107 protein-coding genes and 2 other RNA genes (2 of these 109 cut by a window edge) are annotated in these 113,272 nt (G+C 60.0%); 68 read left to right on the top strand and 41 right to left on the bottom strand.

From position 1 onward, the window contains the following. Positions 1-244, top strand: partial view of an MFS transporter gene (locus V6S97_RS05940; protein WP_004430678.1) — the 3' portion only. It extends 962 nt beyond the left edge of the window; 244 of the gene's 1,206 nt are visible here — the last part of the coding sequence; its start codon lies beyond the left edge, outside the window; its stop codon occupies positions 242-244. Between the two features lie 68 nt (positions 245-312). Here the strand turns inward: V6S97_RS05940 and V6S97_RS05935 are convergent, their stop codons facing one another. Further along, positions 313-1,704 (bottom strand): L,D-transpeptidase family protein, encoded by a 1,392-nt coding sequence (locus V6S97_RS05935; protein WP_004430680.1) that lies wholly within the window; start codon positions 1,702-1,704, stop codon positions 313-315. A 155-nt stretch (positions 1,705-1,859) separates the two neighbouring features. On the opposite strand from V6S97_RS05935, the gene V6S97_RS05930 reads away from it, so the two are divergent. From V6S97_RS05930 to V6S97_RS05920, 3 genes are all read left to right on the top strand, one after another. After that, a complete protein-coding gene (locus V6S97_RS05930; RefSeq protein ID WP_099086047.1) occupies positions 1,860-2,693 on the top strand; it encodes an aldose 1-epimerase family protein in 834 nt (277 codons plus the stop codon). 116 nt (positions 2,694-2,809) lie between these two features. After that, positions 2,810-3,148: a TIGR01244 family sulfur transferase gene (locus V6S97_RS05925; protein WP_003494827.1), complete on the top strand. Its 339-nt coding sequence runs from the start codon at positions 2,810-2,812 to the stop codon at positions 3,146-3,148. 46 nt (positions 3,149-3,194) lie between these two features. After that, positions 3,195-3,536: a RidA family protein gene (locus tag V6S97_RS05920; RefSeq protein WP_006310481.1), complete on the top strand. Its 342-nt coding sequence runs from the start codon at positions 3,195-3,197 to the stop codon at positions 3,534-3,536. 272 nt (positions 3,537-3,808) lie between these two features. Here the strand turns inward: V6S97_RS05920 and V6S97_RS05915 are convergent, their stop codons facing one another. From V6S97_RS05915 to V6S97_RS05900, 4 genes are all read right to left on the bottom strand, one after another. Further along, positions 3,809-4,561 (bottom strand): HugZ family pyridoxamine 5'-phosphate oxidase, encoded by a 753-nt coding sequence (locus V6S97_RS05915; protein WP_112293511.1) that lies wholly within the window; start codon positions 4,559-4,561, stop codon positions 3,809-3,811. 80 nt (positions 4,562-4,641) lie between these two features. Continuing rightward, positions 4,642-6,309, bottom strand: a complete 1,668-nt coding sequence (locus V6S97_RS05910) for a thiamine pyrophosphate-binding protein (RefSeq protein ID WP_265613811.1) — start codon at positions 6,307-6,309, stop codon at positions 4,642-4,644. After that, positions 6,306-7,508 carry a CaiB/BaiF CoA transferase family protein gene (locus tag V6S97_RS05905; protein WP_004430689.1) on the bottom strand — a complete coding sequence of 401 codons (1,203 nt, stop codon included), beginning with the start codon at positions 7,506-7,508 and terminating at the stop codon, positions 6,306-6,308. Before V6S97_RS05905 ends, V6S97_RS05910 begins: the two co-directional genes overlap by 4 nt. Positions 7,509-7,608: 100 nt before the next feature. Continuing rightward, positions 7,609-8,559, bottom strand: coding sequence for an alpha/beta fold hydrolase (locus tag V6S97_RS05900; RefSeq protein WP_004430691.1), 951 nt, complete (start codon positions 8,557-8,559; stop codon positions 7,609-7,611). Positions 8,560-8,706: 147 nt separating this feature from the next. On the opposite strand from V6S97_RS05900, the gene ettA reads away from it, so the two are divergent. The 3 genes from ettA to metF all read left to right on the top strand — a co-directional run bounded on the left by ettA (position 8,707) and on the right by metF (position 12,425). Continuing rightward, positions 8,707-10,356 (top strand): energy-dependent translational throttle protein EttA, encoded by a 1,650-nt coding sequence (gene ettA / locus V6S97_RS05895; protein ID WP_004430692.1) that lies wholly within the window; start codon positions 8,707-8,709, stop codon positions 10,354-10,356. A gap of 160 nt (positions 10,357-10,516) precedes the next feature. Further along, positions 10,517-11,530 (top strand): ArsR/SmtB family transcription factor, encoded by a 1,014-nt coding sequence (locus V6S97_RS05890; RefSeq protein ID WP_004430694.1) that lies wholly within the window; start codon positions 10,517-10,519, stop codon positions 11,528-11,530. 1 nt (position 11,531) lies between these two features. Further along, entirely contained in the window at positions 11,532-12,425 is an 894-nt protein-coding gene (gene metF / locus V6S97_RS05885; protein WP_004430696.1) for a methylenetetrahydrofolate reductase [NAD(P)H], read from the top strand. 465 nt (positions 12,426-12,890) lie between these two features. Here metF and V6S97_RS05880 read toward each other — a convergent pair whose 3' ends face one another. The 7 genes from V6S97_RS05880 to V6S97_RS05850 form a co-directional block, all read right to left on the bottom strand. Then, positions 12,891-14,117 carry a lytic murein transglycosylase gene (locus tag V6S97_RS05880; protein WP_004430698.1) on the bottom strand — a complete coding sequence of 409 codons (1,227 nt, stop codon included), beginning with the start codon at positions 14,115-14,117 and terminating at the stop codon, positions 12,891-12,893. Positions 14,118-14,239: 122 nt separating this feature from the next. Further along, positions 14,240-15,019, bottom strand: coding sequence for a glycoside hydrolase family 25 protein (locus V6S97_RS05875; protein ID WP_060725255.1), 780 nt, complete (start codon positions 15,017-15,019; stop codon positions 14,240-14,242). A 234-nt stretch (positions 15,020-15,253) separates the two neighbouring features. After that, positions 15,254-15,973, bottom strand: a complete 720-nt coding sequence (locus tag V6S97_RS05870; RefSeq protein ID WP_004430702.1) for a class I SAM-dependent methyltransferase — start codon at positions 15,971-15,973, stop codon at positions 15,254-15,256. After that, entirely contained in the window at positions 15,970-17,220 is a 1,251-nt protein-coding gene (locus V6S97_RS05865) for a DUF3419 family protein (protein ID WP_060727415.1), read from the bottom strand. Before V6S97_RS05865 ends, V6S97_RS05870 begins: the two co-directional genes overlap by 4 nt. A 249-nt stretch (positions 17,221-17,469) precedes the next feature. Beyond that, positions 17,470-18,543, bottom strand: coding sequence for a lytic transglycosylase domain-containing protein (locus V6S97_RS05860; protein ID WP_334426259.1), 1,074 nt, complete (start codon positions 18,541-18,543; stop codon positions 17,470-17,472). Between the two features lie 125 nt (positions 18,544-18,668). Continuing rightward, positions 18,669-19,304 (bottom strand): LysE family translocator, encoded by a 636-nt coding sequence (locus V6S97_RS05855; protein WP_111793450.1) that lies wholly within the window; start codon positions 19,302-19,304, stop codon positions 18,669-18,671. A gap of 52 nt (positions 19,305-19,356) precedes the next feature. Beyond that, entirely contained in the window at positions 19,357-20,568 is a 1,212-nt protein-coding gene (locus V6S97_RS05850; RefSeq protein WP_004430709.1) for a pyrophosphate--fructose-6-phosphate 1-phosphotransferase, read from the bottom strand. Positions 20,569-20,887: 319 nt separating this feature from the next. On the opposite strand from V6S97_RS05850, the gene V6S97_RS05845 reads away from it, so the two are divergent. The 6 genes from V6S97_RS05845 (at position 20,888) to rnpB (ending at position 26,180) form a co-directional block, all read left to right on the top strand. Further along, complete coding sequence (locus V6S97_RS05845; RefSeq protein WP_004430712.1) at positions 20,888-21,628, top strand: J domain-containing protein; 741 nt, start codon at positions 20,888-20,890, stop codon at positions 21,626-21,628. Further along, positions 21,625-22,404, top strand: coding sequence for an N-acetylmuramoyl-L-alanine amidase (locus tag V6S97_RS05840; protein ID WP_035263585.1), 780 nt, complete (start codon positions 21,625-21,627; stop codon positions 22,402-22,404). The genes V6S97_RS05845 and V6S97_RS05840 overlap by 4 nt, the downstream gene beginning before the upstream one ends. 248 nt (positions 22,405-22,652) lie before the next feature. Then, positions 22,653-23,192 (top strand): lytic transglycosylase domain-containing protein, encoded by a 540-nt coding sequence (locus V6S97_RS05835; protein ID WP_003522187.1) that lies wholly within the window; start codon positions 22,653-22,655, stop codon positions 23,190-23,192. Between the two features lie 92 nt (positions 23,193-23,284). Further along, positions 23,285-24,472 (top strand): FAD-dependent oxidoreductase, encoded by a 1,188-nt coding sequence (locus V6S97_RS05830; RefSeq protein ID WP_334426257.1) that lies wholly within the window; start codon positions 23,285-23,287, stop codon positions 24,470-24,472. 59 nt (positions 24,473-24,531) lie between these two features. Beyond that, positions 24,532-25,722: an FAD-dependent oxidoreductase gene (locus V6S97_RS05825; RefSeq protein ID WP_334426256.1), complete on the top strand. Its 1,191-nt coding sequence runs from the start codon at positions 24,532-24,534 to the stop codon at positions 25,720-25,722. A 56-nt stretch (positions 25,723-25,778) separates the two neighbouring features. Further along, an RNA gene (rnpB, locus tag V6S97_RS05820) (RNase P RNA component class A) lies at positions 25,779-26,180 on the top strand. Positions 26,181-26,207: 27 nt separating this feature from the next. Here rnpB and V6S97_RS05815 read toward each other — a convergent pair. From V6S97_RS05815 to V6S97_RS05805, 3 genes are read right to left on the bottom strand one after another with little or no spacing between them, the layout of a single operon-like run. Next, entirely contained in the window at positions 26,208-27,365 is a 1,158-nt protein-coding gene (locus V6S97_RS05815; protein WP_111792677.1) for a glutathionylspermidine synthase family protein, read from the bottom strand. Between the two features lies 1 nt (position 27,366). After that, the gene (locus V6S97_RS05810) at positions 27,367-27,960 is read right to left on the bottom strand and encodes a DUF1190 domain-containing protein (RefSeq protein WP_004430730.1); all 594 of its coding nucleotides are present in this window, start codon (positions 27,958-27,960) and stop codon (positions 27,367-27,369) included. Positions 27,961-27,969: 9 nt separating this feature from the next. Then, a complete protein-coding gene (locus tag V6S97_RS05805) occupies positions 27,970-28,371 on the bottom strand; it encodes a DUF350 domain-containing protein (RefSeq protein WP_004430732.1) in 402 nt (133 codons plus the stop codon). Between the two features lie 623 nt (positions 28,372-28,994). On the opposite strand from V6S97_RS05805, the gene mraZ reads away from it, so the two are divergent. The 13 genes from mraZ to V6S97_RS05740 all read left to right on the top strand — a co-directional run bounded on the left by mraZ (position 28,995) and on the right by V6S97_RS05740 (position 43,959). After that, positions 28,995-29,435 carry a division/cell wall cluster transcriptional repressor MraZ gene (gene mraZ / locus V6S97_RS05800; RefSeq protein ID WP_004430734.1) on the top strand — a complete coding sequence of 147 codons (441 nt, stop codon included), beginning with the start codon at positions 28,995-28,997 and terminating at the stop codon, positions 29,433-29,435. Positions 29,436-29,449: 14 nt separating this feature from the next. Beyond that, positions 29,450-30,475: a 16S rRNA (cytosine(1402)-N(4))-methyltransferase RsmH gene (gene rsmH / locus V6S97_RS05795; protein ID WP_004430736.1), complete on the top strand. Its 1,026-nt coding sequence runs from the start codon at positions 29,450-29,452 to the stop codon at positions 30,473-30,475. A 1-nt stretch (position 30,476) separates the two neighbouring features. Then, the gene (ftsL, locus tag V6S97_RS05790; RefSeq protein ID WP_004430738.1) at positions 30,477-31,037 is read left to right on the top strand and encodes a cell division protein FtsL; all 561 of its coding nucleotides are present in this window, start codon (positions 30,477-30,479) and stop codon (positions 31,035-31,037) included. After that, complete coding sequence (locus V6S97_RS05785) at positions 31,037-32,779, top strand: peptidoglycan D,D-transpeptidase FtsI family protein (protein ID WP_080866294.1); 1,743 nt, start codon at positions 31,037-31,039, stop codon at positions 32,777-32,779. The genes ftsL and V6S97_RS05785 overlap by 1 nt, the downstream gene beginning before the upstream one ends. Positions 32,780-32,836: 57 nt before the next feature. Beyond that, positions 32,837-34,306 carry a UDP-N-acetylmuramoyl-L-alanyl-D-glutamate--2,6-diaminopimelate ligase gene (locus tag V6S97_RS05780; RefSeq protein WP_080866293.1) on the top strand — a complete coding sequence of 490 codons (1,470 nt, stop codon included), beginning with the start codon at positions 32,837-32,839 and terminating at the stop codon, positions 34,304-34,306. Continuing rightward, complete coding sequence (locus tag V6S97_RS05775) at positions 34,303-35,736, top strand: UDP-N-acetylmuramoylalanyl-D-glutamyl-2,6-diaminopimelate--D-alanyl-D-alanine ligase (protein WP_004430744.1); 1,434 nt, start codon at positions 34,303-34,305, stop codon at positions 35,734-35,736. Before V6S97_RS05780 ends, V6S97_RS05775 begins: the two co-directional genes overlap by 4 nt. Before the next feature lie 23 nt (positions 35,737-35,759). Continuing rightward, positions 35,760-36,860: a phospho-N-acetylmuramoyl-pentapeptide-transferase gene (gene mraY / locus V6S97_RS05770; protein WP_004430746.1), complete on the top strand. Its 1,101-nt coding sequence runs from the start codon at positions 35,760-35,762 to the stop codon at positions 36,858-36,860. Positions 36,861-36,863: 3 nt separating this feature from the next. Continuing rightward, positions 36,864-38,273 carry a UDP-N-acetylmuramoyl-L-alanine--D-glutamate ligase gene (gene murD, locus V6S97_RS05765; protein WP_334426255.1) on the top strand — a complete coding sequence of 470 codons (1,410 nt, stop codon included), beginning with the start codon at positions 36,864-36,866 and terminating at the stop codon, positions 38,271-38,273. A gap of 5 nt (positions 38,274-38,278) precedes the next feature. Continuing rightward, a complete protein-coding gene (gene ftsW / locus V6S97_RS05760) occupies positions 38,279-39,433 on the top strand; it encodes a putative lipid II flippase FtsW (RefSeq protein WP_004430748.1) in 1,155 nt (384 codons plus the stop codon). Between the two features lie 6 nt (positions 39,434-39,439). Beyond that, a complete protein-coding gene (gene murG, locus V6S97_RS05755; RefSeq protein ID WP_004430750.1) occupies positions 39,440-40,576 on the top strand; it encodes an undecaprenyldiphospho-muramoylpentapeptide beta-N-acetylglucosaminyltransferase in 1,137 nt (378 codons plus the stop codon). Continuing rightward, a complete protein-coding gene (gene murC, locus V6S97_RS05750; protein WP_004430751.1) occupies positions 40,573-41,988 on the top strand; it encodes a UDP-N-acetylmuramate--L-alanine ligase in 1,416 nt (471 codons plus the stop codon). The genes murG and murC overlap by 4 nt, the downstream gene beginning before the upstream one ends. Then, complete coding sequence (murB, locus tag V6S97_RS05745) at positions 41,985-42,950, top strand: UDP-N-acetylmuramate dehydrogenase (protein WP_004430753.1); 966 nt, start codon at positions 41,985-41,987, stop codon at positions 42,948-42,950. The genes murC and murB overlap by 4 nt, the downstream gene beginning before the upstream one ends. Positions 42,951-43,155: 205 nt before the next feature. Beyond that, positions 43,156-43,959, top strand: a complete 804-nt coding sequence (locus tag V6S97_RS05740) for a GGDEF domain-containing protein (RefSeq protein ID WP_080866290.1) — start codon at positions 43,156-43,158, stop codon at positions 43,957-43,959. An 89-nt stretch (positions 43,960-44,048) separates the two neighbouring features. Here V6S97_RS05740 and V6S97_RS05735 read toward each other — a convergent pair whose 3' ends face one another. Next, positions 44,049-45,353, bottom strand: coding sequence for an MFS transporter (locus V6S97_RS05735; RefSeq protein WP_004430756.1), 1,305 nt, complete (start codon positions 45,351-45,353; stop codon positions 44,049-44,051). Positions 45,354-45,897: 544 nt separating this feature from the next. Between V6S97_RS05735 and V6S97_RS05730 the strand changes: the two genes are divergently transcribed. The 9 genes from V6S97_RS05730 (at position 45,898) to V6S97_RS05690 (ending at position 58,192) form a co-directional block, all read left to right on the top strand. After that, entirely contained in the window at positions 45,898-46,824 is a 927-nt protein-coding gene (locus tag V6S97_RS05730; protein ID WP_004430761.1) for a D-alanine--D-alanine ligase, read from the top strand. Beyond that, positions 46,812-47,744, top strand: a complete 933-nt coding sequence (locus tag V6S97_RS05725; protein WP_442886009.1) for a cell division protein FtsQ/DivIB — start codon at positions 46,812-46,814, stop codon at positions 47,742-47,744. The genes V6S97_RS05730 and V6S97_RS05725 overlap by 13 nt, the downstream gene beginning before the upstream one ends. Continuing rightward, positions 47,741-49,072, top strand: a complete 1,332-nt coding sequence (gene ftsA / locus V6S97_RS05720; protein ID WP_004442783.1) for a cell division protein FtsA — start codon at positions 47,741-47,743, stop codon at positions 49,070-49,072. The genes V6S97_RS05725 and ftsA overlap by 4 nt, the downstream gene beginning before the upstream one ends. A 91-nt stretch (positions 49,073-49,163) precedes the next feature. Further along, positions 49,164-50,921 (top strand): cell division protein FtsZ, encoded by a 1,758-nt coding sequence (gene ftsZ, locus V6S97_RS05715; protein WP_004430767.1) that lies wholly within the window; start codon positions 49,164-49,166, stop codon positions 50,919-50,921. A 272-nt stretch (positions 50,922-51,193) separates the two neighbouring features. Beyond that, positions 51,194-52,153, top strand: coding sequence for a UDP-3-O-acyl-N-acetylglucosamine deacetylase (lpxC, locus tag V6S97_RS05710; protein WP_004430769.1), 960 nt, complete (start codon positions 51,194-51,196; stop codon positions 52,151-52,153). A gap of 233 nt (positions 52,154-52,386) precedes the next feature. Then, positions 52,387-53,253 (top strand): outer membrane protein assembly factor BamD, encoded by an 867-nt coding sequence (locus tag V6S97_RS05705; protein ID WP_004430771.1) that lies wholly within the window; start codon positions 52,387-52,389, stop codon positions 53,251-53,253. Between the two features lie 16 nt (positions 53,254-53,269). Next, positions 53,270-54,943, top strand: a complete 1,674-nt coding sequence (gene recN / locus V6S97_RS05700; protein ID WP_004430773.1) for a DNA repair protein RecN — start codon at positions 53,270-53,272, stop codon at positions 54,941-54,943. 116 nt (positions 54,944-55,059) lie between these two features. Then, positions 55,060-57,234 carry an NAD-dependent DNA ligase LigA gene (gene ligA / locus V6S97_RS05695; protein ID WP_111784827.1) on the top strand — a complete coding sequence of 725 codons (2,175 nt, stop codon included), beginning with the start codon at positions 55,060-55,062 and terminating at the stop codon, positions 57,232-57,234. Between the two features lie 64 nt (positions 57,235-57,298). Continuing rightward, complete coding sequence (locus tag V6S97_RS05690) at positions 57,299-58,192, top strand: aminoglycoside phosphotransferase family protein (protein WP_004430776.1); 894 nt, start codon at positions 57,299-57,301, stop codon at positions 58,190-58,192. Between the two features lie 6 nt (positions 58,193-58,198). Here V6S97_RS05690 and V6S97_RS05685 read toward each other — a convergent pair whose 3' ends face one another. Beyond that, complete coding sequence (locus tag V6S97_RS05685) at positions 58,199-58,732, bottom strand: GNAT family N-acetyltransferase (protein ID WP_334426251.1); 534 nt, start codon at positions 58,730-58,732, stop codon at positions 58,199-58,201. 180 nt (positions 58,733-58,912) lie between these two features. Continuing rightward, entirely contained in the window at positions 58,913-59,842 is a 930-nt protein-coding gene (locus tag V6S97_RS05680) for a DMT family transporter (RefSeq protein WP_035212713.1), read from the bottom strand. Between the two features lie 197 nt (positions 59,843-60,039). Between V6S97_RS05680 and gcvA the strand changes: the two genes are divergently transcribed. Genes gcvA through V6S97_RS05665 form a run of 3 tightly spaced genes read left to right on the top strand, consistent with a single transcriptional unit; the run spans position 60,040 to position 62,132 of the window. Then, entirely contained in the window at positions 60,040-60,942 is a 903-nt protein-coding gene (gcvA, locus tag V6S97_RS05675; protein ID WP_004430784.1) for a transcriptional regulator GcvA, read from the top strand. A 43-nt stretch (positions 60,943-60,985) separates the two neighbouring features. Continuing rightward, positions 60,986-61,594, top strand: coding sequence for a 3'-5' exonuclease (locus V6S97_RS05670; protein WP_004430786.1), 609 nt, complete (start codon positions 60,986-60,988; stop codon positions 61,592-61,594). Between the two features lie 46 nt (positions 61,595-61,640). Further along, complete coding sequence (locus V6S97_RS05665; RefSeq protein WP_004430787.1) at positions 61,641-62,132, top strand: CreA family protein; 492 nt, start codon at positions 61,641-61,643, stop codon at positions 62,130-62,132. Positions 62,133-62,167: 35 nt separating this feature from the next. Here the strand turns inward: V6S97_RS05665 and V6S97_RS05660 are convergent, their stop codons facing one another. Next, positions 62,168-62,635: a chemotaxis protein CheW gene (locus tag V6S97_RS05660; protein ID WP_004430791.1), complete on the bottom strand. Its 468-nt coding sequence runs from the start codon at positions 62,633-62,635 to the stop codon at positions 62,168-62,170. A gap of 87 nt (positions 62,636-62,722) precedes the next feature. Between V6S97_RS05660 and V6S97_RS05655 the strand changes: the two genes are divergently transcribed. From V6S97_RS05655 to V6S97_RS05645, 3 genes are all read left to right on the top strand, one after another. Further along, on the top strand, positions 62,723-63,019 hold the full coding sequence (locus tag V6S97_RS05655) for a hypothetical protein (RefSeq protein WP_223564867.1): 297 nt from the start codon (positions 62,723-62,725) through the stop codon (positions 63,017-63,019). Positions 63,020-63,158: 139 nt separating this feature from the next. Beyond that, positions 63,159-63,767, top strand: a complete 609-nt coding sequence (gene sco / locus V6S97_RS05650; protein WP_004430794.1) for a cytochrome oxidase assembly protein Sco — start codon at positions 63,159-63,161, stop codon at positions 63,765-63,767. A gap of 80 nt (positions 63,768-63,847) precedes the next feature. Continuing rightward, entirely contained in the window at positions 63,848-64,726 is an 879-nt protein-coding gene (locus tag V6S97_RS05645) for a 50S ribosomal protein L11 methyltransferase (RefSeq protein WP_004430796.1), read from the top strand. A gap of 149 nt (positions 64,727-64,875) precedes the next feature. Here V6S97_RS05645 and V6S97_RS05640 read toward each other — a convergent pair whose 3' ends face one another. Further along, a complete protein-coding gene (locus tag V6S97_RS05640; RefSeq protein ID WP_003522343.1) occupies positions 64,876-65,049 on the bottom strand; it encodes a hypothetical protein in 174 nt (57 codons plus the stop codon). A 293-nt stretch (positions 65,050-65,342) separates the two neighbouring features. Between V6S97_RS05640 and V6S97_RS05635 the strand changes: the two genes are divergently transcribed. Beyond that, the gene (locus V6S97_RS05635; protein WP_004430801.1) at positions 65,343-67,184 is read left to right on the top strand and encodes an aminopeptidase P family protein; all 1,842 of its coding nucleotides are present in this window, start codon (positions 65,343-65,345) and stop codon (positions 67,182-67,184) included. On the opposite strand, the gene V6S97_RS05630 is transcribed toward V6S97_RS05635, so the two are convergent. Both V6S97_RS05630 and V6S97_RS05625 read right to left on the bottom strand, forming a co-directional pair. Next, positions 67,181-67,495: an AzlD family protein gene (locus V6S97_RS05630; RefSeq protein WP_004430802.1), complete on the bottom strand. Its 315-nt coding sequence runs from the start codon at positions 67,493-67,495 to the stop codon at positions 67,181-67,183. The genes V6S97_RS05635 and V6S97_RS05630 overlap by 4 nt on opposite strands. Continuing rightward, positions 67,492-68,211: an AzlC family ABC transporter permease gene (locus V6S97_RS05625; RefSeq protein ID WP_060725086.1), complete on the bottom strand. Its 720-nt coding sequence runs from the start codon at positions 68,209-68,211 to the stop codon at positions 67,492-67,494. Before V6S97_RS05625 ends, V6S97_RS05630 begins: the two co-directional genes overlap by 4 nt. 179 nt (positions 68,212-68,390) lie before the next feature. Here V6S97_RS05625 and V6S97_RS05620 point away from each other — a divergent pair, with 179 nt between their 5' ends. Next, positions 68,391-68,627 carry a DUF2164 domain-containing protein gene (locus V6S97_RS05620; RefSeq protein ID WP_004430806.1) on the top strand — a complete coding sequence of 79 codons (237 nt, stop codon included), beginning with the start codon at positions 68,391-68,393 and terminating at the stop codon, positions 68,625-68,627. A gap of 151 nt (positions 68,628-68,778) precedes the next feature. On the opposite strand, the gene pncA is transcribed toward V6S97_RS05620, so the two are convergent. Continuing rightward, positions 68,779-69,405 carry a bifunctional nicotinamidase/pyrazinamidase gene (pncA, locus tag V6S97_RS05615; protein WP_004430808.1) on the bottom strand — a complete coding sequence of 209 codons (627 nt, stop codon included), beginning with the start codon at positions 69,403-69,405 and terminating at the stop codon, positions 68,779-68,781. A 457-nt stretch (positions 69,406-69,862) separates the two neighbouring features. On the opposite strand from pncA, the gene V6S97_RS05610 reads away from it, so the two are divergent. Continuing rightward, a complete protein-coding gene (locus tag V6S97_RS05610) occupies positions 69,863-71,134 on the top strand; it encodes a DUF2778 domain-containing protein (RefSeq protein ID WP_060725084.1) in 1,272 nt (423 codons plus the stop codon). Positions 71,135-71,197: 63 nt separating this feature from the next. On the opposite strand, the gene V6S97_RS05605 is transcribed toward V6S97_RS05610, so the two are convergent. The 5 genes from V6S97_RS05605 to V6S97_RS05585 form a co-directional block, all read right to left on the bottom strand. Beyond that, on the bottom strand, positions 71,198-71,623 hold the full coding sequence (locus tag V6S97_RS05605; RefSeq protein WP_060727403.1) for a DMT family transporter: 426 nt from the start codon (positions 71,621-71,623) through the stop codon (positions 71,198-71,200). After that, positions 71,620-72,102: a DMT family transporter gene (locus V6S97_RS05600; protein ID WP_004430816.1), complete on the bottom strand. Its 483-nt coding sequence runs from the start codon at positions 72,100-72,102 to the stop codon at positions 71,620-71,622. The genes V6S97_RS05605 and V6S97_RS05600 overlap by 4 nt, the downstream gene beginning before the upstream one ends. Positions 72,103-72,373: 271 nt before the next feature. Then, positions 72,374-73,186: a glycosyltransferase family 25 protein gene (locus V6S97_RS05595; protein ID WP_060727401.1), complete on the bottom strand. Its 813-nt coding sequence runs from the start codon at positions 73,184-73,186 to the stop codon at positions 72,374-72,376. 104 nt (positions 73,187-73,290) lie between these two features. Then, positions 73,291-75,765: an ATP-dependent helicase gene (locus V6S97_RS05590; protein WP_077998920.1), complete on the bottom strand. Its 2,475-nt coding sequence runs from the start codon at positions 75,763-75,765 to the stop codon at positions 73,291-73,293. Positions 75,766-75,865: 100 nt separating this feature from the next. After that, positions 75,866-76,276, bottom strand: a complete 411-nt coding sequence (locus tag V6S97_RS05585; protein WP_334426242.1) for a carboxymuconolactone decarboxylase family protein — start codon at positions 76,274-76,276, stop codon at positions 75,866-75,868. Between the two features lie 224 nt (positions 76,277-76,500). Here V6S97_RS05585 and V6S97_RS05580 point away from each other — a divergent pair, with 224 nt between their 5' ends. The 4 genes from V6S97_RS05580 to V6S97_RS05565 all read left to right on the top strand — a co-directional run bounded on the left by V6S97_RS05580 (position 76,501) and on the right by V6S97_RS05565 (position 86,144). Continuing rightward, positions 76,501-77,649 carry an efflux RND transporter periplasmic adaptor subunit gene (locus V6S97_RS05580; protein WP_003507520.1) on the top strand — a complete coding sequence of 383 codons (1,149 nt, stop codon included), beginning with the start codon at positions 76,501-76,503 and terminating at the stop codon, positions 77,647-77,649. After that, complete coding sequence (locus V6S97_RS05575) at positions 77,646-80,792, top strand: efflux RND transporter permease subunit (RefSeq protein WP_003507521.1); 3,147 nt, start codon at positions 77,646-77,648, stop codon at positions 80,790-80,792. The genes V6S97_RS05580 and V6S97_RS05575 overlap by 4 nt, the downstream gene beginning before the upstream one ends. 134 nt (positions 80,793-80,926) lie before the next feature. Beyond that, positions 80,927-82,339, top strand: a complete 1,413-nt coding sequence (locus tag V6S97_RS05570; RefSeq protein ID WP_080864203.1) for an FAD-binding oxidoreductase — start codon at positions 80,927-80,929, stop codon at positions 82,337-82,339. Positions 82,340-82,430: 91 nt separating this feature from the next. After that, positions 82,431-86,144 carry an AsmA family protein gene (locus V6S97_RS05565; RefSeq protein WP_334426238.1) on the top strand — a complete coding sequence of 1,238 codons (3,714 nt, stop codon included), beginning with the start codon at positions 82,431-82,433 and terminating at the stop codon, positions 86,142-86,144. A gap of 357 nt (positions 86,145-86,501) precedes the next feature. On the opposite strand, the gene V6S97_RS05560 is transcribed toward V6S97_RS05565, so the two are convergent. The 4 genes from V6S97_RS05560 to ssrA form a co-directional block, all read right to left on the bottom strand. Next, positions 86,502-86,711, bottom strand: a complete 210-nt coding sequence (locus V6S97_RS05560; protein ID WP_003507527.1) for a ribbon-helix-helix domain-containing protein — start codon at positions 86,709-86,711, stop codon at positions 86,502-86,504. A 112-nt stretch (positions 86,712-86,823) separates the two neighbouring features. Further along, positions 86,824-87,027 (bottom strand): DUF4169 family protein, encoded by a 204-nt coding sequence (locus V6S97_RS05555; RefSeq protein ID WP_003507529.1) that lies wholly within the window; start codon positions 87,025-87,027, stop codon positions 86,824-86,826. A 42-nt stretch (positions 87,028-87,069) separates the two neighbouring features. Continuing rightward, the gene (locus V6S97_RS05550; RefSeq protein ID WP_060725078.1) at positions 87,070-87,582 is read right to left on the bottom strand and encodes an SspB family protein; all 513 of its coding nucleotides are present in this window, start codon (positions 87,580-87,582) and stop codon (positions 87,070-87,072) included. Between the two features lie 229 nt (positions 87,583-87,811). Continuing rightward, positions 87,812-88,184: a transfer-messenger RNA gene (gene ssrA / locus V6S97_RS05545) on the bottom strand. A gap of 142 nt (positions 88,185-88,326) precedes the next feature. On the opposite strand from ssrA, the gene V6S97_RS05540 reads away from it, so the two are divergent. The 7 genes from V6S97_RS05540 (at position 88,327) to V6S97_RS05510 (ending at position 94,809) form a co-directional block, all read left to right on the top strand. Beyond that, on the top strand, positions 88,327-88,635 hold the full coding sequence (locus tag V6S97_RS05540) for a DUF2853 family protein (RefSeq protein WP_003507532.1): 309 nt from the start codon (positions 88,327-88,329) through the stop codon (positions 88,633-88,635). 92 nt (positions 88,636-88,727) lie between these two features. Next, a complete protein-coding gene (locus V6S97_RS05535; RefSeq protein ID WP_003507534.1) occupies positions 88,728-89,522 on the top strand; it encodes a thymidylate synthase in 795 nt (264 codons plus the stop codon). Next, positions 89,519-90,046: a dihydrofolate reductase gene (locus tag V6S97_RS05530; RefSeq protein WP_129566291.1), complete on the top strand. Its 528-nt coding sequence runs from the start codon at positions 89,519-89,521 to the stop codon at positions 90,044-90,046. Before V6S97_RS05535 ends, V6S97_RS05530 begins: the two co-directional genes overlap by 4 nt. 143 nt (positions 90,047-90,189) lie before the next feature. Beyond that, entirely contained in the window at positions 90,190-91,308 is a 1,119-nt protein-coding gene (gene hflK / locus V6S97_RS05525; protein ID WP_003507538.1) for an FtsH protease activity modulator HflK, read from the top strand. Between the two features lies 1 nt (position 91,309). Beyond that, on the top strand, positions 91,310-92,233 hold the full coding sequence (gene hflC, locus V6S97_RS05520; RefSeq protein WP_060727395.1) for a protease modulator HflC: 924 nt from the start codon (positions 91,310-91,312) through the stop codon (positions 92,231-92,233). Between the two features lie 192 nt (positions 92,234-92,425). Then, complete coding sequence (locus V6S97_RS05515) at positions 92,426-93,970, top strand: Do family serine endopeptidase (protein ID WP_003507542.1); 1,545 nt, start codon at positions 92,426-92,428, stop codon at positions 93,968-93,970. A gap of 89 nt (positions 93,971-94,059) precedes the next feature. Continuing rightward, entirely contained in the window at positions 94,060-94,809 is a 750-nt protein-coding gene (locus tag V6S97_RS05510) for an SDR family oxidoreductase (protein ID WP_334426231.1), read from the top strand. A 24-nt stretch (positions 94,810-94,833) separates the two neighbouring features. Here V6S97_RS05510 and V6S97_RS05505 read toward each other — a convergent pair whose 3' ends face one another. Both V6S97_RS05505 and serB read right to left on the bottom strand, forming a co-directional pair. Continuing rightward, the gene (locus V6S97_RS05505; protein WP_003507545.1) at positions 94,834-95,397 is read right to left on the bottom strand and encodes a GNAT family N-acetyltransferase; all 564 of its coding nucleotides are present in this window, start codon (positions 95,395-95,397) and stop codon (positions 94,834-94,836) included. Further along, the gene (gene serB, locus V6S97_RS05500; protein ID WP_003507547.1) at positions 95,394-96,284 is read right to left on the bottom strand and encodes a phosphoserine phosphatase SerB; all 891 of its coding nucleotides are present in this window, start codon (positions 96,282-96,284) and stop codon (positions 95,394-95,396) included. Before serB ends, V6S97_RS05505 begins: the two co-directional genes overlap by 4 nt. On the opposite strand from serB, the gene miaA reads away from it, so the two are divergent. Further along, positions 96,283-97,179: a tRNA (adenosine(37)-N6)-dimethylallyltransferase MiaA gene (gene miaA, locus V6S97_RS05495; RefSeq protein ID WP_334426230.1), complete on the top strand. Its 897-nt coding sequence runs from the start codon at positions 96,283-96,285 to the stop codon at positions 97,177-97,179. The genes serB and miaA overlap by 2 nt on opposite strands. 7 nt (positions 97,180-97,186) lie before the next feature. Here miaA and V6S97_RS05490 read toward each other — a convergent pair whose 3' ends face one another. After that, the gene (locus V6S97_RS05490) at positions 97,187-99,196 is read right to left on the bottom strand and encodes an ATP-binding protein (protein ID WP_334426229.1); all 2,010 of its coding nucleotides are present in this window, start codon (positions 99,194-99,196) and stop codon (positions 97,187-97,189) included. On the opposite strand from V6S97_RS05490, the gene V6S97_RS05485 reads away from it, so the two are divergent. The 5 genes from V6S97_RS05485 (at position 99,176) to V6S97_RS05465 (ending at position 102,986) form a co-directional block, all read left to right on the top strand. Continuing rightward, on the top strand, positions 99,176-99,415 hold the full coding sequence (locus V6S97_RS05485; protein WP_162687082.1) for a hypothetical protein: 240 nt from the start codon (positions 99,176-99,178) through the stop codon (positions 99,413-99,415). The genes V6S97_RS05490 and V6S97_RS05485 overlap by 21 nt on opposite strands. 161 nt (positions 99,416-99,576) lie before the next feature. Beyond that, complete coding sequence (locus V6S97_RS05480) at positions 99,577-101,370, top strand: acetolactate synthase 3 large subunit (RefSeq protein ID WP_334426228.1); 1,794 nt, start codon at positions 99,577-99,579, stop codon at positions 101,368-101,370. A 19-nt stretch (positions 101,371-101,389) separates the two neighbouring features. Continuing rightward, the gene (gene ilvN, locus V6S97_RS05475) at positions 101,390-101,962 is read left to right on the top strand and encodes an acetolactate synthase small subunit (RefSeq protein ID WP_003507555.1); all 573 of its coding nucleotides are present in this window, start codon (positions 101,390-101,392) and stop codon (positions 101,960-101,962) included. Positions 101,963-102,094: 132 nt separating this feature from the next. Beyond that, positions 102,095-102,463, top strand: a complete 369-nt coding sequence (locus V6S97_RS05470; RefSeq protein ID WP_113076599.1) for an ArsR/SmtB family transcription factor — start codon at positions 102,095-102,097, stop codon at positions 102,461-102,463. Beyond that, a complete protein-coding gene (locus tag V6S97_RS05465) occupies positions 102,456-102,986 on the top strand; it encodes an SRPBCC family protein (protein WP_020009344.1) in 531 nt (176 codons plus the stop codon). The genes V6S97_RS05470 and V6S97_RS05465 overlap by 8 nt, the downstream gene beginning before the upstream one ends. 152 nt (positions 102,987-103,138) lie before the next feature. Here the strand turns inward: V6S97_RS05465 and V6S97_RS05460 are convergent, their stop codons facing one another. Next, on the bottom strand, positions 103,139-103,984 hold the full coding sequence (locus tag V6S97_RS05460; protein ID WP_334426227.1) for an aldo/keto reductase: 846 nt from the start codon (positions 103,982-103,984) through the stop codon (positions 103,139-103,141). 164 nt (positions 103,985-104,148) lie between these two features. Here V6S97_RS05460 and V6S97_RS05455 point away from each other — a divergent pair, with 164 nt between their 5' ends. Then, positions 104,149-104,742 (top strand): LysE family translocator, encoded by a 594-nt coding sequence (locus V6S97_RS05455; RefSeq protein ID WP_112591466.1) that lies wholly within the window; start codon positions 104,149-104,151, stop codon positions 104,740-104,742. A gap of 6 nt (positions 104,743-104,748) precedes the next feature. Here V6S97_RS05455 and V6S97_RS05450 read toward each other — a convergent pair whose 3' ends face one another. Genes V6S97_RS05450 through V6S97_RS05440 form a run of 3 tightly spaced genes read right to left on the bottom strand, consistent with a single transcriptional unit; the run spans position 104,749 to position 106,455 of the window. Beyond that, positions 104,749-105,537, bottom strand: coding sequence for an anti-sigma factor family protein (locus V6S97_RS05450; RefSeq protein ID WP_003507567.1), 789 nt, complete (start codon positions 105,535-105,537; stop codon positions 104,749-104,751). Further along, a complete protein-coding gene (locus V6S97_RS05445; RefSeq protein ID WP_334426226.1) occupies positions 105,534-106,091 on the bottom strand; it encodes an RNA polymerase sigma factor in 558 nt (185 codons plus the stop codon). Before V6S97_RS05445 ends, V6S97_RS05450 begins: the two co-directional genes overlap by 4 nt. Then, on the bottom strand, positions 106,075-106,455 hold the full coding sequence (locus V6S97_RS05440) for a COG4315 family predicted lipoprotein (RefSeq protein ID WP_077998921.1): 381 nt from the start codon (positions 106,453-106,455) through the stop codon (positions 106,075-106,077). The genes V6S97_RS05445 and V6S97_RS05440 overlap by 17 nt, the downstream gene beginning before the upstream one ends. A gap of 133 nt (positions 106,456-106,588) precedes the next feature. Between V6S97_RS05440 and V6S97_RS05435 the strand changes: the two genes are divergently transcribed. The 3 genes from V6S97_RS05435 to V6S97_RS05425 all read left to right on the top strand — a co-directional run bounded on the left by V6S97_RS05435 (position 106,589) and on the right by V6S97_RS05425 (position 108,634). Beyond that, a complete protein-coding gene (locus tag V6S97_RS05435; protein ID WP_003507570.1) occupies positions 106,589-106,948 on the top strand; it encodes an ArsR/SmtB family transcription factor in 360 nt (119 codons plus the stop codon). Beyond that, positions 106,945-107,427: an SRPBCC family protein gene (locus V6S97_RS05430; protein ID WP_003507571.1), complete on the top strand. Its 483-nt coding sequence runs from the start codon at positions 106,945-106,947 to the stop codon at positions 107,425-107,427. Before V6S97_RS05435 ends, V6S97_RS05430 begins: the two co-directional genes overlap by 4 nt. Positions 107,428-107,506: 79 nt before the next feature. Further along, on the top strand, positions 107,507-108,634 hold the full coding sequence (locus V6S97_RS05425) for an ATP-dependent DNA helicase (protein WP_003507572.1): 1,128 nt from the start codon (positions 107,507-107,509) through the stop codon (positions 108,632-108,634). Positions 108,635-108,640: 6 nt separating this feature from the next. Here V6S97_RS05425 and V6S97_RS05420 read toward each other — a convergent pair whose 3' ends face one another. Beyond that, a complete protein-coding gene (locus tag V6S97_RS05420; RefSeq protein WP_020811178.1) occupies positions 108,641-109,339 on the bottom strand; it encodes a MerR family transcriptional regulator in 699 nt (232 codons plus the stop codon). 235 nt (positions 109,340-109,574) lie between these two features. Here V6S97_RS05420 and V6S97_RS05415 point away from each other — a divergent pair, with 235 nt between their 5' ends. Further along, positions 109,575-110,330, top strand: a complete 756-nt coding sequence (locus V6S97_RS05415) for a pyridoxine 5'-phosphate synthase (RefSeq protein ID WP_003507574.1) — start codon at positions 109,575-109,577, stop codon at positions 110,328-110,330. A 71-nt stretch (positions 110,331-110,401) separates the two neighbouring features. Beyond that, positions 110,402-111,667, top strand: a complete 1,266-nt coding sequence (locus tag V6S97_RS05410; protein ID WP_334426224.1) for an NAD(P)/FAD-dependent oxidoreductase — start codon at positions 110,402-110,404, stop codon at positions 111,665-111,667. Positions 111,668-111,897: 230 nt separating this feature from the next. On the opposite strand, the gene V6S97_RS05405 is transcribed toward V6S97_RS05410, so the two are convergent. Further along, positions 111,898-112,944, bottom strand: coding sequence for an NAD(P)-dependent alcohol dehydrogenase (locus tag V6S97_RS05405; protein WP_020811176.1), 1,047 nt, complete (start codon positions 112,942-112,944; stop codon positions 111,898-111,900). Positions 112,945-113,137: 193 nt separating this feature from the next. On the opposite strand from V6S97_RS05405, the gene V6S97_RS05400 reads away from it, so the two are divergent. Continuing rightward, positions 113,138-113,272 carry the 5' portion of an AraC family transcriptional regulator gene (locus V6S97_RS05400; RefSeq protein ID WP_082182593.1) on the top strand. The gene runs 774 nt beyond the window's last position, so the window shows 135 of its 909 coding nt (coding positions 1-135); the start codon lies at positions 113,138-113,140; its stop codon lies off the right edge, out of view.

The raw sequence follows: 113,272 nt of genomic DNA, 5'->3' as shown, positions 1-113,272 counted from the left end.
CGTTCTGGATTTCGGCGTCACCACCAATCTGGTGCTCGGCCAGCGGGCGATCTTTACGCTCGGAGCGGAATTCCGCAGCCGCCTGAACGGCATCTACATGGCGACGTTCTTCATGGGTGGTGCGATCGGTTCCGCCGTGGGCGGCTGGGCCTATGCTGTCGGCGAATGGCAGGCCGCCTCGTGGATCGGCTTCGCCTTGCCGGTGGCGGCCCTTCTATATTTCCTGACGGAAAAGCGCGACTGAAACTCCATCAACGAAAAAAGCCCGGCGGACCAAACCGCCGGGCTTTTTCATTTTTTGTTCCAGTCAATCTATTCCGCGAATTCGACCACCACGCCGGGACGGACCATTTTCGCCAGTTCGGTCGCATCCCAGTTGGTCAGGCGGATACAGCCGTGGCTGTTGGTCTTGCCGATCTTGGACGGTTCCGGCGTGCCGTGAATGCCGTAGGTCGGCTTCGACAGGGCAATCCAGACCGTGCCGACCGGGCCGTTCGGACCCGGCGGGATCTGCAGGATCTTGTCGTTCTGGCCCTGCTTGAAGTTGATCTTCGGATTATAGGTGTAGCCCGGATTGAGCGCGATGCGCTCCACCGTATGCGTGCCGCTCGGCGACGGCGTATCCGTGGAGCCGATGGTGGCGGGGTAGGCGGCGATCAGATTGCCGTCCTGACCATAAGCGAAGACCTGTTTGATGCCCTTGTGCGCAACGATACGGGCGACCTGCCCCTTCTTCGTCTCGCCGGGATTAACCACCTTGATGATGGTGCCGGGCACGGAGAAATCGATGCCGGGGTTCAGTTCCTTCAGGTAGTTCTCATCCATGTGGAAGCGTTCGGCCAGCGCCTCGGACGTGGAGGTGAAGGAGAGGGCCGGCAATTGTGATTTTGCGGCATAGTCGTCCGGAATGGAGGCGACATAGGGACCGGCGGCGTCGGCGGCGGTAATCGTATAATCCACGATCGGCATGCCGCCGGAGGCGCGCAGCCGCTCCAGAATATCATCGGAATTGTTCGGATCGAGCTTTTCACCTGTCATGTCCTGCCAGGCGGCAATCGCCTTGTTGACGTTGTCGCCCATCTTGCCGTCGATAACGCCGGGCGAGATGCCCTCGCGATCGAGGAAGGTCTGCAGCGCGACGATTTCCTGACGCGAGCGGTTGACCGGTGTGGTCACCGGCGTATGCCGCTCAATCAGGTGATCCGGCTGCGGAACGGCGGCCGTGGTGCTCTCGCCGGGCATCGGTTGACCGAGTGGGCCGCTTTCAACCGCGCCGGGCGCGGGAACAGAACCGGTATAGAAATTGTCGTCGGAGCCGTCGCCGCGATATTCGCGGTAATCGCGCACGCTGCCATTGTCCTGATAGCCATAGTCGCGCTGCGGCTCGCGATACTGGCCGCCGGGGGCGGGCGGATAATAGGTGGTGTCGCGCTGGCGTGCCTGCTGACGCTGCTGATAACCGGAGGGCATTTCGGTGGCCAGGAGATTGCCGTACTGGTCGTAAAACACCGTGCGACCCATCGCATCACGGCTGATGACGATATCACCGCGCTCCGGCATGAAGTCGAGCACACGACCGTCCGGAGTGACCAGCATTGTCTGCTGTTGGTCGCCATAACGCTGCTGCGCACCAGCCTGCAGCGGGGCGAAAACCGCCACCAGCGCGACCGTCAGACCCAGAGCTGCGTTAAGAAACTGTTTCACGATTCTGCTATCCCTTGCTTGTTCACCGATAAACACACCGCAATCTTGACCCTATTGTGAAAAAGGTGAATTCGCGGTTAATGCAATCTTAATTTCCGTCACGGTTAGTAGCGTTTCCGTGAACCATGCGTTTTTAGTGCCACAGGGAGGTTATCTTGCGTTCGTTTCAGGCTGGCAGATCGCCACGCATTTTCCTCGATGAAACCTCCGTTTTCGATATCGGCGCCTGCGTCGTCGATGGCATTGACATCGCGCCCGGCCGCGCCATTCCCGATGATGGCGATGCGCGTATCGACCATTCGCTGGAAGGCTTTCTGTTCACCTGCGGTCCCGACCATATCCGCCATCCCGAACCGATCGACGGCGACGGTGAGGGGCGTCGATATCCGCTGCACGGCTCCTTCTCCTCGCATCCCGCGACGATCATCGCGTTCGATGTTCACGAGTCCAATGCGCTGGCGCGTGTCGAGGTTCCCGTGAAGCTTGCCGATGGCGGCACAGCGCTGCTGGAACGGACATGGAGCATCGATGGCGAAAGCGGCGAAGTCAGCCTTGATGACAGGATCGTCAATACGTCCGAGCGGCCGATCCCGGTGTTCCTGATGTATCACATGAATGTCGGCGCCCGCCTGTTTGACGATGCCGTGCGGCTGGAAGGCGCGATGCTGGAGGGCGGCGGCCATGGCTGGCGTTTTGGCGAGGAGCCGGGCAATGTTTTCTGTGTCTCTGCTGGAAAAGATGAATGGGCGGAATTGAAGCTTGGCCCGATTGCGGCCATCAGCGGGAAGACGCTGACCGCGCGTTTTCGCACGGAGACGCTGCCCTATCTGCAGATGTGGCGCAACCAGCAGGAGCCCGCCAATGTGCTCGGCATCGAGCCGGTTTCGCATCGCTGGGTAGGGCGTAGCCAGCTTGAGGCGGCGGGCGAGTTCAATATTCTTCAGCCGGACGAAAGCCGTTCCTTTGGCCTGCGCTTTTCCATCCTCTGAGCCGTACCGAATGAAGGCCACGCATCATTGACGCATGGGGTTTGACCGCTTACATCGGATGCGGATTTAAGGATGACAGCCAGCGGCGCGGACGCCGGTTTCAGCGGAGGTATGACATGGATATCAGGCGCATAGACGACGAATATTCGGTAACGGGACAGATCAGCGTTGCTGATCTGGACGAGATCAAGGCGCTCGGCTTCAAGTCGATCGTCTGCCACCGCCCTGACGGCGAAGAAGACGGCCAGCCGCTTTTTGCCGATATTGCCGAGCGTGCCGAGCAGCTTGGCCTCACCATCATGCATGTGCCTGTTGGCCGTTACGGCGTCGACGCCGATGCCGTTACGGGCATGGTGGATGCGCTGGACGAATTGCAGCGCCCGATGCTTGGTTATTGCCGCTCCGGCGCGCGCTCGACGGCGATCTACGAAAAGACCCATCACCTGCGCGGCTGATTTTCCGCGCATCCCGATTTTTAATGCCAATCAACAGGAGTTTTCCATGACCATCAAGCGTATCGAGCCGGGCAAGCGCATGAGCGGCGCCGTCGTTCACGGCAACACCGTTTACCTGGCTGGCCAGGTTGGCGAAGGCACTGGTGTGACCGAGCAGAGCAAGTCGGCTCTCGCTGAAGTCGATCGCCTGCTGGCCGCTGCCGGTTCCGACAAGTCGAAGATCCTGCAGACCATCATCTACCTCTCCGACATGTCCACCTTCGGCGAAATGAACGCCGTCTGGGAAGGCTGGATCGACCCGGCAAACCCGCCGGCCCGCGCCACCAGCGAAGCAGCGCTTGCGACGCCGGACTACAAGGTTGAATTCATCGTGACCGCTGCTCTCTGAGCAACGGTTTGATTTCTGAGAAAAGGCCGGGTTGCGGATTGCAGCCCGGCCTTTTTTGATGGGATGGGGTCAAAAAACTCTCCCCGTCATGCCGGGCTTGACCCGGCATCCAGCCACGCCGCGCCTGCGCCGTAAAAAGAGTCTTTTGCGATCAAAGACTTGATCGCGCTGGACCCGGATCCAGTCCGGGGCGACGGGGCGACATGGCCACAAAATGCCAAGTAGAAGCAATTTCATGGTTTTTGAATCGCTTGCGCCTGTCACCTCACCGGCTAAGCAAGCGCCTTCTCAAACTGCCTCAACGTCGTCACCCGCTCAGCAAACCACAGCCGCGCCAGATCGCTGGCCGAGGCGAGATCGATGCCATCCGGGTCGATGGAGGTGATCGTCCAGCGGCCTGATTTTGCGCCGGCCAGAACGGCAAGCCGGGCCGCTTCGCCCCTGATGGCGTTGAGGCGGATCGCTTCGCTCTCCGCCGCAGCCATCAACTCTTCCGCGCCTGATAGATCGGTGCGCAGATCGGCCGGGGTGATGTTGCTGGCATTGCGGGCCGGGCCGCCATTGATCTGCACGCCCTCTGTCCGCAGCCGGTAAAGCCGCGTATCGGGCAGGGAGAGATAGAGCTTGGCCTTGGGATAACGGGCAATGTAGCGCGCGATGGCGAGTGGAACTTCATCCGGGCCGATTTGTTCCGCCTTGCCCACCAGTGTCAGCCTTGGCAGCGTCAACGCATCGCCCTTGCCAAACGGCGCGAGTGTCAGCGAGATGCGCGGGTCGGCCTCCATGTTGCGGGCGTGCAGCGTCAGCCCGGCCGCGAAGAAGAACGGCGTGCCATCCGGCTCGATGCCGATATTGGTTGCGGTCGTATAGGGATAACCGCTGACGGGATCGAGAGTGGCGAGCGCTGCCGTGCGGGATGTGTGCAGCACGTCGCGGGCTACGCGCACCGCCTCGAAAGGCGCGCCGGCCGAGGGTTCGATCTTCGCGCCGCGTGGAGTGATGACGGGAGGGGCTGCGTCCGGCATGTCGTATCCTAAGCTGTGAGTCTCAGTCAGGATTTACACCATGCCGGAGCCGTGTCTATCACCAATATCGGAGGGCAATGTCAGGTTCGGGTCCTGATCTGCGTCAGGGTACGTGTCGGCGTAATCGCTTCCGCATCCAGCTTTATTTCGATGATGGCCGGCTTGCCGCTTGCACGGGCCCGTTCGAAGGCGGCGGCGAAGTCTTCGGTCTTTTCCACCGTTTCGCCGTGGCCGCCATAGGCCTTGGCAAAGGCGTTGAAATCCGGATTGACGAGATCGGTGCTGCTGACACGGCCGGGATATTCCCGCTCCTGATGCATGCGGATGGTGCCATAGGTGCCGTTATTGACCAGCACGGTGATGATCGGCAGCCCGTAACGCACGGCGGTGATGAATTCCTGTCCGTGCATCATGAAACAGCCGTCACCTGCAAAGCAGATCACCTCACGCTCCGGGAAAAGGTGCTTCGCGGCAACCGCCGCCGGCAGGCCGTAACCCATCGAGCCTGATGTTGGCGCCGATTGCGTGTTGTAGCGACGGAAACGATGGAAGCGATGCACCCAGGTCGCATAGTTGCCCGCGCCATTGGTGAAGATCGCATCCTCGGGCACATTGGCCTCGATCCAGTCCATGATCGGACCCATCTGCACCGCGCCGGGGCCGGTCTGCGGTGGCGTGGACCAATTCAGATAGGCCGCATGCATGGCGGCGGTGCGGTCCGCCCATGCGGCATTTGCAGAAAGCGTGAGTGAGGAGAGGGCGCTAACGAAATCATCCGGCGCGGCGCAGATTGCCAGATCCGGTCGATAGACGCGGCCAAGTTCTTCCGCTTCCGGATAGATATGGACGAGTTTCTGCGACGGGTAGGGGATGTCGAGCAGCGTATAGCCGGAAGACGGCATTTCGGAGAGGCGGCCGCCGAGCAGAACCACGAGGTCGGATTCCTTGATCTCCTTGGCCAGCGCCGGGTTGATGCCGATGCCGACATCGCCCGCATAGGAGGGGCTCAGATGATCGAACAGCATCTGGCGGCGGAAGGAACAGCCGACGGGAAGTTTGTGCTTTTCCGCAAAAGCCTTGAAGCCTGCGACGCTTTCCTCGGACCAGCGCGTACCGCCGATGATGAAGACCGGGCGCTTTGCCTCATCAAGCATTTTTGCGAAGGCGGCCATCTGCGACGGGCCAGGATGTGCCTCGACGGGTGTGTAGGGCTTCGCCTCAGGCGCTTCGACCTCTTCCACCAGCATGTCTTCGGGCAGCGTCAGCACCACCGGGCCGGGACGGCCGGAGGTTGCTACGGCAAAGGCGCGGGTGACGAATTCGGGAATGCGGCGGGCGTCGTCGATCTCGCCCACCCATTTGGCGAATTCGGTGAAGGCGCGGCGATATTCCACTTCCTGAAAGGCCTCGCGCTCACGCGCTTCGCGCTGCACCTGGCCGATGAAGAGGATCATCGGAATGGAATCCTGCCTTGCGATATGCAGGCCGGCCGAGGCGTTGGTTGCGCCCGGACCACGGGTCACCATGCAGATGCCTGGTTCGCCGGTCAGCCGGCCCCAGGTGTCGGCCATCATGGCGGCACCGCCTTCCTGGCGGCAGACCACGGTTTCGATGCCGCTTTCATAAAGCGCATCCAGCACGGCGAGATAGCTTTCCCCCGGAACGCAGGAAACGCGGGAGACGCCATTGGCCTTCAGCGCTTCGACGATCAATTGCCCGCCTGTTCTTTTCATTCCGGCTGCAGTCATGGCGTCGTGGTCCTTTCGATGTTTTCCAGTTCGGCCAGCACCTGCGCCTGATGTTCGCCGAGCTTCGGGCTCGGGCGTTCATAGCGCAGCGGCGTTTGCGACATGATAATCGGTGTGCGGACACCGGGGATGACGGTGCCGTCTTCGGCCTCCAGATCGATGCGAAGGCCACGTGCCTGAACCTGTGGATCGGCGAACATTTCCTCGATGGAGTTGATCGGCCCGGCCGGGACGGCGTTCTTTTCGCAGGCGGTCAGAAGATCGCGCTTCTGCCATTTCAAGGTTTCCGTGGACACGATCTGCCGCACCTCGACCTTATGGGCCACGCGGGCCTTGTTCGTCGCGTAACGCTCGTCATCGGCAATCGCACCGATGCCGAGAATATTGCAGAGGCGGCGGAACTGGCCGTCATTGCCGACCGCAAGGATGAGGAAGCCATCGGCCGTCGGCACCACCTCATAGGGGGAAATATTCGGGTGGGCGTTGCCGAGTCGGACGGGAGGCTTGCCGGAAATCAGGTAATTCATGTTCTGGTTGGCGAGCACGGCCGATTGCACATCGAGAAGCGCCATGTCGATATGCTGGCCTTCGCCTGATCGAATGGCGTGGATCAGGGCTGCCTGAATGGCTGACACGGAATAGATGCCGGTAAAGATATCGGCAACCGCAACACCCGCCTTCATCGGCTGTCCGTCGGCTTCGCCCGTGATCGACATGAAGCCGGACATGCCCTGCACGATATAGTCGTATCCGGCGAGATCGGCATAAGGCCCGGTCTGGCCGAAGCCGGTGATGGAGCAATAGATCAGCTTCGGATTGAGCGCCCGCAGGCTCTCGTAATCGAGGCCATATTTGGCAAGCCCGCCGCGCTTGAAATTCTCGATGACGACATCGGCGGTGCGCACCAGCCGGCGCACCAGCTCGCAACCCTCGGGCGTCTTCAGATCGGCAACGATGGAGCGTTTGCCGCGATTGGTGGCGTGATAGTAGGCGGCGGAGAGGTTTTCTCCATCGGCATCTTCGACGAAGGGCGGTCCCCATGCGCGGGTATCGTCGCCGCCCTCGGGGTTTTCCACCTTGATGACGTCGGCGCCCATATCGGCCAGCATCTGCCCCGCCCAGGGACCGGCCAGAACACGCGCCAGCTCGATGACGCGAATGCCTGATAGCGGCGGTTTCCTGTTCGGCATGTCGGTCATCTGTCCCCCGGTATTTGTGTCTGCCGGTTTATAGACCGCTGCTTGCCGCGTCGCATGTGATTTTATCTCATGGACTTATTCCGTTTCGGCAAAGGCCGCCTCAATCGCCGACGACGCGCCCGCACCAGGCGGCGAAATCCGCCGCCACGGCCTGCCAGCCGATCTCGTTCAAGGTCTCGTGCCGCATGCCCTTGTAGATCGTGTGCTCGACATGGCTGAAACCGGCCTCCCGGAAACGCTCCGCCAGCCAGACGATCTCTTGGCCGTCATTGGTGGCGGCGTCCCGATCGCCGCTGACAAGCAGAAGCGGCAAGGCTTTTGGCAGGCGCTCGATGAGTTTCGGTGCGCGATAGGACATTTGGAAAACATCCTGCCACAGGGAAACACTGGCCTCGAACTGGCAGAGCGGGTCTTCCACATAGGCGTCCACCGCCGCCCTGTCGTGGCTCAGCCAGTCGGCATGGGTGCGCCTTTCCGGCATTCGGGCATTCCATGCGCGGAAGGTTGCCTTCGGCAGAATGGCGCTCGGCACATCAGAGCCTTTCAGCATTTTTTCCAGCCGCAGCAGAACCTGTGCGACACGGCCCATGAGGCCGGGATTGAGATTGGAATTCCAGATCGACAGGCCGTCGAAGGCATCCGGATGGCTGACGGCGGTGTTAAGCGCCACGAGGCCACCCATGGAATGGCCGAACAGGATCACCGGCAGGCCGGGGTGCCTTTCGCCAACCATCCGGCGCATCGCCATGACATCGGCAACGACCTTTTCCGCGCCGTCCTTCCAGCCAAAACGGCCGAGAGGCGCATCTGCCGCTCTCGTGCGGCCATGGCCGCGATGGTCGTGGGCATAGACTTCGAAACCCTGCTTCGACATCACATCCGCGAACCGGCGATAGCGGCCTGCATGGTCAACCAGCCCGTGGCAGATCATCAGCACGCCGCGCGCCGGGGAAAGGGCGGAAGGCTGGTGGCGAAAGGCGATGGATGCGCCGGAGGGGGCTTCCAGTCTCTCAATACGGCTGAAGGCCAAGTCGTCGGTCGTTTCATTCATGATCGCGCCTGTCCTGCCATAACATCCCTTGTCATAATCATGGGGTCATAATCGTGCCAGAGGTTGCCCCAAGGTCCTAATTACCCTACATAGCGGCAAATTTCCCGATACGTACTCTTAAAAATCCGATGTGGAGCATTCGCTACAATGGCACGTCAATTCATCTATCACATGGCCGGGCTGAACAAGGCCTATGGCGCGAAGAAGGTTCTGGAGAACGTTCATCTCTCCTTCTACCCCGACGCCAAGATCGGTATCCTCGGCCCGAACGGCGCCGGTAAGTCGACTGTTTTGAAGATCATGGCCGGTCTCGACAAGGAATATACCGGCGAGGCATGGCTGGCCGAAGGCGCGACGCTTGGTTATCTCGAGCAGGAGCCGAAGCTCGACGAAAACAAGACCGTGATGGAAAACGTCATGGAAGGCGTGGCGAGCAAGACGGCAATCGTCGACCGCTACAACGAATTGATGATGAACTATTCCGACGAAACGGCGGATGAGGGCGCGAAGCTCCAGGACATCATCGACAGCCAGAACCTGTGGGACCTCGAAAACCAGGTCGAAATGGCGATGGACGCCCTGCGTTGCCCGCCCGGTGACTCAGCCGTAACAGGCCTTTCCGGTGGTGAACGCCGCCGCGTGGCGCTGTGCCGCCTGCTGCTGTCGCAGCCGGACCTGCTGCTGCTCGACGAACCGACCAACCACCTTGATGCGGAAACCATTGCGTGGCTTGAAAAGCACCTGCGCGACTATCCCGGCGCCGTGATGATGATCACCCACGACCGCTACTTCCTCGACAACGTCACGGGCTGGATTCTCGAGCTCGACCGTGGCCGCGGCATTCCCTATGAAGGCAACTACTCCGCTTACCTGCAGGCGAAAGCCAAGCGCATGCAGCAGGAAGCCCGCGAAGATGCATCGCGCCAGAAGGCCATCAGCCGCGAAAGCGAGTGGATCGCCTCCAGCCCCAAGGCACGCCAGACGAAATCCAAGGCCCGTATCAAGGCCTATGACGAACTGGTGGAAGCAGCTGAAAACCGCCGTCCCGGCGACGCGCAGATCGTTATTCCGGTTGCCGAGCGTCTTGGCCGCGTTGTCATCGAGGCCGAGAACCTCACCAAGTCCTATGGCGACCGCGTGCTGATCGAAAACCTTTCCTTCAAGCTGCCGCCCGGCGGCATCGTCGGCGTCATCGGTCCGAACGGTGCGGGTAAGTCCACGCTGTTCAAGATGATCACCGGTCAGGAACAGCCGGATAGCGGTTCGGTAACTGTCGGCGAGACGGTTCAGCTCGGTTATGTCGACCAGAGCCGCGATACGCTGGCGGGTGACAAGACCGTCTGGGAGGAAATCTCCGGCGGCAACGACATCATCAAGCTCGGCAAGTTCGAAGTGAACTCGCGCGCCTATTGCGGCGCCTTCAACTTCAAGGGCGGCGATCAGCAGCAGAAGGTCGGCAACCTCTCGGGTGGTCAGCGTAACCGCGTGCACCTCGCCAAGATGCTGAAGGCCGGCGGCAACGTGCTGCTGCTCGACGAACCGACCAACGACCTTGATACGGAAACGCTGGCAGCGCTTGAAGAAGCGCTGGAAGCCTTCGCCGGCTGCGCCGTTATCATCAGCCACGACCGCATGTTCCTCGACCGCCTGGCCACCCACATCCTCGCTTTCGAGGGTGACAGCCATGTGGAATGGTTCGAAGGCAACTTCGAAGACTACGAAAAGGACAAGGTCCGCCGCCTCGGCCCGGAAAGCATCAAGCCCGGCCGCGTGAGCTACAAGCGCCTGACACGCTGATCCTTTCATCATCTCTTCAAGAAAGGCCCGCCGTAAAGCGGGCCTTTTTCCGTGTAATAAGTGGACATGATCGTCTCGCACGACACTTTACGCTTGCATCGAACGCCACATCGACATAAAGATATCTTTATATCTTGATTAGCTTGCGAGGCACGGCAGAGTGACGTTCGGTCTGGACAAATTGGTGGATTTGTTGAAAGCGGCGGGTGAGACGACACGCTTTCGCTTGCTTGCGCTTCTGGCGGCAGGCGATCTGACGGTTACCGATCTTACCGAAATCCTCGGCCAGTCGCAGCCGCGTATCTCCCGTCACCTCAAGCTTTTGACGGAAGAGGGGCTTATCGAGCGTTATCAGGAAGGCGCATGGGCCTATTTCCGTTTGCGGCAGGATGGCGAACCTGCGGGTGTCGTTCGGCAGCTGCTTGGCGCCGCGTCGCCGTCGGATGCCGTTCTCCAGCGTGACAGTGAACGGCTTGCCACTGTCAAGCGGGTGCGGGCGGAGCGGGCGCAGGATTATTTCAGCCGCAATGCTTCCGCCTGGGACGAACTGCGTCGCCTGCATGTCAGTGACGAGGCCGTGGAAGGCGCGCTCCTGAAGCTGGTGGGCACCACGCCTGTCGATTCGCTTCTCGATCTGGGCACCGGTACCGGCCGTATCCTGCAGCTTCTGAGCGGCATCTATCGCCGCGCGATCGGCGTCGATGCCAGCCGTGACATGCTGTCGGTGGCGCGTGCCAATCTCGACAAGGCGGGCGTGGTCAATGCCTCGGTCCGTCATGGCGATATTCTCAATCTGCCGCTGGAAGGACAGGATTTCGATCTGATTGTTATCCATCAGGTCCTGCATTTCCTCGACCAGCCGGAAATCGCGCTTTCGGAAGCCGCGCGCATGCTGCGTCCCGGTGGGCGGCTGATCGTCATCGACCTTGCGCCGCATTCCTTCGAATATCTGCGCGATGAACATGCGCATGTGCGGCTCGGTTTCTCGCATCCGCTGATGGAAGAATGGCTGAAAAAGGCCGGACTTGCTCCGGACCGCGCCGTCGATCTTCATTCTGAAAAAGCGTCTGACGAAGCTCTGGACGTGACGATCTGGGTTGCCCGAGACCAGCGGCTGCTGATGGCAGACGATGTGGTGCAAGAGGCCGTTTTACTTGCTGCCGGGAGGGCATGATATGTTGAGGTCGGAAACCGCACGCCGTGATGGCGATATCCGGTTGTCTTTCGAATTTTTCCCGCCCAAGAATGCCGAGATGGAAACCCAGCTCTGGGAAACGGTTGCCGAGCTGAAGAAGTGGGATCCGGATTTCGTGTCCGTCACCTATGGCGCCGGTGGATCCACAAAAGCGCCGACACTGGATGCGGTGCGCCGCATGATCGGTGACAGCCATCTGTCGACCGCAGCACATCTGACCTGCGTGGATGCCAGCCGTGAGGACGTGCATCAGGTCATAGAAGAGTTCCGTAACGCCGGCGTTCGCCATTTCGTGGCGCTGCGTGGCGATCCCTCCACCGGCATCGGCACGGCTTACCAGCCGCATCCGGAAGGTTACGAGAACGCGGCGGCTCTGGTGAAGGGACTGCGCGAGATCGGCGATTTCGAGATTTCCGTTTCGGCCTATCCGGAAAAACATCCCGAGAGCGCGAGCGATGCCGTTGATATCGATATGCTGAAGCGCAAGGCGGATAATGGCGCGACGCGTGCGCTGACGCAGTTCTTCTTCGATAACGACGTGTTCGAGCGCTATATGGAGCGGGTGACGGCGGCGGGGATCACCATACCGGTGGTTCCGGGCATCATGCCGATCCAGAACCTCACCCAGCTCAAGCGTTTCGCCGGCCGTTGCGGCACCAGCGTTCCCGGTTTCCTGGATGAGCGTTTTGAAGGCTATGACGACGATCTGGAGGGTCGTGCCCGCGTGGCTGCGGAGGTTGCCGCCGAACAGATCGCCGATCTTCAGCGTCGCGGTGTCAATGAGTTCCACCTCTACACCATGAACCGCGCGCCGCTGGTCGACGCTGTGCTTGAAAATCTTGGGCTGGAGCGTCTGCGCCGCAGCGCCGCCTGACTTAAAGCAGCAGAGTACCGACATGAAAAAAGCGCAGGTCCCTCGGGGCCTGCGCTTTTTAAACTCGTGTCATCTACGGTTCTTATCTGCGTTTGGTCTTCACGTCGCGTCAGATGAAAAGCATCATCGCTACGAACAAAAACGCCAAACCGACTGCCAAGGCATTGAGAGATTTTGTAAGTCCCATGGGTGCCTCCTCTTGTTGACAGGTTCGATAATATGACCGTTTTGTGGCGGTTGAAAAGCGGTTTTTGTGATGCAGTGCAGCACGTCGCCAGGCGATATAAAAAAGGATTTTCTGTAATTAATTGAAAATAAAAGATTATTTTCTTATCACGCAGTGCTTCATATGTTTAAAAAAAGTAAATGACCGGGGTGTTATCCCCAGTCATCAGGTCGAGATTAACACTTTATGCCTTGATTCCGGCCGATAGATTAAAGGCCGGAAGGCGCCGTTAAGATTGCTTAAAGCGCCTGCAGAAGTGCGGTAGACGGCCAGCCATCGGCGGGCAGTCCGAGACGCTGCTGCTCCTTCTGGATGGCGACGCGGGTGCCGGAACCGAGAATGCCATCCACCTTGCCGACATTGTGTCCGCGCGCTTCGAGCTTGGTCTGAAGCTCCTTCATCGTCGCGTCATCGAAACCGGGCTCCGGATTGCCCTTGTTGTAAACGGGGGAGCCCATCAGGCGGGTGGCGAAATACGCGGCCGAGGTCGTGTAGATGAACGACTGGTTCCATTCCAGATAGATGTTGAAGTTCGGATAGGTGATGAAGGTCGGTCCCTTGCGCCCCTGCGGCATGATGAGGGCCGCGGGCAGGGTGGCGAAGTTCTTGTTGCCGTCGCGCGGGGTTACGCCCAGCGCGAACCAGTCACCGGCGGTCAGCGGGCCGCCAAGGCCGGACTTTTCCCAGGGCAGGTTTTCCGGCAGCGACACTTCCTGGATCCAGGGTTCGCCCTTCTTGAAACCGAGATGCTGGATGAATTTCGCAGCCGTCAGGATCGCATCCGGGGCGCTGCTCTTGACGTTGATGTGACCGTCGCCATCACCATCGACGCCGAAGGCGATGATGTCCTTGGGCAGCATCTGCACCTGGCCGATTTCACCGGCCCACGCACCGGTGTTGGCAGCGGGATCGAGATCGCCATGCTGGACCATTTCGATCAATGCCAGTAGCTGCGGGCGGAAGAGTTCCGGGCGGCGGCAATCATGCGAAAGGGTCACCAGCGCGTTACGGGTGTTGAAATCGCCCTGCACGGCGCCAAAATCCGTCTCCATGGCCCAGAAGGCGGCGATGACGCCGGCCGGTACACCATATTCACCTTCGGCGCGGGCGAAGGTGGAGGAGAGTTCCTGCAGCTTCTTGCGGCCGATATCCAGACGGGCCTGGCTGACGGTGCGCTGGGAGAATTCCAGGAAGGTCTGGCGGAAGACGCCCTGGGCGCGGTCACGCGAGAGCACTTTCGGATCGATCTGCGCGCCCGCAAGCGCCTTCTGAATAGCATCGGCCGGAATGCCCTTGGCGAGCGCATCGGCTTTCACGCCTTCAAGGAATGCGCCGAGATCGCCGCCGCAGGCAACCTGCTTGGGATCCTCAGGCGAGGCAACGGGCGGGGTGGCAAAGGCGGAGGCGGTGGAAAGAAGCGACAAAGCGGCGGCAAAAACGATGCTGCGCGACCGGAACGTGGGCATGGGAATTTCCTCGATAGGTTGTTAGCCCGCTTTACCCATATGTTTGCGACAAAAAAACGGACCGTGCGATCTGACGTTGCAGAACAACGCCGATTTTTCGAAAGTGTTGCTTCTTGGCCGTCTTATTTGGCCGAAGCAATCCATTTCCGCCAGTTTTTCTCCGTGCCGGCAAAGACATTGATGTCGGTTGGACCGTTTACGCCGGGCACGACGCCGGTTGCCGTATATTGCCAGAAGGCCCATTTGCGATCTTCGTAGATCTTGGCCGGATGGGCGGCAACGGAACGCACCCAGAAATGGTAATCCTTGAACTGACCGACGAGGTTGTCGCGGTGGAAATCAACAGAGGTATAGATGATCGGGCGCTTGCCATAATGGGCCTCGATACGATCAAGGAAACGCTGCATCTCGGTGCGAACGACGCCCGGCGCCGGGCGCGTCTTGCAGGTGGGCGAGGAGGGGTTCCACTCCACGTCGAGAACCGGCGGCAGGGTGACGGCATCCTTTGGCACGTTGCGAATGAACCAGTCCGCCTGGGCATCCGCTGTCGAGCAGAAATAATAGAAATGATAGGGCGCGTGCAGAATATCCGCGGCTGCCGCGCTACGCCAATGGTCGCCGAACTTCGGATCGATGCGGTCCGATCCCTCTGTCGCCTTGATGAAGACGAAGGAAACACCTGACTTGCGGACGGTCTGCCAGTCGACATCACCATTCCATTTGGACACGTCGATGCCGTGCACCTCATGACGGTGCGGGTTGTTCATGCCGAAATCCTGCGGATCGGTATCGGAAAATTTCGGTTTGGAAACGGATGCGGTTTCCAGCAGGTCATAGCTGGTGGAGGTGCAGCCGCCGATCAACAGCAAAGCCGACAATAGTGCCGATAAACGCAGCCGCATTGGAATCCTGATGAAAATGTTGCCCATCCCACGGCAGCAAAATGGCGCGCCGTATCTCCCGATTTATGCATAACATGGTAAACAAACTGATATGGCAAGGGGCAACGTGCTTTTTGCACCCCGCAAGTCGCTGGATTCGAAGCGGTTTGCGGTTTTAACGCCGAAATCTGGCCCGGCAGGAGCCTTGAGGTCGCCCCCCCTTTGGCCCCCAAAGATTCGCACCGCCCCCGGGAATCAGGCGTCGGCCAATATGCGGTGGATTTTCGGCTGCTGCGCTTCAACGACCGGAAGTGTGATGACAGCCCGCCACGCATAGCCCCGGGCGATTTCCTCGAATTCGAGGTTACCGTCAAAACGGCCGGCCATATTGGCCAGAACATAGCGGAGATTGGCGCGGGGCGTAACGTGAAAGCGGGTGAGCCAGGCTTGCAGAAGCGTGCGGAACCAATTCGGCAACTGTTCCTGCTGGCCGAAATCGACAATATGCAGCGAACCGCCTGGTTTTACCGCCGTGAGCGCCTGTTCGATCGCCTTTTCCCAGTCCGGTATCATCGACAGCGCATAGGGGATCATGACGCGGTCGAAGCCTTCGGACTGGCCGAATTCAGAAGCACGGAAGGCGGTGGCATCGGCCACGCGCAGAATGGGGCGTTCCGCCTTGCCGGCGAAATTCTCGGAGGCGGTCAGTAGCATTTCGGCGGAAATGTCGAGGCCAAACAGTTTCGCGTCCGGAAACTTGCGGCTGGCCAGCAGCAGGTTGCGACCGGTGCCGCAGCCCACTTCCAGCAACGTGCCGCCCTTCGGCACGTTGAGGCCGGAAATGGTCCTGTCGCGGCCGAGAAGGTAATATTTGCGGGTTATATCGTAGATATGCCGCTGGTGGCGATACATGCGGTCCATCAGGCTCGCATGCGCGCTGTCTGCAAGGCCCACATTCTCGCCGATGGTTTTCATGCCATAGCCCTCTCGTAAATATGGAAGCCGCCGTAGATGGCCGAGCGGTCCATGGCGTTGAGCTCGTTGGAGCGCTCTTCGAGATAGACCCACTGGTTGCGGATATCAGGGGAAAGCCGACCTTCGATGACGCTCTTTTCGGCGGCGGTGCGAAAGATGATGCGTGCGCCCGAGGCGGCGGTGCGGCTGATCTGCGACCACAATTCGTTGAGCTGCACGTCCGTCATCCAGTCCTGCGCGTCGAGGAGGATGTAGCGGTCGACGGCGCTTGCCGGCTTGCGCGAGAGAAGCTCGGTATAGGTGGCGTGGTGCACTGCGACGCGCGCCGTGTTGTTGCGGATCGTCTCGTAATATTCCGGCTTGAGATAGGCAGGCAGTGCGCCTTCATGCGGCTCCGGGTAACGGCGCGCGAAGGCCTGCCAGGCGAAATAATTGTCGCTGAGCGGGAAGTTGCAGGCGAGCTTTTCGAGCCGCTCCTTCAGCACGGAGGCAACCGTGCCGTCGTCGGAAAGGCTTGCCAGCTCGTCATATTGTCGGGGCGGAATGCCGAGGCCGAAAAGCGAGCTTTTGCGCTTCGTCAGCCAGCGCACTACCGGCTTGTCGAATAGCGGTGCGACCTTGTTGTCGAAAAACTGGCGCTGTTCGTCCAGCGTCCGGGTCTTGGCCATTTCGGTGAGTTTCACGCCATGCAGCCGGGCCATGAGATGGCCGGCGCCGATGAAGCGGCCGAGCAGGCCGGTACGGTAGATGTTCCTGTCGAACACCGAGATGCGGCGGCGGCCGGAAAGGGTGCGCTTCGACCAGTAAGCCTTGGTCGTGGCGTCGAGATGCTCGGCGATGAAGCGGTCATAACCGTGGCTGTTGCTGCGGGTGTTGGCGCGGCCGAAATGGCGCACCACATCCTGATGGGCCGGCAGATGGCGAAACGCGGCAAGCTTCAGCTTGTTCAGCGCAATGTGATGCGGGTTGAGATCAACCACATCGATGCTGGCAGGGTTGCGGGAGAGATAGGCCAGCATGTTGCAGCCGCCCGAGCCGATGGTGACGATGCGGTGGCCTTCGCCAAGCTCCATCGCTTCCATGTCGATCTCAGGGTCTTCCCAGATCTGTGGATAGACGAGGCCGGAAAAGAGGACGCCGAAGAAGCGCTCGGACAATCCGCTTTTTGAGAGCGCCTTGTGCTGGAGCAATGCGGACTTCAGTTTTGTGTTCTTGCTGAAGCCGGTCTTGGGTGCCGCACTCGTCATATGTTCACCTCTCAGTCGATTGAGAGGCGTCTACAGCCGTGACACTACAATTTGATGACAGGGGCTGTGGGCAAAGACGGGGAATAAAGGAGACGGCGGAAAACCAGCCCGTATCTCGGATTGCCGATAAGCTTCCATTGGATACGGCGTCATCCTCGGGCTGGTCCCGAGGATGACGAAAAAAACGTCGCGGCGTTTATTTGGAAAGGCTGCTTAGCTGCACGGCGCTCCCAGCGCCGCCAGAGGCCATCACTTGCGCAGAACGTGCAGCATGCCCTTGCGCTTGGCATCGTAATAATAACCGCGTGCGTAAAGCCGGACGGCATTGTCGCGGTCGTTACCAGCCACAACCCATGCGCCGCGCAGATATTTGACGGCGTATTTGAGATTGGTTTCGGCATCGAAGAGGCCGGAGGCGGGGCCATCGAAGCCCATGGAGCGGGCCGTGGCGTGCCGAATCTGCATCAGGCCGAAATTGCCGCTGCTATAGGCGCCGGGATTGTATCGGCTCTCGCGCTGCACCACGCGGTGAACCAGATCTTCCGGCACATCATACATGGTGGCGTATTTGGTAATAAGGCCGCTCAGCTTTTCGCGTCCAGCCGGCGCGGAATTGAGCGGCGCCGTCATTGATTCGTTCTGCCGGATGGCGGCAAGTGCGGCATTGGTGGGGCCGGCGGCATAGGCCAGAACCGTGCTGTCCGGCTTCGGTAGCGGAATGACTTTGCGTTCCGCCGTCAGTTCGGTGCCGATGGAGGGCGAGCCGGGCGGCGGCGGTGCGGGAGGGAAGCTGCCCTTGATGGCAACCACCTGCGGCAGATCGGCGGCGGCATTGTGGGCAGCCGGCTTGGCCGCCGTTTCGATGGCTGCTGCCGCGGGAGCGGCGCCTGTCGGCGCGAGTGCTGCAACGGCGGTGGGTGCGGATGTCGCCCCTGCGGCCTGAGCCACTTCCGTCTGGTGCGGCTGCATCTGGGCGGTGATGGCTGCGGCGGCTGCGATTTCGGACGCCGGCGGCAGGGCCACGCGTCCGCCCTTGACGGCGACGGCGGTGGGAAGTGCTGCTGGCTGGGAAGAGGTTGCGGTTTCGGCGGTCTGCACCGCTGATGCTGCCGAGGTTGCGCCCGCTGCGGCTTCGGCCGTTGCCGGCTGCGTCGATGTTTGCGCAGGAGTGGTCGCGGGATTGACCGTCGCGATATTCGGGCCGTTAGGCCCTTCCTTCGCAGTATATTCGACGCTTGTGCATGCGCTCAATGCCAGTGCCAGACCCACGGTGGAAGACAGAAGAAGTGCACTTCTTCCGCGGAATTTGCCCGAATTTCGCATGTTGCCGCCTTCGTTATGCCTGTCTTTCGATACCCCCGCGTCGAGCGAAGCAGGCAGTGTCCCGTCGAGCCTTCATTAACCTATTGTAAGGATAGCGGCAAGCCGGGACGTGGCGGCCCGGTTTTTCAGGCTGCGATGCGCCTGTATCCGGCGCTGACAGCGCGGCCGGAAATGAAGTGAGTGCGGTATTTCGGCCGGATTTTCTTGTCGCCCGACATGCGGCGCACCAGCGCGAGCGTCGGGCCGGCAAACAGCGCCTGCGCGGTCAGAATCACAAGCGCCAGAAGCAGGATGGCGGCCTGCGCCATGGCGAGCGTTTCAATTGTGTTGCCTGACGTGGAAACGAATTGTGGCAACAGCGCCAGAAAGAAAGTGAAGTAGCGCGGGCGCAAAGCGGCAATGGCGTAACAATCGCGGAAAATGCCGCTCCAGGATTTGCCCGGCAGATTGTCATTATCGGCATTGGCCGCCTGGGCGGCCGGCGTGGCGAAGGTCCACAACAGAAACAGCATCAGCCAGCCGATGCCGGCCCATTGCACGATTTCCACGAAGGATTGCGGCAGGTAGGCGAGACCGGCCACCGGAATGGCCGAAATCATCATGGCCGTGACGATGCCGAGCGCGCCGCCGACAGCGGAGGCGAAGACCGTCTTTTTGCCGCGGATGGCGGCATAGGAGGCAACAGAGAATACAAGGGGAGAGGGGAGTGCGAACACAACGGCACATGCTGCACAAAAAATCAGCCAGGCCTGTCCAGACATTCTCTTCCTCCTTGCCCTCCCTGTCGCCGTCTTATTTTAGACTATCGTAAAATCAGGCCGCTGTGAACGGCTGACCGACGTGTTCCATCACTTCGGTAAACCATTTTGCAGAGAGGTCGAAATGCTTTCCGCCCTTGATACGCGGAAACTCGATCGTCCGCAATTTGCCATTCTGGTCTTCGTCATGGCCGGTGACGCCAGAGACCTTGTTGAGCGCGCTTTCGACGGCGAGATCGACCATGCCCTGGATGAGGCGCAGATCGTCCCCATTGGCGGCGGCGGAGCGGGCGAAGTAACCCGATTTCTGTACCATGGAGCGTTCCGCGCCGATGAGGCTGGCGAACTGCTTCTGGAACCAGCCGCCAACATTGATCGTGTCGATCTTGACGTGGCCGAAGGCGTCGCGCTTGACGGCCTCTCCGGACGCTTCGCGTTCGGCAACGATCGAATCAAGGCCGGCGCCTTCCGACACGAACAGCGTGACATAGCCGTTTTTGTCCATGATTTCCTTCAGGCGCTCGGCTTCCGCCTCGATGTCGAAGGCCATTTCCGGCAGGTAGATGCCGTCGATGTTCTTCATCTGCGTGTTCATCATCAGGCCTTCGACATATTCATTGCCGCTGGTCTTCTGGATATAGGCGCGGGCGGTGGCGGCCGTCAGCCAGCCGCAATGGCGGCCCATGACTTCGTGGATGACGAAGGTCTTCGGTGCAGCGCTCTGCTCGTTGCTGACATTGTCAAAGAAGGAGGCGCCGACTTCGGCGGCCGTCCAGGCGCCGAGCGACTGCTTGATCGGCACCACGTCATTATCCACCGTCTTCGGCAGGCCGACGACGGTGAGGTTATAGCCGTTCGCGCCGAGATAGGCGGCAAGGTCCGCAGCCGTCGTGTTGGTGTCGTCACCGCCGATGGTGTGGAGAATGGTGATGCCGTCGGCCGCCAGCCGGTCAGCGGCGACGCGCAGCGGATTGTCGCCTTCCTTGACCAGACCGCGCTTGGCGCAATCGGCGGCATTGGTGAGCTTGACGCGGCTGTTGCCGATCGGCGAACCGCCGTAACGGTGCAGCAGATGCGCCTTTTCCCGCATGTCTTTGTTGATTTCGATACGGTCACCCAGAAGCACGCCCTGATAACCCGAGCGGTAAGCGATGATGTCGATCTCGGGCGCAATGTCGCTGTAACGCTCGATCAGGCCGCCCACGGCCGAAGAGAGACAGGGCGCAAGGCCACCCGCGGTCAGCATTGCGACTTTCTGTTTGGCCATCATGGCTCTCCTTTTCACATATACCCAAAGACATGTCTGGCAAATGGATGCGACAGCCGCGTGTAGGTGTAAAGTGAATTTATGAAGAAAAACGCGGATTTCTCGCGGTTTTTCAGCGGCTTGAGCAAAGTGGCGAAATATAATCGTTTCAATCGGCATAGCCGGTGGCCGGCTATCCGCCGTCTGTGGAAAACCGTGGTCCCATCGTCTGCCGCACTCTTGTTCCTGAAGCAAAACTGTCGCAAAGATGAATAAAAGTTAATGCCGCCGGACCGCTGGACATATTGCATTCGCGGCAATATCCCGTCATGCTTGTCGCATGATGTTCGATTTCGCGTGTCTGCAAATTTCATCCCTGTGGGAACGGCTGCTCGGCGCAATCGGCGACGCGGCAGGCGGTGCGCTCGGGCGCGTGGTGGAAGCCATCCGCACCCTTTTCGAAGGTGATCCGGAAACCCGCCGCAAGGTTTCCTTTTCCGTGGCCATCATTGCACTTTCCGCCAAGATGGCGAAGGCCGACGGGGTCGTCAACGATGCCGAGGTTCGCGCTTTCCGGCAGATTTTCGATTTCCCGGAAGAAGAAGCCAAGAACGTCGCTCGTCTTTATAACCTCGCGCGTCAGGACGTTGCCGGTTACGAAGCCTATGCGGAGCGGCTGGCGGGTCTTTGTGGTTCCGGGCACGCCAATTGCGAGATGCTGGAAAGTGTCATCGACGGCCTGTTCCACATCGCCAAGGCCGACGGGCTGATCCACGAGCGGGAGTTGGCCTTCCTCGGCCGGATCGCGGAAATCTTCCGTATCACCGAAGATCATTTCGAAACGATCATGGCGCGGCACGTCCACATGGACGGGCGCGACCCTTACCGCGTACTCGGTGTTTCACCTTCGGACGATTTTCTGGATATCCGCAAGCGGTACCGAACGCTGGTTGCCGAACACCATCCCGACAAGCTCATCGCCCGCGGCGTTCCCATGGAATTGCATGCGGCCGCGAATGAGCGTATGGCGGCTCTCAACGCCGCTTATGCGGCCATTGAGAAAGAACGCCGCGTCGCATGAGTGAATGTCTGCCGGATTTTACCCCGGATTTCGGGGGCGCAGCCGTTGCGCCTTCGCCTAATCATGGCGAAAGGCTGGGTGTAGCCGGTCCTGACATCATTCTTCTGCACTATACCGGCATGACGACGGCCGATGGTGCGCTGTCATGGCTCTGCAATCCCGAAAGCCAGGTCTCCAGCCATTATTTCGTCTTCGAGGACGGGCGCGTCATCCAGCTCGTGTCGGAAACCCGCCGTGCCTGGCATGCGGGCAAAAGTACCTGGGCGGGGGACGAAGACATCAATTCCCGCTCTATTGGTGTCGAAATTGCCAACCAGGGCCATCCAGGCGGCCTGCCGGAATTTCCGAAAAAGCAGATCGAAGCCGTCATCGAATTGTGTCGCGATTGCGGCCAGCGCTGGAATATCGCCCCTGAAAGGGTGTTGGCGCATTCGGATGTCGCCCCGATCCGCAAGGTCGATCCGGGTGAAAAATTCCCATGGGACATCCTGTCGCAGCAGGGTGTCGGCCATTGGGTGGAGCCTGCGCCGATCCGTGGCGGGCGCTTTTTTCAGCGCGGGGACCATGGCCAGCCGGTCGAAGCGCTGCAGTCGATGCTGTCCATTTATGGTTATGGCGTTGAAATAACAGGCGCTTATTGCGAAAAAACCGAAGGCGCCGTGGCTGCTTTCCAGCGGCATTTCCGCCCTGCTCTGGTGGATGGCATCGCGGATTTCTCCACCATTGACACGCTGCACCGGCTGATCGCCAGCCTGCCGAGATTTTCGGGCGCTTAACCGCCGATTCTGGAAAAGCATTCCCGCTTTTCCAGCGTGTTCAAGTCGCTTTTTTTCTTGTGCCACAGTTAATCCGCATTGAGGAAGTTTAAGAACGTCACTGCATGCGGTGTCGTTCTTCAGGGGAACTTACCGTCAATATCAATCAAGGAGACTGGACAGCGGAAGGTCGCGATCGACTTTCCGGGCGCAGACTATTTGTGTCGCTTCATTGTTTCGGTCATCCGATCTGGAGAATTTTTCTACATATGAACAGGGTTGTTGTTGCTGTCGTGGCGGGCGTTGTTATGCTCGCTTCGCAGGCGGGGATTGCTTTTGCCAAAGACGAGGACGTCAAGACCAAAACCGTGACGCTGGAGACCTTCTTCCGCAAGCCCGGTTATCCCATCCCCGAAAAGAGCCTGCCTTCCTCGCTCAGGAACGATTATTCCGATCTGATCGTCAAATATGCCAAGCGTTACGGCGTTCCCACCAATCTGGCGCATGCCGTGGTTTCGGTCGAAAGCAAATTCAATCCGAAGGCCCGCGGCAGCGCAGGTGAAGTCGGGCTGATGCAGATCAAGCCGGCAACGGCGCGGATGATGGGCTATCGCGGCACCACCAAGGCGCTCTACGATCCCGAGACCAATATTCGCTGGGGCATGCAATATCTGGCGACGGCGCATCAGCTGGGCGGCGGCCAGGTCTGCAGCACGATCCTGCGCTACAACGCCGGTCATGGCGCCACCCGCATGAACCCGGTCTCCAAGCGTTATTGCGGCAAGGTGCAGGCGCTGCTGGCCGGCTGAGGCCGGTTTGTATTGCTTGTTAAATTGCGAAAAGCGATTCCGGTTCGGCCCGGCATGCTGTAGTCAGAAACAAAGCTGATACGGAGCATGACATGCCGGATTTCAAATATATCGTGGTCGGGGCCGGGATGATGGGAGCGGCCGCGGCGCGGCATCTTTCGGCGCAAATGGATGGCGTGGCGCTGATCGGACCGGGCGAACCCGCTGACCGCAAGACCCATCAGGGTGTGTTTTCAAGTCATTACGATGAGGCGCGCATCACCCGCGGGTTTGACGGCGATCCGGTCTGGGCGGAACTGGCGCAACGCTCCATCCGCCGTTATGCGGAGATCGAGGCCAAAAGCGGCATCCGCTTTTTTACCGAAGCAGGTTGCCTGTTCACCGGCAACGGTAAGGGTCTTGCGGGAGATTATGTCTCGCGCGCCCTTTCCTCGGTCGACCGTCTCGGTCTTGGTGTAGAGACACTCGGCAGCGATGTGCTCGTTGACCGGTTTCCGATGTTCTCCCTGCCGGCCGATCACGACGGTTATTTCGAGGCGCAGAATGCCGGTCACGTCAATCCGCGCGCTCTGGTGAAGGCGCAGTGCGCCATTGCCGAGGTGCAGGGTGCGAAACTGCTGCGTGAGACGGCGGCGCATATTCGCGACACCTCCCATGGCGTGGAGGTTTCGACCCGCGACGGGGCCGTCCATACCGCCGAAAAGGTCATCGTTGCGACGGGCGGTTTTACCAACATGGCGGAACTTCTTCCATCGCCGGTCGATATGGCGGCAACGGGCCGCACCATCGTGTTTTTCGAGCTGGATGAGGCGAGGCAGGCCCTGTTCGGCGCTATGCCGTCCACCATCGTGCTCGCGGAGACCGAGGACGACATCGTCTATATCCTGCCGCCGGTGCGTTATCCCGATGGCAAAGTCTATCTGAAGATCGGCGGCGAAAGCGAGAAGGGCAGGCTTGAAACGCTCACCGAAGCGGTAGACTGGTTCCACTCGGACGGTACGCCGGGTGAGGTGGAATTTTTGAAAAAGCGGGCGCTATCCCTGATGCCGGCGCTTGCCGGCTGCCCCGTGACCTCCGGCTCCTGTGTCGCCTCCATTACCCGTAGCGGCTATCCCTATATCGGCTATACGCAATCCTCCAATATCGCGGTTCTGACCGGCGGCAATTTCGTCTCCGCCAAGTCTTCGGACGAGATTGGATGGCTGGGTGCTGTGCTGCTTCTGAACGGCCAGCTGACCGAGGATGAATTCGCCGCTGAAATGTCGCCGGTTTTCGTCTGACATTTACGGACGAAGCGGCTAAAAGGTTGCGACGGAAGTGAGCGGGTAAAGAGGGCGGCATGTCGGAGCATTTCAAATATATCGTCGTGGGTCGCGGCATGATGGGTGCGGCCGCCGCCCGCCATCTGGCGGAAACGGTGGATGGCGTCGCGCTGATCGGTCCCGGTGAACCTGCCGACATCGAATCGCATCAGGGTGTTTTCGCCAGCCACTATGACGAAGCGCGGATTACCCGCACCATCGATGGTGACGCAGACTGGGCGCTGCTCGCCAACCGCTCGATCGCGCGTTATGCCGATATTGCGGCCAGAAGCGGCGTTGAATTTTATGCTCCGGTCGGCTGCCTGATGGTGGGGCCTCAGCGGGGCGGTGACAATTCCTTTGTTGACGATGTCCGCAAGGCGGCGGCGCGGCTCGACGTTTCGACGGAACTGCTGGACGGTCAAAGCCTCGAAAACCGCTTTCCCTATTTCTCCTTCGAGCCGGGTTGCGAGGGAGTATTCGAGAGGAAGAATGCCGGATACGTCAATCCACGTGCGCTGGTGAAGGCGCAGGCTATTCTCGCTGAAAAGGCAGGTGTCTCGCTTATCGACGATATCGTCGTCTCGACGCGGGAAGAGGATGGCCGGGCATCGGTTCAGACGGCTTCAGGTGCGGTTTATACCGCAGACCGTGTGCTGGTGGCGGCCGGCGGCTTCTCGATCACCAAAGATCTGCTGCCGCAGCCGGTGGCTCTTGATGTCTATGCACGCACCGTCGCTTTCTTCGAGATAGGCGAGGGTGACCTTGGGCAATATGCGGACATGCCGTCGCTGATCTATGAGCCGCGAGAGCCGACAAAACATATCTATCTGCTGCCGCCGGTGCGCTATCCCGATGGCAAATTCTACCTGAAGATCGGCGGCGATCCCGATGACAAGAGGCTCGGCAGTGATCCGGAAATCCGGGAATGGTTTCGCTCCGGTGGACGCGAAAGCGTGCGGGATCATCTCTCTGACATCGTCGGAACGCTCGTGCCTTCCATTGATCTCTCGCGTGTCTCGATGGCCGCCTGCGTCGTCTCCAAAACGGGGAGCGGTTATCCGGCCATCGGTTTCACCGCCTCGTCGCGCATCGCGGTTCTGACCGGCGGCAACGGCACGGCGGCCAAGAGCTCCGATGAGATCGGCCGGCTTGGCGCTGTGCTGCTGCGGGACGGAGAAATCGCCGACGGGGCCTTCTCAACGGATTTCAAACCCACATTTCTTTAGTCCTTGCCTGCGCTTTTCGGTGGCTTTCGCCCCGGAACATGGTTATGGAGCCCATGCCAGTTGGCCGGGCAGCCGCGCTTTACCAATGTCGAAAGACGGTAAGGTGAGGAAAGTCCGGGCTCCACGGAAATACGGTGCCGGATAACGTCCGGCGGGGGTGACCCCAGGGAAAGTGCCACAGAGAGCAAACCGCCATGCATCGCATGGTAAGGGTGAAAGGGTGGGGTAAGAGCCCACCGCGCTTCTGGTAACAGCGGCGGCAAGGTAAACCCCACCGGGAGCAAGACCGAATAGGGATGACACGGGATGGGCGAAAGCCCGTTCACAGCCGGTTTCCAGGCCCGTCATCCGGGTGGGTTGCGCGAGGCGGCATGCAAATGCCGTCCCAGATGAATGGCTGCCACGTTCCGGGTCAAACCGGGGCCATACAGAACCCGGCTTACAGGCCAACTGGCGAATTTTCCTGCCGACTTTTTCGGCGGGGATCAGCCCTCGATGATATGGGGAACGTAGCGGGAGAGATTTGCCGTGATGGGCGACACGTCCTCGCGAATGCCTAGCCCGCAGGGTCGGTCGGCGACGATCCAGCTTCCGAGCACGGCGTATCCGAACTCGCTCTTGAACAATGGCGCGTAGGCCTGAAAAACATACCCCTCTTTGCCGTAACTGCCCGGGGCCGATAAAATCTCGCGCCGGTTTCGGTAAAGGCTGACATTTTCGCCCTCACGCGAGAGAAGCGGCTTCACCACGTAATCGCGTAATTCATATATTGCCGGATCGTCGGGAAAGAAACTCGGCAGCAGATTCGGGTGATTGGGATGCCGCTGCCAAAGCATGGGCAGTAGGCCCTTGTTCGATAGTACGGCTTTCCAGGCCGGCTCCACGAAAATGCTGTCCTGCGCAGGCAGATGGACGGCAAAGGATTCCCGTAACATGAATTCCCACGGATAAAGCTTGAAGCAGCGCTCGATGACGCGACTTTGGAGGTCAGCATAACGCCCGCTCGCATCGATGCCGATGTCTCTGATATCGAGAAATTGGGCGCGGTGGCCAGCCTGAATGGCACAGTCCATGAGGTAAATCGTCGTGCCGCAATCTTCGGCGCTGTCGCTGACCGCCGCGAAATGGAAAATCCTGTCTCGCGAGAATTGCCCAAAGGCTTCGATCAAGGCTTCCTGAACCGAGTTGAATTGGTCGGTTTGCGCCGGGAGCGTCCCAAGGGCGACCTGATCCGTCAGCCAGTTATATTGGAAATATCCCGTTTCGAAGACGGAAGTGGGCGTGTCGGCGTTATATTCGAGCAGCTTTGCGGGGCCATGTCCGTCATAGGCAAGATCGAAGCGGCCATACAGGTGGCGGTCGCCCCGCTGCCAGGAATTTCGGATCACGTCGTGATAATCGCGCGGGATGGCAAGACGGGTTAGCGCCTCCTCGCTGTTTACGATGTCGGAGACGAGATCCATGCACATGTCGTGCAGGATTTGGCTCGGTTCTTCGATATCGCGTTCGATTTCATCAAGGCTGAAGCAATAGGCCGCATCGTCCACCCAGTAAGGTTCGCCGTGCATTTCATGGAAGGAGAAACCGACAGCATTGGCCTTCTCACGCCAATCTGGACGCGGTGGGACTGTGATGCGGCGCATGTCAGCTTCCGGAAAAGGAGTGGCCGCCGAATCCGCCACGGCCCTTGACGTTCGTTTTGGCGTTGAGCGTCTTCACGTCACTCACCAGCGCGCCGCCTGGGCCGCCTCCGAATGAGCCGCCGTTCTGTTCGCTGGCACTCACATCCGGTGTGACGAGGTCACCGTTGCGTTTTCGATAGGCGGACATCGCGCCAGAGGAGCCCGACTTGCTGTTTTGCTGACGGCGACGATATTCGCTATAGTCTGCAAAGTTTTCGATGGACCGAGGCATGACAAATCCTGCCGGTGAAGGTGCGAATACGCTCGTGCCGGTGGCGTTATTGGAATTGAGATTTTGCCTTAGCTCAGAACAGTTTCCCGCGCCGTATTCCATTTCACATGCGACCATGTTGCGAAATTTCGGTGCAGTGGCAAGGTGGTGCTGGCTGGCGTCTTCGGATGCCGCCTGGCAAGCCTTGGGATAGACACCGGAGGCGAGGCATTTGTCAACCGAGGTGTAAAGGACCTCTTCCTCCGGTGAAAAAGCTATAAAAAGGCCTATTGCGGCAATCGTACCGAGGGCGAGACGCGGATGTTCTGTCACGTCCAAATACATGTCTGTTCCTCAATACGCCATGCAGGCGGCGTTCAGAATCCCGATGACCACAGCGATGCCGCCGCTCCAGAGCCCGGCCGCGACATTATCCTCGATGATTTTCAGGTGCAGGTCGGTCATGCTGAGTTTGGCGAGGTAGAATGCAAAAATCTGAACCAGCAGGCCGATTACCGCCCAGACCACATAATCGGGAAGGCTTACGGAGTTGGCCGCAGCCGAGGCCAGAGGCAGGCTGAAGCCGATCAACGCCCCTAAAAAAGCGACGACGGCGGCGATGTTGCCGGCCTTGATCAACTCCCCTTCGCGGTGGGGAGTAAGGCGGGTGTAGATGGCGGAAAAAGCTGCCAGGCAGACCAGGCCGATCAAAAAATAACTTAAGAAGGCAGGTAAGCCCGCCACGTAATTCGGCATTATTATCTCACAATGAAAAACACAACTTCAGAAATCAAAATCAATTGAAAGTTTAAAAAGTCAAGCCGTGGCGGCGTTGTTGTTTGCTGAGAATGACGGTTCTGGCTGAGACGCAAGATGTGCAGTGCTTCGGCATCACATCGAGCCGCTGCAACTGGTCTATCGCTAAATCATACAGATGGCCGTGATACCAGCCAGGCTGCCGTTGCCGCGGCGGCATCAGAGCGCCTTTTGCGATTTAAATGGCGCGTGTCCGACGAGGATCGGCAAGCGTCTGTTTCTCAAGCGAAAAATAGGCATGTCGGCCCAAGCTTTAATTGTTTTTGCTGGCACATGAGTTCGCAAAGTAAACCATTCGTTAAACTTAACGGCTTATGAATTTCCGATGCGAAGTCGGTATCGTGCCGGCTTCTCCCATTGACGCCCATAGTGTCCCATGATATCCCAAATGCACACCACATTGGGTCGTGTTTTTGACCCGCAATCGCTGAAACGAGTGAGGAGCCTACGAGGGGCTGCTGCAGGGCATGTCGCCCTGGCGCTTGGCGATGTGTCGTGCGTACCGGTGTCGGCTGCGGAGCGGATGGATCGCTTTGCGGCATGCGGTTTTGGCGAGTTGAGTAATGGACCGCTTTTTATCGAACGTGACGAACAGGATCGACGCCAAGGGGCGCGTCTCGGTTCCGTCTCCGTTTCGTTCGGTGCTGGCGAAGCGCGGCATTCAGGAGCTTTATTGTCTCCAGGATTTTGCGTTTCCGGCAATCAGTGTCGGCGGTCCGGATTTGCTGGAGCGCTACGAGCGGCAGATTGCGTCCATGGATGCTTTCTCGCCAGAGGCGAACGCAATGTCGCTGCTGGTTCACGGCGGCGGCGTTTTCATGAAGCTCGACCAGGAAGGTCGATTGATGGTGACGGATTTTGTGCGGGAATTCACCGGCATATCCACCGAGGTCACCTTCGTTGGGCGGGCGGATCATTTTCAGCTTTGGCAACCGGATGCGTTTTTGGCGGCGCAGGCGGAAGCAAGAGCGGGGCGCGGTTTTTCGGCTGCTCGCCCCGCCTAGGACGGGGACACGGGATGGCGGCGAATTCTGGCGGACGATCTTCTGATGCCGATGGCGGACCTCAGCGTCACATCCCTGTCCTGCTTCGCGAAGTCATTGCCGCGCTGGAGCCAGCGCCCGGCAAGATCATTCTCGATGGTACTTTCGGCGCCGGCGGTTATAGCCAGGCCATTCTCGATCAGGGCGCCAATGTCATCGCGCTCGACCGCGATCCGACTGCGATCGCCGGCGGCCAGGCCATGGTTGCCGCCAATGGCGGCCGGCTCTCGCTTATTCAGTCTCAGTTTTCCGATCTCGCGAAGCATGCGCCTGAAGGCGGGCTTGATGGCGTCGTTCTCGATATCGGCGTGTCTTCCATGCAGATCGACGAGGCCGAGCGCGGTTTTTCCTTTCAGAAAAACGGCCCCCTCGATATGCGCATGTCCGCTTCCGGCGTCTCGGCGGCCGATGTCGTCAATCGCGCCAAGGTCAGCGATCTGATCCGCATCTTCGGTTTTCTCGGTGAAGAGAAGCAGCCCGGCCGCATTGCCCGCGCCATTGAAAAGAAGAGGGCGGAAGAGCCGTTCCGAACCACCCGTGATCTGGCGGGCCTTATCGAGATCGTCACGCCGCGCAAGGCGAAGGACAAGATCCATCCCGCAACGCGCGTGTTTCAGGCGCTGCGCGTTTTCGTCAATGATGAGCTGGGCGAGCTGGCGCAGGCTTTGTTTGCCGCCGAGCAGGTTTTGAAGCCCGGCGGAAGGCTGGTCGTCGTCACGTTCCATTCGCTGGAAGACCGTATCGTCAAGAAATTCTTCTCCGACCGTTCGGGCAAGGCCGCCGGTTCCCGGCATCTGCCGATGGTGGAGGATAAGCCGGCCATTTTCGAGAACATCGGCAAGCCAATGATCGCCGCCAGCGACGAGGAGGCGGAACTTAATCCGCGGGCTCGCTCGGCCAAGCTTCGCGCTGGCCTGCGCACCACAGCCCCGGCGCGCGCTGCAGATTTCTCGATTTTCGAGCTTCCTGATCTCGCCAGCCTTGAAAAGATGGGAGGCTGATATGCTGCGCACTTTCGATGTCATCTTGATGGGGGTCATGGTCGCTGCGGCTGTCGTGACCTATTCGATCAAGCACAAGGCCGATCTGAAGCTTGAGGAAGTCCGCAAGCTGGAGGCCGAGATCAAGCTTGAAAAGGATACGATCGATCTTTTGAGGGCCGACTGGGCTCTCTTGACGCAGCCGAACCGTCTGCACCGGCTGGTGAATGCCTATCAAACGGAGCTTGGTCTTTCACCGACGCTGCCGACGCAGCTGGCGCAGCCGCGCGAGTTGCCCATGCTGCGCTCGCAATTGCCGCAGCCGCCCGAGCCTGAAGGCATGAGCGTCGAGGATGTCATCGCCGCCGCCGTCAATGGCTCCAAGCCGGGGGCTACCCTCGGTGGCGCTTCGAAGCCCAAATCGCCGCCTGCGGGCCAGATCGCTGTCAACGGCGTTCCGGTGCCCACGCCACGTGCGCGCGTTTCACGTCCGGCACCGGCGCCTGTACCGGTCGCCTCCGCCGCCGCTGGTGATGAAACCGGCGATATGGATGAAACCATAACAGGATCGGTGAACCGCTGATGTCTTTTCTCTCCCGCGTCATGGTTTTGAAGAGCAAGGCTCACTTTTCCGCCAGCACCACCGGTGTCTATACCGACCATGCGGCGTTTGAGGGCGCCCGCAAGAAGCGGGCCGCCCAGGCGAAAAGCCGCGTCGGCCTTCTGATTTTCGGTTTTGTCGCCTTTTATGCCGTCGTGGGCGGCCGTCTCGTGCAATATGGCATGGCGGAACAGGAAACAGTGTCGAGCATTGCGCCCGCAGACCGGCTGATGGCGTCGCGCCCCGATCTTCTTGATCGCAACGGCGAGGTTCTGGCCACCGATATCCGCACCGTCTCGCTGTTTGCCGAACCACATCGCATCGTCGATATCGACGAGGCCATTGAGAAGCTGCGTACTGTCCTGCCGGATCTCGACCAGCGCGGCACCTATCAGAAGCTTTCTTCCAATTCGCGCTTTCAGTGGCTGCGCCGTCAGCTGACGCCGAAGCAGCAGAGCCAGATTCTTGCGCTCGGTATTCCCGGCGTCGGCTTCCGCCCGGAAAAGCGCCGCTTTTATCCCGGCGGGCCGACCGCTGCGCATGTCGTCGGCCACGTCAACATCGACAACCGTGGCGTTGCCGGCATGGAACGTTACGTCGACAGCCAGGGCCTTGCCGATCTGACGGCGCTCGGCATGACCAGCGACCAGCCGCTGGAACCGGTGAAGCTATCCATCGATCTGCGCGTGCAGTCCATTGTCCGTGAAGTCGTGACCTCGGCCATCACCAAGTTCCAGGCGATTGGCGCCGGCGCGGTGGTTCTGGATGTGCATACCGGCGAAGTGCTCGCCATGGCCTCCGTGCCGGATTACGACCCGAACAACCCGGCCGAAGGTGCCAAGGAAGGCTGGCTCAACCGCATGTCGAACGGCACGTTCGAAATGGGTTCCACCTTCAAGTCCTTCACGATTGCCATGGGTCTCGATTCGGGCCGCGTCCGTCTCGGCGATACTTTCGATGCGCGTTATCCGATCCGCATCGGCGGTTTCACCATCAAGGACTTCCACGGCAAGGGCCGAATGCTTTCGGTGCCGGAAATCTTCCAGTTTTCGTCCAACATCGGTACGGCCAAGATCGCCGACACCGTGGGAACGGAAGGCCACAAGGAATTCCTGACGCGGCTTGGCCTTTTGACCCGCATGCAGACCGAATTGCCTGAAGTGGCGCTGCCGTCGCAGCCGCGCGAATGGAAGAAGATCAACTCCATCACCATTTCCTTCGGCCACGGCGTTTCCACGACGCCGCTGCAGACGGCGGTCGCCGGTGCAGCACTCGTCAATGGCGGCAAACTGATCGAACCGACTTTCCTGCCGCGTACCCGCGAACAGGCCGATCAGGTGGCGAGGCAGGTTTTGAAACCCGGCGCCAGCAAGGACATGCGTTTTCTGTTTGAATGGAACGGTGTCAACGGTTCGGGCCGCAACGCGCGCGTCGATGGTTTCAACGTCGGGGGCAAGACCGGTACGGCCGACAAGGTCGTCAACGGACGTTACGTGCACGACAAGAACTTCAACGCCTTCCTCTCGGCCTTTCCGATGGATGACCCGCAATATGTCGTGCTGTCTTTCATCGATGAGCCGAAGACGGACAAGGGCAACGGCGCAGCGCTTGCCGGCACGTCTGCGGCGCCGATGGTGCGCGATATCATCACCCGCACGGCGGCGGTGCTGGGCGTGAAGCCGAAGTTCGGCAAGGATGGCTCGGCCTTGCTCGTGTCTTATTGATTGTTAGCTTATGATATTCCGGCGATTCGCGCCGGGGGGACAAGACGGACACAGTCGATGAATTTGCGAGATATATCCGGAAATGCGTTTCCGGAATTGAAAGAATTGCTCCTGTCTGAGATCGGGGCGATCGAAATCGGGGGGGTCACCGCAGACAGCCGCAAGGCTGCGCCCGGCAGCCTGTTCGTGGCGGTTGCGGGCACCAGGGCGGATGGCGCGGCCTATGTGAAGGACGCGGTTGCCAAGGGTGCGGTTGCCGTCGTTTCCGGACATGCGCTGGATGCCGACGTGCCGGTGCTTTCCGTCACGGATCCACGCCTTTATCTCTCCCTTGCCGCTTCCCGTTTTTACGGAAAACAGCCGGAAACCATGGTCGCCGTCACCGGCACTGCGGGAAAGACGTCCGTCGCCTCCTTCGTGCGGCAGATCTGGGCTTTCGCCGGCCATGCCGCCGCACAGATCGGCACCACGGGTGTCATCGCTCCCGGCCGCGAGGATTATGGCGCGCTCACCACGCCCGATCCGGTGACGCTGCATGCGCTTCTGGCCGAACTTGCGGCCGAAGGCGTGACCCACGCGGCGATGGAGGCGTCCAGCCATGGTCTCGACCAGCGCCGTCTCGATGGAGTGAAGCTGGCAGCCGCCGGTTTCACCAATCTTGGCCGCGACCACATGGATTATCATCCGACCGTCGAGGACTATATGGCCGCGAAGATGCGGCTCTTCGATACGCTGATGGAGAAGGGCTCTCCCGCAGTGATATTTGCTGACGATCCGTGGTCGGACCAAGCAATACGGGCGGCGCGCGAAGCGGGTCTCGATGTGCGCACCGTCGGCCGCAAGGGTGATTATTTGACCTTGAAACGGGTGGAGCACTTCCGTCACAAGCAGATGATCGAAGTGCATCATGACGGCGTGATCCATGAAGTCGACATCCCGCTGGCGGGTGATTTTCAGGTTGCGAATGCTCTCGTCGCTGCAGGTCTCGCCATGTCCACCGGCGTTGCCGCGACAACAGCGCTCAAGGCGCTTGAGAAGCTGATCGGTGCTGCCGGACGTCTGGAGCTTGTCGGCCAGACGGGGAACGGTGCGCTCGCCTATGTGGATTACGCCCACAAGCCGGATGCGCTGGAGAACGTGCTGACCTCGGTCCGGCCTTTCACCTCTGGCCGCATCGTCACCGTCTTCGGCTGCGGCGGCGACCGTGACAAGGGCAAGCGCCCGATCATGGGCGAGGTTGCGACGCGGCTTTCCGACATCGTCATCGTCACCGACGACAATCCGCGCTCGGAAGACGCCGCGACGATCCGTTCGGAAGTCATGGCGGCGGCACCCGGCGCATTGGAAATCGGCGACAGGGCGGAGGCGATCCGGCATGCGGTGTCGATGCTGTCGCATGGCGATACGCTGATCGTTGCGGGCAAGGGGCATGAGGAGGGGCAGATCGTCGGTTCCGTGACGCTGCCGTTTTCCGATCATGAACAGGTGCGCGCTGCACTGGCAGGGCTGGAAGGATCGAAAATTTGAGCTGGTTATGGACAGTCGCCGACATGATCGCCATTACGGCAGGACGCCCCGTGGGCAACCTGTCGACCGGAATCACCGGCATTTCCATCGACAGCCGGACTGTCAAAGCCGGCGAGGCCTTTTTCGCCATCAAGGGCGACCGGGTTGACGGCCATGACTATGCGAGTTTTGCCGTCGCCAACGGGGCCAGTCTGCTCGTCGTGGCCGAAGGCAAACTGCCGGCTCTTGGCCGTCTGACGGTGCCGATGATCGTCGTGGAAGATGTTCTTACCGCACTCGGTAAACTCGCCATTGCGGCGCGTGAAAGAACGTCAGCGCGCATCATCGCGGTGACCGGCTCGGTCGGCAAGACAACGACCAAGGAAATGCTGCGGCAGGCGCTCGCCCCATCCGGCCGGGTGCATGCGGCGGTGGCTTCCTTCAACAACCATTGGGGCGTGCCGCTGACGCTGGCGCGCATGCCCGCCGATACGGAATTCGGCGTGTTCGAAATCGGCATGAACCATTCCGGCGAAATCCGGCCGCTGGTGAAGATGGTCCGCCCGCATGTGGCGATCATCACGACCATCGCGCCTGCCCATCTCGGCAATTTCAAGAATATTGAAGAGATCGCCGCAGCCAAGGCCGAGATTTTTGAAGGTTTGGAGGAGGGTGGTTCCGTCATCCTCAACCGCGACAACGCCCAATTCGAGCAGCTTGAAGAGGCGGCGCAGGAACAGGGTATCGAACATATCCTCACCTTCGGGCAGCACGCCAAGGCGGATTTCCGCCTCGCGGATTTCGAGAGCACGGCGACGGGCTCGACGATCTGGGCGATACTGAACGGCGAAACCAGCGAGTTGCACATCAATATTCCCGGCCGGCACATCGCCGACAACGCCATGGCGGTCCTTGGCGCGGTTGCCGTAACGGGCGCCAATCTCGACCGCGCCTTCGAGGCGCTGGGATCGCTCGAGGCGGTGAAGGGGCGTGGCCAGCGCCACCATCTCTCCATCAATGGCGGCTCCTTCCTGCTGATTGATGAAAGCTACAATGCCAATCCGGCCTCCATGCGCGCCGCGATTGCCGTGCTGGCGGAAACGGAAACGCAGGGTCACGGCCGGCGCGTCGCCGTTCTCGGCGATATGCTGGAGATGGGTGAGTTTTCCGCGCAGCTGCATGAGGAACTGGCCGGGCCGTTGCTCGCAGCCGGTATCGAACATGTGTGGCTTGCGGGCGAGGCAATGGCGGCGCTGCGCGATGCGCTGCCTGATAGCGTGACCGTCATCTGGTTCCCGACGACGGCGGAACTCACCGATTTCGCCCTGCAATGGGTGCAACCGGGAGACGCGCTGATGGTAAAATCGTCACTTGGCCTCGGTTTCGGCAAGATTGTCGCCGCGCTGCTTGACAAGTATCCGGCATTCCCCGAGACGGAACGCCAAGTCTGAAATAGCCTTTTGAAAGGGCAATTATGCTGATCTGGCTCGTCGAACTGTCGGATAAAATTCAAGTCTTCAACCTCTTCCGGTACATCACCTTCCGGGCGGGGGCGGCGATGTTCACCTCTGCGTTGATCGTCTTCCTGTTTGGACCGGCCATCATCAACTCGCTGCGCGTGCGTCAGGGCAAGGGCCAGCCGATCCGTGCCGATGGGCCGCAGACGCATTTCAAGAAGGCCGGCACGCCGACCATGGGCGGGCTGATGATCCTTGCAGGTATCCTCGGCGGTTCGCTGCTCTGGGGTGACCTTTCGAATGTCTATGTCGTTGCCGTTTTGATGGTGACGCTCGGTTTCGGGGCAATCGGCTTTTACGACGATTATCTCAAGGTCACGAAACAGAGCGACAAGGGCTTTTCCGGTAAGGCCCGTCTCGGCATCGAATTCCTGATTGCGGCGATTGCCGTTTTCTTCATGATGAAGATGGCGCTAGCTTCCGCACCGCATGGCGGCACGCTCGGCAGCTCCATCGCCTTTCCCTTCTTCAAGGAACTCGTGATCAATCTCGGTTATTTCTTCGTGCTGTTCGGTGCTTTCGTCATCGTCGGTGCGGGCAATGCGGTGAACCTGACGGATGGTCTCGATGGGCTTGCCATCGTGCCCGTCATGATCGCTGCCGCTACCTTCGGCGTGATCGCCTATCTCGCCGGCAACGCGGTTTTTGCCAATTACCTGCAGATCAATTTCGTGCCCGGCACGGGTGAGCTTGCCGTTATCGTCGGCGCGGTCATCGGCGCGGGCCTCGGCTTCCTGTGGTTCAACGCGCCGCCTGCCGCCATCTTCATGGGCGATACGGGTTCGCTGGCGCTCGGCGGCCTGATCGGCTCGATCGCTGTCGCCACCAAGCACGAGATCGTCATGGTCATCGTCGGTGGTCTCTTCGTGATGGAAACGCTGTCGGTCATCATCCAGGTATTCTGGTTCAAGCGCACCGGCAGGCGCGTTTTCCTGATGGCGCCGATCCATCACCACTTCGAGAAAAAAGGCTGGACGGAAAGCCAGGTGGTGATCCGTTTCTGGATCATCTCCGTGGGCCTTGCGCTGCTCGGCCTCGCCACCCTGAAGCTGAGGTGAGCGATGATCCCGGTCACGTCGTTTAGGGGTAAGAAAGTCGCTCTCTTCGGGCTCGGCGGTTCGGGCCTCGTTACCGCCCGGGCGCTGGTTGCCGGCGGTGCTGATGTCGTGGCTTTCGACGACAATCCCGACAGCGTCGCGAAGGCTGAGGCCGAAGGCATCACCACGGCGGACCTGCACACGATAGACTGGGCCTCGTTTTCTTCCTTTGTGCTGGCGCCCGGCGTGCCGTTGACGCATCCGAAGCCGCACTGGTCGGTCGACCTTGCGAAGGCAGCGGGCGTGGAGATCATCGGTGATATCGAGCTTTTCATCCGCGAGCGGCGCGCCCATGCGCCGGATTGCCCTTTCATCGCCATCACCGGCACCAACGGCAAGTCGACGACGACGGCGCTGATCGCGCATATTCTCAAGGCTTCGGGCCGCGATACGCAGCTCGGCGGCAATATCGGCACGGCGGTGCTGAGCCTCGATCCACCGAAGGCGCAGCGCTTTTACGTGGTCGAGTGCTCGTCCTACCAGATCGATCTGGCGCCGACGATCAATCCGACTGCCGGCATTCTGCTTAACCTCACGCCTGACCATCTCGATCGGCATGGCACGATGCAGCATTATGCCGACGTCAAAGAACGGCTGGTGGCGGGCAGCGGCACGGCTATCGTCGGTGTGGATGACAGCCATTCGACGCTGATTGCCGACCGCATCGAGCGTGCCGGCGTGAAGGTCGAGCGCATTTCGAAACGCAATGTTGTTTCCGAAGGTCTTTATGCCGAAGGCAGCCACATCCTGCGGGCGCATGGCGGCACCTTCTCGCTGCTGGTCGATCTCGACGGTATCCAGACTCTTCGTGGAAGCCACAATGCGCAGAATGCGGCGGCCGCAATTGCCGCCTGCCTTGCCGTGGGTGTTTCGGAAGAGGAAATCCGCGCCGGTCTCAAATCCTTCCCCGGCCTCAAACATCGCATGCAGCCGGTCGGCCGGCGCGGCAATGTCACTTTCGTCAACGACAGCAAGGCGACCAATGCCGATGCTGCGGCACCGGCGCTTTCGAGTTTCGACCGCATTTACTGGATCGCCGGCGGTCTGCCGAAAGCGGGCGGCATTACCAGCCTTTCGCCGCTGTTTCCGCGCATCGCCAAAGCCTATCTGATCGGTGAAGCGGCGGCGGAATTTGCCGCAACGCTTGGCGAGGCCGTGCCATACGAAATATCCGGCACGCTGGACAAAGCCGTGCAGCATGCGGCAGCGGATGCGGAAAAAGATGCGACGGCTGGCAATGTCGTGATGTTATCCCCGGCTTGCGCAAGCTTCGATCAATATAAGAACTTTGAAATCAGAGGTGATTCGTTCGTCGCGCAGGTCGCGGCGCTCGATGGCATGACGATGCTGGTTGACTCTGGAAAAGGGGGCTGAAGGCCATGGTAAGCCGAGTTGATCGAGGTCCGGTCGCGGAATGGTTCTGGACCATCGACCGTTTCTTTCTGGCGGCGTTCATCGCGCTGATGGGCATTGGCCTGATGTTGTCCTTTGCGGCATCGCCTGCGGTTGCCGAGCGCATCGGCCTCAACAGCTTCTTCTTCGTCGAGCGTCAGGCGATGTTCATGGTGCCGTCGCTGGCGATCATGGTCGGCCTGTCCTTCCTGTCGCCGCGCCAGGTGCGCCGCGTGGCGGTCATCATGCTGATCGCCTCGCTGCTGATGATGATCTTCGCGCTGTTCTTCGGTATCGAGGTCAAGGGTGCGCGGCGCTGGATTTCCATCGGCACCTTCTCGATCCAGCCGTCGGAATTCATGAAGCCGGCTTTCGTCATCGTCTGCGCATGGCTTTTTGCCGAGCGGGCGCGCCATCCGGAAATTCCGGGCAATCTCTTTGCCATCATCACTTTCGGTATCGTGGCCGCACTCCTGATCGCGCAGCCGGACTTCGGCCAGACCATTCTGACCTCCGTGGTCTGGGGCGGCATGTTCTTCATGGCCGGCGTACCATGGTTCTGGATCATCATGCTCGGTGGCCTTGGCGTCGGCGGCATTGTGACCGCCTATCTCATGTTGCCGCACGTCGCCGGTCGTATCGACCGGTTCTGGACGGGTGAGGGCGATACGTTTCAGGTCGATACCGCACGCGAAGCGATCATTCGTGGTGACTGGTTCGGTCGCGGACCGGGCGAGGGCATCGTCAAGCGGATCATTCCCGACAGCCATACCGACTTCATCTTCTCGGTGGCGGCGGAAGAATTCGGCATCGTCTTCTGCATGTTCCTCGTTGCGATCTTCGCCTTCATCGTGCTGCGCGGCCTGTCGCACGCCTTCAAGGAGAAGGACGATTTCTGCCGCTTTGCCGTCGCCGGTCTCGTGCTGCAGATCGGCATGCAGTCGATGATCAATATCGGCGTTAATCTCGAGCTGATGCCCGCCAAGGGCATGACGCTACCGCTGATTTCTTATGGTGGTTCGTCGATGATGGCGATCTGCGTGACCGCCGGTTTCCTTCTGGCGCTGACACGCCACAGACCCGAAAAGCGGGCGCAGGAGCGGAGTTTCTTCCGCGTCGGTTCCGGCGTTCCCGCGGAGTAAACGATCATGAGCAAGGGTATTGTTCTTCTTGCCGCCGGGGGAACCGGCGGCCATGTTTTTCCGGCGGAGGCGCTCGCGCATACGCTGAAGGCGCGCGGTTATCAGGTGCATCTCGTCACTGACAGCCGCGCCGAACGTTATGCGGGCAAGTTCCCGGCGGATGAAATCCATGTGGTGCCGTCTGCCACCATCGGCTCGAAAAACCCGATTTCCGTGGCGCGTTCGCTCTGGAAGCTCTGGGTTGGCCTGCGTGCGGCGCGCCGGCTGGTGGCGAAACTTAAGCCGGTCGCGGTTGTCGGTTTCGGTGGTTATCCCACCGTGCCGCCGCTTCTGGCTTCCACCGGCCTTGGCGTGCCTTCCATCATTCACGAGCAGAATGCTGTGATGGGTCGCGCTAACAAGGCGCTGGCAGGCCGTGTGAAGGCGATCGCCGGCGGCTTCCTGCCGCCCGCCAATGGCCAATATTCCGACAAGACGGTGGCGACCGGCAATCCGGTGCGCCCGGCGGTGCTGGCGGCTTCTGAAATTCCCTATACCCCGTCGCAGACGGGTGAAACTTTTCAGCTTGTCGTGTTCGGCGGCAGCCAGGGCGCGCAGTTTTTTTCGAGCGCGGTGCCTGCGGCTATCTGCCTGCTGAAAGACGAGCAGCGCAAGCGCATCGTCGTCACCCAGCAGGCGCGTCCTGAAGACAAGGACAGCGTCATCGCCTCCTACCAGAAGCTTGGCGTAAAGGCTGACGTTTCGCCCTTCTTCGGCGACATGGCGTCGCGCATCGGCGAGGCCGATCTGGTGATCAGCCGTTCGGGCGCTTCGACGGTATCGGAGCTTTCGGTGATCGGCCGCCCGTCGATCCTCGTGCCTTATCCGCATGCGCTGGATCACGATCAGGCCGCCAATGCGGCAGCACTTTCGGCGGCGGGCGGGGCCAGCGTCATCAAGCAGGCGGAATTGTCGCCGCAGAAGCTCTCCGGCCTCCTGTCCTCGGCGCTTTCGGAACCGGATCGTCTTTCGGCAACGGCAGCGGCGGCCAAGGCAACGGGTAAACCGCATGCGGCGGATGTGCTGGCCGATCTGGTGGAGGCCATTGCCTCCGGCCAGTCCGTACAGGAATTCAAGAAGAAGAATGAAGGAGTTGGGGCATGAAGATGCCGAAAGCCATAGGCCTTGTCCATTTCATCGGCATAGGCGGGATCGGCATGAGCGGCATTGCCGAAGTGCTTCACAATCTCGGCCACCGCGTTCAGGGGTCGGATCAGGCCGACAGCGCCAATGTGCAGCGTCTGCGCGACAAGGGCATCGAGGTGTTCGTCGGCCATACGGCGGACAATCTCGGTGACGCCGAGGTCGTGGTCGTTTCCACCGCCATCAAGAAGAACAATCCGGAACTCATCGCCGCGCGGGAAAAACACCTGCCGATCGTTCGCCGTGCCGAAATGCTGGCCGAGCTGATGCGTTTCCGTAACGCCATCGCCATTGGCGGCACCCACGGCAAGACGACGACCACCTCGATGGTCGCGACCCTGTTGGAAGCCGGCAATCTCGACCCGACCGTCATCAATGGCGGCATCATCAATGCCTATGGCACCAATGCGCGTATGGGCGAGGGCGAGTGGATGGTGGTGGAAGCCGACGAATCCGACGGCACCTTCCTGAAGCTGCCGGCCGACGTGGCCGTCATTACGAATATCGATCCGGAGCATCTGGACCATTACGGCAATTTTGATGCTGTGCGCGCGGCGTTCCGCCAGTTCGTCGAGAACGTGCCGTTCTACGGCTTCGGCGTCATGTGCCTTGACCATCCGGAAGTGCAGGCGCTGGTCGGCCGCATCGAGGATCGCAAGGTCATCACATACGGTGAAAACCCGCAGGCCGACGTGCGTTTTTCGAATGTGCGCATCGATGGCACACGCTCGGTTTTCGACGTGGAAATCCGCCGTCGTCGTACCGGCAAGATATTCTCCTTCAAGGATCTCGTCCTGCCGATGCCCGGCCGACACAATGTTTCGAACGCGACGGCCGCGATTGCCGTCGCCAATCGTCTCGGTATTTCGGAAGCTGACATCAAGAAGGGTCTCGCCTCCTTCGCAGGCGTCAAGCGGCGTTTCACGCTGACGGGCGAAGCCAATGGCGTACAGGTCTTCGACGATTACGGCCATCACCCGGTCGAGATCAAGGCTGTGCTGGCGGCGGCGCGGGAAGCCTGCAATGGCCGTATCATCGCGGTGCATCAGCCGCACCGCTACAGCCGCCTTTCCAGCCTGTTTGACGATTTCGCGCATTGTTTCAACGATGCGGATACGATTCTTCTTGCCCCGGTCTATGCTGCGGGCGAAGATCCGATCGAAGGCGCAAGTTCGGAAGCGCTGGTTTCGGCCATCAAGGCCGCCGGCCATCGTGACGCCCGTTTTCTTGAGAAACGGGAAGATCTCGCCTCAGTGGTTGCAGGCATTGCGAATCCGGGTGATTTCGTGGTTCTCTTGGGGGCTGGAAATATCACGCAATGGGCAGCAGCGCTGCCTTCGGAATTGAAGAGCATATCAGGAAAGTCTGAATGAGACAGGTCGATGGGGTTAAATTGCTGGGGAGGCTCGGCGACGGGGTAAACGAACTGAGGGGACGTCTGACACCGGATGCGCCCATGGACCGCGTGACGTGGTTCAGAGCCGGAGGTCTGGCGGAAGTCATGTTCCAGCCGCACGATACCGATGATCTGATTGCCTTCCTGAAAATTCTGCCGGAAGACGTGCCGCTGACGGTAGTCGGCGTCGGCTCCAATCTTCTGGTGCGCGATGGCGGCATCCCGGGCGTTGTCGTCCGTCTGTCGGCCAAAGGTTTCGGCCAGGTGGAGCTTGCCGGCGAAAACCGCATCAAGGCCGGTGCGATCTGCCCGGACAAGCATATTGCGGCCATGGCCATGGATAACGGCATTGGCGGCTTCCATTTCTATTACGGCATTCCCGGCTCCATCGGCGGTGCGCTGCGTATGAATGCGGGCGCAAACGGCGGTGAGACGCGCGAGCGCGTGGTGGAAGTCTATGCGGTTGACCGTCAGGGTAAGCAACATGTGCTTTCCAATGCCGATATGGGCTACAGCTACCGCCATTCCGGCGCCGACAAGGGCCTGATCTTCACCGGCGCATTGTTCGAGGGTTATCCGGAAGACAAGGCGAAAATCCGCGCCGATATGGACGCCGTGCGTCACCATCGCGAAACAGTTCAGCCGATCCGTGAGCAGACTGGTGGTTCGACCTTCAAGAATCCCGAAGGTCATTCCGCATGGGAACTCATCGATGAGGCGGGCGGCCGCGGTCTGGTCATCGGCGGCGCGCAGATGTCATCACTGCATTGCAATTTCATGATCAATACCGGCCACGCGACCGGCTACGATCTGGAATATCTGGGTGAGACCATCCGCAAGCGCGTGTTCGAGAAGTCGGGCATCCGGCTGGAGTGGGAAATCAAGCGGCTAGGGCTTTTCATGCCGGGCCGTGAGGTGGAGCCTTTTCTGGGAAGCTGAGTTTTTGGCTTCCGATTTTCTTACAGGGGCTTCTCCGTCATATGACCGTTGGCGTTGGCCGTAACGGTCGGTCAATAGTTGTATCCTATAGTTTTTTGACATAAGCGACGAGCGGCATGTTATCTCAGATAGCATGCCGCTCGTCGATCAAAGGGTGTTTGACAAGAATTTTCAGTGATTGATTTAGGTACTATTGGAGACGGTCTTGGATCTCTGGAGAAAACTGATCGAAATGATGAGTTTTTCGATTGCGACGCCAGAGGGCCGCAGGCGGCTTGAACCTTTGGAATTTTCGTTTCGGGTTGCCTGTGTCACAACGATCATGGCTCTGCTGATATGTTCCGGCGGTCTGGTTCTCCTGGCGCAGTTCGGGCTGGTGACGGACCTTGTCAACGGTCTTATACTCGGCGTGACCTTGTGTTCCGTCATCGCATTCACGATGACGTGGCTGGTCTGCTGGCTCAATGCCAGGGAAGTGAAGATTCTTGCGCAATCGCACGAGCGTTTTTTGCATCTGAGCCATACCGATGCATTGACTGGCCTCAGCAATCGGCTCGGGCTTTATGCCGGATGCATGAATCTCGGTCAGCATTATTGCGTCGCGTTCCTCGATATCGATCATTTCAAGTCGGTGAACGACAGGTTCAGCCATTTGGCCGGTGACGCGGTGATTTCCAGCGTCGCACAGCGGATACGTACTTCCTTTGACGCCTCTGCCAAAGTCGCCAGAATAGGCGGCGAGGAATTCGTCGTCGTGCGCGAGACAGGGTCGTCATCGTTTCTGGATGTTTGCGAAAGGCTGCGGGCGAGCATCGAGGCGGTGCCAGTCGACTATCAGGATATGCGGATCGGTGTCACCATATCGATCGGAGTGGCTGTCCGGAAGGACGCCGAAGTCTTTGAAAAAGTCCTGCATAATGCCGATCTTGCGCTTTATCAGGCAAAGGGCGCGGGGCGTAATCGTATCTGCGTGGCGGGCCAGCGGGATATCCGTCAGTCCGTCGCCTAGAGCGTTTCCAGTAAAAGATGCTGAATAGCAAAAGGCCCGTGAAACGCCAGGTTTCGCGGGCCTTCCCATATTCGGAACGCTTGTGTGGCTCAGACTTCGTCCTTGCGGGAAAGCAGAATGCAGGCCAGCGTTATGATGGCGGATACGCAGAGGTAGTAGCCGACATAACCCATGCCGTAATTCACCTGCAGCCATGTGGCGATGTAAGGCGCCAGCGATGCGCCGAAGATGCCGGCCATGTTGAAGGTGATCGACGAGCCGGTGTAGCGCACCCGGGTCGGGAAGGGGGCTGCGAGCGCCGTGCCGATCAGGCCGTAGGTCATGCCCATCAGCATCATGGCAAGGGCCGCGAAGACGAAGATGGAGCCTTCGCTACCGGTCATCAGGCCGGGCAGCAGGAAGGAGAACAGGCCGATCAGCACCGTCGTAATGATCAGAATTTCACGACGGCCGAATTTTTCGGCGAGCTTGCCGGCGATCGGGATGAAGATGCCGAAAACGATGGAGCCGAGAATCTGCACTTCCAGCGCGTCAAGGAACGGGATTTTCAGGACCTTGACGTTATAGGACAGCAGATAGGCGGTGCCGATGTAGAAGAGCACAAAGGTGGCCAGCGCCACGAAGGTGCCGAGCACGAGGCTGCGCTTGTGGTTGCGGAACAGTTCCGCGACCGGAACGGCCACACGTTCTTCCTTTTCGATCGCTTTCTGGAAGTCGGGTGTCTCGGTGATCGACAGGCGAACCCACATGCCGACCGCGATCAGAATGATCGAAGCGACGAAGGGAATGCGCCAGCCCCAGCTGAGCAGCGCTTCCTGCGACATGAAGTGCAGCAGGATCCAGAACACGCCGGAGGAGAGGAACAGGCCGACAGGGGCGCCGAGCTGCGGGAACATGCCGTACCAGCTGCGCTTGCCGGGAGGCGCGTTTTCCGTGGCGAGCAGGACGGCGCCGCCCCATTCGCCGCCAAGGCCAAAGCCCTGGCCGAAGCGGCACAGCGCCAGCAACAGCGGTGCAAGGACGCCGGCGGTCTCATAGGAGGGCAGGAGGCCGATCACGACGGTCGATACACCCATGGTCAGTAGCGCGGCGACAAGTGTCGTCTTGCGGCCGACGCGGTCACCATAGTGACCGAAGACCACAGCACCCAGCGGACGGGCAAAAAAGGCGATGGAGAAGGTGGCGAAGGACGCCAGAAGCGCCGTCATCGGGTCATTGTTCGGAAAGAACAAGGCGGGGAACACGAGCACTGCGGCCGTGGCGTAAACGTAAAAATCGAAAAACTCGATGGTCGTGCCGACCAGGCTGGCAGTGAGAACTCGTGCAGGCGAATTTGTCTTTACAGCGTTCGAATTGTCAGCGGTCGGCGATACCGGAGATATCGCGTCGGTCATGGTATTGGTTCCATTTTGGATGATTGCAATGTCATGCCTTGGGAGGCGATGTCTGCGTTAACGCAATTTTTGTTCCTATGGAATGCTAAAAAAGAAATAATGCAAATAATGTGATTGATGAATGCGACAGGCTCGGCTGCGTGCTGCCGGATGCGCTTCGGCGATTGAGAGACTGATTCAGGCTGCGGTTTTAAAACGCTGAAACGCCAGATAATTTTCCCTGGGGAATAATCCCGTCCGTTAACGTTTCGATCTTGCCTTTATCGCGGAGCAGCAGGTGCGCTCGTGCGATTTTATTTCCGATCATTGAAAACCTGCATGTTGCAATCCATGCAACTCTCTGATTCCAAGGAGGGAATCCGGATCGGTGCTGATTCTTTAACGGAACTTGGCACGTTGGGCGCGGTGGTTAACGAAAGTAAACGATTCATTAACCTTAATGGCGTTTAACTGATCTCAAGGGTCATGTGCCAGAATCACCGTTCTTCAAATTCGGTCGGTTCGGAGCGTGGTTCGTAACGGAGAGTTGGTGTCAGAGGTATCGATGGGCGGCAAGCACGTAGCTGTTCTTTTGGGTGGGTTTTCGTCGGAGCGGCCAGTCAGCCTGTCGTCGGGCAATGCCTGCGCGCTCGCGCTTGAGGGCGAGGGCTACAAGGTCACCCGGGTCGATGTGGGGCGCGATGTCGCGGCCGTGCTCGATGAGCTGCGCCCGGATGTCGCCTTTAATGCGCTGCACGGTCCCTTCGGTGAAGACGGCACCATTCAGGGTATTCTCGAATATCTGGCCATTCCCTATACACATTCCGGCGTGCTGGCTTCCGCACTCGCCATGGACAAGGCGCAGGCGAAGAAAGTCGCTGCGGCTGCCGGGGTGCCGGTTGCTGCCGAGCGCGTCATGAACCGCTTCGATTTCACCAGCGAACATCCGCTTGCTCCACCCTATGTGGTGAAGCCGGTGCGTGAAGGTTCGAGCTTCGGCGTTGTCATCGTCAAGGAAGACCAGTCGCATCCGCCGCAAATCCTCACTTCGTCGGAATGGCGTTATGGCGATCAGGTGATGGTCGAGCGCTACATCCATGGCCGCGAATTGACCTGCGGCGTGCTCGACGGCGAGGCGCTTGGCGTCACCGAAGTGGTGCCGCTCGGTCACAATTTCTATGATTTTGACGCTAAATACGCTGCTGGTGGCTCGAAACATGTCATTCCGGCAGAAATTTCACCGAAAATTTACCAAAAAATTCAAACACTGGCGGTTATGGCGCATCGGGCGATCGGGTGCCGTGGCGTAAGCCGTTCAGACTTTCGTTACGACGACCGCTTCTCAGAAGATGGCGAAGTTATCTGGCTTGAAGTGAATACGCAGCCGGGCATGACGCCGACCTCCCTGGTGCCGGAAATGGCGGCCCACGCTGGCCGCTCCTTTGGTAACCTTGTCAGCTGGATGGTGGAGGACGCTTCGTGTTTGCGGTGACCGGCAAAAAGTCGACGGCAAAAAAGCGCGAGCAATTCGCAGCGACGGCAAATGCCGACGATCGCATGGTGCTGCCGCGCCCGCTGCGTCGTGTCGTGCGCTTCTGCGTCAGCCTTGCGACCGGACGCATCCATATTCCCGCCCATACCGGCACGATTTCGGCCGTCGCCTTCTACGCGGTGACTGGCCTTTATGGCATGTCGCTCGGCGGCCACACAAATATCGTTACGCAGGCGACGACCTCTGCTGCGGGTTTCGCCGTTGAGGACGTGAAGGTCTCCGGCAATCTGCAGACCTCCGAAATCGATGTCTTCCAGCTTCTCGGCCTTGATGGCAGCACCTCGCTGATTGCACTCGACATCGATGCGGCGCGCCGCAAGCTCGTGCAGCTTCCCTGGGTGGAAGACGTGGATATCCGCAAGGTCTACCCGAAGACGATCGAGGTTCGCCTGAAAGAACGCCAGGCCTTCGGCATCTGGCAGCATGGCTCGGAACTGTCGCTGATCGAAAAGAGCGGCAGCGTCATCGCGCCGCTGCGTGACAATAAATTCGCTTCCCTGCCGCTGTTCGTTGGACGCGACGCGGAAACGGGCGCTGCCGGTTTCGTCGAGCGGCTGGCCGACTGGCCGGAAATCCGCAACCGCGTCCGCGCCTATGTGCGCATTGCCGGTCGCCGCTGGGATCTGCACCTCGACAACGGCATCGTCGTCAAGCTGCCGGAAGAAAACCTGCCGCAGGCGCTGCAATTGCTGGCGCGGCTTGATCTCGAAGAAAAGGTCCTGTCGCGAGATGTCGCCGCAGTCGATCTCAGACTGGCGGATCGCACCACGATCCAGCTGACCGAAGGTGCGACGGAGCGCCGTCAGGCTGCTGTCGACGCGCGCACCAAGGCTCTCAAGAAAGCGGAGAAGAACACATGAGCTTTTTCGGTTCTTCCCATTTCGGTCTGCCTCGTCTGAAGCCGCTTTCTTCCAAGCGCAGCCACATCGTTTCGGTGCTGGACATCGGTTCGACCAAGGTCGTGTGCATGATCGGCCGGCTGACGCCGCGTCAAGAGAGTGAAATCCTGCCTGGCCGCACCCACAAGGTGGAAATCATCGGCATTGGCCACCAGCGTTCGCGTGGCGTGAAATCCGGCGTGATTGCTGATCTTGACGCGTTGGAAGGCGTGATCCGTCTTTCGGTCGATGCGGCCGAGCGTATGGCGGGACTTACCGTCGACAGCCTGATCGTCAATGTTTCGGCTGGAAGACTGGCGAGCGATATCTATACCGCGAGCATTGATCTCGGCGGTCAGGAAGTGGAAGCAAGTGACCTGCGCAAGGTTCTGGTGGCGGCAAGCCAGCAGTCCATGCGTCAGGACCGGGCGATCCTGCATTCTCTGCCGACGGGCTATTCGCTGGATGGCGAGCGCGGCATTCGTGATCCGCTGTCGATGTATGGCGATCTTCTCGGCGTCGATATGCATGTCGTGACTGTCGAACGCACGGCGCTGAAGAACCTCGAGCTTTGCGTCAACCGCGCGCATCTTTCCGTCGAAGGCATGGTGGCGACGCCCTATGCCAGCGGTCTTGCCGCTCTGGTGGACGATGAAGTCGAGCTTGGCTGCGCGGCCATCGACATGGGTGGCGGCACCACGACGATCTCTGTTTTTGCCGAAGGCCGTCTCATTCACACCGACGCAATCGGCCTTGGCGGCCATCACGTCACGACAGATCTTGCACGAGGCCTCTCGACACGAATCGAAGATGCGGAGAGACTGAAGGTGGTGCATGGTTCGGCTTTGCTGAATGGCGCGGATGAGCGCGACATGATTTCGATCCCGCCGATTGGCGAAGATGATCGCGATCAACCATCGCAAGTTTCAAGAGCACTTGTAACCCGCATCGTGCGGGCGCGTATCGAAGAGACGCTGGAATTGATCCGTGATCGTATCCAGAAGTCCGGCTTCAGTCCCATCGTCGGCAAGCGCGTTGTCCTGACCGGCGGCGCAAGCCAGCTGACGGGGCTGCCGGAAACGGCACGGCGCATTCTCGCCCGCAACGTTCGCATCGGCCGCCCCATGGGGGTTGCCGGTCTTCCGGTGGCGGCGAAGGGACCGGCCTTTTCAACCGCCTGCGGACTGATGATCTACCCGCAGGTGGCGGATATCGAAATTCATGCGGCGCAAGGCGGAATGTTCTCGCCGTTTGGTAACGGTAGCGGCCGGATAGCCCGGGTGGGGCAATGGCTGAAAGAGAGTTTTTGAGTGGCCTCGTGGCGCAAGCCGGAGGTTTCAGAGTTGAGTTTCAAGAATCGGCCAGCGGGGCGATGCGGCCAGAGAAAGAAGGAATGTTAAAATGACGATACAGCTGCAGAAGCCTGATATCACAGAGCTGAAGCCACGCATCACCGTCTTCGGTGTCGGTGGCGGTGGTGGTAACGCTGTCAACAACATGATCACGGCCGGCCTCCAGGGCGTCGACTTCGTCGTCGCCAACACGGATGCGCAGGCGTTGACCATGACGAAGGCAGACAGGGTCATTCAGCTCGGCGTCAACGTCACCGAAGGCCTCGGCGCCGGCTCCCAGCCGGAAGTCGGCCGCGCGGCTGCTGAAGAGTGCATCGACGAGATCATCGATCACCTGAACGGTACCCACATGTGCTTCGTCACCGCCGGCATGGGCGGCGGCACCGGCACGGGTGCTGCCCCGGTCGTCGCACAGGCTGCGCGCAACAAGGGCATCCTGACGGTCGGCGTCGTCACAAAGCCTTTCCACTTCGAAGGCGGCCGCCGCATGCGTCTTGCCGAACAGGGCATCGAGGAACTGCAGAAGTCCGTCGATACGCTGATCGTCATTCCGAACCAGAACCTTTTCCGTATTGCCAATGACAAGACGACCTTTGCGGACGCCTTCGCCATGGCCGACCAGGTTCTTTACTCCGGCGTTGCCTGCATTACCGATCTGATGGTGAAGGAAGGTCTTATCAACCTCGACTTCGCCGACGTCCGTTCGGTCATGCGCGAAATGGGCCGCGCAATGATGGGCACCGGCGAAGCTTCCGGTCCGGGCCGCGCAATGCAGGCTGCGGAAGCGGCGATCGCTAACCCGCTGCTCGACGAAACCTCGATGAAGGGCGCGCAGGGCCTCCTGATCTCCATCACCGGTGGTCGCGACCTCACCCTCTTCGAAGTCGACGAAGCGGCGACCCGTATCCGCGAAGAAGTCGATCCGGATGCCAACATCATCCTCGGCGCAACCTTCGACGAAGCGCTTGAAGGCCTCATCCGCGTCTCCGTCGTCGCAACCGGCATTGACCGCGTTGCTGGCGTTGGCGAACAGAACATTGCCGAGATGCGCGCCGCAGCTGCCGTTGCCAAGCCGCTTATCCGTCCTTCCGCGGCCGTTGCTCCCGCTCCGGCCGCAGTACAGCCTGCAGCAGTCTCGCAGGCACAGAAGGCCGTAGACCCGATCGCCCAGACCATCCGTTCGGCGGAAGCCGAAATGGAACGTGAACTCGGTTTCGCCGCACACCAGCAGCCCGCCCAGGATTTCCGTCCGCAGAGCAAGCTGTTCGCATCTTCCCCGGCTGAAGCACCGGCTGCCCTCCGTCCGGCCCAGCCGGTTCAGCAGGCCGCTCCGGCACCGGTTGCGCAGGCGCCGGTCTATCACGCTCCGGAACAGGTTGCCGCTCAGGCTCCGCGGATGCAGCAGCCGCAGGCTCCTGTCTACCAGGAACCCGCGCCGGTTGCCCGTCAGCCCGAGCCGGTTCGCATGCCGAAGGTCGAAGACTTCCCGCCGGTCGTGAAGGCCGAGCTGGACCACCGCACCCATGCCGCTCCTGCCGCACAGGAAGAGCGCGGCCCGATGGGTCTTCTGAAGCGCATCACCAACTCGCTTGGCCGCCGTGAAGAGGAAGAAGTTCCTTCCGACATGATGGATGCGCCGAGCATGGCACCGCAGCAGCGCCGCGCCCCGCTTTCGCCGGAAGCAAGCCTCTACGCACCGCGTCGTGGCCAGCTTGACGACCACGGCCGTACAACGCCTGCTTCGTCCAGCCATCACGACGATGACCAGCTGGAAATCCCGGCCTTCCTGCGCCGCCAGTCCAACTAAAGGCGATTCCATAAGCCCCTTGAAACGCCCGGATCACACGATCCGGGCGTTTTGTTTATTTTACGTTATTAACACTAAATTAATTCGCGTTTTCAATGGCTTGCGCATGTAACAATCCGAAACGAACAGTGATTTGTCGTGGCACCTACATGTGCGTATGTATGAGGCTGGGTGAAGGAACAGATTGACTTTTCCGGTCGTTAAAAACCGGCTTGAAAAACTTGAACGGCGCTGGCTGAAGCAGCGCGGTTTGCAAAACAAGGCATAGACGCATGACTATCGGACTGCTCGGATTTCAGACAACTATCGCACATGCTGTTCAGCTTAAAGGCATTGGCGTGCATTCCGGCAATCCGGTCTCGATGACCTTCCAGCCTGCAGAAGCCGGAACGGGCGTCGTCTTCCACCGCCTTCACGATAATGGCAGCGTTACAGAGCTTAAGGCGGTTTCGGCCAATGTCGGCAATACCGATCTGTGCACCGTGCTCGGCCGTTCGCTCTCCCAGTCGGTAGCGACGATCGAGCACGTCATGGCTGCCATCTACGCCATGGGTCTTGATAACCTTGTCGTTGAGGTCGATGGTCCGGAAGCGCCGATCATGGACGGCAGCTCCGCACCTTTCATCGAGGCGATCGAATCTGTTGGCATCAAGAACCTGGGCGTGAAGCGCCGTTACATCCGCGTCACCAAGCCGGTGCGCATCGATTCGGGTGCCTCCTGGGCGGAGTTCCGTCCCTATGACGGCACGCGTTTTGAAGTCGACATCGATTTCGACACGCCGCTGATCGGCAAGCAGTCCTGGAAGGGCGACCTGACGGCGGATACGTTCAAGAATGAACTGTCGCGCGCCCGCACCTTCGGCTTCATGCGTGACGTGGAGCGTCTGTGGGCCGCCGGTTATGCGCTCGGTTCCTCGCTTGAGAACTCGGTCGTCATCTCCGACGACAACAGCGTCATCAACATGGAAGGCCTGCGTTACGCCAAGGACGAATTCGTCCGTCACAAGACGCTGGACGCCGTGGGCGACCTGGCGCTTGCCGGCGCGCAGTTCATCGGCTGTTACCGCTCTTATCGCGGCGGCCACAAGGTTAATGCGAATGCGCTGAAGGCCCTGCTGAGCGACCGCACCGCTTACGAGATCGTCGAGGCTCCGGCTGCCCGCAACCAGATGGTGCGCGCCCGCGAATTCGTTGCGGTTAACATGCCGGAATTTGCACCCTGGTCAGCTTGAGTTCTTTCGCAGGCTATCAATTGACAGAAAAAGCCGCTCCCTTTGGGGCGGCTTTTTCGTGATGAGAACAAGAAGTTGCGTTATATCGTCTGATATTCGTGCGATTGCACGGGTCGATGCCATAAAAATGCGTTAATGCGTCATCATTGCGTTGCCCTGCGGATGCTTTTATGGCTAGAACGCCAGTGCAAAGCCGATGCTTATGTATTTGCGCGGGAAGTGGGAACTGTCGAATGAAGCATGTAGGGTCTGGTGCAATGAAGGGTACGATGCGGGGGATCGCCGTTTCGTTGATGTTGGTCGGCGCAAGTGTCGTCGTCACGGCCTGCCAGTCCGATCCGGATATCGACATTACCAAGCTCGGCTTCGAATCCGATCCGCCTGATGTTCTGTACAAGCAGGGGCTTGCCAACATGAACGCCGGCAACATGACGGAAGCCTCACGCAAGTTCGAGGCTATCGACAAGCAATATCCCTTTACCGAATGGGGCCAGAAGGCGCTCGTCATGCAGACCTTCATTGCCACGCGCACCAACAAGAACGATGTGGCCATCACGAACGGCAGCCGCTTCCTGCGGCAATATCCCCGTTCCAAGGACGCGGCCTACGTTCAGTACATGATCGGTCTTGCCTATTCGAAGCAGATTTCCGACGTGACGCAGGATCAGCGCGCAGCACAGCGCACCGTCGAGGCGATGAACAAGGTCGTCAATGACTATCCCGATTCGGAATATGTCGCTGACGCGCAGGCCAAGATCCGTTTCGCCCGCGACCAGCTCGCCGGCCGTGAAATGCAGGTCGGTCGTTATTACCTTGAGCGCAAGGAATATCTCGCCGCCGTTTCGCGTTTCCGCATCGTCGTCGAGCAGTACCAGAACACCAACCAGATCGAGGAAGCGCTGGCGCGTCTGACCGAAGCCTATTACGCTATGGGCCTGGTGGACGAAGCGCAGACGGCGGCCGCCGTTCTCGGCAACAACTATCCTGATAGCCAATGGTATGCGGATTCCTACAAGCTGCTGAAGGGTCAGGGGCTGGAGCCGCGTGAAAACAAGGGGTCCTGGATTTCGCGCGCCGGCAAGAAGCTTATCGGCGCCTGAGACCGGGGCATAGGCCATGCTGGTCCAGCTCTCGATTCGCGATATCGTTCTGATCGAAAGGCTTGACCTCGGTTTCGAGGCAGGCCTTTCCGTGTTGACGGGCGAGACGGGTGCGGGCAAATCCATTCTTCTCGATAGTCTCTCGCTGGCGCTTGGCGGCCGTGGCGACGGCGGCCTTGTGCGCCACGGTGAAGAGAAGGGGCAGGTTACCGCCACTTTCGAGGTCCCGAACAATCACCCGACACGGCTTCTCCTGCGCGAAAACGGTCTCGATGACGACGGCGACCTGATTTTCCGCCGGGTGCAATCCTCTGACGGGCGCACCAAGGCCTATATCAACGATCAGGCCATCAGCGTGCAGATGATGCGCCAGCTCGGTCAATTCCTGGTCGAAATCCACGGCCAGCATGATGATCGCGCGCTTGTCGACACCGATGCACACCGGACGCTGCTGGATGCCTTTGCCGGGCTGAGCGATGAGGCTCGCGCTGTTCAGGGCCTTTACCGCACCTGGAAAGATGTTGACCGGGCTCTGAAGACGCACCGCGCCAAGGTGGAGGCGGCGGCGCGCGAGGCGGATTACCTGCGCTCTTCCGTTGAGGAACTGGAAACGCTCTCGCCGCGTGACGGAGAAGAGGAAGAACTGGCCGAGCGCCGGGCGGTGATGCAGAAATCCGAACGCATTGCCGGCGATATCGCTGAGGCCAGCGAGTTTCTGAACGGCAATGCCTCGCCCGTGCCTGTCATTGCATCGATGATGCGCCGGCTCGAGCGCAAGAGCCACGAGGCTCCCGGCCTGCTTGAAGACACCGTGCAATTGCTGGATGCCGCGCTGGACAGCCTTTCCAATGCGCAGATGGAAGTGGAAGCGGCATTGCGCCGCACCGAATTCGATCCGCGTGAGCTGGAGCGGGTGGAAGAGCGGCTTTTTGCGCTGCGCGCCGCGGGCCGCAAATATAATGTCGCCGTGCCTGACCTTCCGGCTCTCGCCGAAAAAATGGTGGCCGATCTCGCCGATCTCGATGCCGGTGAAGAAAAACTCGGCAAGCTCGAGGCCAATCTCGGCGTCGTAAAGGCCGATTTTGACCGTGCCGCCCAATCGCTTTCCGACAAACGCCGCAATGCGGCGGAAGCGCTTTCCAACGCTGTCATGGCCGAGCTTCCGGCGCTGAAGCTCGAGCGGGCGCGGTTTACCGTCGAGGTGACCTCCGATCCCGAGCAGGCGACGGCTGACGGTATCGATACGGTGGAGTTTCACGTCCAGACCAATCCGGGCACGCGCCCCGGTCCGATCATGAAGGTGGCCTCGGGCGGCGAACTGTCCCGTTTCCTGCTGGCGTTGAAAGTGGCGCTCGCCGATCGCGGATCGGCGCCGACGCTGGTGTTCGACGAAATCGATACGGGCGTTGGCGGCGCTGTGGCGGATGCCATCGGCCAGCGGCTGCGCCGCCTGTCGAAAACCGTGCAGGTCCTGTCCGTCACCCATGCGCCGCAGGTGGCCGCACGGGCTGCCACTCATCTCCTCATTTCCAAAGGTCCATCCGGCGACGGCAGCGAGCGCATCGCCACGCGCGTGGCCACCATGGAGCCGAAACACCGCACCGAAGAGATCGCCCGCATGCTCGCCGGCGCATCGGTAACGGACGAGGCGAGGGCTGCGGCCGCTCGTCTGCTTGCCGCCAAGGACTGATCGTTCGCGACAATGCCGTTGGAGCGCCTTTCGGCGTTGTGAGTCCAGCGGCAAAACTGTTTTTAATGTTTGTTATTTCGGCTAAAAGCGTTCGGTAATTCCGAAAAGAGGCCGTCATGTCGAAAGACCAGAAATCCGTCGAAAACCTCACCGAGCTTGAAGCCTCTTCCGAGCTCGCATTTCTGGCGGCCGAGCTTGCTCGCCATGACGCCCTTTATCACGGCAAGGACGCGCCGGAGATTTCGGACGCCGATTATGATGCGCTGAAGCGGCGCAACGATGCCATCGAGACGGCTTTTCCAGCGCTGGTGCGGGCCGATAGCCCATCGAAGAAAGTCGGCTTCGCGCCGCTTCCGACCTTTGCGCCAATCGTGCATGCGCGGCCGATGCTGTCGCTCGACAATACGTTTTCGGAAGAGGATCTGCGGGATTTCGTGAGTTCTGTCTATCGCTTCCTCGGGCATCTGCCTGATGATTCCATCGCCTTTACCGCCGAGCCGAAGATCGACGGGCTTTCCATGTCGATCCGCTACGAGAACCGCAGGCTGAAGACCGCGGCGACGCGTGGTGACGGCACGACGGGCGAAAACGTCACCGCCAATATCAGGACCATCAAGGAAATCCCGAACGAGCTGCCTTCGGACGCGCCCGATGTGGTGGAGGTTCGTGGTGAGGTCTATATGGCGAAGAGCGACTTCATGGCGCTCAACGCCCAGATGGAGGCCGAAGGCAAGCAGACCTATGTGAACCCGCGCAACACGGCATCCGGTTCGCTGCGCCAGCTCGACGCCAATGTGACGGCGAAACGCAAACTCAGGTTCTTTGCCTATGCCCTGGGTGAGGTTTCGAATGGCGGCCAGCCGACGCGGATTGCCGATACGCAATACGGCATCGTCGAGAAGTTCAGGGAATGGGGCTTCCCGGTCAATCCGCTGATGAAGCGATTCACCTCCGCCCAGCAATTGCTTGAACATTATAATGAAATCGGCGTTGCGCGGCCCGATCTCGATTATGATATCGACGGTGTGGTCTATAAGGTCGACCGGCTCGACCTTCAGGAGAGACTGGGCTTCCGCTCGCGCAGCCCGCGCTGGGCGACCGCGCATAAATTCCCGGCCGAGCAGGCATTCACGACGGTTGAGAACATTGAAATTCAGGTGGGACGTACCGGCGCCTTGACGCCGGTCGCGCGTCTCACCCCGATCACCGTCGGCGGTGTCGTTGTCACCAATGCGACGCTGCATAATGCCGATTATATCGAAGGTATCGGCAATAGCGGCGAGCGCATCCGCCCGGAGGATCACGATATCCGCATTGGCGACACGGTCATTGTGCAGCGCGCCGGTGATGTCATTCCGCAGGTTCTGGATGTACTGTTGGAAAAGCGCCCGGCCGAGGCGGCGAAATATGCATTCCCGGAGAAATGTCCGGTTTGCGGTAGCCATGCGGTGCGGGAGCGCAACGAAAAGACCGGCAAGCTCGATTCGGTCACGCGCTGCACCGGCGGTTTCGTCTGCCGGGCGCAGGCGGTGGAGCACCTGAAACATTTCGTCTCGCGCAATGCCTTCGATATCGAAGGGCTCGGCACCAAGCAGATAGACTTCTTCTTTGAAAGCGACGATCCGGCGCTCTCGATCAAGACCGCGCCTGATATTTTCACGCTGAAGGCGCGGCAGGAAGGCTCTCACCTCACCAAGCTCGAGAATATCGACGGCTTCGGCAAGGTCAGTGTCAGGAAGCTGTTCGATGCCATCGACGCCCGCCGCGAAATCGATCTGCACCGGCTGATCTTCGCGCTCGGTATTCGTCATGTGGGCGAGACCACGGCGAAGCTTCTGGCGCGATCCTATGGCACTTACGAACATTTCGAAGAGAGCATGAAGGCGGCGGCCGATCCGGCGAGCGATGCCTGGGCCGAACTCAACAGCATCGACGGCATTGGCGAGGTGGTGGCCCGCGCCATCATCGAGTTCTACAAGGAACCGCGCAATCTCGATGTCATCGACCGTCTGATACGGGAGCTTCGCCCGAAGGAGGCCGAAAAGCCCTCTACCGAAGGCAGCCCGGTGGCAGGCAAGACGGTTGTGTTTACCGGTTCGCTGGAAAAGTTCACCCGCGATGAGGCTAAGGCCCGGGCCGAAAGCCTCGGCGCCAAGGTTGCGGGTTCCGTCTCGAAAAAGACCGATATTCTGGTCGCAGGACCGGGAGCCGGTTCCAAGCTTGCCAAAGCGGCGGAACTGGGTGTTCAGACCATGGATGAAGACGAGTGGCTGGCGCTGATCGGCGGCTGATGCGCCGTCATGGCAATGTTGTCCTCTGCCGCTAAAGCTTTGCGCCTGAGACGGAGAGCACAGCATGGATGACCGCATCGTCGTCACCACACAGCAGGTCCGGGCGCTGGTCACCAACCAGTTTCCGCAATGGGCCGATCTCGAGGTCCGGCCGGTGGAACTGAGCGGCTGGGACAATCGCAGCTTTCGCCTTGGTGGCGACATGCTGATCCGCATGCCAAGTGCCGCCCGTTATGTTGCGCAGGTGGAAAAGGAGCACCGGTGGCTGCCGGCGCTTACACCGCTCCTGCCTTTTCCGATCCCTGCACCATTGGCGCTGGGGCAGCCGGGAGAAGGCTATCCGTTCTGCTGGTCCGTCTATCGCTGGCTTGAGGGCGAACCTCTCGCACGGCATCTGGAGCGCGTCGATCTTTCGACTGTCGCTATTGATATTGCCGCGTTTTTGAAAACATTGCACGGCGTGGATGCTTCGGATGGCCCACGCGCGGGCGCGCATAACTTTCATCGCGGCGGGTCCCTCTCGGTCTATGACGGGGAGGCGCAGGCCTCGGCAGCACGCCTTGCCGATGAGGTGGATCATGCGCTGGCCATGGAGATCTGGCAGCTGGCGCTTTCCAGCCGCTGGCAGGGGCAGGGTGTCTGGGTGCATGGCGACATTGCCGAGGGCAATCTGCTGGTGCAGAACGGCCGCCTTTCAGCCGTCATCGATTTTGGCAGTTCCGGCGTCGGCGATCCATCTTCCGATCTCATTCTCGCCTGGAATGTGCTCAATGCCGAAAGCCGTGCCGTTTTTCGTCAGGCGCTGGAGCTTGATGATGCCACATGGCAGCGCGGGCGCGGCTGGGCGCTGTGGAAGGCGCTGATCGTGCTGGATGCCGAGCGCGGGCGGAACGAAAGAATGGCCGAATGGTCGCGACGGACCATTCGGGAAGTGTTTGCGGACCACCTTCTACACTGAAAGCGCCTATCGAAGTCGTGCCATCACATGGGCATCGACGTATTTTCCATCACGATAGGCATCGTTGCGCAGGGTGCCCTCGCGCTCGAAACCGAATTTCTCGTAGAGCCGGATTGCCGGGAGATTGTCCGTGAAGACGTTGAGCTCGATGCGGCGGATATCGTGCCAGTTATCCGCTGTGTCGATCAGCGCCCCAAGAAGGTGCGACCCCACCCCTTTTCCCGCGAGATCGTCGTGAACGCTGATCGCCAGGTCGGCGATATGGGCCTGTCGTCCCGCCCTGCGAAACAGCCCGCCATTGGCGACGATCTTTCCGCGCCATTCGCCTATGACCGAAATATCGTTCGGACCGCGGTTCTCCATTGCCTTTCTGGTCTTTTCCACAGACTGGAAAGGTTGCCGCAGCGTGCCGTGGCGGACGCCCGGCAGGTTGAACAGTTCGGTCAGGGCTTCGGCATCATCCAGGCGCGGCGCGCGCAGGAGGATGTCGCGTAACCGGAACTGATCATCTTCATTATCGGCAAATTTCACGTTCTGCATGCCTGTCTCCTTGGGGCGTATGGGAGCAGGCTTGCGAACCCTGCTCTAATGGCAGGGTGGAAATGGATCGCTTAAAGCGACGACATACCTTTCCCTGCCGGGTGGCCGGTGATGGTATGGCGACGGGTGGTGTTCTGTTTCGCGATCATGCGCGCAGAATGCTTTTGCCGTGTAGCTCTGTCAAGCCGGGGCGTTGCGCAGCAGGCTTCTGAGTTTTGCCGGCAACCTGCCGTCAATCGCTGCAAGACCGGCGGCGATCATTGCCATGCCGGCGAAGTGCTTCATTTCCAGTTGCTCGCCGAGCAGCAGCGAACCGAGCAGGATGGCGCTGACCGGGATGAGGAAAGTGACGAGGGCAAGGTTGGTGGCGCCGGCGCTGGCAAGAATACGGAAGAAGATGAGGTAAGCGAGCGCTGTCGACAGGAGGGCGATGCCGATCAGCGCGCCCCAGGTGCCGAGGCTAGGCATGGCGAGTGTCCAAGGCTTATCGATGAGAAGGGCGGCCGGGATCAGCATCAGTGTTGAAGAGGAAATCTGGCCGGTGGCGGTCATCAGCGGCGGCACGCCCATGGCCTTGAAGCGGCGGCCGAAAATGCCGGCAAAGGCATAGGAGACGGCGGCGCCAAGAATGGCGATCTGGCCCCAGAGACCAGATGAGCCGGTAAAGGCGGCCGGGCCGATCATGGTCGCCACGCCGACAAAGCCGATCAGAACGCCAGTGAGCTTGTTGCCGGTCATCTTCTCGTCGGCGGTCAGAAAGTGCGCGACGATGACGGTGAAGAGGGGCGTCGTGGCATTGAGGATCGAGGCAAGCCCGCTGGCAATATGGGTCTGACCCCAGACGATCAGGCAGAAGGGAATGATGTTATTCAGCAGGCCCATGCCGAAAAACGCACGCCACACCGCCCCTTCGCGCGGCAGGCGAAGGCCCATGATGCGGCAGACGATTAGAAGCGCTGTGGCGGCAAGGGTGACCCGCAGCGTAACGATGGTGACCGGCGGCAATTCCTTGACCGCGACACCGATGAAAAAGAACGATCCGCCCCACAGGAGCGAAAGCGCGACAAGCATCGCCCATTCACCGGCATCCATCTGTTTCTGTATCGCCATCATCATCTCCCAAAGCATGAGCATCGACATGATTGCAGACGGGACCGCCGCCATCCACCCGATATCGGTTGAGTTTAGCTCAAATCGGAGTTTGATGGCTTTCACTGCATTTCAGGTCTTGTTGCGTCTATTTACTCCCTGTTTTATGATGTTTTCAAACGATTGTTTCTCGTGCGATAATTGAGGTGAGCTAAATCATGGCAGCCGAACTTCCTTCTCTGAAAGGACTGCAGGCCTTCGAGGCCGCAGCGCGGTATCGCAGCGTCACGCTTGCCTCCAATGAGCTGGATGTCACGCCCGGCGCGGTTAGCCTGCAAATCCGGGAGCTGGAGGCGCGGCTTGGTGTGCAGCTTTTTTCCCGCAAACCGCGCAGCATCCAGCTGACGCGTGAAGGGGAACGTTATTACGGCGCGCTTCGCACTGCCTTCCGGATGATGCGCGAGGCGACGGCGGAACTAACGGCGCGATCTGAGATCACCATTCTGACGCTCAGCTGCACCCCGACTTTCGCCGTGCAATGGCTAATGCCGCGATTGCCGGCCTTCCAGCAGCGACACCCGCATGTGGATGTCCGCATCAGCGTGACGAACCGGCTGGTGGATTTTTCAAGGGACGACGTCGATCTGGCGGTGCGGCATGGTTTTGGCCGGTATGAAGGGCTTGAGAGTATCCGCTTCATTGATGACAGCACGCTGCCGGTCTGCTCGCCGCAGCTTCTTGAAAAATATGGGCCGCTTCAGGAGGCGGGTGATCTGAAGTCCGTTCCGCTGCTACACGATGAAAACCGCAATGAATGGCGGCGCTGGCTGGAAGCGGCGGGCGCGCGTGATGTCGACGCCTCCGGCGGTACCGTCTTCATCGACAGCAATGGCGCGCTGGATGCGGCCAAGGCCGGGCACGGCATTGCGCTGACCCGGCGTTCGCTCGTTTCCCGCGAGCTTGCGGAAGGCGCATTGATCGCCCCCTTCGGCAAGGACATGGCCAGTACGCTTGCCTATTTCCTCGTTTATCCCAGGCGTATGCTCGATAATCCCGATCTGGTCACACTCATCGACTGGATGCTTTCGGAAGCGCGTTCAGCCGAGGCCCGTTCTCTTTGAGGCCAATCCGGTTTATGCCGGAATGAAACAACGGGAATCACTCTTGAAAACCATCGCCATCGATTTCGAGACCGCCAATGAGGAGCGGGGCAGCGCCTGCTCCGTCGGACTTGCGTGGATAGAGGGCGGCGAGATCGTTCGCGTCGAGGAGCGTCTCATCCGGCCGAAGGACATGCGATTTTCGCCCTTCAACATCGCCGTACACGGGATTCGGCCTGCCGATGTTGAGGACGCGCCGGAATTCCCTGAGGTGATGGAGGAGTTCATCGACGACTTCCACGGTGCGACGATGATCGCCCATAATGCCGCCTTCGATTTCAGTGTCATGCGGGCGTCGTTCGACAAGTACCGGCAGTCCTATCCCGATCTTTCTTATCTGTGCAGCGTCAAGATCGCCCGGCACGTCTGGCCGCAGCTGGAATCGCATAAGCTGAATGTCATTGCCCATCACCTCCAGCTGCGTTTCGTGCACCATAATGCCGCCGAAGATGCCGTTGTCTGCGCGGCAGCGTCGATTGCGGCGGCCAAGGCGCTGCGCGTCACCCATGTTCGCGACCTGCCGGAAAAGATCGGCATGGTCGCAGGCCGTCTCACCTCCACCGGTTACCAGCCCTGCAGCATGAAAAAACGCGCCGTCTCCCGGGTTGCGTAACCGTTCCGCGCACTTATGTTTGAAGCAGCGTAACGGAGAAGATGCGATGACGACGAAAACTCTGTCGGGTTTGTTTGCGGGCTTTCTGACATTGCTTCCGGTCACTGCCGCGCATTCGCAGGTCGTGGGTGAGGTTGGCGTCGACTGGATCGGCAACGACATCGTCATCGAGGCGATTGCCGATCCGAAGATCAAGGGCGTGACCTGCCATGTGACCTATTTCGAGCGCGGCGTGATCGACCGGCTGAAGAACGGCAATTGGTTTGAAGACCCATCCAACAACGCCATTTCCTGTAGCCAGACGGGGCCGGTGGAGATCGGCGATATCGATCTCTCGAAGGGCGGGGAAGAAGTATTCCGGCAAGGCATGTCGCTGGTCTGGAAGAAGCTGGTCGTCAGCCGCGTCTATGACAAGGCCAATGACACGCTTATCTATCTGGTGCATGCACGGGAGCTGACTGACGGTTCGGCCAAGATGGCGATTTCCACGGTGCCGCTCTATAACCAGCAGGTCACATGGGAAAAGGGCAAGCCGTAAGGCTCGCCCCCGCAATTGCGTTATAGATGCCTGGATCAGGCTGCTTCGCGCGCCAGCTCGTCGGCAATGACCGTGTCGAGGTTGAGGAAGCAGACCATGCTCTTTTCCAGCGCGACGATGCCGCGGCAGAAGCTGCGCTGCTCTTCCGGAATGATATCGGGCGCGGGCTGCAGGTCTTCGGAGCGGATGGTCATCATGTCGGAGACCTGCTCCACCAGAAGGCCAACCAGCTTGCCGCCGATATCGGTGACGATGATGGCGGAGCGTTCGGAGGGCTCGGTCATTTTCATGCCAAGGCGGCCGGCCATGTCGATGACGGGAATGACGGCGCCGCGCAGGTTGATGAGGCCGAGAACATAGGGCGGGGTGTGCGGCATCGGGGTAACCGGCGCCCAGCCGCGGATTTCGCGGATCGCCATGATGTCGATGCAGAATTCCTGATCGCTCAAATGGAAGGAAACGATTTCGAGATATGCGCCGGATTGCTTGATGGCGTTGGACATGACGGCAGGTTTCCTCTGATGGCTCTCTAACAGGCCCGCGCAGGATTGAGCTTTATGCGGTGGCCGGAGAATGGACCGGGAGACATCATGTCGAGGCTTAAAAACCGCTATGGTCATAATGCACAGCAAGATTTTAAACTTTCCCTAACAATTGCCCCGCGCCTGCCGGCAAAACCCAGTATTTTGGCGGTTTTCGCGCCCACCCAAACCGGTTATGATAGGCATATGAACGCGCTCGTTTCCCATCCGCTGAAGTTTATTCTGGCAAGTCTTGCGGCTGTGGCCTCGCTTGCCATCGTGCTTCTTGCCTTTGACGGCTGGGTGCGGCACGGCACGGATATTTTCCTGTCTACGGTGCAGAGCGGCATCGCCTGGTGCCTCTGACGTTTTTTCGCTGCGGATTTGTGACAAATCAGCGCGGTCGGCTCAAATACGCCCAGTTGATTTGCCGTCGCCACCGCCTTTCGTTATCTGTCTGCCAGAGCCTGCGATATGCCGCCGGCTTTCGGGGTAGGATTGGAAAATGAGAAATATTCGCATCGTATTGTGGGCCGTCGTGCTCGTTCTCGCCGGTGTCGTCAGCTGGTTGACGATCGAAATGACGAAAACCCGGGAGCAGATGGTGGAGACGGCCTATGGCGTGCCGTTCGAACTGACGGCGCAAACCGGCCAGCCGATTACCGAAAAAGCCTTTCAGGGCAAGCCTACTGCGCTGTTCTTTGGTTTCACCCATTGCCCGGAGGTCTGCCCCACAACCCTGTTCGAGCTGAACGGCTGGATGGAGAAGGTGGACCCGGCCGGCGACAAGCTTCAGGCCTATTTCGTCTCCGTCGATCCCGAGCGCGATACGCCTGAGATCATGCAGCAATATGTCTCCAACGTCTCGAAGCGGATCACCGGCATCACCGGCCCGGCCGACAAGATTGCCGAGACGCTGAAGGGCTACCGCATCTATGCCAAGAAGGTGCCGGTGGACGAGAAGGATCCGAATGGCGATTACACCATGGATCACACGGCGTCCGTCATCCTGCTCGATGCCAATGGCCGCTTTGCGGGGACGATTGCCTATGGTGAGAATCCCGATGTCGCCGAGCAGAAACTTCAGAATCTTCTGAAGGGTACGAAGGTTTAATTACGCGCGGCTTATTGGACTGACTGCGGTTTTGTGGCAAAGGCAGACACAGAACTATTAGCCAGAGAAAGCAGCCCGCCGTGAGCGAAATCCGACTTTACGTCACCACGACCGAAATCCAGGCGGGTGAAATCCTCGATCTCATGTCGGACTATTTCGGCGAGGAGGATGTCGCGATTGCCACCACCGAGGTGGATGAAAAGCGCGATATCTGGGAAGCCTCGGTCTATCTGATGGCTGAACAGGAAGAAGAGTTCCGTGAGCGTGTCAGCGCGCTGCTTGCTCCTGCCTTTCCCGGTCTCGTCATCGAGAAGGAGACCGTTCCTGACGTTGACTGGATCGCCAAGTCGCTCGAGGGGCTGAAGCCGGTCAGGGCAGGGCGCTTCATCGTGTATGGCGCCCATGATCGCGATAAGGTGCAGGCGAACGATCTGGCAATCGAAATCGAGGCGGGGCAGGCTTTCGGTACGGGCCATCATGGCACGACGGCCGGCTGCCTTGAGATGATCGAGGAAGTTCTGCGGGCGAGGACGGTGCGCAATGCGCTGGATCTCGGCACCGGCAGCGGCGTTCTGGCGATTGCTGTACGCAAGATGCGTCCTATTCCCGTGCTTGCAACCGACATCGATCCTATCGCGGTGAAGGTGGCAAAGGAGAATGTGCGGCTGAACGGTATCGTCTCCGGGCTTGCGCTGGAGACCGCGCCGGGTTTCCACTCGGACGCTTTCCGCAAGCATGGCCCGTTCGATCTCATCATTGCCAATATTCTGGCGCGGCCGCTCATCAAGATGGCGCCGCAGCTCGTCACGCATCTGGCGCCCGGCGGCACCGTCATCCTGTCCGGCATTCTGGCGTCGCAGCGCTGGAAAGTGCTTTCCGCCTATAATGGCGCGCGGCTTTCCCATGTCCGCACGATCTGGCGTAATGGCTGGGTGACGCTGCACCTGCGCAAGGACTGAAGCTTCCCCAGCATCCCTTTCGGGGTAAAAGAAAAGGCGGCGCTTTCGCGCCGCCTGGAAACCCGCGAGCAGATGGGAGGAGTTTGCTCAAGCGGGTCGACGTATTCCTGTTCGGCGCGGCGGAGGGAGGATCTCCGCACCGGACATTATCAGAATACGTAGCTGGACTTTGCCTTGCGACGCAGATCGGCGCGGTTCATGCCGAGCGCTTCCAGCGACTTGTCGTCGAGGTTCAGAAGGGCGGCGTTGACGTGGCGGCTGACCTGACGCTCGCGTGCTTCAACGACGCGATCGAAGGCGGTGCGGAGGAAAGATTTTGCCATTGCTTCAAATCCTTGTTTGCCATGAGAGTGTCTCTCTCGCTGTGTTGCCCTGAAGATAAGCGATGTGTTTTTGTTTGGTTAGAGGGGATATCTCAGGGTAGATATGCGTTTTTCGCATGACATATTGCCTTGAGTATTACTTATTTCGCGAAACATGCACAATTTATCGTCGCAATCCCATCTGTCATATATGGCTTGAAACCGGCTTTGTCCGCATGGCATTGTCGTTGCGCGCCAATGATTTGATGGCGCGACCGTCCAGTTTTTCTCATGACAGTTCCCGAAAGACGCTCATGTTCCAGACCTTCGAAAACAAATCCGCGCCCCAATTCGGCAAGGCCCGTGTCGAGGCGTTGCGCGCCGGTTTCGACGCCCTCGGCATCGACGGTTTTCTGGTGCCGCGCGCCGATGAATATCAGGGAGAATATGTGCCTGAGTGCGCCGAGCGCCTCTCATGGCTGACCGGCTTTACCGGTTCCGCCGGCATTGCGCTGGTGACGCGCGCAGAGGCGGTGGTTTTTGTCGATGGCCGTTACACAACGCAACTCAAGTCGCAGGTCGATCAATCGATCTTCAGCGGCGGCGATCTGGTTGGCGCGCCGCCCTCCGTCTGGCTGGCCGAACATGCTCCACAGGGTTTCCGGCTCGGCATCGATCCGTGGCTGCACACCGGCGCGGAGTTGAAGCGACTGGAAAAGGTGCTTGCCGGCAAAGGCGGTTCGGTCGTTCTCCTCGAAAAGAACCCGCTTGATGTCCTGTGGCAGGACCGTCCATCCGAGCCGCTGGAGCCCGTCGTTATCCAGCCCGAAGCCTTTACCGGCAAGCTGGCGAAGGAAAAGATCGCCTCGCTGGCGGAAACGGTCTCGGCAAAGGGCGCAGATGCCCTGCTGGTTACCGATCCGTCGTCCATTGCCTGGATTTTCAACGTTCGCGGCAATGACGTGCCGCATACGCCGCATCCGCTCGCGCGCGCCATCATCTATGCGGATGGCAGGGCGGATATTTTTCTCGACAAGCGGAAGACCGGCATTGAGACCGAGGCTTATCTGGCGCAGCTCGCGACACAATTGCCGCCTTCGAAAATCGCCGACCGCCTGCATGCCATTGCCAGCGCTAAAGGTCGCGTCATGGTGGATGCCGATCTGACGCCGGTGGCGCTGACCGGCGCGATTACCGCGGCGGGCGGCACCCTGATCGAGGAGGCTGATCCTGTCCGCTTGCCGCGCGCGCGCAAGAACAAGGCGGAGCTGGCCGGCTCGGCAGCCGCTCATGTGCAGGATGGGGCGGCCATGGTCGAATATCTCTGCTGGCTGGACCGCCAGCAGCCCGGCAGCGTCACCGAAATTGCCGCCGTCAGGGCGCTCGAGGCCGCTCGGATCAAGGTGGGGCAGGGGCTGCAAAACCCGCTCAAGGACGTATCTTTCGACACGATTTCAGGTGCCGGCGAACATGCCGCCATCATCCATTACCGCGTCACGACAGATACGGACCGCACACTTGCGGATGGGGAGATGTTCCTCGTCGATTCCGGTGCGCAATATGTTAACGGCACCACTGACATCACCCGCACGATTGCGATCGGCGCCGTTCCGGAGGAGCAGAAGCGTTTCTTCACACTGGTGCTGAAAGGCATGATCGGCATCAGCACCGCACGGTTTCCCAAGGGAACGCGTGGTTGCGATCTCGACCCGCTGGCGCGCATCGCGCTCTGGAAAGCGGGAGCGGATTACGCCCATGGCACCGGCCACGGCGTCGGCTCCTATCTTTCGGTGCATGAGGGGCCGCAGCGTATCTCAAGGCTTTCGACGCAGGAACTGCTGTCCGGCATGATCCTGTCGAACGAGCCGGGCTATTACCGGCCCGGCGCTTTTGGCATCCGCATCGAGAACCTCATCTATGTGCGCGAGGCGGAAGAGGTCTCCGGCGGCGACCAGCCGATGTTCTCCTTCGAGACGCTGACATGGTGCCCCATCGACCGCAGGCTGGTGGTCACCGCTCTCCTGACCGACGAAGAACTCGACTGGTTGAACACCTATCACGCCGGGGTTCTGGAGAAGCTTTCTCCCTTGATCACCGACGAGGAGGTTAAGACGTGGCTCGTTGCCGCCACGAGGCCATTGGAGCGGGTCGCTTAAAGCAGCCCGAAATGCCTGATGGCGATGACGATGGCCCAGCCGACGGCCAGCATCGTGAGGCCGGGAAACCGCAGGCAGACCAGCAGGGCGGCCACCATGCCGATCTTGACCTCGTATCCGCCTTCAAAAAAGGCGGGTGCGACGAGCGTGGTCAAAACCGCGACCGGAACGGCGTTCAATCCCGCTTCCATGCGTGGCGGGATGGATTTCATCCGCGTCATCAGAACATAACCGCCGATGCGGGTGAGGTAGGTGGCGATGGCGGCGAGCGCGATCAGGATCAGCGTATCGGCGTGCAGCATGTCGCTCATGGCGTTTCCACCCCGTTTTCAGAATTCGATGCGCCGTTCGGTTTCGGCGGATAAAGGACCGCAACGAGAATTCCGGCGACCGCGCCGAGGCTCACATGCCACGGGGAGCCGACGATGTGATAGGCAACCGTTGCGCCAACCGCGCTTGCCAGCATGACAGGGTAGAAATTCTCCCGCTGGCGGAAGCTCAGCACCATGCCCATGAAATAGATCGGCAGCAGCACATCGAGGCCAATTGCTTTCGGATCGCCGACCATATTGCCGAGCGATGCGCCGAGAATGGTCATGGCCAGCCACAGCACATAAACGGGCGCGGCAAAGCCCATGTACCAGGAAAAGCCGACCGTGCCGGTATTTTCATATTTCCTGACCGATTCGGCGAATTGCGGATCCACCAGCACGAAGAAACCAGCGGCTTTTTGCAGGAATGACCAGTTCGAGATCATCCGGGCAATGGCGGCCGAATAGAGGATATGGCGAAAATTGACGGCGAAGACGGAAAGAACGATCAGCCAGGGGGCAACCTTCTGGCCGAACAGTTCGATACCAACGAGCTGGCTTGCACCCGCATAGACGGTGCCGCTCATGATCGTGGCTTCGGTGACGCTCAGCCCGTTATCGACTGCGACGGCGCCGAACAGCGCACCGAAGGGGGCGGCGGAGAGGGCGATCGGGAAACCGCTCTTCAATCCCTCGCGAAAATCTGCATTGAACATGTCTGGAAACTCCTTGCCGCCGCTCTATCGCCGTCCCGTCCGGCTGGCAAACGAATTGCATGAATGGATCGATTGATTAACTTGAAGCTTCCGTTACGGTATCGCCCCATATGGCCGGTGCCGGGCCGGCTTCACCGCCGTCTTCTCGTGCACCTCAACAGTCAGACGATGGAAGATCGATGCTGGAAAAGCAGGAAAAGGCCGCGCTGGCCGCACGTATCAGGGATTATCTTGCCCGTGAGACCGAAACCGAGATCGGCCATCTGCAGGCGGAGATCTTCGTCGACTTTCTGGCAGAGGAGCTGGGGCATGTTTTTTATAATGAGGGGCTCAGGGATGCGCATGCCGCGATCCTGAGACGCCTTGAGGATGCAGCAGGCGATATCGACGTTCTGGAGAAACCGAAGCCGCGGTAACGGCACTCTCCTTCCTCATCCCTGTGCTCGTCACAGGGATCCAGCCAGCCCAAGTCCTTGGGCTGGAAAGACTCTCTCGCCGCGCAGACGCGCGTCGGCTGGATTCCTGTGACGGGCACAGGGATGAGGAGAGTGGTAAGCCCAGTGTTCTTCAGTCCCGCAGAATGTCGCGGCTTTTGAGAACGATTGCGCCCTTTTCCCGCATGGTGGTAATCGCGGCCTTGATGCCCTGCGGATCGATGCCGCGGCTGGCATCCTCGATGAAACGCACCTGCACATCAGGCAGCATGTCGAGGGCATCGAGCACCGAAAAGCTGACGCAGTAATCGGTGGCAAGGCCGCAGACGTCGAGTTGCGTGATACCCTGGCGGTTCAGATAGTCGGCCAGTCCCGTCGTCGCGCCCTGATCATTGTCGCGAAAGGCGGAATAGCTGTCGACGGCGGGGTTTTCGCCCTTCTGCTGGATGTAATCGAAGGTTTCCGTCTTGAGATCAGGGTGGAATTCCGCATCCGGTGTACCCTGCACGCAATGGTCCGGCCACATCATCTGCGGTTTGCCGGAGAGTTCGCCCATGTCGAAAGGTTTCTTGCCGGGATGCTGCGAGGCGAAGCTGCCATGATTTTCCGGGTGCCAGTCCTGCGAGGCGACGATGAGATCGTAGCCGCCATTGTCGATCAGGGCATTGGCGATGGGCACGACCCTGTCGCCATCGGCAACGGCCAGATTGCCGCCCGGGCAAAACCCGTTCTGGATATCGATGAGCAGCAGCGCCTTCATGATGTGCCTCCCTTTTTGAGGGCAGGATGCCAAGCCGGCTTTGGCGGATCAAGCCCCTTTCGATTTCTCCGGTAAGCATGGGTGTTTCCGGCAGGGACTTGCCCTGTCGCAGTCCTGCCGCATTTGCAGCAAATTTCCGGCCAAGTCGGAATTTACCTGACAATGCGGCGACGGAAATTTTTAGGCCGATGACGCTCCTTTAAGGGGTATTTCCCGGGACGATGCAGTGCGGATGCACGCAGTACCCGCGCAAGTCATTGTTTTGCCTTCGCCTTACAATGCGCAGACCTTAACGAAATATTTTTGCAGGGACTCGTAAACACTTTGGTTACCATAATTCGTCATGCTTCGAGCCAGTCAATTCCGAAACCGGCGTGGTGTCTGCCCGCTCTTCGGATGTCCCAAAATCCCTCCGGCGTCGGCCGGGTATGCGTGAACGGTTCGAGTAACGAGTATCATGGCGTTTTCTGCTGCGGCCTATAATGGTGCCGGCTTTACCGGTTCGTCTTCCGCCAAGAGAGGCAAATCCTCTTCGCTCGGACGGATGTCCGCGCTTCTCGGCGGCGGCGTATTTGCCAGCCTTTTCGCAGTCGCAGCCTTTGCCTCGCTGCATAGCATGGCCGCTGCCTCGCATGGTGTCGGACAGTTTGAAAAGACCCTGGTGACGAGGCTCGATTCGGCTGAAACGGCGATTGTCCGCACGGCCGCGCGAGATATTCACATCCGCAAGTTTTCCCGTTTGAGCGACCATAGCCACGGCCAGCAGAAGGCTGTTCGCCTTGCCGGCATCATGCCCGAGATTGGTGCGAAGGAATTCGGCGAGCGCTTCGGCGCGGCAGCGAACGCGAAAGGGCAGGCGACCGTTAAGGAACTCGCCGCGCTCAAGCCTTCGGCAATCGTCGATTCGGCGCTTGGACGCACCTCCGAGGTCGCCTATCAGAGCGCCGTTCCGCAGCATCCGGCATTTGAAGTGGCGCTGGCGCGGCCGCAGATCGAGGAAGAAGCAAGCAGCCTGCTGCCCGATGATGTGCCGCTGCCGAGTTTCCGTCCTGAAGTCGCGACGGCTCAGGCGGTCGAGCCGTCACCGCGCCCTGCCACACCGTCCAAGGTCGAGGTTGCTTCGGCGCCTGCTTTTGATGCGCCGGTTCCCCTGCGCGCACCTGCGCCGCCCAAGCAGAGCACCGGCGCCATGCTCGCCTTTGCAAAGCCTGATAATCCGATACGCGAACCGAGCAAGATGGATGCGGTTCCGTGGCCGGATCGCGGCAACGGCACGGCGATCTACGATATTTCCTCCGGTGTCGTGCACATGCCGAACGGCGAGAAGCTGGAAGCGCATTCCGGCATCGGCAAGATGCGCGACAACCCCGATTACGTGCATGTGAGAATGCGCGGTTCGACGCCGCCCTCCAGCTATCGTCTGACGATGCGCGAGGCGCGGTTCCACGGAGTCGAAGCCATTCGTCTGACACCGGAAAGCGGCGTCAACCCGCACGGCCGCGACGGTCTTCTGGCACACACCTACATGCTGGCAAAACGGGGTGAATCGAACGGCTGCGTTGTGTTCCGCGATTATTCGCGCTTCCTTGCGGCCTTCAAACGCGGCGAAGTCAAGCGCATGGTGGTGGTGCCGAAACTGAACGGTAACCGGCCGACACTTGCCAGCAGCGGCGGTAAAAGCGGCGGCAAGACCCTGATCGGCATGTTCTCGCGCGGCAGCGACTCCTGAGCTTTCTTAAGTTCTACGCATTTTCCGGACGTAAAACCGCTGCGCATTTTTACTGAAAATGCTTTAGCGACTGCGCCGCTGTGTCAGCACCATGCCGGCCAGGATCAACAGAATCCCAAGTGCGCTTGCCCAGATTTTCGGCGGATGATCGCTGAAAAGATCAAGAACCACGCCTGAAACCATTTGGCCGCTGATGACCAGAAGGGCGGTATTGACCGCACCGATGCGCGGTATGAGCCAGCTTCCCGAAGCGATGAAAACGACGCCGATCGGGCCGCCGATAAAGGCGAGCCATGGCGCATCGGCCGCGCCCGGCGGAATGAGGCCGCCGACGATAAGGCCGATGACGGTCAGCACACCAAAACCGACAATGTGGTTCCAGAAGGAGGCGATGAGCGGCGAGTTCGACAGGCTGAGGCGGCCATTGATCTGGCGGCTCAGCGCCACGAAAACGCCGCCGGTAAAGGCCATGGCGATCCAGAGTATCATGCCGTTCTCCCCACAAGGATGATAAGCGCGCTGCCGCACAGGATCAGCGCCACCGCTGCCATGTCCCGCAGGTCCGGCTTCCTTCTGGGCAGGCCGAAGAGGCCGAAAAGATCAGCCAGGAGGCTGAAGATCACCTGTCCGCCAAGCCCGAGCGCAATGGTGCCGGAAAGCGCCAGCGGCGAATTGACGGCGGTGGAGGTGAGGATGACGATGGCGGCACCCACCACCCCGCCGCAATAGGCCCAGAGCGGCGCTTTCGGTTTTGCCGGTGCTGCTGCGTCTTTCTTCGGGCGCATGATGGCGAGATAAATCAGGGCGGCCACCGTGCCGGTTCCATGCGCTGTCCAGGAGGAAAACAGCGCATTGCCGTAATGGGCAAGCTGACCGTTGAAATGCACCATCAATGTCAAAAGGCAACCGCTGGCGAAGGCGGCGGCAAGATGCAGCGGGTTGAGGCGTGGATGCGTCGTGTCTGTCATGGCGGGCCGGAAAGCTGAAGAGGAACCCGAGCTTTAGCCGATATGTGCCTGAAGCGGAATCGAATTGCGCCGCTTTGCTGCTTCACGCGACATTATCCTGTGCGTTGCGGAACAAGCCACCCTGCCGCGCATTATTGCAGCATGAAGAAAACGACGCGCAAACCATTGAACCGGATGACGATTTTCGTCGTTTCGATTTTCCTTATCGCAGCCGTGGTCGCGGCCGTCTATCTTGTCGGGTTCACGCCCGGCGAAGTGTAAGACAGATAATTCAATGACTGGCTGGAGCGGTCTTGCCCTTGCCGCCTCCCATAGCCACCTTCGCCTTCGCCATGACGAAGCGGATGCCGCGCAGCAGGAAACGACTGGTTTCCAGAAAGGCGCGATAGGGCAGTACGGTGAAATAACGCCAGCGCGGAAGGCGGTAGATGCGCAGATTGTTCTGGATCTGGCTTTCCCCGTCCGCATCTTGCGTGGCGCAAAGCGGGTAGATGAACGCCGCCTTGAGGCCCGCGAGATATTCCAGATCGAATGCGATGTCATAGGCGAGCCGCATGGGGATCAGTTTCGATATCCATTTTCCGGCGCGGCGGTTGACGAGATAGGCTCCCGACCCTTTTTCCCGCGTGATCGCAATGGCGAGCGAACGACCATTGGAAAGCGGGCGGAACGGAAATTTCCGGCCATTGCTGACCGTTGTCAGCCTCAGCAGATCCCAGTCGCCGCCGTTCAGCACCGCCTCATCGATGGCGTTGAGAAAATCATCATCGAAGACCACGTCATCCTCAAGGATGAGCGCGATATCGGCGTCGCCTTCCGTGAATTTTTGGGCGCAGGCGACATGGCTGAGATAACAGCCGATTTCCGGCGGCGAGGTGCGGCGGCCATGCATGAGCATGTAGGAAATCTCGCTGAATTCCGGGATCGGGTAATTCAGTTCCCTGCCATTGACGCCGGGGACGCGCTCCGCCTTCAGCCCCATGGCGTCAAGGCGGGCGTTCATATCCGCGAGGCGTTTGGTGGCGCTGTCCATGTTGATCAGGAAAACCGCAAGCTTGCGCTGGCTTTTCGGTAATATATGCAAAACAGTCCTCACCCGGTTTTCACATCCCCATTGCAACTCCTTTATTGCAACGGCATGACGTGGGCTACGGAAAAAGCGGTCTGCGGGCACTCATAGTTGTCGAATCAAACCTTTTCCACAAATCCATCCAGCACGCGCTTCTGTCCGGCGCGATCGAAGTCGATCGTCAGCTTGTTACCTTCGATGGCGGAAACATTGCCGTTGCCGAATTTGAGGTGGAAAACGCGGTCGCCGACAAAGAATTTCGACGGCTTGTCCGCGACGGATTTCGCCACCAGCTCGCCCTCTATCGTACGGGTGCGCGGGCCACTCTCGCCATAACCGATTCGTTCCACCGCATGGCCGGAGCGGGTGCCCCAATTGTCGCGGGTGGCGTCGCTGCGGTTCTGCTGCGCGCGCTTCCAGCCGGGGGTGGAATAGTTGTTGGTGAAGGGGTCGGCCTTGTCGAAGCGCGACTGGCCGTAGCCGCCGCGTCCGCCATAACCGCCGTAATTGCTGTCGGATGCCGCGACATCCACATGGGCCGACGGCAGTTCATCAAGGAACCGCGAGGGCAGGGTGGATTGCCACAGCCCGTGAATGCGCCGGTTCGACACGAACCAGATATGGCAGAGCTTCTTGGCGCGTGTGATGCCGACATAGGCGAGGCGGCGTTCTTCCTCCAGACCGGAGCGACCGCCTTCGTCCAAAGCCCGCTGGTGCGGGAACAGGCCTTCCTCCCAGCCGGGCAGGAAGACGGTGTCGAATTCCAGGCCCTTGGCGGAATGCAGCGTCATGATGGAGACGGCATCGAGATTTTCGTTCTGCTCGGCATCCATGACGAGCGCCACATGCTCGAGGAAGCCGCGCATGCTCTCGAAGGCCTCCATCGAGCGGATGAGTTCCTTGAGGTTTTCCAGCCGGCCTGGCGCTTCGGCCGTCTTGTCGGCCTGCCACATGGCGGTATAGCCGCTTTCGTCGAGAATCTGCTCGGCAAGCGTGGTGTGCTCGGTATTTTCCAGGAGACCCTGCCAGCGGCGGAAATCCTGCACCACATCGAACAGCGCCTTGCGGGCCTTCGGTTTCAACTCGTCGGTCTCGATGATATCGGCCGCTGCCGCCAGCATCGGAATATCACGGGCGCGGGCATAGTCGTGGAGGTTGCGGATGGTCGTATCGCCGAGGCCGCGCTTCGGCGTGTTGACGATCCGCTCGAAGGCCAGATCGTCGGCCGGCTGGCAGACGAGGCGGAAATAGGCCATGGCGTCGCGGATTTCGAGGCGCTCATAAAAGCGTGGGCCGCCGATGACGCGGTAATTGAGGCCGAGCGTCACGAAACGGTCTTCGAATTCGCGCATCTGGAAGGAGGCGCGAACGAGGATCGCCATGTCGTTCAGCTTGTGGTTCTTGCGCTGAAGCTGTTCGATTTCCTCGCCGACCGCGCGGGCTTCCTCCTCGGAATCCCAGGCGGCATGCACCACGACTTTTTCATCGTCAGGGCTGCTGCGTTCGGTGAACAGCGTCTTGCCGAGACGGCCCTCATTATGGGCGATCAGATGCCCGGCTGCGCCGAGAATATGCTCGGTGGAGCGATAGTTGCGTTCGAGCTTGATGACCTTGGCGCCGGGAAAATCCTTGTCGAAGCGGAGGATATTGTCCACTTCCGCGCCGCGCCAGCCATAGATCGACTGGTCATCGTCACCCACGCAGCAGACGTTCTGCGGCTCGTCCTTGGCGCGCTGCGCGAGAAGCCGCAGCCACATATATTGCGCCGTATTGGTGTCCTGATATTCGTCCACCAGAATGTAACGGAACTTCTGGTGATACTCCTTCAGAATATCCGTGTGGCGGCGGAAGATGCTGATCGGGTGCATCAGAAGATCGCCGAAGTCGCAGGCGTTCAGTGTTTTCAGCCGGTTCTGATAGGCGGTGTAAAGTTCGCGACCCTTGCCATTGGCGAAAGCGCGGCTGTCACCCTCCGGAATATCCGGCGGCGTCAGCCCCTTGTTCTTCCAGCCGTCGATCATGCCGGCAAACTGCTTTGCCGGCCAGCGCTTGTCATCGAGACCTTCGGCCTGAATGAGCTGCTTGATCAGCCGCACCACGTCGTCCGTATCGAGAATGGTGAAATCCGACTTCAGGCCGACGAGTTCGGCATGGCGGCGCAGAAGCTTGACGCCGATGGAGTGGAAGGTGCCAAGCCAGGGCATGCCCTCGACAGCGCCGCCGACCAGAACGCCGATACGTTCCTTCATCTCGCGGGCCGCCTTGTTGGTGAAGGTCACGGCAAGGATCTGGCTGGGATAAGCACGGCCGGTCGCGAGAATATGGGCGATGCGGGTCGTCAGAACGCGGGTCTTGCCGGTGCCGGCGCCCGCAAGGACAAGAACGGGTCCGTCAAGCGTTTCCACGGCGTCGCGCTGTTCCGGGTTGAGGCCGGAAAGATAATCGGGCGCGGCACGCGTCTGATCGCGCGCAGCCATCGCGCGGGCGGCAATGCCGAGCCCGCCGGCGCTTTCTGCGCCTGCATTATTCGTCGCCCTGCGCGGCGTCACGGGTTCTTCATCGAAGAACGGCATATCGTCGAAACTGTTGCTCATGCGGCCCAATGTAGTGATTCGGGATATAAAGGCCAGAACCGCGTTCTGCTTTTATTCCGGTATCGTCAGTCAAAACGCCTATTCCAAGGCATTTTTTGCATCATGCCTGCCTGTCGGCATCAAAAGCGGCATCCACCGGGACTTGCAGCGCCACCGCAAGCTGGTTGGTCTTGGCGGCAAGCGCGATGACCCGCAGGAGATCGGCGTGCTGCTCGCCGGTCATGCCCTTGGCTTTGGCGGCGGCCGTGTGGGAATGGGCGCAATAGGAGCAGCCATTGGTGACGGACACCGCGATATAAAGCATTTCCTTCACCAAGGGGTCGAGGGCTGAAGGTGTCGCCATTACCGCCTTGACCTCGGCCCATGTCTTTTCCAGAAGATCAGGATCGAAGGCAAGGTAGAGCCACATATTGTTGATGAAGTCAGATTTGCGGGTGGTGCGGATGTCGTCAAACACCGCCTTGACGCGCGGATCGGCTTCGGGATTTTGTACTTTCGTTACGGTGCTCATGGCTTCCTCCGGCTCTTTTCCTGGGGGCAGATTACCGCGCTGAAGAATATTTGCGATAAAAATGGCCTTCGTCGTGTGCTCGACGAGAATCCATCACAAATTACAATTACGTAAGAAACGGATTTGTGCGTTGCCTCGTTTTAAACGAGGGGGAATACTGCTGATGTCCCGAAGCCTGCGCTTCAGGGGCTGCTTTATGCTGCGATGATCAACCGGAGAACTATATGCGGGTCTGGAAACAGGTGGGTGTCAGTCTGGCCGTGGTGGGGGCAGGGCTCTGTCTCTGGGGCTTTTATTCGCCCGAAGCCCGTAATGTGCTCGCCAGCATGGGGCTCGGCAAAACGCCGGCAGGCGCGATAGAGGTCGCAACGGCCGGTTCGCCCACAGGCCAGAATGGTGGTTCGCGGCGCAACGGCAACGCCACCCTGGTGGTGACGGCTCCGGTGAAAAAGGGCACGGTCAATGATCGGCTGAACGCCATCGGCAACGGCCAGGCGATCCAGTCGGTCGTCGTCATGCCGCAGACATCGGGCACGCTTTCAGAAATCCGCACGGCCGCCGGCGCGCGTGTCGTGAAGGGGCAGGTGCTTGCGCGGCTCGATGACGAAGAGCAGGTGATCGAACGCGACAAGGCGCAGGTCGCGCTGCGCAGCGCGATTGAAAAATCCAGTTCCTACAAGAACCTGAAATCCGTTTCCCGCCTCGATGTGATGGATGCGCAGATTGCCGAAGAATCCGCCAAGCTGGCGCTCAGCACCGCCGAACTCAATCTCAGGCGCCGCGACATCGTCGCGCCGATTGAGGGTGTGGCCGGTATCGTCGCCGCCAATATCGGCGACAACGTCACCACGCAGTCAACCATCGTCAGCATCGACGACCGGTCGGAAATTCTCGTCAATTTCTGGGCACCCGAGCGGTTTGCAACCGTGATCAAGGTCGGAATGCCGGTGGAGGCGACCTCCATTTCGCGTCCCGGCGAAACCTTCAAGGGTGAAATCGAAGCTGTCGACAACCGTGTCGATGAAGCAAGCCGCACGATCCGCATCCGGGCGAAGTTCGGTAACGAGAAGGACGAACTGAGGGCCGGCATGTCCTTCGGCGTCACCATGCGTTTTGCCGGGGAGACCTATGCTTCGGTCGATCCTCTGGCCGTGCAGTGGGATGCGGAAGGGTCCTATGTCTGGCGCGTCACCGACAACAAATCGAACAAGGTTCGGGTGCAGATCGTGCAGCGCAACCCTGATGCGGTTCTCGTCAAGGCGGAACTGGCGGAAGGCGAGCCAGTCGTGATCGAGGGCCTTCAGCGCGTGCGTGAAGGCGGTGCCGTCCGCGTCGGCGAACAGCCGAAGCCGGAGGAGGTCGCCAGCCAATGACGCAGTCGCCTTCCGGTCAGGATTCCAAGCTCGCTTTCACCGCATTGTTCGTGCGCCGGCCTATCCTGGCGGCGGTCCTCAACACGCTGCTGGTCGTGGCTGGCCTCGCCGCTCTGGTTGGCGTCGAGGTGCGCGAATTGCCTGACGTCGACCGGCCGTCGATCAGCGTCAGGACCACCTATGAAGGTGCTGCGCCTGAGACGATCGACCAGGAAGTGACACAGACCATCGAAGGTGCGGTGGCGCGTGTCAGCGGCATCAAATCCATCGCTTCCAATTCGCAATTCGGCACCAGCCGCGTGACGATGGAATTCGGCGACAATGTCGACATGGCCGTTGCCGCCAACGACGTGCGCGACGCCATTGGCCGCGTCACCAATCAGCTGCCCGATGATGCCGACGAGCCGCAGATCATCAAGGCGGATTCCGACAGCCAGCCGATCATGCGCCTTGCCGTCACCTCGTCGACGCTCAGCATGGAAGATCTGACCAAGCTGGTGGATGACGAGATCATCGACCGTCTGGCTGCTGTCGACGGCGTTGCCGATGTCGAGCTTTATGGCGATCAGGAAAAGGTTTTTCGCGTCGATCTCAATCAGGCGGCACTCGCCAGCCGTGGTCTGACCGTTACCGATGTTTCCAACGCGCTGGCCAGCGCCGCCCTCGATGTGCCGGCGGGATCGCTGAAAAGCACGACGCAGGACATCGTCGTGCGCGCCACCGCCAGCCTGACGAAGCCGGAGGATTTTTCCAACCTTCTCATCAAGAACAATATCCGCCTTCGCGACGTAGCAACCGTCATGCTCGGCGCGGATGACGAATCCACCTCGCTGCGCTCCAATGGCGTGCAGGGTGTCGGTCTTGGCGTCATCCGTCAGGCGCAGTCCAACACGCTCAATATTTCCACCGGCGTGAAGGCCGCCGTCGATGCCATGTCGGCCAATCTGCCAGAAGGCACACGCATCGTCGTCACCAGTGATGACGCCGTCTTCATCGAAGGCGCGCTGCACGAGGTCGAGCTGGCGCTCGGTCTTTCGGCGATCATCGTCGTCGTCGTGCTTTATCTCTTCCTGCGCGACTGGCGGGCCACCCTCATTCCGGCGATCACCATGCCGGTGGCGCTGATCGGCACCATTGTCGCCATCTACATGGTCGGCTTTTCGGTCAATATTCTGACGCTGCTCGCCATCGTTCTTGCGACCGGCCTGGTGGTCGATGACGCCATCGTGGTGCTGGAAAATATCGTGCGCCGCCGGGCGGAAGGTATGGGGCCGCGCGCCGCTGCCGTTCTCGGCACGCAGGAAGTCTTCTTCGCGGTCATCGCAACGACGGCGACGCTTGCGGCCGTCTTCATTCCGCTCTCCTTCCTGCCGGGCCAGCTTGGCGGCCTGTTCCGCGAATTCGGTTTCGTGCTGGCCTTCGCCGTGGGCTTGTCCTCCATCGTGGCGCTGACGCTCTGCCCGATGCTGGCTTCCCGCATGTTGAAGGAGGGGTTGAAGGAACAGACGGGACCGCTCGCCTGGTTTGGCAATGTCTTTGCCTCCACCTACAAGTCAACGCTTTCCGCCTGCCTCAACAATCCGCTGATCGTGATTATCGTGGCGCTGATCTTTTCGGGTCTGTCGTGGATTGCCTTCGGCATGATCCAGAACGAACTGACGCCGCGCGAGGACCGTGCTTCGATCATGATGCGGGTCACCGCGCCGCAGGGCGTGAGCCTTGAATATACCCGCGACCAGCTGCAGCGCATCGAGGAAAATCTGCAACCGCTGCGCGACAGCGGGGAAATCCGCAATATCTATTCCATCACGGGCATGAACGGTTCGTCCAATACCGGTTTCATGGTGCTGACGCTCGCCCCCTGGGCCGACCGCGAGCGCACCCAGAATCAGATCGCCGCTGACGTCACGTCCGCCGCCAACAAGGTGCCGGCGCTGCGCGGCAGTGCGATGCAGCCGAACAGCCTGCGTATTCGTGGCGCCGGCAACGGTTTGCAGATGGCGATGGTCGGCAGCAACTATGCGGCGCTGACGGCGGCGACGCAGAAACTGCTGCTTTCCATGGAGGAAAGCGGCCTGTTCGATACGCCGCGTTTCGACAATGAGCCCAATCAGGCGCAGCTTTCCGTTTCCATCGACCGCGAGCGCGCTTCCGATCTCGGCATCGATATCACCGGGCTGTCACGCGCCATGCAGTCGCTGCTGGAAGGACGCTCGGTCGTTGACGTTTTCGTGGATGGCGATGCAATCCCGGTGCGGCTCCTGTCCTCCACCCGGCCGATCAATGATCCGACCGATCTTGAAAACGTCTTCCTGAAAACGGGCGACGGCAAGATCGTGCCGATGTCGGTCATTGCTTCGCTGAAGGAAAATGCGGTTGCGCCGCAGCTCAACCGCGAGCAGCAGCTGCCCTCCGTCGGCTTCACGGCCAATCTGAAGGACGGGGTTTCGCTCGGTCAGGCGCTGGAAAAGGTGAACGAGCTTTCGCAATCCATCCTGCCTCCCGGCGCCCGCCTGCTGCCGCTCGGTGAGGCGGCGACGCTTGAGGAGAACTCCAGCGGCATGTTGCTGACCTTCGGTTTCGCCATCGCCATCATCTTCCTCGTGCTGGCCGCGCAGTTCGAAAGTGTCCTGAGCTCAGTCATCATCATGACGACAGTGCCGCTCGGCCTTGCCTGCGCCGTTATCGCGCTGCTCGTCACCGGCTCAAGCCTCAACGTCTATAGTCAGATCGGTCTCGTGCTGCTTGTTGGCGTGATGGCCAAGAACGGCATCCTGATCGTGGAATTCGCCAATCATCTGCGCGATCAGGGCGCGACCGTGCGGGAAGCCATCGAAAAGGCCACCAGCATCCGCCTGCGCCCTGTCATGATGACGATGATCGCCACCATTCTTGGCGGCGTGCCGCTGGTGCTGGCGCAGGGCGCGGGCGCGGAAGCGCGCATCGCGCTCGGCTGGGTCATCGTCGGCGGTCTCGGTTTCGCGACGCTGGTGACGCTTTATATCACGCCGGTCTCCTATCTGCTCATCGCCCGTTTTGCCAAGCCGCAGGCGGATGAGGAAATCCGCCTCCATCGCGAGCTTGAACTTGCCGCCCGCCGCAAGGCGCTGGAGGAGGACAAGCCGTTGCTCGCAGCGGAATAGGACGGGGTTGTCGCCAAACCGCATGCGGCGCAATCGCGATGCTGGACAAAGCGTTAACCTTATCCCATACCACCTGACGGAATTTCGTAACGGATCGAATCCGTTACGGGCAGATGTTGCGGTGGAGACGGATGATGGCGCTGAAAGACGTTGTTGCGGGTGAGCGGAATGAAGAGGGCATTGCGTCTGTGCTCGCGGTGCTGAAGCAGCAGTTGGGCGATAAGATCCAGACGGGCCAGGCGTTTCGCGAGCAGCATGGGCACACCACCACCTATCTGACCCTGCAGGCGCCTGACGGGGTCGTTTTTGCCGAAAGCGCCGATGATGTGAAGGCCGTGGTGAAGGCTTGCGCCCAATACAAGGTTCCGGTCATTCCCTTCGGAACGGGGTCTTCGCTTGAAGGGCAGGTCAATGCGCCCAACGGCGGAATCTGCATCGATTTCAGCCGGATGAATCGCATCATTGAGGTGAATGCCGAAGATCTTGACGTGACGGTGGAGCCGGGCGTGACGCGTGAGGACCTCAACGTCTATCTGCGCGATACCGGCCTGTTCTTCCCGATCGATCCGGGCGCCAATGCCTCGATCGGCGGCATGGCCTCGACGCGCGCCTCCGGTACCAATGCCGTTCGTTATGGCACGATGAAAGACAATGTGCTTGCCGTTACGGCTGTTGTTGCCAATGGCGAGGAAATCCGCACGGCGCGCCGCGCCCGCAAGTCCTCCGCTGGTTACGACCTGACGCGGCTTTTCGTGGGGGCCGAGGGGACGCTCGGCGTCATCACGTCCGTGACGCTGCGGCTTCAGGGCATTCCAGAAAAGATCGCCGGCGGTGTCTGCACCTTCGACACGATCAAGGCGGCCTGCGATGCCGTCATCATGACGATCCAGATGGGCGTTCCGGTTGCCCGCATCGAATTGCTTGACGAGGTGCAGGTGCGGGCGTGCAACGCCTATTCCGGCCTGAACTACGCGGAGAAGCCGACGCTTTTCGTGGAGTTCCACGGGACCGAGGAGACGGCGGCTCTGCAATCGCAGCAGTTTGCCGAGATCGCGGCGGAATGCGGCGGCGTCGACTTCCGCTGGACGAGCGATGCCGCCGAGCGCAACAAGCTCTGGAAAGCGCGTCATGACGCCTATTGGGCGTCGCGTGCGCTCGCACCGCATCTCGATGGGCTGTCCACCGATGTCTGCGTGCCGATTTCGCGCCTCGCTGACTGCGTGGTGGAAACGCAGCGGGATATTGAGGAGAACGGTTTTCTCGCGCCGATCGTCGGTCATGCGGGTGACGGGAACTTCCACGTCCTTATTCTGTTTGATGGCAAGGATGCCGAAAGCGTCGCGAAAACCGAAGCCTTTGTCGCCCGTCTCAACCGCCGCGCCATTGCTATGGACGGCACCTGCACCGGCGAACACGGCATCGGCCAGGGCAAGATGAGTTTTCTTGCCGAAGAGGCCGGCAATGCACTGGATGTGATGCGCGCCATCAAAACGTCGCTCGATCCGGATAATATCTTCAATCCGGGCAAGTTGTTCCGGCTTGTCTGATCATCCTCACAATTGATTGGTACAAAAGGCTGCTTGCCGTTAAGGCAGAAAAGAATAGGTTTGCAGCGTTCGCGAAGGGAGATGCAGGTCAGTGCTCGGGCGTATTCTGGTTTTTCTGGGCGGACTGCTGGCCGTGGTGCTGTTCTCGGCGCTGCTTATTCCCTATTTCGTCGACTGGACGGATTTCCGCCGCGATTTTGAAGACCAGGCGAGCCGTATTCTCGGCAAGAAGGTGGTTGTGCATGGCCGCGTTGAGGCCCGCATCCTGCCTTTCCCCTCGGTAACGCTGCATGATGTGCGCGCCGGAACGGATGCGGATGGATCGCCGCTCATTCAGGTCGCGCGTTTTTCCATGGATGCCGAGCTTGCGCCTTTCCTTTCGGGCGAGGCCCGCATCTTCGACATGCGCATCGAGGAGCCCAAGGCGAAGATCAGGCTGCTGAAAGATGGCACGCTGGACTGGATGCGCGGCAGCCGGGCGGAAATTCCCGCCCGCACCGTGGTTCTGGAAAGCGTGCAGATCGAAGGCGGGCAGATCGAATTCATCGACGAGCAATCCGGCCGCAATCGCGTGGTGACCGGTCTCAACGCCGACATGTCCGCTAATTCGCTGGCCGGGCCGTGGAAGGCCGAAGGGCGCGCCGCCATTGACGGGCATCCGGGGTCGTTCTCGCTCTCCAGCAGCGAGCCGGATTATGCCGCCGGCCGCATGGGCCTCAGGGTCCGCGTGGTGCCGGATGAGCATCCGGTTGAGGTCGATCTCGATGGTGCGATTGCTGCAACGGCGGGAAAGCCCGCTTATAGCGGTTCTTTCTCCTTCAGTTTCCGCGAGGATGAAAAGCAGAAGCAGCAGGCGGGCCAATCGCTGTTTTCTTCGCCGCGCACCCGCGGCAGTTTTGAACTGACCAATGAAAGCGTGCGTATCCCGAGTTACCGCATGGAACTCGGCGGCAGCGAAAATCCCTATGTCGTGACGGGCGAGGCGACGCTCGATACCGGCGCCAAGCCGGAATTCCTGCTGACGGCCGATGGCCAGCAGATAGATGTCGCCCGCTTCGCGCCGCCTGTCGTGCAAACGGGCAAGACCTCACGCCAGCCCACCGCCTCGGTTCGCCAGCGCATTGAAGCCTTTGCGGCCGTAGTGGCCCGAATTCCGGTTCCGCCGGTGCCGGGCAAGGCGAGCATCAGCCTTCCCGCACTCGTTTCCGACGATACGACCATCCGCGACATCCGGCTGGATGTGCGCCCGGAAGGCAGTGGCTGGCAGGTGGTGAATGCCGTGGCGACGCTGCCGGGCAGGACCCAGCTTGAAGCCAAGGGATCGCTGACGCTGCTTGGCGGCCCCGCTTTCAACGGCAATCTGCTGCTCGCCTCCAACCAGCCTTCGGGGCTGGCGAACTGGCTTTCCGGTTCCGTCGATCCGGCGATCCGCCAGCTCAATGCCGCCGGTTTTTCCGCCGATGTTTCTTTGACGACGCTCAATCAGCGTTTCGACAAACTGGAGCTTGCAATCGGCGACGCCTCGTTGAAGGGCGAGCTGGAGCGGCGCTCCGACGGCAAGACCTCCAATCTCTCCATCGATCTCTCGGGCAACGAAATCGATCTCGATGCGCTGAGGGCGCTCGGCAGTCTGGCGCTTGGCGATCAGGTTGGCAGTTCGGTTCTCGACCACCGCATTACCGCGAAATTCAAGGCCGACCGGTTCAACATGGCCGGTGTGACCGCCAATCACGTCGAAACCGCCTTCACCATGGCCGGCGGGGTTCTCTCGCTTGAAAACATGACGGCCGGTGATATTGCCGGCGCGGAGGTGAAGGCCAGAGGGCAATTGCAGGGTTCGCTGCTGAAATATGCCGGCAAGGGCACGGTGAACCTGCATGCCGCGGATATGCAGCCGTTCTTCACCATGCTGCAGCAGAAATTGCCAAACCATCCATTCCTCAGCCGTCTGGCGGCGAGTGCGCCATGGTACGCCAATTCCGACCTTGCCATGGATGTTTCGGTCAATAGCGAAAATGGCGGGGCCAACGTCGCCGTCTCCGGCACCGTCAATGGCAGCCGGCTCTCGGCCGTTGCCAAGATGCCGGATTTCCTGTCGATCACCGATGATACGGCCATGTCGCTGGAAGCCGTCCTGAAGAACCAGTCGACCGCAATCCTGTTCGGGCAGGCGGGGCTTGATCCGCTGCCCTTTGATGCGGATGGCGAAGGACTTCTCTCGGTCAAGCTCAACGGCACCCTCGGCTCGCCCGCCCAGACGGAACTGCGCTTCTCGACGGAACGGACGCATTTTTCGATGAACGGTTCCTTTGCTGTCTCGGCCGCCAATTTCGGCGAAGGCAGCGCCGATGTGGCGCTTGAAAGCGCTGATATCGAGCCATACCTCATCATGAACGCTGTCGGCCTGCCGCAGCTTGGCGGCGGCATGGCGCTGAAGGCCAATGCGAAAGTGGCGGTGGACGGGCAAAAGATCGCACTCTCCTCGATCGGCGGGCAGGCGGGCGGAAATCCTTTCTCGGGCAATCTGACATTCCAGCGTGCCGCGCCCCATCCTGTAGACGGTGATCTCTCCGTCAGAACCGTCGATCTCGCCTGGCTGGGGGATGCGATCTATGGGCCGGTGATTGATCCGGAAACCGGAGCGCTCAATGCCAAGCCTCTGGCCATGCCAGCCTTCCCGCAGCTCAAGGCTTCGCTCGCCTTGAAAGCGGAAAGCTTCGAGGCCGGTCCCTTTGGTACCGTCACCGGTGTTTCGGCCAGGGTCACGCATGATGCGGGCAGTCTGTCGCTCGATGACGTTGCCGGCACCTTCATGGGCGGTAAGCTGACGGGGCGGCTTGCCATGTCGACGGGCGAAGGTGCGGGCATTTTCCGCACCAAGATCGCGGTGACCGATGCCAATCCGGAGCCGATCCTTTGGGCCAATGCCAACGGGCCGGTTGCGACAGGTCGGGTGGCCGTTGACCTGACGGCCGAATCGACGGGCAAAAGTGTCGGTGAAATGCTGAAATCAGCGGGTGGATCGGGTGAAATTAGGGCCAGCGGGCTTGTGCTGAAGGGACTTAATCCCGGTGCCTTCCCGCCGATCCTGCAGGCGGCTGATGGTTTGCAGCAGCCGATCGACGCGCCCAAGGTGCGGCCGCTGGTGGACCAGAGCCTGTGGCAGGGTGAAATCGGGCTTGGCGATGTGGCCTTGCCGTTCTCGCTGAATGGCGGCTCGCTTCATTTCCAGAATCTGCGTGCGGGGATCGATCCCGTAACGCTGACGGCCGACGCGACGGTTGATCTTGCGGCTTCGACCGTGAATGGCGACCTCGATCTTCTGTTCAATCCCGGTACCGAAACGGTCGCAGGGGCCGAGCCATCGGTGCGTCTCAACTATAACGGTCCGCTTGCCGCGCCGGCTTTGACGACCGATGTTTCAGCGCTCAGCAATTACCTGTCGCTCAGGGCTTTCGAAAAGGAACGCCGCCGGGTGGAGGCCATGCAGGCGAGTGTTCTTGAAAAGCAGCGCCTGCGCCGCGAAGTCGCGCTTTATCGCTCTCAGGCGGCCGAGCGGCAGGCCGAGAAGGAGCGGGCGGAGGCGGAAGCCAAGGCCAGGGCTGACGAAGAGGCGCGTCTGAAGGCGGCAGCCGAAGAACGTCTGCGCCAGGAAAAGGAACAGCAGGAGCGGTTGCAACAACAGCAGCAGGAACAGGGGCAACAGCCGGTACCCGAGCGGCAATCCGCGCCGGTTCTGGTGGTGCCTCCGACGGAAAACGCCATCCGGCAACTGGCGCCGGAAAACGCTCCTGCCACGCCGTAAGCTTGCGGGCAGGGGAAGGCTGATCGGCCTTCATATTGCGAAAGTGCGGAAACCTGTCCCGGAACGTTGCATCATCCTCGAGCATGAGCCGAGAATCTCACGGCAAACTCGTTCCCTAACGGGGGGAGCCCCGGAACGCCTCGTGGTGGATGGGAAAGGTCTGGGAACAGTATTTGAAAGCAAGGCTACGCAATACGGGAAATGCCTTGCAGCGCAGACTAGGCCGCTAATGTTTAATGAATGCTTTCACGGCGTTACGAGTTTTCGGCAGTATTTTTTGTAGTCCGGGGGACAAATCCGGATAGAGGCGTCGCAGGTCGTGATCGATTGCGTGTCTTTACCGTACGTCAGAAAATCTCAGCGGTTTTTCAGCCAGTTCAGCACATAAACCCGCAGCGACGAGGACAGATTGCTGTCGGCGGCGCGGTTGTCATCTATTTCGGCAAGCAGGGCCGCGAAACTGATCTTGCGTCTGTCCGCTATGATTTTCAACTCGTCCCAGAAGGCGTCCTCGAGTGAAATGCTGGTGCGGTGACCGTGCAACGTCGCGGAGTGCTTGCGGATCATCAGATCGGTCTCCGGTGGATCCGGTTGGAGGTCTGAATCATATCTCCCCGGCAAGTCCCTGTTTTGCGATTCTTTTCCGATAGTCCCGAAATTCGCGCGGTCCGTCGGCTTGTCAGTCTTTGCCGACCCCGTCATCGGGTTTTTCGAGCCGCCCCTGATCGAGCGCCTTTTCGGCTTTTTCGTTCAGGGCTGATGTGAGATTTTTTTCCGCCTTGGCGCGGCCGAAGGACAGGCGGTTCTGCTCCGCCTGCTTTTCTTTTTCGCTACGGGCTTTCTGTTTCCGAAACTGACGTAGATTGACGATATCGGCCGCCATGGGGATATGTCTCCTCGGGTTTCGTACGCTCGGGGTAAGCCGTTATTGCTTCTTGCGGAAGGCATCCAGCGAAACGACAGAGCCTTCCTTCTTTTCCTCGCCGGCCTTGGGCGTTTCGGAAGCAGCAGCCGGCTTTGCCTCGTGGGAAACGGGATAAGCGGTGATTTCGGCTTCTTCCAATTCTTCTTCTTCGGCCAGAGGCACGTCGAATTCGAGTTCGAAATTGACGGAAGGATCGTAGAAACCTCTGATGGCATTATAGGGAATGACCAGCTTTTCTGGCGTATCGGAGAAGGAGAGGCCGATTTCAAAGCCGGTTTCGGTTACTTTGAGGTCCCAGAACTGGTGCTGAATGACGATGGTCATCTGTTCGGCATATTTCGCCTTGAGGTGCTGGGAAATCCGCACGCCCGGCGCGCCGGTCAGGAATGTGATGAAGAAATGGTGGTCGCCGGGCAGGCGGCTGGTTGCGGCCACTTCACCCAAAACCTTACGAATAACGCCGCGAAGGGCATCCTGTGCGAGAATGTCGTAACGGATATGATCCTGCCCCATGCGGTCCTGTCTTTCCCTTATTCGAACGTCTTTTCATGTGCGGCGCGGCTCGCGCGCCAAGGACGCTGTAACACTTTGAATCTTCGCGTAATCCTTGAGCCGGGATCATTTCCGATCCTGACGCTCACGCGTTGCCCAAGTATACGCAATGTCCTGAACGGCAGCAACGGAAAAGCCTACGCCGTTCGCAAGTCAGCTATCATATAATCAATTCAGGCAAAATGGAGAAGGTGGAGGTTTCTGTTGCCAGGTACCTCCGAACCCCGCCTCACGGGGCTAACCGTGAGGACTTAGAGCGGAATTCCCGCACCGCCATTAGGCAGCGAGAGCATATTCCTTAGCGTTGTTGTCATTTGCAACTACACTTGTGACCCGATAACGGCGGTATCATGCCGAGCAAAAGTTCGATCTTTACGCCCTTGTCGATCCTATTTCGCCCCCATCAAAAGCCGGCCTTCATCTTGAAAAGCCCGCCGGTTTTTGGTGGAGGCGCCGGGTACCGCCCCCGGGTCCAATAGGTTTATTACACCGACCGTTTATCGCCATAGCCGGGTTGCCCCGGCAAGGCTCATATAGGCGTTTCGGCCGCCCGAGAAAAGGGGGGTGATGACAATTCCATGAAAAGGTTTCGTGATTGCGGCCCGCACTTTAGACAATTCTTGACGACGAGGGATTGCTGTCCCATTCTCCCTGCAACCGGTCACCAGAAGCAACACCGGGCCGGGGACACACGAAGGAGTGGACATGACTGACTATCTCGCAGATGTGAAGAAATACGACGCAGCAGCCGACGAAGCCATTGTCGGCAAGATCGTCAAGCATCTCGGCATTGCCCTGCGCAACCGGGATTCCTCGCTGGTGTCCGCTTCCGATCCGGAAGAGCTTGCGCGCGTGAAGGCGAGCTGGTGCGGCAAGAAGCTCGGCGTTACCGACGGTGCGGCCGATCAGGCGATCGATGCCGTCGCCAAGGCCATGGCCGCCGACCGCTCCAAGTCGCGCGTGACTTTCTATTACCTGGTCGCCAAGGAACTGGGTAAGCTTCAGTCGCTTTGATTTGATCCGGGGATAAGCCCGCATTAGGTGATTGGTTCTGCCGCCCTGTGCTATTATATTCCCTCGATATCAGGGAATCGGCGGCAGAACGCATGAAACAATATCTCGATCTTCTCCGGCATGTGATGGAAACCGGCTCCGACCGTGGAGACCGCACCGGCACGGGCACGCGCTCGGTTTTCGGTTACCAGATGCGTTTCGACCTTGCGCAAGGTTTTCCGGTTCTCACCACCAAGAAGCTGCATCTGCGCTCGATCATCCATGAACTCCTGTGGTTCCTGAAGGGCGATACCAATATTGCCTATCTCAAGGAAAACGGCGTTTCCATCTGGGATGAATGGGCTGACGAGAATGGCGATCTCGGCCCCGTCTATGGTGCACAGTGGCGCTCCTGGCCGGCGCCTGACGGACGCCATATCGACCAGATCGCGCTTCTGATCGAGGCCCTGAAAACCAATCCCAATTCCCGCCGCCACATCGTTTCGGCCTGGAACCCCGCGCTGGTGGACGAAATGGCGCTGCCGCCCTGCCATTGCCTGTTCCAGTTCTATGTTTCCGACGGCAAGCTCTCCTGCCAGCTTTACCAGCGCTCGGCGGATATTTTCCTCGGCGTGCCGTTCAATATCGCCTCCTATGCGCTCCTGACGCTGATGGTGGCGCAGGTGACGGGGCTGAAGCCGGGGGATTTCGTCCATACGCTCGGCGATGCGCATATCTATGCCAACCATTTCGAACAGGCGCAGCTGCAGATGACGCGCACACCCAAGGCCTTGCCGACGATGCGCCTCAACCCTGATGTGAAGGACCTTTTCGGCTTTAAGTTCGAAGACTTTACGCTTGAGAATTACGAGGCCGATTCAAGCATCAAGGCGCCGATCGCGGTATGAGTGAGCCGCGCGTCACCATCATCGTCGCGGTGTCCGAAAACGGCGTCATCGGCCGCGACCTCGACATGCCGTGGAAGCTTTCCACTGACCTCAAGCGCTTCAAGGCGATGACAATGGGCAAGCCGCTCATCATGGGCCGCAAGACATTTTTATCCGTCGGCGAGCGCCCCCTGCCGGGCCGTCCGCATATCATCGTCAGCCGCAATGCCGACTATCGGCCTGCAGGCGTTGATGTCGTCTCGTCGCTGGACGAGGCCATGAAACTCGCAAAAACCAAGGCTGCGGAACTGGGTGTGGATGAGGTTTTCGTGGTCGGCGGCGGCGAGATTTACCGTCAGGCCATGCCCTTTGCCGATCAACTTTCCGTCACCCATGTGGCGGTAAAGCTGGATGGAGACACTTTTTTTCCGGAAATCGATCCCGGCGTTTTTGAGAAAACCGAGGAAACCCCCGCTCCCGCAGGGGAAAGGGACAATTATCCCGTTCTGTTCACCACTTATGTGCGCAGAGCCGCGTCAAAGTGAACTATTTACCCTGATTGGGTATTTAGTTACCACCTCTGCGTTGAAACGGACGCTTCTCCTTCTTATAACGGGTCGATATTCCCGCCGCACGCGAGCAATCGCTTTCGAACGGAACCGGGAGAGGCTTTTATAAAGAGGTATTGATGCCCTGGAGCAATCAGAATGGCGGCGGCGGCCCTTGGGGCGGCGGCGGTGGAGGAAACAACCAGGGCGGCGGTGGCGGCCCATGGGGGCAGGGGCCTAACCGGCCTCGCGGCGGTGGCGGCGGCAATGGCGGCCCTCCTGATCTGGAAGAGATCATCCGGCGCAGCCAGGACCGTTTCAGGAATGTCCTGCCGGGCGGCTTCAACGGCGGCGCGGTTGCGATCGTTGTTCTCGTCGTTCTGGTTTTCCTCGGTATCCAGTCCATCTACACCGTCCAGCCGGACGAGCGCGGCGTGGAGCTGCGTTTCGGGCGTCCGAAGGATGAAATTTCGATGCCGGGCCTGCATTTCCATCTGTGGCCGATCGAGACGGTGGAAATCGTCAAGGTGACCGAGCAGCAGCAGAATATCGGTTCGCGCGCTTCGTCGTCTTCAGCGAGCGGCGTGATGCTGACCGGCGACCAGAACATCGTCAACGTGCAGTTCTCGGTGCTCTATACGGTCTCCGATCCGAAATCCTACCTCTTCAACGTCGACAGCCCGGCTGAAACCCTGCAGCAGGTTTCCGAAAGCGCCATGCGCGAAGTCGTCGGCCGTCGTCCGGCACAGGACATCTTCCGCGATAACCGTCAGGCGATCGCAGCGGATGTGCGCACCATCATCCAGTCCACGATGGACGGTTATGGCGCCGGCATCTCCATCAATGCGGTGGCTATTGAAGACGCGGCACCGCCGCGCGAAGTGGCCGACGCCTTCGATGAAGTGCAGCGCGCCGAACAGGACGAAGACCGCTTCGTTCAGGAAGCCAACCAATACGCCAACCAGAAGCTCGGTGCCGCCCGCGGTCAGGCCGCGCAGATCCTCGAAGAAGCGAACGCCTACAAGTCGCGTGTCGTCAACGAGGCACAGGGTGAAGCGCAGCGTTTCATCTCCATCTACGACCAGTATCGCACCGCGCCTGATGTAACCCGTCAGCGCATGTTCCTGGAAACGATGGAACAGGTCCTGAAGGGCTCCAACAAGGTCATCATCGACGAAAAACAGGGTGTGGTGCCTTATCTGCCTCTGAACGAGATCATGCGCGGCAATCCGGGCGCGGCACAGCAGGGAGGCAACTAATATGGGCAACCGTCTTACGGCCATTCTCGTCGGCCTCGCCGTCGTGCTTTTCCTCGGTTATTCGTCGATCTTCGTCGTCAACGAGCGCCAGCAGGCCATTGTCGTTCGCTTCGGTGAAATCCAGGATGTCAAAACCGCGCCGGGCCTCTATTTCAAGCTGCCCTTCGCCTTCATGGACGCCGACCGCGTACAATATGTCGAAAACCGCGCGCTGCGTTTTGATCACGACAATATTCGTGTTCAGGTCTCCGGCGGCAAGTTCTACGAGGTTGATGCCTTCGTGGTCTATCGCATCACGGATGCACGCCGCTTCCGGCAGACGGTCTCGGGTGACCAGATGTCGGCGGAATCGCGCCTGCGTACCCGTCTCGACGCATCGCTGCGCCGGGTCTACGGTCTGCGTGGCTTCGAATCCGCGCTCTCGGATGCACGTGCATCGATGATGCAGGAAGTGCGTGACGATCTGCGTCCCGATGCGGAATCACTCGGCATCAGCATCGTTGACGTGCGCATTCGCCGTACCGACCTGACGCAGGAAGTCTCGCAGCAGACCTTCGAGCGCATGAAGTCGGAACGTCTGGCCGAGGCCGAACTGATCCGCGCCCGTGGTAACGAAGAAGCGCAGCGTCGCCGCGCTATCGCCGACCGTCAGGTCGTGGAATTCGAATCCGATGCGCGTCGTCAGTCCGAAGTGCTGCGCGGTGAAGGCGATGCGGAGCGTAACAAGGTGTTCGGTGAAGCTTTCCAGCGCGACCCGAGCTTCTTCGAGTTCTATCGCTCGATGGCCGCCTATTCCAGCTCACTGAGCGGAACAGGCACGACGCTGGTTCTGTCTCCGGACTCTACCTTCTTCCGTTATTTCAACAACATCGACGGTGTGCCTTCCGCGGCACCTGCCGCACCTGCGCCGGCACCGGCGAACTGATAACGGATAAAATGATTTTGGAGGGCCGGTTTTTACCGGCCCTTTCTTTTTGGTCCGTTTTCGTGCCAAAGCTGTGACTACGGGCAAGGCGTCCCCCGCCTGTTCACGAAAAGGTATTTTTACACTTCATCATTCCGCCTTATGCTTTGCCGATATATGCAGGGCAGGACTATTTGAAACGCGAGGACGCTTATGGCCGTGACCCTTCTTTCGCCTTTTCGCAGCAGCATCGCCGCAATCGCGGGCATCGCGCTTGTGGCGGGTAGCCTTACGGCACCGGTTGCGGCATTGGCGCAGAGCCATGGGCCGGAATCGGTGGCTGATCTTGCTGAGCCGCTTCTCGACGCGGTGGTGAATATTTCCACCTCGCAGAACGTCAAGACCGACGGCAAGGGCCCGGTTCCGCCGAAACTGCCGGAGGGTTCGCCCTTCCAGGAATTCTTCAAGGATTATTTCGACAGCCAGAAGCCGGAAGGCGGTGAAAAGGTTAATTCGCTGGGGTCCGGTTTCGTGATCGACCCGGCCGGTTACGTCGTCACCAACAACCACGTCATCGAGGGTGCCGACGCCATCGAGGTGATTTTCCCTAACGGTTCGAAGCTCAAGGCGACACTGGTTGGCACCGATACGAAAACCGATCTTTCCGTCTTGAAGGTGGAGCCGAAAACGCCGTTGAAGGCCGTCAAGTTCGGTGATTCGCGCAGCATGCGCATCGGCGACTGGGTGATGGCCATCGGCAATCCCTTCGGGCTTGGCGGATCGCTGACGGTCGGTGTTATTTCCGCGCGCGGGCGTAATATCAATGCCGGCCCCTATGACAATTTCATCCAGACGGATGCGGCCATCAACAAGGGCAATTCCGGCGGTCCGCTCTTCAACATGAAGGGCGAGGTGATCGGCATCAATACGGCGATCATTTCCCCGAGCGGCGGTTCGATCGGTATCGGATTCGCCGTGCCGACGGAGCTTGCCCAGAATATCGTCCAGCAGCTCATCGAATTCGGTGAGACGCGCCGCGGCTGGCTCGGTGTTCGTGTCCAGCCCGTCACCGACGATGTGGCGGCAAGCCTCGGCATGGACAGCGCCAAGGGTGCGCTTATCTCCGGCGTCGCCAAGGGCGGACCGGTGGAAAATGGCCCGATCCAGGCCGGCGATGTCGTGCTGAAATTCGACGGCAAGGATATTCACGAGATGCGCGACCTTTTGCGGATCGTGGCGGAAAGCCCTGTCGGCAAGGACGTTGATGTGGTGATCCTGCGTGATGGCAAGGAGGAGACCGTCAAGGTTAAGCTCGGCCAGTTGCAGGATGCGACGGATGAGAAGGCCTCGGCCGAGGACCAACAGAGCGAAGACGGCGATGGCGGTGTGGTCGCACCGGAAGACGATGGCGGCACCGACGATCAGGCGCAGGACCAGACGCCGGAAGTGCGTGAAGCACCGCAGAGCGTGCTCGGCATGAATCTCGTGGTGCTGAGCAACGAGCTGCGCACCGAAAAGGGCATTGCCGAAAGCGTGGAAGGCGTGCTTGTCGCCAGCGTCGATCCGGGGTCACCCGCCGAACAGAAGGGCATGAAGGCCGGCGATATCATCGTCGAGGTCGGGCAGGACTTCATGGAGGTTCCGGGCGATGTGCTGGTGCGCGTCAACGGCCTGAAATCCGAAGGCCGCAAGAATGCGCATATGATGGTGGCCGATGCCCAGGGCAATCTGCGCGTTGTGGCGCTGCCGCTGGAATAAACGCTTTTCGTCCGATCCGTTAGGAATCGGGTGGTTGTCATTCCGGCCGCTCTTTAATCCTTGGGCTCCATCAAACGGAGGCCAAGGATATGAAATTGCTTGAAAACAAGGTTGCCATCATCACCGGTGCGTCATCCGGCATCGGCCGGGCGACTGCGATGCTGTTTGCCGCTCACGGCGCGGCGGTCGTTCTCAATGCGCGCGGCGAAAAGGCGCTGCAGGAGGTTGCCGGCGACATTCGTGAGACCGGCGGCCGCGTCCACGCGGTGGCGGGTGATGCCGGTCTTGCCGAAACCCATTCCCGGCTGGCAGAGGCGGCCGTGAGCGTGTTCGGTGGCCTCGATATCGCCGTCAATAGTGCCGGTGCGGTGGGGGCCATGAAGCCGCTGGCGGAGATTTCGCCTGCGGAATGGGATGATGTACTCAACGTCAATCTTACCTCCGCCTTTCTGGGGGCGCGTTACCAGATACCGCTGATGTTGACGCGTGGCGGCGGCTCCATCGTCTTTACCTCAAGCTTCGTCGGCACCAGCGTCGGCATACCGGGCATGGCGGCTTACGGCGCGGCGAAGGCGGCGTTGATGGGGCTGGTGAAAGGCATTACCGCCGATTATGCCATCAGCGGTATTCGTGCCAATGCGCTGCTGCCCGGCGGGGTCGATACACCGGCCGCCGGCGATGCGGCGCAGAAGGAATGGGCCGCTGGCCTGCATGCGATGAAACGTATCGCTGAGCCGCAGGAAATCGCGCAGGCAGCGCTTTTCCTCGCGAGCCCCATGGCGAGCTTCGTCGCCGGAGCGGCGTTGTTTGCCGATGGCGGTAATGCGGCGGTGAAGTGATGTTCGGACTGGCGGGCAGGTGTCTTATCGCGCCCGCCACTCCTCCAGCGTCAGCGCATAGGTCACATGCGGGCGCAGATGCGGATGCGTCTCTTCCGGCACGCGCGGATGGTCGAAATCGCGTGAAGGATCACGCTTGAGGCCGATACGCTCCATCACCCGCGTTGAACGCTGGTTGTTGTGCACGGCAAAGGAGACGATTTCCGGCGTCTCCTTTTCATCGAAGGCCATGACGAGCAGCGATTGCGCCGCTTCCGTGACATAGCCGTGGCCCCAGAAGCGGGTGGCGAGCCGCCAGCCGATTTCCATGGTTCCGAGCGGGAAGGGCGGGTCGAGATTCATGACGGGGGAAATGCCGCAGAAGCCCATGACTTCGCCGGTCTCGCGCAGTTCCATGGCGTAGAAGCCGTAACCGCTGCCGCGGATCATGCCGTTGATGGTTTCCAGCACGGCGTCCGCTTCCGCATGGCTGCGGCGGAAGGGAAAAAACTCCATGACCTTTTCGTCGGCGTTGATTTCGCGGAACAGGTCACGGTCGCTCTCCTTCCACTCGCGCAAAATGAGTCTCTGTGTCTCTCGGATGATCATGGAGTGACAAAATCCGTCTTGCGGTAGCCCTGGATGTATAGAAGCGCGGTCAGGTCGCCATGGTCGATGCGCATCTGCGCCTCGGCTGCCACGGCCGGCTTGGCGTGCAGGGCTACGCCCGCGCCGGCCAGATGCAGCATGCCGAGATCGTTGGCGCCATCGCCGACTGCCATTGCCTCCTCCGGCGAAATGCCGAGCTTTGCTGCAATATCGTTCAGTGCATCCACCTTTGCCTGTTTGCCGAGGATGGGTTCGGCAACGGTGCCATCAAGTTCGCCATTGGCTTCGCCCAGCAGATTGGCGCGGTCCTCGTCGAAACCGAGCATCGCGGAGACGCGGCCGGTGAAGACGGTGAAGCCGCCGGACACGAGGGCGGTGTAATAGCCCTTGGCCTTCATGGTGGCGATCAGTTCCTTGCCGCCCGGGGTCAGCGTGATGCGCTTTTCGATGACGTCATCGATGACAGAGACCGGCAGGCCCTTCAGCAGCGCCACACGCTCACGCAAAGCAGGTTCGAAAGCGATCTCGCCATTCATGGCGCGGGCGGTGATGGCTGAGACCTTGTCCTTCAACCCGACTTCGGCCGCCAGTTCGTCGATGCATTCCTGGCCGATCATGGTCGAATCCATGTCGGCGATCAGAAGCTTCTTGCGCCGCTGATCCTGTTCCTGGATGACGATATCGATCGGTTTTCCGGCAAGCGCGGCTGCAATCGCGCTGCGTGCCTGTTCGATGGCAGCGCCGGAGGGCAGGGCGATATCGCAGGCAATGCCATCGGCCAGCCAGTAGAGGCCCGATGCGTTGACGGCCTTCGCGGCCGCTTCGCCGAGGGCCGGTGTCAGAACAGGATTTGACGGATTGGCGATAAGCGTGGCAACGAGAGCCATGATGAAAAACCTTGATGAGAATTTTGATGCGATCCTGATAACCGGCCCGACGGCAAGCGGCAAGTCCGCGCTTGCGCTTCGTTTGGCGCGGGAGCGGGACGGCGTCGTCATCAATGCCGACAGCATGCAGGTTTACGACACGCTACGGGTGTTGACCGCCCGGCCATCCGAAGACGAGATGGAGGGCGTGCCGCATCTGCTTTACGGCCATGTGTCGGCGAGCAGCCTCTATTCAACGGGCGAATGGCTGCGGGACATCTCTGCCCTGCTTGCGGATTTACGGGCGCAGGGGCGTTTCCCCGTCATCGTCGGCGGCACGGGACTTTATTTCAAGGCATTGACGGGCGGCCTCTCCGACATGCCCAACATTCCAGAAGACATCCGCGAGAGATTGCGCGCCCGGCTGGTCGAGGAGGAAGCGGCGGTCCTTCATGCGGAACTCGCCGGCCGTGATCCGGCCATGGCGGACACGCTCCAGCCGGGGGACGGGCAGCGTATCGTCCGGGCGCTTGAAGTGCTTGAGGCGACTGGGAAATCGATCCGGGATTTCCAGCAGGCCCGGGGCCCTATGATTATCGACCCCGACCGGGCGCAGAAATTCGTCGTCCTGCCGGAAAGGCCGGTGCTGCATGATCGCATCAATCGTCGTTTTGAGGCGATGATGGAGAGCGGCGCGGTGGGGGAGGTGCAGGCGCTTTTCGCGCTCAATCTTCCGCCTGATGCAACGGCAATGAAGGCGATCGGCGTTGCCCAGATCGCCGATATGCTGGCCGGGCGGATGGGCGAGGCGGAGGTTATCGAAAAATCGGCGGCGGCGACCCGCCAATATGCCAAACGGCAGATGACCTGGTTCCGCAACCAGATGGGAGACGACTGGACACGCATCCAGCCGTAAACGGGCGTCAGTCTTTCCGGTAGAGACTGCCGAGCGGCTTCTTCAGGAGGCTCTCGCGGAGCGAAGGGCGTGTATCGCCGGGCGGCGGGCCATTTTGCGCCTGCATCTGGAAACTGGCCTTGCGCAATTCGTTGACGGCGCCAGAGGCGGTATCGGGTGCCGCCGGATTTGGTGATGCAGGGAGCGTGCGGCCAGGCAGCATGTCCGGGCGATAGGGTTCATATCCCCCCGTTGCGGCTGTGCCCAGTTCCTGCTTCCAGTTGTCGACCTCATCCGTTGCCCGGCTTGGCGCTGCCGGTTCCGGCAGATCGGAAAAGGCCGCTTCAACGCTTTGCTGGAAACCGGTGATAACGGGTTTTGGCGTGGCGCGCATGCGCGTGACGATGCTGTTCAGGTCGACCGTATCGGGGGTCTCGTGGTTCACATGGCTGGTGATGCCGCTCGCCTTCGGCAATTTGGCCGTGACGACGCGGTCAAAACGCATGCGCATCGGTACATTGACGGCCTCGCCAAAAGCAATGGCCTCACCATTGCCGATGGACGACAGAAAACTGGTGGTCGATGTCGATGCGTTCGGTACCGCTGAAAGGATGATCTTCTGGTCGATCTCGTTCGAGAGCCGCATGGCGAAAACGGTCGAGCATTGCGACAGGATGGTCTGATCCAGCTCACTCGGCCGCTGGCTGATGACGCCGAGCGAAATGCCGTATTTGCGGCCCTCCTTGGCGATCTGGGCGATGGATTGGCGGGTGGGGAAAAAGCCGCGCTCGGGGTCGGCAGGCACATAACGGTGCGCTTCCTCGCAGACGACAAGCATATGCAGCGATCCGCGCGCCAGCACCGCCAGTTCGAAGGACATGCGGCAGAGGACCGAAACCACCGAGTTCACCACTTCTGAGGGAATGCCTGACAGCTGGAATACCGAAATCGGCTTTCCTTCCCCGGGAATACGGAAAATATGCGCCACCGTTTCCAGAATGGTGTCGCTGATCGTATTGCTGGAGAACATGAAGTTGTAGCGCGTATCGTTGATGGCCGAGAGGATGCGGCCTTTCAGCGTGCGCAATGCGGGTTTTTCGCCGCGTCCTTCCAGCCGTCCGATACGCTCGTCGATGAGGGCGAGAAGATCGGCCATGCGGTAGGGTACCGGCGTATCGGGTGTGATCGCGCTCTTGTCGGAGGTGCGGCGGACGGCGGAACCTTCGGTGCCGCGAAACGCCTTCTTCGCTTCGGGAATGATGTCGCGGAGGACATCCATTTCTTCCGGCACCGGCTTGCGACCGCGGAAGATGACCTCGGCAAATTCTTCAAGCCGCATCAGCCAGAAGGGCAGGTCCAGCGTATCCGTATCGATGACGACGGAATGATCGGGAAAAGCGGCCGCGAATTCATTGTGTGGATCGAGAATGAGGACACGCAGTTTCGGGTCGGTCTCGATCGCCTTGTTCAGAAGCAGCGAAACGGCGGTGGTCTTGCCCACGCCCGTCGAACCGACGACGGCGAAATGTTTGGCGAGCATCTGCGGAATGCTGATGGCGGCGCCGATCGTATCGTCCTGTGTCAGCCTGCCGATCACGCAGGCGTCACGCTTGCCGCTGTCGTAGATCTTCGAGAGGTCGCTGGTGCGGATGCGGTGCGCCACCGCGCCGAGATAGGGGTAACGCGAGATGCCGGTGGAAAAGCGTTCGCTGCCGTCCTCGGTGCGGTAAACTTCGCCCACGAGTTCAACGTCGATCAGCAGCCTGTTCGGCCTGTCCGCTGCCCAATATTCTTCACCAGTGCGCATGGCGAAGACGAGGGCCGCGACACGGCTCGTGCCCATTTCGATCGAGATCAGGCGTCCGACAGACCAGAGCTGCGACACATCGGTGGTGCCCGGTTCGGTTTCGGCGGCAATGGTGGCGTGTGCGCCGTTACAGGCGATGACGCGGCCGAGCATGCGGTTCGCCGGCTGCTGGCCGGACCGCCGTTCGTTTTCGTCCATGCGGGACGCGTTATGAAACGTGTCGTTATTCACATTTTTTCCCGGTACATGCGATATCGCGGTGGTTCGGGCAGTATCTGCGCTCTCGATATTAAAATATTATGCTTAACAACAGGTGTACCGACTGCGTTCGAAAATTTCGCGGAAGTCTGCTTGCGGGTAATAAAAGAAGGCGGCGGCGATTTTTTCCTGCAATATGCGTTGACGGCTGGGGCTTTTGTGGCTAACACTCCGGCCCATGAAAAATCTTAACGTACTTATCGTGGTGGGACGGCGCATGGGCAGGATGGTGTAACCATCCGGCGAAAGCACCCATGCGCTGAACGAGGCTCCTCTAGGGGCCTTTTTTTATGTCTTCAAACAGGCCCTCGGGCTCCTCGATATCCAAAGCCAAAGCGGGATGGAAACAGGCAATGACGGATAAGGACAATACGGAAAACAGCAATCGCATGACAGGTGCGGAGATCGTTCTGCAGGCGCTGAAGGATAACGGCGTCGAGCACATCTTCGGTTACCCCGGCGGTGCCGTGCTTCCGATCTATGACGAGATTTTCCAGCAGGAAGACATCCAGCACATTCTCGTGCGCCACGAGCAGGGCGCCGGCCACGCGGCCGAAGGTTATGCCCGCTCCACCGGCAAGGTCGGCGTCATGCTCGTCACGTCAGGCCCCGGCGCGACGAATGCGGTCACCCCGCTGCAGGATGCGCTGATGGATTCCATTCCGCTCGTCTGCCTCTCCGGCCAGGTTCCGACATCGCTGATCGGCTCCGACGCGTTTCAGGAATGTGACACCGTCGGCATCACGCGCCCCTGCACCAAGCACAACTGGCTGGTGAAGGACGTCAACGAATTGGCGGGCATTATCCATGAAGCCTTCCGCATCGCGCAGACGGGTCGTCCCGGACCTGTTGTTGTCGATATTCCGAAGGACATCCAGTTCGCCACCGGCACCTACACGCCGCCTTCCGCCGCCATCCAGCATGAGAGCTACAAGCCGAAGGTCCAGGGCGACCTCAATGCCATTCATGCGGCCATCGAGCTGATGTCGAAGGCGAAGAAGCCGGTTTTCTACACCGGCGGCGGCGTCATCAATTCCGGCCCGGAGGCCACCCGTCTGCTGCGTGAACTGGTAGAGCTGACCGGTTTCCCGATCACGTCGACCCTGATGGGTCTCGGCGCCTATCCGGCATCGGGCAAGAACTGGCTCGGCATGCTGGGCATGCACGGTTCCTACGAAGCCAATATGACGATGCATGATTGTGATGTCATGGTCTGCGTCGGCGCGCGTTTCGACGACCGAATTACCGGCCGCATCAACGCGTTTTCGCCGAATTCCAAGAAGATCCACATCGACATCGATCCGTCCTCGATCAACAAGACGGTTCGCGTCGACGTGCCCGTTATCGGCGATGTCAGCCATGTTCTGGAAGATATGGTCCGCCTGTGGCGTGCCCTGCCGAAGAAACCGGAAAAGGCGCAGACCGCCGACTGGTGGGCGCAGATCGAGCGCTGGCGTGCCCGCAACTCCTTCGCCTACAAGAACTCCAACGATGTCATCATGCCGCAATATGCGTTGCAGCGGCTTTATGAGGCTTCGAAGGGGCGTGACACCTACATTACGACAGAAGTCGGGCAGCATCAGATGTGGGCGGCGCAGTTCTTCGGCTTCGAGGAGCCGAACCACTGGATGACGTCAGGTGGTCTCGGCACCATGGGTTACGGCCTGCCGGCAGCCATCGGCGTTCAGGTTGCACACCCGGAAGCGCTCGTCATCGATATCGCCGGTGACGCCTCGATCCAGATGTGCATTCAGGAAATGTCCTGCGCCATCCAGTACGGTCTGCCGGTGAAGATCTTCATCCTCAACAACCAGTACATGGGCATGGTGCGCCAATGGCAGCAGCTGCTGCATGGCAACCGCCTGTCCAACTCCTATACCGAAGCGATGCCTGACTTCGTCAAGCTCGCGGAAGCCTATGGAGCGGTCGGCATGTATTGCGACGATCCTAGGGAATTGGACGAGAAGATCGCCGAGATGATCGCGGTCAACAAGCCGGTTATCTTCGATTGCCGCGTTGCCAATCTTGCCAATTGCTTCCCGATGATCCCGTCTGGTAAGGCTCATAACGAGATGCTGTTGCCGGATGAGGCGACGGATGAAGCTGTTGCCAACGCCATTGACGCCAAGGGCCGTCAGCTAGTCTGAGCCGGGAGAGGAAAAGGACATGAACGCACACCTACAGCCCACCGGCTCCGCCTATTTCATCCAGAAGGAAACGGCTGCCGTCGAAAATCATACGCTGTCGGTTCTCGTCAGCAACGAGCCGGGTGTTCTCGCCCGGGTCATCGGCCTGTTTTCCGGCCGTGGCTACAACATCGAAAGCCTGACGGTTTCCGAGACCGAACATGAGGCGCATCTGTCGCGCATCACCATCGTCACGCGCGGTACCCCCATCGTGCTGGAGCAGATCAAGGCGCAGCTGGAACGTATCGTGCCCGTGCACCGGGTTCTCGATCTCACCGTTCGTGCCCGCGAACTGGGGCAGGAGCGGCCTATCGAGCGCGAAGTCGCCCTCATCAAGGTTGCCGGCACGGGTGAAGTGCGCGCCGAAGCCCTGCGCCTTGCGGATGCGTTTCAGGCCAAGGTGGTGGATGCGACTGTCGAGCATTTCATCTTCGAAATCACCGGCAAGTCATCGAAGATCGACCAGTTCGTGGCCATCATCAAGCCGCTCGGCCTGATCGAAATTTGCCGCACCGGTATTGCGGCGATGAATCGCGGTTCGCAGGGAATGTAATCTCCGTATTTGGAGCAGATGCTGAAATATAAGCCCGCGGTTCGCCGCGGGTTTTTTTATGGCGTTGTTCCGCTCGATCCAACATTCAACCGTATGGTTGACTTTCTGGATCGGCAGTCTATATTCAACAACATGGTTGAATTATCTGCTTCACATCTCGACACCGTCTTTCATGCTCTTGGCGATGCCACGCGACGCACGATGCTGCGTGATCTGTCCCGCGGCGAGCGCACGGTAAGCCAGTTGGCCAAGCCGTTCGACATATCGCTCGCTGCGGCTTCAAAGCACATCAAGGCGCTGGAAAATGCCGGGCTCATCCGCCGTGAGGTGAGGGGGCGCACCCATGTCTGCCGCCTTTCGCCGGAACGGTTGGCGGAAGCGCATGAATGGCTGGATTTCTACCGGCAGTTCTGGGGCAGTCGCCTCGATATTCTTGAGCAGATGCTCAGGGAGGATGATCAGGGAAAAATCCCTGCAGATGGAGGAAATGACAATGGCTGATATTGCAATGCCTGACGCCTATGGCCGTCTCGTCGAGCCGACGACCCTGAAGATCGAACGGCTGCTGCCGGGACCGATCGACCGGGTCTGGGCCTATCTGACACAAAGCGAACTTCGCCGCCGCTGGCTGGCTTCCGGCGAAATGCGGCTTGCGCCCGATGCACCGTTCGAGCTGGTGTGGCGCAACGATGAGCTTTCCAATCCGCCCGGCAGGCGCCCGGAAGGCTTTTCCGAAGAAGACCGTATGGCTTCCCGCATCATTACCGTGGTCCCACCGCACCGTCTCGTCTTTAGTTGGGGCGAAGGTGGCGAGGTCTCGATCGAACTTCAGGCTCTTGGCAAGGATGTGCTGCTGACGCTGGTTCATCGCCGGCTGGCCGACAGGAGGACGAGGCTTGACGTCAGCGCTGGCTGGCATGTGCATCTCGACATTCTCGCCGCCCGTCTTCAGGAGAAGGAGCCGGGGCCGTTCTGGGATACATGGCTGGGACTGAAAGAAGAATATGAGCGGCGTATACCGTAACGGAGCGGTGCTTTGTTGGACACAACGGCGCGGCTTTCCGCGCCGTTTTTTCAAGTGCGGCCTGCCGTGGCGCTGGCACAATTGCTTTGCTCACATTCCGATTCAACTGCCTGATCGACAGATTCCGGACAGTCTCTTAACGTACTGTTATATCAAAGCATTTCCAGCGCGGTTCTGCGCGTCGGTGGCGGGAAGGCGGCATCGAGCTCCGCCCAGTCTTCATCGGTTATTTCAAGATCCGTCGCACCGCGGTTTTCCTCGACCCGTGCGATGCTGGCGGATTTCGGAATGGCGATGACGCCGTCCCTTTCCAGCAGAAAGGCGAGCGCCAGCTGGGCCGGGGTTGCCTGATAGGCCTTGGCGATGCGGATGAGTTCATGGTTCTTCAAAATGCGGCCCTGTTCGATGGGGGAATAGGCCATCAGCGGCACGCCATGCTCCTGGCACCACGGCAGCAGTGAAAATTCCGGCCCGCGTCGGGACAGGTTGTATAGCACCTGATTGGCGGCGCAGTTTTTGCCGTCAGGAACCGCGAAAAGCTCCTCCATGTCGTCGCTGTCGAAATTGGAGACGCCCCAGTCGCCGATCTTGCCGTCGCGCTTCAGCCTTTCGAAAGCCGCTACGGTTTCCGCAAGCGGGTGCTCGCCACGCCAGTGCAGCAGATAGAGATTGATGTGGTCGGTGCCGAGCCTTGCGAGACTGCGCTCGCAGGCTTCCGCCGTGCCTCTGGCGCTGGCGTTCCAGGGGTAGACCTTGCTGACCAGAAACACCTCGTCGCGACGGCCGGCGATTGCCGCGCCGACCACTTCCTCCGATCTGCCGTCCGCATACATTTCCGCCGTGTCGACCAGCGTCATGCCGAGATCGATCGCCTTGCGGACGCTTTCGACCTCCTGCGGCGCGGATGATCGCGTCTCCCCCATGTTCCAGGTGCCGAGGCCAAGGGCCGGAACCTCTTTTCCTGATGGCAGGGTGACGGAAGGAATGTCGTCATACATCGGTTCGCTCCAGCGATTGGTGATTGGACAATAGCCCTTTGTTCCGACTTCTCAAACCCGGCATGGAAAGTATTGATCCATCAAAAAAATTGACCGCGCCCATCGATCCGGCGGGGTGGCTTGATGATGGTCCGACGGATAGGGTTTCTGCTCAAGGAGAAATCATGACTGCCGAAACCTTTGTCGCGCTGGTGCTGTTTGCCTTCACCACCTCCATCACACCAGGCCCGAACAATATGATGCTGTTTGCGTCAGGCGTGAATTTCGGATTCCGCCGCACCATCCCGCATATGCTGGGCATCGGCGCAGGGTTCCTGTCGCTGCTGATCGGGGTCGGCTTCGGTCTCGGCGCGTTGCTGCATTCGGTGCCCGTGCTTTACACCGGCCTGAAATTCGCAGGTGGTCTCTATCTCGTCTGGATCGCATGGAAGATCGGTACTTCCCGCAGCCTCAGCGAAGGTTCGGCCGCATCGGCGCCGATGAGTTTCATTGCTGCCGCCGCCTTTCAGTGGGTCAATCCCAAGGCCTGGGTGATGGCGGTGACGGCGATGGCGACCTATACGGATGAGCGGCAATATTTTTTCACCGTCCTTTTCGTCGGTGTGGCCTTCGCCGCGGTCAATCTTCCCAGTGTTTCGACCTGGGCGGGTTTCGGCTCCGCCTTGCGCGACTGGCTCGCTGTGCCGGTCCGGCTCAAATGGTTCAATATCACCATGGCCGTGCTTCTTGTCATCAGCCTCTGGCCGATGCTGAAATAACAGCCCTCACGTCGGAAACTGCCGGTAACATTCCTCGGCGATCGCCTGCACTTCGTCGCGCGTCAGTTCGGCGGACACGGCGTAACCCAGTTCGTTGTCGATCCAGTAGAAGGTCTCGATGCCATCGGCGCTGGCCATGCGGAAGCTGGTGGTGCGGTTTTCCTCGTTGTGGCCGATCAGCACCGTCACCCTGCGGCCGGTCTTGTCCTGATACATCAGCATCGCGCCCGGCTTGCCGCTGACGGGGATAAGACGCCCGCCGACGAGGTCATATCCGATCTTCGAGAGATCGGGGATGGTGAAGGGGTAGCCGAGCCGCTTGCCGAGCCATGTCGCGAGATGCTGCTGCTCTCCGGCGCCGACTTCAACGGGATGGCGCACCTCGCTCGCATAGATGAGATAGGCGGATTTCGCCTGTGCCGGAATATCCGTCGTCAGCGACGCCAGAGTCACGTCCTGCGGCGTGGAAAAAGACGGCGGCAGAAGCCTGCCGGCCGCAGCACCCGCCACGAAGATCAAAAGGGCGGCCGCTGTTTGCAGGAGAACCGGTTTTACCCGCCATGCGCGCTCCCTCTTTTGCGGGCTGAGCATCGATGCGTCATGCGGATGTGCGGCGGCATAGGAGGCGAAGGCATTGCGCAGAATATCGGCCTGTTTTCTCCATTCCTCCACGCGGGCCTGCTCTTCCGGCCTTTCCGCCAGCCAGGCCTCGACAGCCGCGCGGTCGTCGTCGGAAAGAAGTCCGTCGACATAGGCGTGCAGGTCGTCTTCGGTTATGGCGTCGGGCCGTTTCATCGTGGTCTCCGCAGGGGTATGATATTATCCGCCGCCAGGTGCTGGCGAAGGGTTTCGCGGGCGCGGGACAGTCTGGACATGACGGTGCCGAGCGGGATCGATAGTGTCTCGGCCGCCTCCTGATAGCTGTAGCCCTCCACCGTCACCAGCATCAGCACCGCGCGCATGTCGGGCGAAAGAAGGGCGAGCGCGCCGTGCAGGCGGTCATTCTCCAGCGTGTCGGAGAGCGTCTCCGGGCCGGCGATGGTCTCATGGCCGTCGAGGCTTTCGGACGGGTGACGTTTCTCGGCGCGGTGGCGGTTACGATAAAGATTCGTCATTATCGTGTAAGCCCATGTTTTTAAACCTGTTCCGCGCCATTGCCTTTGATTGGCCAGCGCCTTTTCCACGCAGTCCTGCAAGAGGTCCTCGCCATCGGCGTCAGAACGGGAAAGGCTGCGGGAATAACGGCGCAGCATGGGTATCAGCGCCAGCATCTCCGTTTCGAAGCTGCCGGCTGCGGGGGAATGGTTCCCCCGCTTTTCGCCATTCATGCCATCAGGGTTTTGCGGCATCCCATACACCGTTCACACCATCACCGGTGGCATCGCCCTTCTTGGTATCCTTGACCCAGTAATAAAGCGGCATGCCATCCTTTGCCCACTGCATCTTGCCATCCTTGCGCTTCACGAGGGAATAGGCGCCCTCGGCCTTGTCGCTGGCGGCTGCGAAAAACGGCGGCCAGTTTACCGCGCATTTGTCATAACAATTGGATACGCCCTTCTTGTCGTTCTTGAAAGTGTAGAGCGTCATGCCTTTTTCGCCCGCCAGCACGTCGCCTTTGGCGGTCTTGACCGTTTCGACCGCAGGGGCGGCATAGGCCGTTCCGGCAAAAGCCAGAACGAGGGCGGGAACGATAAAGCGGATTTTCATGGACATATCCTCCTTGGTTCGGGCGGCCTCTGCCGCCAGCACATCAAGAGACACCGCAACCTGACGAATTATTCCCTGTCTCGACGCATTTTTTAAACTTATCCATTGAGCTAAGTTTCTTGATGTGATAGTTAGCCTTATGGAAAACTATTCAGATGCACTCAACGATATCTTCCAGTCTCTTGCCGATCCGACCCGCAGGGCGGTGATCCTGAGGCTGGGCGGCGGGGAGGCGAGCATCGGAACGCTGGCCGAACCCTTCGACATGGCCCTGCCATCCTTCATGAAACATATCCGCCAACTGGAAGAGGCGGGGCTGATCGTGACGCGCAAGCAGGGGCGTGTCCGGTTCTGCTCCCTGGAGAAGCAGCGGTTTTCCATGCTCGATGGCTGGCTTTCGCAACAGCGCGCCATCTGGGAAGGCCGCACCGACCGGCTCGAACAGTTTGTCATGGCACAACAGGACAGGATGTCCAGCAAAGGGGAGAATGACCGATGACCGACACTTTCAATCCCGATCTCGACCTGAAGATTTCACGCATCATAAGGGCGCCGCGCCGGCTCGTCTGGAATGCCTGGACGGACAGGACCAGTCTTGAACAGTGGTGGGTTCCGCATCCCGGCCAATGCCGTGTCGATAAAATGGAGCTTCATCCCGGCGGTGCCTTCGAAACGCGGTATAGCGAGGATGGCGCGGCCTTCGGTCCGCATGTCAAAGGATGTTTTCTGGCGGTGGATCATGAGGAGCGTCTGGTTTTCACCGATGCGCTGACCGCGGGTTTTCGCCCCTCCGCCCAGCCGTTCCTCACGGCCGTGATGACGTTTCGCGATCATCCCGACGGCATGGAATATGTGGCTTACGCCATGCACAACAATCTTGAGGATCGCAACAGGCACGCGGAGATGGGGTTCTTCGACGGCTGGAATACGGTTGCGGAGCAATTGGCGGCACTCGTCGAGAAGCAGGCGGCCTATTGAGGCCGTCATTCTCGTCAGGCGATTCATCTTTCGTTCTTTTTCTGTTGCGCACCACGCTCGAATCCTGCGATGAGGGCGCATGTTATTTTCACCGCAACAGGACGAAGCGCTCAAGGCTGTTTCCCGCTGGCTGAAGGAAGGCCGCACACCGGTTTTCCGGCTGTTCGGTTATGCCGGAACGGGCAAGACGACGCTTGCCAAGCATTTCGCGGAAAATGTCGATGGCGAGGTGCTGTTTGCGGCCTTCACCGGTAAGGCGGCGCAGGTGCTGCGTTCGCGTGGTGCAACCAATGCCCGCACCATCCATTCGCTGATCTACCGCCCGCGCGGTGAAGAAACTGTCGAAGACGAGGAAACCGGCAAGACCTCGATTGCGCCGATGTTCTCCATCAACCGCCAGAGCCCGCTCGCCAAGGCGGCGCTCATCATCATCGATGAATGTTCGATGGTGGACGAGCAGCTCGGCAAGGACCTGATGAGCTTCGGCACGCCGATCCTCGTGCTCGGCGATCCCGGGCAGCTGCCGCCGGTTTCGGGCGGCGGCTTCTTTACCGAGCAGGAGCCGGATTATCTGCTGTCGGAGATTCATCGGCAGGCCAAGGACAATCCGATCATCCATCTTGCCATGGATGTGCGGGAAGGCCGGGAGATCATGCGCGGCGATTATGGTTCCGCGCAGGTGATTTCCAAGTCGGAGGTGACGCAGTCGCTGGTGCTCGATGCCGATCAGGTACTCGTCGGCACCAACCGTACCCGCCGCCGCTACAATCAGCGGCTTCGCGAGCTGAAGGGCTTTACCGCCGATTACCCGCAATCCGGCGACAAGCTGGTCTGCCTCCGGAATGATCCCGCCAAGGGCCTGCTGAACGGCTCGCTCTGGCAGGTGATGAGTTCTTCGCGCGAAACGGTGAAGCCCGGCATCAACCTGATGATCCGGCCCGAAGACGACGATATGGATCGCGGTGCGGCCAAGATCAAATTGCTGAAGGCGGCCTTCGAGGATGTGGAGACGGAAATTCCGTGGTCCACGCGTAAGCGTTATGACGAGTTCGATTTCGGCTATGCGCTGACCGTGCACAAGGCGCAGGGTTCGCAGTGGAACAACGTGGTTCTCTTCGACGAGAGCTATGCGTTCCGGGACTCGCGCGAGAGGTGGCTCTACACCGCCATTACCCGTGCGGCAGAGACCCTGACAATCGTTCGCTGATCGTTATCAGGCGCGGATGACGCCGAGAAGAACCGCCTTGGCGACCGCCTGAAAACGGTTGCTGGCATTGAACTTGCCGATGATCTTTGCCTCGAGAACATTGAGATCGGTGCCCGAAAGACCAAGGGCGCGGGCGAGGCGCACCGGCGCATAACCCTCCGCCATCAGTTCCAGACATTTTCGTTCGGTGTCGGTAAGGGCGATGTCCTTTGCCGGCGCCCGTTCCGCACCATCCATGCCGTCCGCTTCCGCGTCGGCGACCAGCAGCTCCTCGATCTGCTGGGCCTGGCGCTGAAGGGTGGAAAGCTCGGCCGTCAATTCGCGTTTCCGCTGCCGCAGCGCGGCGTGGAATATATCGTCCGCCTCGCTTTGCGAGAGCGAACGGACGAATTTTTCCATGATTTCGGTAATTGCGGCGACGGAAATACCCACTTCACGGCAGACGTTGATGACTGCCATACGCTGGACGTTGCGGTGGGTATAGACGCGCATCTGACCGATGCGCCTTGAAGTCAGCAGCGCCTTTTCCTCGTAGAAATGCAGCGTCCGGTGAGTTACCCCGAAGATATTGGCCATGTCGGCGATGGGGACGGGTTCCGCGGGCAGGGAGGAGGGCAGACTTACATCCGGTAGAAAGCTGCTGATCCTTAGATTGGGTTTGTCCTCGTCGCCGTGACTGTCGAACGGCATCCGGCCATCCTGCATTGTCTCCCCCTTCGCGCTCTTTGACAGTGTGCCTGCCTTTTTAAAGGTGTCCGTTGCTTGTTCCCCCAAGACGGACATATTTTCCGATCAAGACCTCATGCCAAACGCTACATCAGAACCGTAACGTGTATTGCCTGTTTTCGTTCCCGCAATAATAAAAAATTTGCCGGCCTCCTTGCGATTGGCCTCAACCTGCGTGAAACAGGATGTCAATTCCGAACCGGAGCCCGATGCCATGCCCGCAAAACTTTCTGTCAATCTGAACGCAATTGCCATGTTACGCAACCGTCGCGATCTTCCGTGGCCGGATGTCGCGCATTTCGGGCATATTGCATTGGAGACGGGGGCAAGCGGGCTGACTGTACACCCGCGGCCGGACCAGCGCCATATCCGCTTTTCCGATCTGCCGGTGCTGCGTGCGCTGATCGACGATCGTTTCCCCGCCGCGGAATTCAACATCGAAGGTTATCCGACCGAGGATTTCCTTGTCCTTTGCGAGAAAACGCAGCCGGAACAGGTGACGCTGGTGCCTGATGACCCGTCGCAGGCGACGTCCGACCACGGCTGGGATTTCCGCAAGCATGGCGTTTTCCTGAAGGAAGTGGTGGGACGCCTGAAGGCTGGCGGCATGCGCGTCTCGCTTTTTGCCGATGGCGATGGCGAGCGCGAGCCGGTGGAGCGGGCGGCCGAAACGGGGGCGGCGCGTATCGAACTCTACACCGGCCCCTATGGCGGCTGCTTTGACGATCCGCAAAAGGGCGACGCGCTTCTTGAAAAGCTCGGACAGACGGCGGACCATGCTGCGGCGCTCGGGCTTGCCGTCAATGCCGGCCATGACCTGACCGTCGAAAACCTGCCAAAGCTGATGAAACGTATCCCTTATCTGGCCGAGGTTTCCATCGGTCACGGGCTGACGGCGGATGCGCTGGAATATGGCATGGCTGAAACAGTCCGGCGTTTTTGCCGTGCCTGCGGTCAGGCTATTTCATAACCGAAGTCAATTTTTTTGCCTATAGTTAGGTGGCGCATGCTCCGTGCGCGAGCTTTTGAAGGCAGAGACATATGCAAGAACATCATGTTGTCGTCGTGGGTGGAGGCTTCGGCGGTTTGCAACTGGTACACGGGCTGGAGGGGGGCCCTGTCCGTATTACATTGATAGATCGTCGTAATCATCACCTGTTCCAGCCATTGCTTTATCAGGTTGCGACGACGGCTCTCGCGACATCCGAAATCGCCTGGCCGATCCGCCATCTCTATCGTGACCGCAAGGAGGTCACGACCCTGCTTGCGGAGGTGAATGGCATAGATCGGGCCGCGCGGACCGTGCATTTGAGTTCGGGTCAGGTGATCGGCTTCGATACGCTGGTGCTGGCCACCGGCGCGCGCCACGCCTATTTTGGCCGTGACGAGTGGGAGCGCTCCGCCCCCGGCCTCAAGACGCTTGAAGATGCAACGACAATCCGCCGCCGCCTGCTGCTGGCCTTCGAACGGGCCGAGCTCGCCACCAGTGAAGATGAGCGGCAGGCGCTGCTGACCTTCGTCATCATCGGGGCGGGCCCGACGGGCGTGGAAATGGCAGGCATGATCGCCGAGCTGGCCCACAAGGCGCTGCCGCCGGAATTCCGCAATGTGGATACCCGAAAGACCCGGGTGTTGCTCGTAGAGGCCGGCCCTCGCGTCCTGCCGGTCTTCACGGAAGACCTGTCAGCCTATGCCAAAGAGGCGCTCGAAAAGCTCGGCGTCGAGGTTCTGCTCGGAACACCCGTGACGGCCTGCAGCGACGAGGGTGTAACGGTGGGCGAGACCTATTATCCTTGCCGCACCGTGGTCTGGGCCGCCGGGGTGCAGGCATCACCCGCCGCGAAGTGGCTCAATGCCGCTGCCGACAGGGCAGGACGCGCCATTGTTGGGCCTCATCTCAATCTGGAAGATGATGCTGACATCTTCGTCATCGGTGATACGGCCGCCGTCAATCAGGAGAACGGCAAGCCGGTGCCGGGCATTGCGCCTGCGGCAAAACAACAGGGCGCTTATGTGGCAAAGGTCATCAAGGCGCGGCTTGACGGCAAGCCATTGCCTGCACCCTTCCGCTACAGCCATCAGGGCAATCTGGCGACCATCGGCAAACGCGCGGCGGTGATCGATTTCGGTCGGTTCAAGCTCAAGGGCGTGCTCGCGTGGTGGATCTGGGGGCTTGCCCACATCTACTTCCTGATCGGAACGCGTTCGCGGCTGGCGGTGGCATGGAGCTGGCTGTGGATCTATTTAAGCGGCCAGCACAGTGCGCGGCTGATTACCCAGAAAGAGACGCTGAAGGATGAGGCGTGAGGGGCCAGCGGATAAAAGGAAAGGGCGGGAAGCATGGCTTCCCGCCCTTGTGTTTATGGTAGGCGCGCCAAATCACTCCTCCGTCATGCCGGACTTGATCCGGCATCCAGCCGACGCGCGTCCGCGCGGCGAGAAGAGTCTTTTCAGCCCAAGGACTTGGGCTGGCTGGACCCCGGATCTTGTCCGGGGTGACGGCGTGCGGATGTGGCGCGTTTATCCCAATCCAACGATCAAGCGTCGAGCGATGCCATGTCGATGACGAAGCGATAACGCACGTCGCTCTTCAGCACGCGCTCATAGGCTTCGTTGACATCCTGGATGTTGATCGTCTCGATTTCCGAGACGATGTTGTGCTCGCCGCAGAAATCCAGCATGTCCTGGGTTTCCTTGATCGAACCGATCATCGAACCCGACAGGTTCTTCGCGCCGATGATGAGCGAGAAGGCGTGAACCGGGATCGCATGTTCCGGCGCACCGACCACGACCATGCTGCCCTTGGGCTTCAGGAGGCCGAGATAGGCGTTCCAGTCGATTGCGACGCCAGCCGTGCAGATGATCAGGTCGAAGGTGCCGGCCAGCTTCTCGAAGGTCGAGGCGTCGCTGGTGGCGTAATAGTCCTTCGCGCCGAGCTTTATGCCGTCTTCCTTCTTCGACAGTGTCTGGGAAAGAACGGTGACATCCGCGCCCATGGCCGCACCGAGCTTGACGCCCATGTGGCCAAGGCCGCCCATGCCGACAATCGCGACCTTCTGGCCGGGACCGGCGTTCCAGCGGCGCAGCGGCGAATAAAGCGTGATGCCGGCGCAGAGAAGCGGTGCGGAAGCATCGAGCGGCAGGTTGTCCGGGATCGACAGGACATAACCTTCCTTGACGACGATCGAGTCGGAATAACCGCCATGGGTGGCTGTCTTCGTGAAGGGATCGACGTCGTTATAGGTCTGGACGAGGCCGGGCATGTAGTGTTCGTTGTCGAGATCGCGGGTGGCGCAGCCGACGCAGGAATCGACGAAGCAGCCGACGCCGACGTGGTCGCCGACCTTGAACTTCGTGACCTTGGAGCCGACGGCTTTCACGACACCGGCAATCTCATGGCCGGGAACGATCGGATAGACGGCGTTCTTCCACTCGTTGCGGACGGTGTGGATGTCCGAGTGGCAGATGCCGGCATATTTGATGTCGATGACGACGTCGTCATCGTTCGGCTCGCGGCGTTCGAAGGTGAACGGGGTAAGCGGCTTTGACGCGTCGGTCGCAGCGTAACCTCTTGCTATAGCCATCTGAATATCCTTTCGGGGGTGGGGAAGTGACGGCGGAATATGCGACGGAAGCTTGGGAAGGCGTTAGAGCGATCCTCCAGCCTTTTTGCACGATCCTGCAAAAATATGCGGGCGTGCTCTTTGCGCGGGCCGGGAGGCTTTCTAGATAAATGACATCCGCTGCATTTCCTCCTTCAGTTAAGGGAATTCCCCTATGTCCTTGCCGTTTAATCTCTATCAGGAGATCGCCTCCATCGCCGCGCGATATGCCACAAGCGACGGCGAGGTGCAGACGGCGATCGAATCTCTCGGCATCAGCCGACGCACGACGCCCAGCGCGCCGTGCCAC

It is taken from the genome of Agrobacterium sp. CCNWLW155 (genome assembly GCF_036888815.1).
GTDB lineage: Bacteria > Pseudomonadota > Alphaproteobacteria > Rhizobiales > Rhizobiaceae > Agrobacterium > Agrobacterium radiobacter.
Note: the sequence above shows the minus strand (reverse complement) of the source record. Positions and strands in the feature narration are given on the sequence as shown.

Bases quoted from the DNA above. Each gene is read 5' to 3' on its own strand.
- V6S97_RS05925 (WP_003494827.1), top strand. From the start codon at position 2,810: ATGGATATCAGGCGCATAGACGACGAATATTCGGTAACGGGACAGATC.
- V6S97_RS05920 (WP_006310481.1), top strand. From the start codon at position 3,195: ATGACCATCAAGCGTATCGAGCCGGGCAAGCGCATGAGCGGCGCCGTC.
- V6S97_RS05915 (WP_112293511.1), bottom strand. From the start codon at position 4,561: ATGCCGGACGCAGCCCCTCCCGTCATCACTCCACGCGGCGCGAAGATC.
- V6S97_RS05910 (WP_265613811.1), bottom strand. From the start codon at position 6,309: ATGACTGCAGCCGGAATGAAAAGAACAGGCGGGCAATTGATCGTCGAA.
- V6S97_RS05905 (WP_004430689.1), bottom strand. From the start codon at position 7,508: ATGACCGACATGCCGAACAGGAAACCGCCGCTATCAGGCATTCGCGTC.
- V6S97_RS05900 (WP_004430691.1), bottom strand. From the start codon at position 8,559: ATGAATGAAACGACCGACGACTTGGCCTTCAGCCGTATTGAGAGACTG.
- ettA (WP_004430692.1), top strand. From the start codon at position 8,707: ATGGCACGTCAATTCATCTATCACATGGCCGGGCTGAACAAGGCCTAT.
- metF (WP_004430696.1), top strand. From the start codon at position 11,532: ATGTTGAGGTCGGAAACCGCACGCCGTGATGGCGATATCCGGTTGTCT.
- V6S97_RS05880 (WP_004430698.1), bottom strand. From the start codon at position 14,117: ATGCCCACGTTCCGGTCGCGCAGCATCGTTTTTGCCGCCGCTTTGTCG.
- V6S97_RS05875 (WP_060725255.1), bottom strand. From the start codon at position 15,019: ATGCGGCTGCGTTTATCGGCACTATTGTCGGCTTTGCTGTTGATCGGC.
- V6S97_RS05870 (WP_004430702.1), bottom strand. From the start codon at position 15,973: ATGAAAACCATCGGCGAGAATGTGGGCCTTGCAGACAGCGCGCATGCG.
- V6S97_RS05865 (WP_060727415.1), bottom strand. From the start codon at position 17,220: ATGACGAGTGCGGCACCCAAGACCGGCTTCAGCAAGAACACAAAACTG.
- V6S97_RS05860 (WP_334426259.1), bottom strand. From the start codon at position 18,543: ATGCGAAATTCGGGCAAATTCCGCGGAAGAAGTGCACTTCTTCTGTCT.
- V6S97_RS05855 (WP_111793450.1), bottom strand. From the start codon at position 19,304: ATGTCTGGACAGGCCTGGCTGATTTTTTGTGCAGCATGTGCCGTTGTG.
- V6S97_RS05850 (WP_004430709.1), bottom strand. From the start codon at position 20,568: ATGGCCAAACAGAAAGTCGCAATGCTGACCGCGGGTGGCCTTGCGCCC.
- V6S97_RS05845 (WP_004430712.1), top strand. From the start codon at position 20,888: ATGATGTTCGATTTCGCGTGTCTGCAAATTTCATCCCTGTGGGAACGG.
- V6S97_RS05840 (WP_035263585.1), top strand. From the start codon at position 21,625: ATGAGTGAATGTCTGCCGGATTTTACCCCGGATTTCGGGGGCGCAGCC.
- V6S97_RS05835 (WP_003522187.1), top strand. From the start codon at position 22,653: ATGAACAGGGTTGTTGTTGCTGTCGTGGCGGGCGTTGTTATGCTCGCT.
- V6S97_RS05830 (WP_334426257.1), top strand. From the start codon at position 23,285: ATGCCGGATTTCAAATATATCGTGGTCGGGGCCGGGATGATGGGAGCG.
- V6S97_RS05825 (WP_334426256.1), top strand. From the start codon at position 24,532: ATGTCGGAGCATTTCAAATATATCGTCGTGGGTCGCGGCATGATGGGT.
- V6S97_RS05815 (WP_111792677.1), bottom strand. From the start codon at position 27,365: ATGCGCCGCATCACAGTCCCACCGCGTCCAGATTGGCGTGAGAAGGCC.
- V6S97_RS05810 (WP_004430730.1), bottom strand. From the start codon at position 27,960: ATGTATTTGGACGTGACAGAACATCCGCGTCTCGCCCTCGGTACGATT.
- V6S97_RS05805 (WP_004430732.1), bottom strand. From the start codon at position 28,371: ATGCCGAATTACGTGGCGGGCTTACCTGCCTTCTTAAGTTATTTTTTG.
- mraZ (WP_004430734.1), top strand. From the start codon at position 28,995: ATGGACCGCTTTTTATCGAACGTGACGAACAGGATCGACGCCAAGGGG.
- rsmH (WP_004430736.1), top strand. From the start codon at position 29,450: ATGGCGGCGAATTCTGGCGGACGATCTTCTGATGCCGATGGCGGACCT.
- ftsL (WP_004430738.1), top strand. From the start codon at position 30,477: ATGCTGCGCACTTTCGATGTCATCTTGATGGGGGTCATGGTCGCTGCG.
- V6S97_RS05785 (WP_080866294.1), top strand. From the start codon at position 31,037: ATGTCTTTTCTCTCCCGCGTCATGGTTTTGAAGAGCAAGGCTCACTTT.
- V6S97_RS05780 (WP_080866293.1), top strand. From the start codon at position 32,837: ATGAATTTGCGAGATATATCCGGAAATGCGTTTCCGGAATTGAAAGAA.
- mraY (WP_004430746.1), top strand. From the start codon at position 35,760: ATGCTGATCTGGCTCGTCGAACTGTCGGATAAAATTCAAGTCTTCAAC.
- murD (WP_334426255.1), top strand. From the start codon at position 36,864: ATGATCCCGGTCACGTCGTTTAGGGGTAAGAAAGTCGCTCTCTTCGGG.
- ftsW (WP_004430748.1), top strand. From the start codon at position 38,279: ATGGTAAGCCGAGTTGATCGAGGTCCGGTCGCGGAATGGTTCTGGACC.
- murG (WP_004430750.1), top strand. From the start codon at position 39,440: ATGAGCAAGGGTATTGTTCTTCTTGCCGCCGGGGGAACCGGCGGCCAT.
- murC (WP_004430751.1), top strand. From the start codon at position 40,573: ATGAAGATGCCGAAAGCCATAGGCCTTGTCCATTTCATCGGCATAGGC.
- murB (WP_004430753.1), top strand. From the start codon at position 41,985: ATGAGACAGGTCGATGGGGTTAAATTGCTGGGGAGGCTCGGCGACGGG.
- V6S97_RS05735 (WP_004430756.1), bottom strand. From the start codon at position 45,353: ATGACCGACGCGATATCTCCGGTATCGCCGACCGCTGACAATTCGAAC.
- V6S97_RS05730 (WP_004430761.1), top strand. From the start codon at position 45,898: ATGGGCGGCAAGCACGTAGCTGTTCTTTTGGGTGGGTTTTCGTCGGAG.
- ftsA (WP_004442783.1), top strand. From the start codon at position 47,741: ATGAGCTTTTTCGGTTCTTCCCATTTCGGTCTGCCTCGTCTGAAGCCG.
- ftsZ (WP_004430767.1), top strand. From the start codon at position 49,164: ATGACGATACAGCTGCAGAAGCCTGATATCACAGAGCTGAAGCCACGC.
- lpxC (WP_004430769.1), top strand. From the start codon at position 51,194: ATGACTATCGGACTGCTCGGATTTCAGACAACTATCGCACATGCTGTT.
- V6S97_RS05705 (WP_004430771.1), top strand. From the start codon at position 52,387: ATGAAGCATGTAGGGTCTGGTGCAATGAAGGGTACGATGCGGGGGATC.
- recN (WP_004430773.1), top strand. From the start codon at position 53,270: ATGCTGGTCCAGCTCTCGATTCGCGATATCGTTCTGATCGAAAGGCTT.
- ligA (WP_111784827.1), top strand. From the start codon at position 55,060: ATGTCGAAAGACCAGAAATCCGTCGAAAACCTCACCGAGCTTGAAGCC.
- V6S97_RS05690 (WP_004430776.1), top strand. From the start codon at position 57,299: ATGGATGACCGCATCGTCGTCACCACACAGCAGGTCCGGGCGCTGGTC.
- V6S97_RS05685 (WP_334426251.1), bottom strand. From the start codon at position 58,732: ATGCAGAACGTGAAATTTGCCGATAATGAAGATGATCAGTTCCGGTTA.
- V6S97_RS05680 (WP_035212713.1), bottom strand. From the start codon at position 59,842: ATGGCGATACAGAAACAGATGGATGCCGGTGAATGGGCGATGCTTGTC.
- gcvA (WP_004430784.1), top strand. From the start codon at position 60,040: ATGGCAGCCGAACTTCCTTCTCTGAAAGGACTGCAGGCCTTCGAGGCC.
- V6S97_RS05665 (WP_004430787.1), top strand. From the start codon at position 61,641: ATGACGACGAAAACTCTGTCGGGTTTGTTTGCGGGCTTTCTGACATTG.
- V6S97_RS05660 (WP_004430791.1), bottom strand. From the start codon at position 62,635: ATGTCCAACGCCATCAAGCAATCCGGCGCATATCTCGAAATCGTTTCC.
- V6S97_RS05655 (WP_223564867.1), top strand. From the start codon at position 62,723: ATGTCGAGGCTTAAAAACCGCTATGGTCATAATGCACAGCAAGATTTT.
- sco (WP_004430794.1), top strand. From the start codon at position 63,159: ATGAGAAATATTCGCATCGTATTGTGGGCCGTCGTGCTCGTTCTCGCC.
- V6S97_RS05640 (WP_003522343.1), bottom strand. From the start codon at position 65,049: ATGGCAAAATCTTTCCTCCGCACCGCCTTCGATCGCGTCGTTGAAGCA.
- V6S97_RS05635 (WP_004430801.1), top strand. From the start codon at position 65,343: ATGTTCCAGACCTTCGAAAACAAATCCGCGCCCCAATTCGGCAAGGCC.
- V6S97_RS05630 (WP_004430802.1), bottom strand. From the start codon at position 67,495: ATGAGCGACATGCTGCACGCCGATACGCTGATCCTGATCGCGCTCGCC.
- V6S97_RS05625 (WP_060725086.1), bottom strand. From the start codon at position 68,211: ATGTTCAATGCAGATTTTCGCGAGGGATTGAAGAGCGGTTTCCCGATC.
- V6S97_RS05620 (WP_004430806.1), top strand. From the start codon at position 68,391: ATGCTGGAAAAGCAGGAAAAGGCCGCGCTGGCCGCACGTATCAGGGAT.
- pncA (WP_004430808.1), bottom strand. From the start codon at position 69,405: ATGAAGGCGCTGCTGCTCATCGATATCCAGAACGGGTTTTGCCCGGGC.
- V6S97_RS05610 (WP_060725084.1), top strand. From the start codon at position 69,863: ATGGCGTTTTCTGCTGCGGCCTATAATGGTGCCGGCTTTACCGGTTCG.
- V6S97_RS05605 (WP_060727403.1), bottom strand. From the start codon at position 71,623: ATGATACTCTGGATCGCCATGGCCTTTACCGGCGGCGTTTTCGTGGCG.
- V6S97_RS05600 (WP_004430816.1), bottom strand. From the start codon at position 72,102: ATGACAGACACGACGCATCCACGCCTCAACCCGCTGCATCTTGCCGCC.
- V6S97_RS05590 (WP_077998920.1), bottom strand. From the start codon at position 75,765: ATGAGCAACAGTTTCGACGATATGCCGTTCTTCGATGAAGAACCCGTG.
- V6S97_RS05585 (WP_334426242.1), bottom strand. From the start codon at position 76,276: ATGAGCACCGTAACGAAAGTACAAAATCCCGAAGCCGATCCGCGCGTC.
- V6S97_RS05580 (WP_003507520.1), top strand. From the start codon at position 76,501: ATGCGGGTCTGGAAACAGGTGGGTGTCAGTCTGGCCGTGGTGGGGGCA.
- V6S97_RS05575 (WP_003507521.1), top strand. From the start codon at position 77,646: ATGACGCAGTCGCCTTCCGGTCAGGATTCCAAGCTCGCTTTCACCGCA.
- V6S97_RS05570 (WP_080864203.1), top strand. From the start codon at position 80,927: ATGGCGCTGAAAGACGTTGTTGCGGGTGAGCGGAATGAAGAGGGCATT.
- V6S97_RS05560 (WP_003507527.1), bottom strand. From the start codon at position 86,711: ATGATCCGCAAGCACTCCGCGACGTTGCACGGTCACCGCACCAGCATT.
- V6S97_RS05555 (WP_003507529.1), bottom strand. From the start codon at position 87,027: ATGGCGGCCGATATCGTCAATCTACGTCAGTTTCGGAAACAGAAAGCC.
- V6S97_RS05550 (WP_060725078.1), bottom strand. From the start codon at position 87,582: ATGGGGCAGGATCATATCCGTTACGACATTCTCGCACAGGATGCCCTT.
- V6S97_RS05540 (WP_003507532.1), top strand. From the start codon at position 88,327: ATGACTGACTATCTCGCAGATGTGAAGAAATACGACGCAGCAGCCGAC.
- V6S97_RS05535 (WP_003507534.1), top strand. From the start codon at position 88,728: ATGAAACAATATCTCGATCTTCTCCGGCATGTGATGGAAACCGGCTCC.
- V6S97_RS05530 (WP_129566291.1), top strand. From the start codon at position 89,519: ATGAGTGAGCCGCGCGTCACCATCATCGTCGCGGTGTCCGAAAACGGC.
- hflK (WP_003507538.1), top strand. From the start codon at position 90,190: ATGCCCTGGAGCAATCAGAATGGCGGCGGCGGCCCTTGGGGCGGCGGC.
- hflC (WP_060727395.1), top strand. From the start codon at position 91,310: ATGGGCAACCGTCTTACGGCCATTCTCGTCGGCCTCGCCGTCGTGCTT.
- V6S97_RS05515 (WP_003507542.1), top strand. From the start codon at position 92,426: ATGGCCGTGACCCTTCTTTCGCCTTTTCGCAGCAGCATCGCCGCAATC.
- V6S97_RS05510 (WP_334426231.1), top strand. From the start codon at position 94,060: ATGAAATTGCTTGAAAACAAGGTTGCCATCATCACCGGTGCGTCATCC.
- V6S97_RS05505 (WP_003507545.1), bottom strand. From the start codon at position 95,397: ATGATCATCCGAGAGACACAGAGACTCATTTTGCGCGAGTGGAAGGAG.
- miaA (WP_334426230.1), top strand. From the start codon at position 96,283: ATGATGAAAAACCTTGATGAGAATTTTGATGCGATCCTGATAACCGGC.
- serB (WP_003507547.1), bottom strand. From the start codon at position 96,284: ATGGCTCTCGTTGCCACGCTTATCGCCAATCCGTCAAATCCTGTTCTG.
- V6S97_RS05485 (WP_162687082.1), top strand. From the start codon at position 99,176: ATGAAACGTGTCGTTATTCACATTTTTTCCCGGTACATGCGATATCGC.
- V6S97_RS05480 (WP_334426228.1), top strand. From the start codon at position 99,577: ATGACGGATAAGGACAATACGGAAAACAGCAATCGCATGACAGGTGCG.
- ilvN (WP_003507555.1), top strand. From the start codon at position 101,390: ATGAACGCACACCTACAGCCCACCGGCTCCGCCTATTTCATCCAGAAG.
- V6S97_RS05470 (WP_113076599.1), top strand. From the start codon at position 102,095: ATGGTTGAATTATCTGCTTCACATCTCGACACCGTCTTTCATGCTCTT.
- V6S97_RS05465 (WP_020009344.1), top strand. From the start codon at position 102,456: ATGGCTGATATTGCAATGCCTGACGCCTATGGCCGTCTCGTCGAGCCG.
- V6S97_RS05460 (WP_334426227.1), bottom strand. From the start codon at position 103,984: ATGTATGACGACATTCCTTCCGTCACCCTGCCATCAGGAAAAGAGGTT.
- V6S97_RS05455 (WP_112591466.1), top strand. From the start codon at position 104,149: ATGACTGCCGAAACCTTTGTCGCGCTGGTGCTGTTTGCCTTCACCACC.
- V6S97_RS05450 (WP_003507567.1), bottom strand. From the start codon at position 105,537: ATGAAACGGCCCGACGCCATAACCGAAGACGACCTGCACGCCTATGTC.
- V6S97_RS05445 (WP_334426226.1), bottom strand. From the start codon at position 106,091: ATGCCGCAAAACCCTGATGGCATGAATGGCGAAAAGCGGGGGAACCAT.
- V6S97_RS05440 (WP_077998921.1), bottom strand. From the start codon at position 106,455: ATGTCCATGAAAATCCGCTTTATCGTTCCCGCCCTCGTTCTGGCTTTT.
- V6S97_RS05435 (WP_003507570.1), top strand. From the start codon at position 106,589: ATGGAAAACTATTCAGATGCACTCAACGATATCTTCCAGTCTCTTGCC.
- V6S97_RS05430 (WP_003507571.1), top strand. From the start codon at position 106,945: ATGACCGACACTTTCAATCCCGATCTCGACCTGAAGATTTCACGCATC.
- V6S97_RS05425 (WP_003507572.1), top strand. From the start codon at position 107,507: ATGTTATTTTCACCGCAACAGGACGAAGCGCTCAAGGCTGTTTCCCGC.
- V6S97_RS05420 (WP_020811178.1), bottom strand. From the start codon at position 109,339: ATGCAGGATGGCCGGATGCCGTTCGACAGTCACGGCGACGAGGACAAA.
- V6S97_RS05415 (WP_003507574.1), top strand. From the start codon at position 109,575: ATGCCCGCAAAACTTTCTGTCAATCTGAACGCAATTGCCATGTTACGC.
- V6S97_RS05410 (WP_334426224.1), top strand. From the start codon at position 110,402: ATGCAAGAACATCATGTTGTCGTCGTGGGTGGAGGCTTCGGCGGTTTG.
- V6S97_RS05405 (WP_020811176.1), bottom strand. From the start codon at position 112,944: ATGGCTATAGCAAGAGGTTACGCTGCGACCGACGCGTCAAAGCCGCTT.